The sequence below is a fragment of the Chryseobacterium sp. SIMBA_038 genome, assembly GCF_046535115.1.
GTDB lineage: Bacteria > Bacteroidota > Bacteroidia > Flavobacteriales > Weeksellaceae > Chryseobacterium.
The window spans coordinates 346,028-461,370 of sequence record NZ_JAWRXH010000002.1 but is presented as its reverse complement, the minus strand read 5'-3'; the positions used below and the strand labels follow the sequence as shown (position 1 = coordinate 461,370).

Genomic DNA, 115,343 nt, shown 5'->3' with positions numbered 1-115,343 from the left:
AGTCTCTTACAACTACTGTATATTTTCCGTTTTCAGAGTTTTCAGTCTGGATTGCTTTAGTTTCAGCATCAATCACAGCTTTTCTCTCTTCTCCGGTCATTTTATTGTTCAGTTTAGAATTGATTCTCTGCGTAGCATCATCCATTCTAACTAAAAATCTTACATAAAGATCTTTTGCATTAAACTCATCTTTCTGCTTCATTGCCCAGAAACCATTCTTCAAATAGTCTTTCTCCGGAGTAGAAGCTGCTGCAACAGCACCGTAACCACAGTGGTGGTTTGTGAAAATAAGTCCTTTGTCAGAAACAATTTCCCCAGTACAGAAACCACCGAAACTTACGATAGCATCCTTCATACTTGAGTTGTTTACTGAATAAATCTCTTCAGGGGTTAAATGCAAACCTTCTTTTTGCATGTCAACACCATTTAATCTTTTGATGAGCATTAACAGCCACATCCCCTCATCCGCCCTCATCTGAGCGAAGCCCAACAAGAAAGTGAATAGTAGAAATAGTCTTTTCATTTTATATAATAATTTTTGTGTCGCTAATTTACTAATTTTTATGGGATTCTGCTTCTGAATGGTATGAAAATGGGATTCTGGAATGTATGAAAAAAATATTGCTCTCAGTTTTCACTGTTTTGTTTTTAGGTTTACTCTTTAATTGCTCTACAGTACAGGTTAAAAATCCGCATATCCAAAGAGAATGGATGCTGATTTCTTTAGATAATTTCACTAAAAATGAATTAATTAAGAATAAAGCGGGCATTAATTTAACAGCTCCTAAGGAAAACGGTAAAATCCGTGGAAGTGCTTTTATGGGATGCAACAATATGTTCTTCTCTTCAGAGTTTAAGAACAATGGAAAAGTGAAGATTTCAGGAGTTGGAAGTACAATGAAAGCATGTCAAAATATGGACTTGGAAACCAAATTTTCAAAAAGTTTTCAAAACATGACGAAATATTTGGTTGAAGGGCATTTTCTTACGTTGTCGGATGATCATGGAAATACAATGAAATTTGTTGCTGCGGATTGGGATTAATTTTAATAGTCATATTTTAACGCAAAGTTTGTCATTCTGGAGGAATCTAAATAAAGTTTGTAGAGATGCTTCCAGCATGACAAAGTGTCTGTTTTAATTGTAAATATTTAAATAATTCAGTTTTAAAAATATAAAAAGTCCACCTTGTTAGATGGACTTTCTTTTTGTTGAAAAATCTAGTTTTGTTATTAGTTTTTAGGAATTGTTTTCTTGATCTCCTGCAAGGTTGCCGTGTTGGGTAATCCTTGTACATTTTGATTTGTGTTCCTAGAATTATTTGCCTTACGTGCCTGTCTGTTGGGAACTGTTGCTAAAATTTCTTCTAAACTTGCCGTGTTGGGCAGTAATTTCCCTGAATTATTACTTGATGGTTGTGTTTTTGCCTCTTTTTTAACTTCAAGACCTTGTTCAGAAGCTAAAGTTACAGTCTGAGTTTGTTTTTTCTGAGCGTTTTCCTGACTGCTTTTCAGCATCTGGGCATCATGCTCCTTAAGCTCTTTTACAACTTGTGCCTGATCCTGCAGTTCGGAAGTTTTTTTACTTTCCTGAGCATAAATGCTTACACTCAATGTTAATAATGCGATGATATATAATGATTTCATGATCGTTTATTTAATGTTTACAAGTACTTTTATTTTTCCGATTCCGTCTTGGTCATAATCTTGAAGTGCTTTTCCAATCACTTGTCCGATTTTCACTTTTTTGATGTTAGCTTTCATAGCAACCCCGGATTTTGATGAGGTTACCAAAAGATCACCTCTTTTTATAGCGCCGCCCTGAAGACAAACTTTTGTCGGAATAACTCCAATTACACCCATTGGAACTTTTCCGATTAATTCAGAATCTATATTTTCTTCAGTTAAAAGAACTCCAGGTTTTGTAGCGTAAACTCCGGCAACAAGATTAGAATATGGTTTTGAAGATTTTTCTACCGTTCTGTCGGTATCAGTTGAAATTACTAAAATATCACCTGGTTCGTATTCTGAAGTATTTCCTTCAACATCAAAGGCTTCAGCTAAATCGGCGCCACTGTTCTGGGTTCCACCGTTGAAGAATCCTTTTCCTGTTTTATCGATACGAGCCACATTTGTTGAGGTGCTTTGATAAGTAGCAATACTACCTGATGGCCCTTGATGATTAACAAGTAGAGTAGATCCTGTACCAGTGGTCGTTATATGTACTACTGGCTGACCGTTGGCGTTATTAAAGTTGGCAAATCTACCGGCTTTACCTGTACCAAAGTTGGGAACCCATCCATAAATGGCGTTACCGGTTCCGTCTACTGTGGATTCTACACCATCACCACTACCGCCGGCATTGGCAGTAATTCCATTTCCGTTTCCTTCTGATAACGCGATTAGAGCGGGGCCATTTCCTGCCGGATTTCTTTGATAGAATAAGCCTGCAAAACCTCCGGTACCAATAGATTCACCATAAACTCCCGCTGTTCCGAAATTGGCAAATATAGAATTCACTTTACCATGTACCGCTGCAGAAGTACCATTGGTGTTATCTACGAAGAAATCTCCGGCCATACCATTTCCGACTGTTTTTGCAGTAATTACAGAATTTGTATTTGATGTATTAAAGTTTTGAAATTCAGCTGGTTTCCCTAAACTGAATGTTGGAGTCCAGCCATAGATCGCACGCCCGGCTCCGTCAACATTAGCTTCTACTGCATCACCGTCTTTTCCGGCATTGGCAACAATAGCATCACCATTACCATCTGTTAAAGAAATTAATCCTGCTCCATTTCCACTTGGATTTGATGCATAAAATAATCCGGCACGACCTCCAGTTCCAGAAGAAACACCAAAAATACCTGCTGCACCAAAGTTTCCGAAGATGCTATTGACTTCACCTCTTACTGCTGCGCCAACACTATTCGTATTGTCAACTAAAAAGGATGCAGCATTACCTTGGGTATTGTCAGGAATATTTCCTGCACCGTTGGTTTCTACCTCGAAAGTATTATTTATATCATTGGAAGCATTGGTATTTTCAAAACGTCCTGCACGTCCTTTACTACTGTTTATTCCGACTTGACCAAAAACTCCGATACCTGTTCCTGTTGTATTGGTAGCAACAAAACCTCTTACACCGTAACCTCCGCCATCGTTTCTACCGACTACAGCTCCGGCAATATTGCTGGTTGTTCTACCAACAACAGCTTCACCTGCTCCATTATTATCTCCTATGATACCTGCAGAAGTTTGCTGAGAGGTAATTCCCTGTACAGCAAACCCACTTCCTGTAGAACTTAATACACCTGCTCCGGTTCCTGATGAGGAAACATTAATAACAGTTCCGTTTCCTAGCGTTGAAGCGTTGAGAACATTGCTGGAATTAGCATTATTTAATATTGAAATATTAGCGGCAATACCATTGGTACTTGTTGCATTAAGACCAGTTCCTGTGTTACTGTTGGCATATACTCCGTATCCAGCTGCTGATGAATTTCCGTAAACCCCAATACCGCCAGGTGTAACACCATAAACTCCCCATCCGCTTCCGTTTTGACTTCCCCAAACACCTACACCTAGACCTCCTGTACCATTATTAATACCTCGAACTCCTGAAGAGAATCCGCCGGCAGCTGTATTGTTAACAGTTCCACGAACGGCGGCAATACTGGAAGTTGTTGTATTATTTATACCTTCTACAGAAGTTCCGTCTCCGTCATTGATTAATGTGAAAAGTGTTCCGGCATTATTTACTGTATTAGTATAAGGTATTGCGAAACTTCCGCCACCTCCGCCTGCTGTTTTTGCATACATGGCGTAAGGAACACTTAATAATTGACTTGTTCCTGCGATCGTATAGTTAGTTCCGCCTGCTGGATCTGTTTCTGTTTTTAAATAATAATTTCCTGTAGACCAGTTGATGGTGTTGAAAGTTCCTGTAAGAACAGTTCCTGCACCAATTTCAAGGGTTACAAGACCGTTTACGTTGGTATTTCCTGTTAGTCTTTCAGAATATACGGCAGCTCCTGCCGGAGATCCCTGTAATACACTTACTCGAACGGCAATAGCCTGATTGGATAAAATTTGACCTGAGCCATTTCGCATAATGGCCTGATAACTCATTTTTTCGGGTACTTGTGCATAAGCTAAAAAGGAGCCCAGCATAATCCCGACCGTTAATAATATTTTTTTCATGGTAGTTATTTTTTAATGATTTTAAATGTTTTGATGTTTTCTCCGTTTTGGTTGATCCTGATGATATACATGGCGGATGGTAGTGAAGAAAAATTGAACTCAGATTTTGACTGAGTAATTTTATCCCTTTTAATTAATTTTCCCTGAGCGTCGAATAGTGAATACTCGGCTCCTTTGTAGCTGTTTGTGGTGAAATCTAAAAACAGAAAGTCTTTAAATGGGTTAGGATAAATTAAAATGTCTTTTTCAGCTGATGACGTTTCACTGGTAGCGAGGGTGGTAATTTCGTAGGCCTGTTGTACGCCTTCCAAAACCTGATTGGTACCTTTCACAAGGTAAGTAGTTTGCCCTACACTGTAAGAAACGGATCCTGCGCCTCCTGTAGCATTCGCTCCCGTTGCCAAGACTACTGATTGTGCTTTCAGCAGGCTGACGGATACGGTGAGCGGAATGAGAAAGAAACAGTAAATAGATGTTCTTTTCATGTAAAATAGTTTTGTGGTTATTAATTGGTTTTTTCCTAAAATTTGTGGAAATTTTGGAAGACTAAATTACCACATATCACGGCCGTATATTTGGAAAATAGACAAACGACCGAAATAATCGACGAACGACGATTAGTGAAATATTGTTAACAATTTATTTATAAACCAATAGGTTAGAGTGGCTTTCTTTTTAAGATTGAGAATCAAAAAAAGAAAGGTTGTCTTTGTAAGTTCTTCCGATTGGAAGTTTGATTTGATGAACCAGCTCAACTTCATGTGTGTTTTTACTTCTGATCAAGTGTCGCGGAACAGCGTAGCTTCTATGAATTCTCACAAAAGAATCGAAAGAGTTTTTATGAAGAAGATTCCCAATTGAGTCTAGAATACAGTGCTTTTTTTCGGAAGTGATGATTCTTGTATAGTCTTTTAATGCTTCAAGATAAAGAATGTCGGTTATTTTAACTTGGAAAATGTTGCCGTTTTCTTTTATTTTAATGCTGTTTTCGCCGAGTAAAGTATCAAAGCAGTCGCTTTTTTCTTTCATTTCAAAATAATTGAAAAGCTTTTGCATGGAGTGATGAAAACGTTCTGTTTTTAAAGGTTTTGAAATAAAATCTAATGTGTTGATTTCGAAAGTATCAATAGCAAATTCAGGGTGAGAACTTACAAAAATGCAAATTGGGATTTTATGAGCTAGTTTCCTGAATTCCAGTCCATTCATGCCGGGGAGTTTAGCTTCGATGAATAAAAGATCAATAGGAAGTCCGAGATAGGGAATCGCTTTTTCCGCTGAATCAAAAGAAGCAACAATTTCTATATTCTCATATTGTTTGATATGATGATGCAGAACCAGTCTGTCTAGCTCATCACCATCAATGATCATACATCTAATATTGGTAATCATGATTCTCGGAATGTTAGTTTTTATGTAATTGATTAAAATTTAATTATTAAACTCAAAAAATTACTTCATAAAGTTATTAAATTTCTATAAATCAATTGTATTGTAAACTTAAATTAACATTAAAATCTTTCAAGATTTAAAAAATGATTTTGTTTTTTCTTCTGAAAATGGTAACTTGTAAATCTCACAAACATAGACAGAATTTAATGCTAGACAAGAAAGAACATAATTACGAAAAAGCTATTTTGGTGGGTGTTATTACTCAGAACCAAGACGAAGATAAGCTTACGGAATATATGGATGAATTGGAGTTTTTGGCTTTCACAGCTGGAGCTACCATACAAAAAAGGTTTACTCAAAAATTAACTCAGCCTGATTCCAAGACCTTTATCGGGAGCGGAAAAGCTCAGGAAATAAAAGAATATGTAAAGGAAAACGGGATAGGAACCATCATTTTTGATGATGAATTATCTCCATCTCAGCTTAAAAATCTTGAAAAAGAAATAGAAGTAAAAATCCTGGACAGAACCAATCTTATCCTTGATATTTTTGCCCAAAGAGCGCAGACTTCTTATGCAAGAACTCAGGTTGAGTTGGCGCAATATCAATATCTTTTACCTCGACTGACAAGAATGTGGACTCACTTAGAGCGTCAGAAAGGGGGAATTGGGATGAGAGGACCCGGGGAAACTGAGATTGAAACCGACCGTCGTATCATCCGTGACCGAATTTCCTTATTGAAGGATAAACTGAAAACAATCGACAGGCAAATGGCTACCCAACGTAATAACCGTGGAAAGGTTGTTCGTGCTGCTTTGGTAGGATACACCAATGTTGGAAAATCTACATTGATGAATGCTTTGTCAAAATCTGATGTTTTCGCTGAAAATAAATTATTTGCAACGCTGGATACTACAGTAAGAAAAGTGGTGATTGGTAATTTACCGTTTCTATTGACAGATACAGTAGGATTTATCAGAAAATTACCAACACAGCTTGTTGAATCCTTCAAATCAACTCTTGATGAGGTTCGTGAAGCGGATTTGTTGATTCATGTTGTAGATATTTCTCATGAAAGTTTTGAAGATCATATAGAATCTGTAAACAATACGTTAATGGAAATCAATGCGCATCAAAAACCGATGATCATGGTTTTCAATAAAATTGATGATTTCAGCTATGATAAAAAAGATGATGACGATTTAACGCCATCTACAAAAAGAAATGTTTCTTTAGAAGAATGGCAAAAAACATGGATGGGGAAATCTAAGCATCCAACGGTTTTCATCTCGGCTTTAACGAAAGAAAACTTCCCGGAAATGAAAAAAATGATCTACGATGAGGTAATGAAAATTCATATAGCAAGATTTCCTTACAATGATTTCCTTTTCGAATATTTCGATAATGATGAGGAAGAAGAAACCAACGAGTAATGAAATATCACTTTTTCCTTTTACTTCTTTTTGTGTCGGTTTTTGGTTTTAGTCAAAAATCAAAAATCGATTTCAAAAGTATTGAAAAAAGCCTTACGAATGCTCAGTCTCCGTATAATTACGAAAAACTGATCTTTAAATATAAGGGATATCCCAAATCTTTAGACAGTATAGAAGCGCAATATCTTTATTATGGAAGAAATTTCAGGAAAGATAAAATTTCTACTTTAGATGATGATTTTAAGAAGCTTGCAGAAGCTTTCAAGGATAAAAATTTTGAAGAATGCGTAAAATTAGGCAAGGTTCTTTATGATAAAGATCCTACCAATCTGGATGTTCTTCTTATTTTGCTGCGTGCGTATGATTCTCTGAAGGATGGGAGTAATTTCACGCATCATTTAGGACAATTCCGTTTGCTTGCAGACGCTATGAAGGCTTCCGGAGACGGAAAATCTGAAAAAACGGCATATGCTGTAAACAGCGTGGGAGATGAGTATATTCTTCTGAATATGTTGAATATAGGACAGGATTACACAAGAGGTTCTAAAGCTTTAAAAGACGGAATGATGGATATTTGGGAAAAAGAAGACAGTAAAATTTATATCAAAGTACTTTATTTAGACTTTTAATTTAAAAACAACTTAGTGGAGTTATATTATTCATTTTCAGCTTTAATCGTTTTAGCATCAATATTCGCATATCTTAATTACAGGTTTTTGAAACTTCCGAGTACAATCGGAATTATGGTGATTGCCATAGTGGTTTCTATTATTTTGGTTTCTTTTGGAGAAACTTTTTTACCGAGAACGTTCTGGCACCTTCATGATTTGATGAGTGGAATCGACTTTACAGAAGTTCTGATGGGCGCAATGCTTAATTTTCTTCTCTTTGCGGGAGGAATCCATATTAATATAGATGATCTCAAGGAACAGTTCCGGCCTGTGGTGATCTTTTCAACGGTGGGAGTGGTTATTTCTACTTTTGTTGTCGGGTTTGGAATGTTTTATATTTTGCCTTTTCTAGGAATTAATTTACCATTTATATATTGTCTTCTTTTCGGAGCTTTAATTTCTCCAACTGATCCTGTTGCTGTTTTAAGTATTTTAAAGCAGGCTAAGGTCTCAAAATCATTGGAAACTAAAGTAGCCGGAGAATCTCTTTTTAACGACGGTATGGCGGTTGTGATATTCTCAGTAGTATTACAGTTGGCGATCGGAAAAGAAGTTGATTTGGGAATCGAAAGCATCGGTTTATTATTATTAAAAGAAGCTGGCGGAGGTTTATTCTTAGGAATCGTATTAGGTTGGGTAACTTCCAGATTAATGCGTGAAGTAGATGACTATATTATTTCCGTTTTGGTAACGCTTTCTGTCGTAATGGGCGGTTATCTTATTGCGAGACAAATGCATATTTCAGGACCTTTGACGATGGTTGCGGCGGGATTATTCATGGGTAATTTTAATGTTAGATTTAAAATGAAATCTATCACACAGGATTATCTGATCAAATTCTGGGAATTAATTGATGAGATTCTTAACGCTGTTTTATTCCTATTCATCGGTTTTGAATTGTTGATGATCAAGGATTTAAAACATTTTGTAGTTCCGGGACTAGTAGCAATTGTTATTGTTTTATTGGCAAGAGTAATTTCTATTTGGGGACCTACCAAATTGATGAAAACAACCTTTAGTCCACAAACGGTAAAAGTATTGGTTTGGGGAGGAATTCGAGGTGGTGTTTCCATTGCTTTGGCGATGTCTATCCCGAAAAGCGAATACAGTGAAATTATTTTAAGTATCACTTACTGTGTAGTTGTGTTTTCAATTATTGTTCAGGGACTTACCATTGCAAAAGTGGCCAATCCGAATAAAATTGCAAAAGAAGAAGAGGAGCTGGGAAATATTACTTCAAATGAAAATCATTAATTATTTAAATATCAGTGAGCAATATTGTTAAAGAAATACAAGAAGCATTAGCTGTTTTATCCATTCCAGAAAAGGCAGCATTTTTCCCTAAATTCTTCAAAACTGGAAAAGGAGAATATGGTGAAGGAGACTTATTTTTAGGCGTAAAAGTTCCTGATCAGAGAAGTGTTGCCAAAGAATATTATGCTAAAATTTCTTTAGAGGAACTCAGCGAATTGCTTTCTTCAAAATACCATGAACATCGATTAACTGCTTTATTCATGTTAATTTCTAAGTTTGAAAAAACAAAAGATCCAAAAGTAAAAGAAGAGGTCCTTGAATTTTATTTGAATCATCTACAATACGTCAATAATTGGGATCTGGTAGATTCAAGTTGTTATAAGATCTTAGGTCGGTATGCTTTTGAAAATCAGCGAGAAGACTTATTAAAAAAGCTTTCTGATTCCGATGAAATGTGGCACAAAAGAATCGCTGTTGTTGGGACAATGCATTACGTGAAAAAAGGGGAATTTCATTTAACTAAAGAATTTGTAACCAATAACTTAAAGCATCCTCACGATCTCATGCGCAAAGCAAACGGCTGGCTGTTAAGAGAAATGGGGCAGAAAAATGAAACAGAGCTCATCAATTATTTAAATAAATACTACAAAGAAATGCCGAGAACCTGTCTGCGATATTCAATCGAAAAATTGGATGAAGAAGTGAGACAGGATTATCTTAAAGGCAGAATATAAAAATTTAACTACTTAATACATTAGAATTAAGTAGTTTTGCTTTTTAAAAACTAAGTCATGAAAATTATTCTCAGGCGGTTGATGCTTTTTCTTCCATTATTATTGTTAACGAGTTGTTTTGATATCATTGATAAAGTCAATGTAAAAGCTGATGGGACAGGGGAGTACACTGTTATTCTCAATGCAAGTAAAAGCAAAACCAGACTCGCTTCCATCTCTAAAATGGAAACAATAAACGGCAAAAAAGTCCCAAAAAAGCCTGAAATTGAAAGTAAAATCAATGAAGCTTCAAGGATTTTTAAAGCTACTCCCGGAATCAGCAATGTAAAAACAAGTGTAGATTTTGATAATTATATCATTAAACTAAGCTGTAATTTCAAGAAAATTGAAAATATCAATGCCGGATTAGAACAATTAAAGTCTAAAAATATTCTTGGAAAAATGATTCCTACACAGATTTACAGTCAAAGTATTGGAAAATCATTTACGAGAAACAAAATCAATACATTCAAAACAGATTACGACAAGATGAGTACGGCGGATAAAGAGGTGTTTAATAATGCCAAATATACCTCTGTCTTGCAGTTCGAAAACACCATTAAATCTCAAACAAATTCTTCTTATTTACTTTCGCCCAATAAAAAAGCGTTGAAACTTGAGGCCAATGTTTTAGATTTTATTCTTCAAAAGAAACAAATACAGAATACAATCCTTTTCCAATAATTTCAAATTTAAACCATGAAATCTATCTTTAAAAAAACACAACAAATTACGCTCTTACTTTTCGGTTTCGTGCTGGTTTTTGCACAACAAAAGATGAAAATTCCCAATGATGTCGCCTTTTACATGGAAATCAACGGAAAACAGCTTAATAAAAAAATAAACTGGGACAAATTCAACCCTTTTTTAAAGGAAATAACTCAGAAAAACAATAAAAAAGACAAAGACACTAAAGACAAACCGTCTTGGAACGATTTTTCTAAAACAGGGATAAAATACGATGCAACGCAATATCATTACGGAACTTTCAATGATTCTGTACAATCGTATACCGCTCATTTTATTTTAGATAATAAAGAGAAGTTTCTGGAATTCATTAATTCAACCAAGAAAAAAGGATTAGAAATTTCCAAGAAAAACAAATATTCTTACGTAGATATCGATGATGATATTTTTGTTGCGTGGAATGGCGACCGTGCTGTTTTAAGCGTAATCAATTACAACAAGCCTCACAAAGATGATTGGACTGAAGAAGTTGTCGTAGACAGCGCAATGGCCGTGGTTGACAGTACCGCAGCCGTTGTAGACAGTGCCTATGCAGAAGAAGCCGAAAAACCTTTTGATTATAAGGAAGAAATTCAATATTTGAAGGAAGATATTCAATCTTTAAAACAAAATATAAAGGAAAATAACTCCGAAATTGCGAAAATTCAGAAAGATATCAAGTATCTTGAAAAGCACCATGAATATCCAAAAGAAAAGAAAGGTGCAACGGACACACAATATTCTGAAAATGAAGCAGAAGTAGCAGGCGCTCCTGAAAAGGAAGAGGATATGGAAAATGAAGAATATGCAGTAGATTCCGACTATCAAAAGGAAATGGATTCTATACGAATTGAGAAATTCAAAGTGGTGAGAAAGCTTGCGGAAGATTCATTTGATAAGTATTTTAATTCAAATTTAGACCTTGAAGTTCCGTCGCAGATGGTGGCTTTCCGTGATGCAAATTCTGATGTTTTTGTGTACACAGATTACGGAAAAATCGTTAATGAAGGAATTTACGGGAGAACGATGAAGCGTTTGGAATTTACGCAGTTTCTGCAGAAAGCTTACAATTCAAACTCTTCATACAATCTGTATTTTGACAAAGACAAGGTAAAATTAGTCAACAATTATCAGCATAAAGACGCGAACGTTCAAAAAAGCGTGGCTGATGTTTACAAAGGCAAAAAGAATAAGAAACTGACCGCGTTAATTAATGATAAAAGTATTGGTTATTACGCTGTTAACATCAATGGAGCTAAAAGTTTTGATATGATTTACAGCCTTTTCAAAGATCTTGGAGACGCAGAATATCAGAAAGAAGTTGAGCTGATGATGGAAACAATGAAAATTGTTCTGGACGAAGAAGCCATTGCCAAAATAGCACCTGGAAACGGAATTTTTGTTTTAAATGAATTGAAATCTAAAAAAGTAGACTACACGGATTACGACTACGATGAAGATTACAACGAAAAAGAAATAAAGAAAACAAAAGATATTATGGTTCCTAATTTCGTTTTTGCCTTTGCAACGGAAAATGAAGGCTACTGGAATCGTGTTTTTAATTTATTAATAACAAACAAAAATACAGCGAAAAACTTTACCAAAAACGGTGAGTTTTACAGTTTTAAAGATAAAAAAGACAGCGGATATCTTGATCAATTGTTCTTTACGGTAAAAGACGGAGTTGTGTATCTTACGACTTCAACGGAGAATATTATCCCGAAAGATCAGTCTGAAGTATCTAAGAAATGGGCAAAAGAATCGGCTAAATATCCATTGTCAGGAAGACTGAACATTCAGAAACTTTTAGTAGGAATGGAAAAAGAATTCAAAAGTACTTCCGAGAAAAAAACGTTGGATTTGCTAAGAAAAAACATTGGCGAAGTAAATTATAAAACCGAAGTGAAAGGCGAAAGCATAGAAACTGAAATGGATTATAATATTAAAGATTTATCTGAAAACAGCTTGATGTATTTCTTTGATTTGTTTGATGATATTTATAAAATCATGGAAGAGCCGGAAAAAACATTGAAAACATTATAATCAATGAATAAAAAGAAGTTTATTGTCCCGTTAGTTCTTTTGCTCGCCATTGCTGTTTATTTTGTGTTTTATCATAAAGACAAAACACTGAAATTTGTCCCAAAAAACGCAGATGCCATAATTTTAATTGATGTTAAAAAACTGACGAGACAGTATATTTCCAGCTTTATAACCCATCCTTCACAGTGGTTTGGGAACAAAAATAAAAGCGATAACAAAATTTCACTACAAGATTCGGGGATGAAAATTCCCGATTTTTTGCAGATTTTTCACATTAAAAATTCTAAATTCTCGGATTGGTATTCTGTGATTGAACTTAAAGATCAACAGAGATTCTTAGCATTTCTAAAACAGGAAAAATTTGTAAACAAAGGGAAAAATGTTTTTCAGAAAGATCAGATTTATATTAAAATTGAAGGGGATAAATGTATTTTAGGAACTTCTAATTTAGATTTTAAAAATATAAATCAGCAACTTTCTCAATCTTTAGAAAAAGATAATTTTAATTCGAATAGCTTTATTCATCATACTGTAGGAAGTATTTCTTTTATTTCTGGAGATAGAACCCGGAATTTTTCTATTGAATTAAATGAAGATGATATTGAAATTAAAAATGAATCAAACTCGGAAGAATTTACTTCAATTATTTCTAAGCTAGAGCAAAAAACTTCCTTTTTAGAAATGGAATTGGATGCTCAAAATATTAAAAAATACGTTCAGTTTTTCAATAAAAGTATCGCGGATTCTTCGCAAATTAATTACATAAAAGTAACTGCAGAACTCGAGCAAGTGAATGATACGATTATAAGTTATGGCTATGATGATGATTTTAATGAAGTTGAAAAAAAGAGTTTCCAAAAAATTATTCAGCCTAATTATGTGATTGATCTTCAAAGTTTAAATCCTGAAAAAACTTGGAAATATTTTCAAGATAAAAAATGGATTAATGCGCAAAGTCAATTTACGATTATTCCGTTTCAGCCTAATTCTATTGAGAAAAATAATGCTGCATTTACAATAAAATCAACCAGAAAACCTCTGCAATCATCTTCAAATTTAAAAGAAAACTATATTTTTGTCAAAAATAATCCTTTACTTTTATCATCTTTCAAGACTTTAAAATCAACTGAGAAAAAGATAATTTCTAATTTAGACTATATCTTTTATGGAAACAAAGGTCAGAATTATTACATAAAACTGAAAGCTAAAAAAGGAGATTTACCTTTGATTTTAAGATAGTAAACTTTGATTTTAACCACAAAAGAAACAAAAGATTTAGGCATAGCTAATTTAAGTTCATGATGAACTGCAAACAAGAAAACATAAGTTTAAAAAAATCTTTAATTTTTATCCTTTTGCAAGCTTTTGTTCTCAAAATAATTAAGTTTTAAATAGTTCAATAATAGCTTTTGTTCCTTTTTTGGTTAAAATAAAAGTATAAAAAGGCTTAATTTTTGACATAAAAAATAATTAATTATTAATGAGTTCTTCTGAAATTTTTTTATTAAAAACATGCACGCATTACTTTTTACATCTGGTTTTTCCGGTGTTCATTGCGTTGATATTTTTTCGTAAAAACTGGAAGACGGCTTATTTTATTCTATTAGCTACAATGCTTGTTGATCTCGATCATTTATTTGCCAATCCTATTTTCGATCCGAACAGGGGAAGTGTAGGGTTTCATTTTTTACATTCTTATTATGCTATTTCGGTGTATTTTTTGATGCTCTTTTTTAAAGGAAATATCAGGATTATTGGCATCGGACTTTTGCTTCATATGTTGACAGATCTTCAGGACTTTTACCTCTGGTCTCATTAAAATAAGATTAATATTTTCTTTTGATATTTGAATTTCAATAGATTTTTTGTATTTTGTAGACACTTATGAAATTAAAAGAACTTTTACATTATACGTATATTTTTCCTGTTCTGGCGGTCATTTATTACTTTTCCGGATTAATGGGCGGCGGAGTTATTTATGATGTAATTGCCGGCCTTTTGCTTACCGGAAGTGTTTTATCAGCAGTGCATCATGCAGAAGTAGTTGCTCACAAAGTAGGGGAGCCTTTCGGAACAATTATCTTGGCGCTTTGTATTACCATTATTGAGGTTGCGTTGATTATTTCGCTTATGGTTGCTGGTGGAGATGATGCAATGACACTGGCCAGAGATACTGTTTTTGCTGCAGTAATGATTATTCTGAACGGTATTTTAGGAATATGTATTTTAATTGGAGGGGTGAAGTATTACGAGCAGTTTTTTGCAAGAACTTCTGCAACAACCTATTTGGTGAGTATTGTTTCTATTTTGATATTAACCCTGGTGCTTCCAAATTTTACTTCAAGTGTTAACGGACCCTTCTATAATAAAGCCCAGTTGATCTTTGTTTCTATTGCCTGTTTGGTGATTTATGGAGTGTTTCTAATGGTACAGACCGTAAGACATAGAAACTATTTTATTATTACAGACGACGATCCTGATTCGCATTATATTCCTACAAAAATAGCAACGACTGTAAGTTTTATTTTCTTGGTTATCTGTCTTGTTATTGTCGTTTTAATGGCAAAAGGACTTTCCGGAACGATTGAAGATATGGTACGAAGTGTGGGAGCTCCAAAATCTTTGGTTGGAGTTATTATTGCTGCTGTGGTTTTACTTCCGGAAGGAGTTGCGGCAATTCGTGCGGCGAGAAGCAATCAGATACAATCGAGCTTAAATTTAGCATTAGGTTCTGCGTTGGCAAGTATCGGATTAACGATTCCCGCAGTATCTGTTGTTTGTATCATGTATGATATTCCTTTTGTATTGGGATTGGATAAAAAGGATATTATTCTGCTTTCTTTATCGGTGTTTATTGTAATGCTTTCTTTAAGCCGAGGGAAAACAAATGTTCTTTACGGAACAGTATTATTAGTGAATTTGGCAGCATATATTTTTACGGTAATTGTTCCTTAATCATTAAAGTTTTCTAGCCATTTCCATCTTGTAAGCCATTAATTTGGCGATGTTTTCAGATTTATAAATAGCCATATCAGCATTTTCACCAACGAAATTTTCTTCGATGGTCTGTTTCCATAATTCAAGCCATTGGTCGAAATGTTTCCTTTCCATGGCTTCCATTTCGTTGATAGGGAAGTGTACGGCCATTGGATTTCCTTTATAAGTCATTTGTCCGAAAAGAATGGTTTCCCAAAACGAATACATCTTTGGTAAATGTTTATCCCAGTCTACTTTAGCAACATCATTAAAGAAAAAGTTAATGGTTTCATCTTTAACCACTTTAGCATAAAATGAATTCACAAGATGCTCAATATCTTCTCTTGATTCCAGTTTTTTCATACTTCAAATTTAGTTTAAAATCAATTTAAAAATTCAATCATGGGATTGATAAATTTCATTGTCAAAAGTTTTTTTTAATTATGATTATAAGTCGCTGAAAACTAAGAGTTCTTTTGATAAATATCTGTTAGCTCTGCTTCGGTTAGTTTTATTATTTTAAATTTCATATTCAATTTAATAAAGCTGTTTAGTCAATAGTTACAAATTTCCTTAAAAAAACATATTGGAAGATTGCTTTGCTGATCACATTTTTGCTACATCAAAGAAGCTTTAGGAATAAGGCACTGTCAGCATAAAATAATTATTACTGTTTTAGTGCAAGCTTAAATTTTTAAGACTTTGCAAATTCGTATTTGAACTTTCTTTTAATATTAATTTAATACGACGAGTTCTGTCGCTTCCCTGATGGATATTTGCATTATAGAAAAACACTCATAATGAAAATCAAGATTAGATTCTAGGGTGGATATCTTTTGCCAGACACCACATAAAAAAATATGGCTAAAACCTGAAAGTACTCTCATAAAAAGAGCTTTTAAAGCTTAACCTAAAAAAACAAACAAAATTACACAAAAAAATGGAAACAATAAATCAAAATAATAGCTCGCAAACACTATTCAGATTCGCGACAATGCGTAATGCCGAATTATCAGATCCCAAAAACAAAGAAAGAAGATTTATCTTCAGAGATTATGATACCCAAAAAGGGATAATTGATAAAAGAGTCGAACTGGGAGAGTCATTACAGAAAGTTTGCGAAAATCCTACAGGATTAGTTATAGAGACGGAGCAAAGCCTAAAAGAGAAAGATCCTGCCTTTTACGAACTAGCTGTTTGGGTGGCAAGAAATAAAGCGTCAGCAACAAAAACTGAATTTGATAAAAAAATTATTGAATATAAAGCATTACAGCAAGACATTTCAATTGATTCTGAAATTTGGAGCAATTTAATTTATCAGGTAGTAACCCAGAAAGATTTTTATGCCAAGGAAACGTTAATGCAGTTTTTACACCTGAATCATATTTTATTAAATTATGATGGTGTTACACAGGAGCAATATGAGGATGTTGTAAAGGCAAAAGTCGTTCTTCCAAAAGAGCTTTTCAAAGCTGAAGCAGGTTCATCTTCCAGTGGAACTGTTTCAAAAGCAGAAACTAATACTCCAAGTATTCCGTTTAGTGAAGGAACATTGAAGTCTGCAGAAGCTACAATCAATCTTAAGGGAAATCAAGATTTGACTGTTGCATTAGAAAAATTGGAAAAAGCTTATCGTAAAGAGTATGGTGGTGCTTATGCTGCTGCCCATGAAAAATATCTGGAAGAGGTAAGACCAGCTCAGGCAGAGTATGACAACCTTGTAAAGGAACAGGAATACCAGAAAGAAATCTTCCTTGCGGCAGACAATAAGGAAGGACTATCTAACTTAAAGTATATTCCGGTTCCTGAAGTTGCTGAATTTAAGTTTGATTTCCGTCCGGAAATTCAAACTGAAGAATTACTAAGAAATTTAGGACAGGAAAATTTAGGCGCCTTAAGCAGGATATTTGGAACTTCTGATGCTTCTGCGGCATTAAGCGGGGTGTCTACTTTTACAGAACTCTTTCAGGCAATCGACCAAAACAGTCAATTATTACAAAATACCATTGTAAATAATACAGTTCTTAGCCCACAGGTTTCTACAACTGTAGGAGGTGTTGTAGTTCCTGTTACCAACACATTGACCAATAATAATTCGGTTATTCCTTTTACTGCCAAATCACTTTACATCTTTACGGCGTTACGTCACTCTATACTTCTTGCAACCGATATTAATGACCCAAAACATGTTGTAAGCGGAAATTATCAGCTTAAAGATTATAATCAACAGGTAATAGCCAGTGCTTCTTTGGCATATACTTTTGATGCTCCTAATGTGACTTCTTTATTTAATAATAGTGTGGATGGTATTCCAAAAGCTGTTTTGGAAAAATATGAAGTTGTACTGTTGGAAGGAGAAGTTACTCTTAATGACGGGCTTGTGTATATAATGCAGGCAACGTTAAATGTGACAGCCACAGTTAATAATGCTCCTCAATTTACGGGACCAGGGACATTTACTTTAAAAGATAAAAGACCAGATAATCCGACAGACCCGACAGATCCAACAGATCCGGAAATGCCTGCTAATCCAAACGATATCTTCATTCCTTCAGGATTTGGAATGAAAAACATTGGTGTTGCAGATTACCGAAAAGTAGAGCAAAGTACGTATTGTTATTTGGAAGGAGATGTTGCACACATCGAAAATATCATGGCAAGGGAGTATAAGGAAAGAGCCACCCGAAGATTAAAACGCAGTGAATCTCAGGTTACAAAATCTACTGAGTCTGAAAAGGAAAAACTGACAGATACTACTTCTACCGAAAGAAACGAAATGCAAAGTGAAGTTTCCAGAATTCTTCAGGAATCTAAAGACTTCGCAGCACAGGCAGGGTTTAGCGCATCGTGGGGATCGGGGAGTGGAGTTTCTCCAAAATTTATGCTAAATACAGCTGCCAACTATGCTACTCATAATTCTAGGGAGGAAAGCAACAGACAAGCAGTTACCGAAGCCAAAGATGTTACAGCAAGAGCTTTGGACAGAATCATTACCAAAGTAAAAGAAGAACGTATTGATAAAATTCTTGAAGAATATGAAGAAAACAACAAACATGGTTTTGACAATACAAAAGGAAGCAGTCATGTTGTAGGTGTTTACCGTTGGGTGGATAAGGTAGTAAAAAACCAGATCTTCAACTACGGGAAACGTATGATGTTTGAATTCATGGTTCCTGAACCTGCCAAATTACATTCATTGGGAATGAAAGTAAGCAATAATGCCGAAAACCAACTAATAAAACCGATCGACCCAAGAGAAGCTCCTGCAATGCAGATCAAAGACTGGAGTGCTCTTACAGATTCAACAAAGCTGAAATACTGGCTGGGATATTATAATGTTGAAGTAGATGAGAAATTGGAGTCTGTAGTCTATGTAGGAAAATCAATTGACTATTCTTCTACAGAATCAAAGCAGGCATCTTCAAAATCAGATTTAATTGCCATTCCTGAACATTATATTACAGAATCTTATGTGGTAAGAAGTAGTAATGCCTTCCCGGGTTATAACGGCTGGGGGAATGGAGCAAGTTTACTTGTAGGAGGAGATAGCTCAGCCAATGCATTCTTAAAATTCGTAAGAGAAGTTCCGATTACCATTGCTACGACCAATGCTCACTTTTTCCATGCCACTGTTAACATTAAATGTGTTTTGCAGGAAGAATATAAAAACGGATGGATGCAGAAAGCCTTTAATAAGATCATGGAAGCTTACAACATTGAATTGGCTAAATATGAAGCTGCTTTGGCAGATGCAAAAGCAGTAGGCGTTCAGATCAAAGGCTCAAATCCAGGCTTTTACAGAAAAATAGAAAATACAATTTTAAGAAGAAACTGTATTTCTTATATGCTGAATCAGAATCCAAATGCACTACTGACTTTCGGTAAAAAGAGATATTATACCAATGACAATGCTGCGAGCGAAACATTTACGAATGCAGATATTTTAGTCAACCACGAACTGGATCAGTATTCAGCTTTCATTAAATTTATGGAACAGGCATTTGAGTGGGAGATCATGAGCTATAATTTCTATCCATATTATTGGGGAGAGAGAAAATCATGGGCAGATATGTATCAGTTTGATGATAATGATCCGATCTTCAGAGCATTTATGCAGTCTGGGATGGCAAGAGTTATTGTTACGGTAAGACCTGGATTTGAAGAAGCGGTAAGACATTTCATGGCAACCGGACAAATCTGGAACGGAGGTGAAGTTCCGGTGATTGATGATGCATTATTCTTATCTCTTGTGGATGAAATGCGTTCTCCAAAAGCCACAAAAGAAGGCGAACCTTGGAGAGAAAAAATTCCTACTTCCCTTACCATTCTTCAGGCTGATTCTATCGGCTTGAAAGTGGAAAAAGCATTGCCTTGTAACTGTGAGTCGGGAGTGAAGTTTGATGATAATCTTGGTGAAATGTGTGGAAGTAATTTCGAACTGAATAACAATCAGATTGGGCAGCTGTCAGGTAAATGGATTGAGATAAGCTTTGATAAAATGGATACCGGTATTCCAACTATTGGAGAAGCTGATGCTGTAAATTTTTTCTCAAGAAAATATTTGTGTTTGGGAAATGAAATTGTTATCGACAGAGATGCTAATTGGCAGGCAACAGATTCATTAGGAAAAGTATATAAGGCTTTATCAGACGAGCTTTGCCAGATCGAAGGATTAGAAGCCTATCCTTTAGGAGAAAAAGGAGTCACTTTTAAGATCGATGTAAGTAAAATTAAAACCTTCATGTTTACAAAACCGGGCGGTGATGATGACCATGATATGCTGAAGTTCTCTGTTGATTTGGATAATTCAACACTAAAACTCCATTCACCTGCATTTGACAGATATGGAAGTGAAAGAATTTTAGACAAAAATGGAAATACTATTTCTCAGGCGGAGTATTATGACAAAGTAACCTTGAATAAATTCCTCGTTTAATTTTAATTATTCATTTTTAAAATAATTAAAATGAGTCAGGTAAAACCTGAGGCTATTTGGCAGCATGATAAAGTGCTGCCTTATATCCTAACGAGTCTTAAAGACAAGATTAGTGAGATTACTGCTGTAGAAAAGATAATGGTTTTCGGAAGCAGGGGCAGAGTTCCTTTGGAAAAATGGAGCGAGCTGGAAGGAAAAGATTGGGATGTTTTAGTACAGGCTAAATGTAAGCTAAAGAATGCTGGAGTTTTGGTAGATAAAAATTATCATTTGGATCTTTTGGTATTGGACAAAGAAAGATCTGATGATTTTTGCTTAAACCATACTGTTATTGAAATTTTTCCGGATAACAAATTGGAAGCTTTAACAAAAAAACAAAAACATGATGGATACACTGGAGATTAGAGAAATAATAAGTCAGGATTGGCGTACTGATGATTATATAAGAAAACAATTGCTGTGTAATAAACTGAGATACGGTAACGATTTCGGAAGACGTTTCATTTTGGATTATAATATTGCCGATTACAATGGAGTTGCTGAAGAGAATTATATAAAAGATGAAAAAGAAAACATAATCAAGCTCAAAACCTATCTTAATAAAAATATAGAACTGGTAGATCTGTCACAAAAACAATGTGAAATAGATTTTGATATCGACCTTTCTAAACAAAAAATATCCTGCAAACTAAAGTATTTTTATTATAGAAATGCCAACAAAGAAGAACTGAGAAGACAAAAAGCCATTATTCTTGAGACTTTTTCTTACGAAGAATTTAGAAACCTTGTCATTTATGTTGGTTATGATGATTTTGAAAATTATCAGGAATACAGAGACTACTTCACTAAAATATTTAAATTCTATTTTTTAAAAGCAAAAGGACAGGAAGAAATTAAATTTCTTTACAGCCAAACTCCCGAATATATCCTCAAAGCTATGAATTTGGATAATGAAATGGTATTCAGGCACTTGATAGAGCTCACAGAGCTTGATGACACAGGACTTTTCAGTGGATGGCGAGACGGAAGTTCGGCTTTAATTAATGTGCTAAAAACTTTTTCAGATGCAAAATTTTTAGTAGATAAATTCATTGAACAACCTGAACTTTGCAACAGAATCTATACAAATCTGGATGAGGCAAGTGAATTAGATGGTAAAATAACACTCAACAGAATAGTTTTTGCGACCATTCTTATGGAGTATTGCTTATTTTCAGGGAATTCTTTAGGTAAAAATCCACATACTTTTAGAATAGGAAATGACTATAAGGTAAATACAAATGTAACTGAACTTTCAGGTCCATTCTTAGGCTTTGGGCAATCCAATGAAAAAACTTTTTTTCTTCAACAGCAGAAAGAAGTAATGCAAAAACCAAAAATTGTTGCCAAAGAAGCAGATCCCAATAAATTAGAGCAAGGAGTTGAAGATTTGGAAGAAGGAAAGCAGTATTACCCTCTCGAAATGGTATATTTCATTGATGAAACCCAACCCAGAATAAAGAACGAAGCTAAAGGAAAGGAAGAAGATCCCATCCCGATGATTGTTCCGGCAATTTATGTAAAAGCTTTTGCTGATTTAGAAAATTGGGAAGATATTAATAACACTATTCGAATTGTTGCCGATATGGTAGGCGTTGTTTTAGGTATCGGAACATTAGCTCTTTCAGGAAATCCTTATGTGTTACTTGCAGCGGCAGCAGACCTCAGTTTAGCCTTACCCGATTTGACGATACAGGCATTTCGGGGAGAAATTGCCAAGCTGGATGGCGGTGAAGAATTTCTGAGACAATGGGATCTCATCTACAATACCGGAGGAGCTATTGTTGCTGCCCCACAATTGATCGTTGGATTTTATCGCGCCTGTCTGAGTCTAATGAAATTACCTCAAACAGCAGAAAAAGTAAGACAAGGTTTGCGGGCAATGGCAATTTCCGTATTTTTGGATTTGAACAGCGGGGGTTTTCAAAGAAAAGATCTTCGTTTGTTTCAGCCAACAGAGTGGGTAATTCCAAGCGCAGGGTTCTTTTCAAAAACTTCGGAGTGTGATGCTTTGGTGCAGAATGGTGCTTTTTTTATGGAGTTGGATGCTGCTGCTATCATGGAAAGCATTAATAAAGGTAATGGTATTAATCCTGATGTAATTGGGACTATAAATTCAAATCGGAGGTTTGCATTAATTTATAAAGGAGAAATTGTTGCACAAGGTAGTCGTTATGATAAAGATTATCAAAAAGTTTTACAGGATTTGAAAAAGGCTAGTTATAGTTCGGAAAAAGTAGGAGAAATTTTGGACGAATTAGTAGTTTTAGAGAATCGAACAAAACCAAGTAAACCTAAAAATTCTCTTGCCAGGCCTAATGGAATTGTCACTAAAATGCCAAAAATTACAGATGATGCGACTAAAATTTCTTTAGAATTAGAAAATGAAGCAGCAGAAATTTTAGCAAAAAATGGTTTTGATATAGAGCAAAACCCTAATATTATAGGGACTTTGAAAAATCCCGATTATAAAATTGAAGGGGAGATTTTTGATTGCTATGCTCCTAGTAAAGATAAGGCTGTTCGAGGAATCTGGTCAGAAATCAGAGGAAAAATACTCAAAGAACAAACCAATCGAGTGATTTTAAATCTTAAAATTTGGGAAGGAGATATGATGAGGCTTCAACAACAATTTTCTGATTGGGAAATAGAAGGATTGGAAGAAGTTATGTATATAACAAAAGATGGTAAAGTTAATCATTTAACAATAAAAAAATAAAAATTATGTCACTTACTTATAATTTAAAGTTTAAAAGAAAACTTGAAAAAAAACAAGAACTTAAGAAATTAATCGAAAATAATGACAATAAGTTTTTTTTAATCTCTGGTTTGCTTTCATATAATAATGGGTATATTAATGGTTCTTTTGAAAATCAAATGATAGAATTAGAATTTGACGAGATTTCAGAAGTTTCATTTGATATTTTGAAAAAGGATGCAGATTCAGTATTACTTAGGAAATCAGTTTTAAATATGGCTCATAAGATAATCAATGAAATTTACCCTGATGAAGATTATTATTTTGATCTCAACGGAGATTTTATTTTTGAAAAAAGAGAAAACGGTATTACAAAAAGAAATAGCAAAAGCGATTTTTATCAAGGATTAGATTAATTTTAAAATTTATTATAAACCGCTCAATTTTGAGCGGTTTTGCTTTTTACTAATAAAAGATTACGATTTCTTTTTTTTGGATTTGAACAGCGGGGTTTTTCAAAGAAATGTCTTCGTTTGTTTCAGCCAACAGAATGGGTGATCCCAAGCGCAGGGTTCTTTTCAAAAACTTCGGAGTGTGATGCTTTGGTGCAGAATGGAGCTTTTTTTATGGAGTTGGATGCTGCTGCTATCATGGAAAGCATCAACAAAGGAAATGGTATAAATCCTGATGTAATAGGCGCCATAAGTTCAAATCGAAGATTTGCTTTAATTTATAAAGGGGAAATTGTAACCGAAGGAAGCCGTTATGATAAAGCTTACCAAAAGCCTTTAATTGATTTAAAAAAAGCAAGTACTAATGCAAATAAGGTTGAGGAAATATTAAATGATTTACTGTATGAGAGAATTTATCTTAAATATGAAGGTCAATTTAAGATTAAGTTTCATCATCATTTTGATGGAGAAATTTTAATTAAACAAAAAAGTGGAGAAGATATTTTAGAACTTTTCGGAGCACGCAACCACGATGTAATAGGAACTAAAATTCAATTAGGTCCTATAAGAAAACCTCCGGGAATAAACAGTTTTCATGATTTGCCAGATGATATTCCCTTCAAAGCTAATGTAGAAATGAAATATGGAAATGGTATTGTGAAAAAGAAAAATACATCTTCATTCTTTCCTAGAAATTGGGATATTAAAAGGGTTAAGAAGGAAATTGCATTAGTATATGATAAAATGTTGAAAAGCGGAGGAACTTTTCGATACGAAAACAATAAATTTTTCTTTTTAGATAGTACTAAGAGCTTTGAAATACAAATAGAATTTGATCAATTTGGAAATTTAACAAGTGCTTATCCAAAGATTAATTAATAATTAAATATTTAGAATATGAAATATAAATTTTCAACAAAAGTTTTTGGTCAAGAAGGTATTTATGGTATTGAGTATGATTCATTACCAAATAATGAAAAAGCCTTATTCGAAATTAATTCCCATATTTGGACATCCGAAGAAGTTCAAAGTATGCTTGATGAAATCAATTCAATAACAACAGGAAATGATTTTGAGTACTCAGTTGAGGGAGGTCACTTATTAATAGTTTCAGATAAAGAAGAAACACATTTGTTTAATCTTCTTAATAGATCTCAAAAAAAAGCAGACATTATTTGGTCAACCGAAAAATTTATTCAATTTTTAAAAGAGTTCAAAGAGTTTTTAATAAGAGAAGGAAAATAACTTTAATTGACGGCAACTTATGGTTGCCGTATTTTATTTTAACATCTTTTTATTTCAACGGACAGAGTGGGTAATTCCAAGCGCAGGGTTCTTTTCAAAAACTTCGGAGTGTGATGCTTTGGTGCAGAATGGTGCTTTTTTTATGGAATTGGATGCAGCTGCTATTATGGAAAGCATTAATAAAGGAAGCGGTATAAATCCTGATGTAATTGGAGCTATTAGTTCGAATCGAAAATTTGCTTTGGTTTACAAAGGAGAAATTGTTGCGCAGGGAAGTAGGTATGATAAGGCTTATCAAAAAATCTTAACGGATTTAAAGCGGGAGAGCTCTGATGTGAAAAAGATTGGAGAGACATTGGAAGAACTTATAAAACAAGTACGTATAAATAGAATTATCGAAGAAGATGGGTGGGCTGTTATTCGAGGGTTAGAAAATGAAAATGTTGCTAAAGCTTGGTTAGATAGTGATGGAGAGTTTAATATTTCGATTGTTACAAAAGACACTTCTTTAGAAAAAAATGGGAGGAAGATTTTTAAAAATTTATTTAGCTTTATTAATAATGAATATGATGAAATTTTCAAAATTAGGGGAACTTGGAGAGCAAGTAAAAAAATTGGAGATAATTTATTTTCTTTTAATGAATTTATTAAAAAAGGAATGACACCAGAAGAAGCTGCAAAAAACACTTTTACCGGAAAGATGGCAAGTGAATTAGGATTTAATATTGTTAAATTAGAATCTTCTACTATTAAAAACTCTGATGGAGTTTATATTTCGGTAGATGTTGTATTCTTAAAAAAATAAATAATTATGACTATAGAAGAAAAATTGAACCTTATTGGTTTTAAAGGGTTTGTACATTTAAAAAAAGAACATCGAGATAATAAAAATAGAAAGTTTTTTAGTTCAGTTTATAATAATAAAGAGTTTGATATTGTTATATTGGAAAAAAACAATGAATGGGTCATAGAAAAATTAAATGACAATGAATTGATTTTTAATTTGTTAATGCTAGAAAAAAAGGAATTGAAGATAAATGATTTGATATTCTTTTTTAAAAAATTTTATTATAAAAATGAAGAATTATCAAACTATTTATAAAGAAGATTAAAATTTAGAAGCTGTCTCATTTTTGAGACAGCTTTTTGTGTTTGAACGGGGGAGTTTTTCAAAGAAAAGATCTTCGTTTGTTTCAGCCAACAGAGTGGGTAATTCCAAGCGCAGGGTTCTTTTCAAAAACTTCGGAGTGTGATGCTTTGGTGCAGAATGGTGCTTTTTTTATGGAATTGGATGCAGCTGCTATCATGGAAAGCATCAACAAAGGAAATGGTATAAATCCTGATGTCATTGGGACTATCAATTCAAATAGAAGATTTGCTTTGATTTATAAAGGAGAAATTGTTACACAAGGAAATCGTTATGATAAAGCATATCAAAAAGTTTTACAGGATATAAGAAAAGTAAGCTACAGTTCAGAGGAAGTTAGTAAAACCTTAGAGTCACTATTTAATCGAAGAAGAATTGTTTCCGTTGAAGATGGTGTACAACTTGGCATAACTCCTGAAAAAGGTATAAAAACGAGTTTTAGGTTAATTGATGAATTTGGAAATTATGCGGGTGAATTCATTAGAGCTCAAGAAAAGGCAGATAAATTAACGTATAGTATTAGTATAAGAGGAAAAACTGAAAAACTAAATTGTTTTACCCGTTTGTTGGATGAGAAAAGCGCCATTTCAAACGAATTACCTGTTTATGGTAATGAAAGAATGCTAATGGGGGATTTCAATATTCCTAAAGTCATTACCGATAAATACTCTGGCTTGGGAGATTTAGTACTTTCAGATGCAATGGCTTTTTATCAAACGAATAAAAAGTTTGGACAACTAGATGGAGTTATTGGATGGTGGAAAAAAGCTACGATGTATGACGATTATGGAGGGCAATCAATTAATTTAACTAAATTCTGGGAAGCTATTGATAAAGGTGAAACTGTAGAGTCTGCTGCGTTATCAACTTTTACAGGTTCAAAAATGAAAGCAAAAGGATTCGGAAAAGTAAGATATGATACACCTAAAAATATAATCAATACAAATGAAGTAATTGTTAATTTTTTAAAGAAATAATTTATGGAAATGATTTTAATATCTAATATCAAAAGATTCATTCAGTCATTTGATGAATTTATAAGAATTAAAGGATATCAGTATTCAACATTTGGAATGGAGGATGTTTTTATGATTCCTAAAAGTGTACTTTCAAGAATAGGAAAAGAAAAATTCAAAGATGAACCCTTATCAAAGAATGAATCTGAAGAGATGAAATCTATTTTGGAAAACAAAATAAGAGACCTTTTAAAACAAAGAAAGCCTTATAAGAAGGGAGAAGGTGTTTATGTTATTAATTTTTCTGGAGAAGAAATCGAAATAGACCCTCGTCCTACTGGTCATAATGATAATGATCATTTGATTTGGAAACTCTACAAATTGATTGGGATTATAGATTCTTGTTTACAAGAAAATAGGTCTGTGCATTTAAGTATTACAGATGACAATAATTAATATTTCGGCTCCTAGAGCCATTGTATAAACACATTAACTACAGGGATATATCGAATATAAATATTGATGGTGTTCTAAAAAAGAAAGAAATTTTTGAATGGATAATACAGCATCCTGAATATGATTACAAAATATTACTAGAATCTCCGAATACGAACGAGGATCTTTTTAGATTTTTTAAAATTTATTATGAAGATATTTTGTACATATTACAAAGGTATTTTAAAGAGGATTATATAATAAAATATTCTGATTTTGACTAACATGAATAAAAAGCTATCTATTTAGATGGCTTTTTATTGTTTTAATTAAAATTGTGGTAATTTTTAGATCTGAACGGTAGAGTTTTTCAAAGGAAAGATCTTCGGTTGTTTCAGCCATCAGAATGGGTTATCCCAAGCGCAGGGTTCTTTTCAAAAACTTCGGAGTGTGATGCTTTGGTGCAGAATGGTGCTTTTTTTATGGAGTTGGATGCTGCTGCTATTATGGAAAGCATTAATAAAGGAAATGGTATAAATCCTGATGTAATAGGCGCCATAAGTTCAAATCGAAGATTTGCTTTAATTTATAAAGGGGAAATTGTAACCGAAGGAAGCCGTTATGATAAAGCTTATCAAAAGGCTCTACAAGACCTTAAAAAAGTAAGTTATAATTCGAAAAGAATAGAAGAAATCTTAGAAGAGCTTAGATTAGGAGCTTTTTGTAAAAGAACTCCAAAAATTACGAATAAGTATCCTAAAGAAAAGTTTCCTGATGATGGATTTATTATTAATTATAAAATGGATTCTCAAGGAGTTTTTAGACAATTAAATGATAATATTTTTCCTTCAAATGACTTTGATTTTGTAATAACAAAGTCTGGTCAATTGAAAATTGGGAATAAGCATCATTTATTAGGTAACCGTGAAGAAGTTTTAGCAGCTGGACGTGTAAGATTTAAAAATGGAAGAATAGTAGAATTTGATAATATGTCTGGTCATTATACGCTAATAGCAGAAGAAGCAGAGAGGTTAGGGAATATATTGAATGGTATAGGAATATCTGTAAAAAGAGCACGTAATGAAATTACATCATTAGGAGTAAATGTCTAAAAGGAAGCTTACACTATCTAATAAAAGAGAATTTGCACTTCAGCACTTTAGTTACAGTCATTAGAACTTTTAAAAGTTTTTAAGCAAGCGGAAAATCTGATTCATTTTATAGACAATTATGTATAAATAATCTTTAATAGCCTATTTTATGGGATTAATTAATGTTTTTCTTAAAACTTCTTGATAAAGGTATTTCTATTTTTCCATCTAGAAAAACAGATGTTCCATTATGAGATGTAATCAGGTTTTTATTGACAATATAAGAACGGTGAACCTGAATAAAGTTTGGGGGCAATTCGTTAATAATTTCAGATATCTTTCCACGTACAAATTCCTTCTTTTTAGAAGTGATTAACTGTAGATAATGATCCTCGGCTTTTATATAAAGAAGTTCATTAAGATAGACCTTTGCTTTATTTTTTAACACAATATGGTCTTCAATAATAAGCTGTTTTACTTTTTCCAATTCACGAATTGTCTGAGTGTGTTCTATCTGCAAAGACTCTTTTTCTTTTGCCAATTTCCGTTTTTTTATGTCCAGTTTTTTCCAGCGGATAAATGAGTACAACGCCAATAAAAGTGCTGTAATAGCAAGGATAAAATATAGAACTCTGTATTTTTTATTTGTTTTTAGCGTTTCCTTTTGATAAGAAATCGTTTGATCTTTTTCATGGATCTGATATTTAGTATCTATTTCGTGAATGGCAAGTGCATTTTCTTCTCTCTTTAAAGTGTCTTCAAATGCTGTTTTCCTATTAAAATAGTAAAGCGCACTATCGTTATTTTTAATTTTAGAGTATGATTTATACAATGCATCTGCAATAAGGATGTTACTTTTTACATCTTTCTTAAAATATCTGGATTGCTCCGATTTCCTAAAAACCGATATTGCTTTTTGAGAATTGTTGATGTCTAGATAATGATAACCTTCGTTAAATTCAATTCTCTTTAAAGCGAGCTGAGAGTAAAACTGATTTGATTTATTATACTCAGATTTTGCTTTTTCCATACAATCCGTTGCTTTGGAATAATCTTTAAAAACGTCATAATAAATACCCATCAATTGATATACCCTTCCTTTCAAAATAGGCTTTTGCTTACCGTATACTAATAATGAATCGTAGCTTTTTGGCGTAAAGGCATTTTTCTTATGATATTCTGTTTTCTCATAATACTGTTTGAAAGCAGAGTAATATCTTGCCCAAAATGTATTTATAAAATCATTTTTCAATTTTAAATATTTGTCGGAATACCTTGAAAATTGAATAAAATTCATTTCATTCATTTGGAATTGATGTAATATTCTTCTCAAACTCTCCTGTTGGAGGCTAATGTTTTGATTATTAATACCTAATTGGTATGTTTTTAAATATAACTCATATGATTTTTCATTAAATTTATTTGATACTCTTGAGTAATAATCACCCAAATAAGCATAATATATTCCTTTTAGATAATAATCATATTGTGAATTATTTAAAGACAGGATTTGATTTGAAATTAAACCTGTCTCTAAATAATTAACTTCATTCTGGAATAATAGTTTAACATCTTCATCTGTTAATTTTCTTATTTTGATTGATGCATTTTCCAGCTCATAATTATTGATATCAGTTATTATGAGCGAATAATATTTACTGTCTATATTTTGACAGTAAATATTAATCGACAGCAAAAGCAAAAAAGAGACTATATATTTCATTTTGATTATCCTCCTGTTATTTTTAGATATTCTTCATAAGTAACCAGTCTTTTTCCTACAGGTGAATCTACTAAACACATCCGGCCTTGTGAAGCGCCCATATCAAACTCTTCTCCTAAACCTTCCATCACAAAATGTAATTTTTCTCCTGTGCGTATTTTTACAGGACGGGAATAGTAATAAAAAGGAATAGGATCTGTTAATGGTATTGGAGCTGTTAATTTTATTCTTACTTTAAAATTGACTAAAGATATCTTATGATGTTTTTCATCATCATCTGAATGAAATACTTTTACCGGAGGATTATTTATAATATCATCAGTATCCAGTACAATCCATTGGTCTGCTTCTTCTCTAAAAAAGCTATGGATCACCATAAGGTCAAAGCCATTCAAAGTAATAGTTCCATCAGTATCAATCTTTGAGTCTAAGATTCTGATAAGAACTACAAAATTCATATCATCTCCTAATCTCACATGACATATCTGAAATCTGTCGTATTCATCATAAATAAGCGTAAAAGGAGCTTTGTTGTCAACCTCATCAATGCTGTGGGGATAATCTAAATTTGACATAATTAATAGTTTTTAAGGTTAAATCTTTTAAATAAGTAAACATCTTTTCATTTTCTTTGGTAAGTCCTGTCTGTCCTTTGAATGGATCTTTTTGTATCGTTTGATATTCAAAAGATGTAAGGGTAAGACTGGACTTATTTATAGGAGCTGTGAAAAAAATGCTGTTTAATATGCTATAGTTTGTAAATGCCAACTGTGGATTTTGCCGATATTTATTTTCCTTTAATTTATCTCTGGTTAAATCAAAAACGGTATTGTAATTTTTGGTCATGTTTTCTCTTAGCACCTTCAATAAAAAAGTAGAATATACTGCTTGCTTCGTATGGCTGTAATCTTCCATATATGCAGTTCCCAGTTGAGTGGCAGAGGAAATGGCAATTTCATTGTTTTCTGAAAAGTCAGTTAACACGGGAGTACTCTTTTCGATCACACCATTATAACAGGCATCTATCAAAATAAAGACCGGAGCTTTATTTTTGTTTAAATTAAGGAGTGTACGTATCTCATCATCGGTAATAGGTGTGCCGTCACATATTAATACTTCATCGTATCCATCTGTCTCCTCTCTACTGAACTGGTAATTCTTACCCTTAATTTTTGTTTGATTTCCATGCCCTACGTATATAAATACGGCAAAATCATCTTTTTCTAAATTGGCGAATAAATTTGTTAATGCTGGAAGTATATTTTCTCTGGTCGCATTTTCACCAGTTATGATTTCTTTGGACTGGAAACCATTTTCATCTAAAAATGATTTCCAGTCCAAACCACTTTTTTGCGCTCCGGGAATGGCTTTATAATTGCCGAATCTATTGTAATTAGCGCCAACAATTACATATTTTTTTTTCATTTTATTGAGTTTTTTGGTTAGTTTTTCTTACGGATATTTCATAGTTTTTGTTTTTAGTCATTGCCTATACTATCCAATATAAAAGAATAGTTGAGATTAATATTTTTAAGTAAGGACAAATACTAAATTAAATATTTTTACCTATGAATACACTTTCTGCCTATCAGTTTAAAAAAGTTATTTTTTTAATATCTCTGAATTAAGGCTTGTTGTTTATTTTAAATCCTGTTATATTATAAGTGAACCCGAAGAAATAGCCAAATCGAAATTTATTTTCCATAGGAACTACAGGATTATCGCCCAAATTATACATTTCTGTACCATCATCTTTGAATCTACCCAACGCACCCTGTACTTGTCCCATAGAGATACCGCCGTGTAAAATAAGTCGTTCTTTTCTACCCATTACCAATCCTAATCCGGAAATAATCTGAAATTTCTGTTGAGCCGTGAAAATAGCACCTACACCAAAGGTAGGATTTGCCCAGCTTCCACTTCTATAAGTAAGATTAATCATCGAGCCAAAACCGAAATCAAAATTTCCTTTGTCTTTCTTGTTTATACTGTAGAGATTTGGAGTATCATTGTCTTTTTCGGTATAATACTCATTATCCACAAGAGAGGTTATAAATATACCGGCACTAATATCCAGCTTTAATCCACCCTGTATCCAGATCGTATATTTATTGCTGTCAATATGCTTAGGGTTCTGTTCATTGGTATACCGATCAAGGACTACTTCTACAGCATCTATATTTTCACCATTAATATCTACGGGAAGAAGGAAGTTTTCAAAACTAAAATCACATAATTTATCCAATTGATCACCTATATAAGTATTAGAATCATTTATGGAATTTATCGTTTTTTTATGCTCATCATTATGAAAAGGCTCGGCTTCATTTTCAAAATTGGCGAGATATCGTAGCCCTTTTTCATATTCATATTGTATGGTGTCAATTTTCTTAGTGTATTCTTTTGTATTAAAAGTTTCCTTGGTTGAGATTTCTCTGATATAATTTTTAAGCTCCCGTTCTATTGTTGATGTTTTCAATTTTAATTTATAAAGTGCTTTTTGTACGATCTCTACAGCCTGAACAGAGTCATTAACATCATGATCCGTGTAAGTATATTTTTTAGAATTAGAAATCGAGAGATTCAGCCTTATTTCGTTTAATTGTTTTTGTATTTTCTTCTTTTCGCCTTCTGAAAAAGTTTTAGAAGGTATTAAATCTATTCGTTTATTGACACTTGTTTGGCTTGTATCTCTTTCCAATTGAGAATTAAGACTATTGATTGCATTGTTCATCTTATCTATCTCTTCTTGTTTATACTTTACATTAGGGGTTTTGTCTATTGCAAATTCCAATAGATCAATAGACTTTATAGCTTTTTTTTCTTCAGTTGGCTTATTTGGTGCAGAAGTATTTGCTGTAGAATTTGTTCCCTCATCTTTTTTTACAGCAGGACGATCTGGTGCAAAGAAATTAATGAAATTTTTTTGCAGTTTATACTTGTATTTAAAAGGATTTGGATTCATCAATCGGAAAGATATAATTTCTCTGTTTTTCGCAACTAAACGGTTTCGATTTTGCGTGTTTTCTATTAGATCTTTGGAAGTTGAAGGGTCAGAAAGATCTATACTGAATATGACTGAATTATTTTGACATTTGTAATCAACAATGCAAAAAAGTACTATTAATAAGACAATTATTTTTTTCATCGTAGTAAATTTTAATTATTAATGAAATCTTTTTCGGAAGCATCGTATTTAAAACCGAATTTTCCCTGTGTTGTAAGTTTGTTTATGGTATTTCTTACGGTTGTTATTCTACTCTGATAATTGGCAGAACCTATACTGCAAAGATTTTGATATGCTTTTTCAAAATTTCCATTAGTATTTAAGGCATTAGCAATTCTGTCATTGGTTCCTCTGCCTTGATGTCTTATATCGCATATCAACTGACAAACTTTAGCTGGAGCTTGATCCAGTCCAAAACGTTTATGATAAGCTTTCATATTTTCTTTATAAAGATCGATGGCAGTTTTTACCTGTATTTGTCTGTGTTGCAAATCGTTTACCGACCAATGGACAAAACGTGCTGCGCAGATAAGCTCCTGATTCTCTACTTCACTTAATGACGGATTCAGATAATCCATTAAGGTCTGAGTGGAAGTGTCGTTTTCCAATTGAGACAACGTTCCATTGTTATTTTTGTAAAATATTCTATCGTTTTGCAAAACAATTTTTGGAAAATAATCTTTTGCATTGGGGAGTGCTAAAAGTTTTTTGAAGAAATGTACAAAATCACCATTAGGAACATGGGCTGCATATTGCATAAAGCTAAAGGTAAATTTAGCCCTGTCATAAGTGTTCATACATTTAAAAGAACCTCCGCTTTCAGCCATTGCAGTTGGATATATGAAATTTGCCCAGAATCCATATTCCCCCTCATAGTCTACAGGTAAATAAACCTGATTTGCTGTAACCGAAGTGTTAAACAATCCAAAATTATCTTCATACTTGGTTCTAAATCCGATAGTGAATTTAGGTTCTTGTGAATTGTTTTTTTGAGCGCTGTAAGTTGTTCTGCCTGAGGAAAGAACATTACTTGTAATTGTGAAATCAATTGCCATGATAATTTGTTTTTATAGTTAAATGGTTAAGTTTTTTATATTCAAATTTTTCTTAGTATGCAGGGAATTTTTTTCGTTGTATTGTCTTTATTTCGATAAAGTCACCAGATTTGTTCAAGACTGATCAAAATAATTATGATGGATCTTAATAGTTGGATGATGCAATGTGGAGTGTTGTGTTCGCTTTTCCATGTTTTTGTGTTTTTTAATTCTTGAACAAAGTTTACTATTAATCAGCTCTTTAGCAAAAAAATGTCGTGAATGACATGAAAAATAACGTGAATGATAAAGGATGAGTATTAAAAAGATGAATTTATCTATTACTTAATTATTTAAATAGCATAAAACAGTCTGTAAATTATTCATCTTAGACTTTCTCAAAAGCTTTTGATGCATTTCATGGAAACAATATTTTATCTTTGCCTGTTGATTTGATTTTTTAATTGAAATTAAAAATGCTTCATAAAGTTCTGTAAGACATCGCTAATATGATCTGCTTTGACGCTCGCTTCGCTCGCGCTCTTATCTTCACAGAACGGAGCTGTAGAAAATCAAGCCAACGAAAAAACAAAAATGATTAAAAAAAATGGCAAGAGGGTTTAGACAAAAAATTCGACAGAAAAACACTGAAAATAGTGGTTTTGGAAGTAACGCTTCCGGAAGATTCATTAATAAAGACGGACTTCCGAATGTTCAGAAAAAAGGAGTAAATGTTTTCAATAAATTAAGCTGGTATCATACAATGCTGAATTTATCGACATTTCGGTTTCTGACGTATCTTGTTGTTGCCTATATTTTGATCAATATCGTTTTTGCGATGATCTATTATTTAATTGGAGTAGAACATCTTACGGGAATTGATAAAAGTGATCCGTTAAATGAATTTATTGATGTATTTTTCTTCAGTTCACAGACTTTTACTACGGTTGGATACGGAAGAATTGCTCCGGTTGGCTTTATGGCGAGTTTGGTGGCGACTTTTGAAGCTTTTTTAGGATTACTTACCTTTGCAATCGCAACGGGTTTATTTTATGGGAGATTTTCGAGGCCGAGAGCTTACTTAAGATTTTCTGACATTACAGTGATTGCCCCTTTTCAGGATACGACCGCTTTGATGTTCAGACTAGCACCGTATAAAAATAATGCATTAACGGATGCTGAAGTTATTTTGTCAACGGCGATTGAAGTGATTGAAGATGGTGTGGCGAAGAATAATTTTTATCGATTAGATACTCAATTAGGTAAGATCAATACCTTGGCGCTCAATTGGACGGTGGTGCATAAAATAGACGAAAATTCACCATTTTATGGCTTCTCTGAGGATGATTTTAAAAATATTAATATTGAAATTATTGTTCATGTGCGTGCATTTGATGAAGTGTTTTCAAATACGGTGGTTCAGCGGTCTTCATATGTGTCGAGAGAAATTATTTATGGGGCAAAATTTACCACGATGTACTATCCAAGCAAGGAAAATCTGACGACCGTTTTAGATTTGGATAAAATTAATGAATATGAAAAAGTAGATCTTCCCATTTTGGCGGAAGAACAATTATAAATGAATTTAGAATTTTACAAGAAACAGGCTTTACTGAAACAGAAAGAGCATAAAAAATTTCTGGACGGATTAAAGAAAAAACCGCCCAAGAATCTTGATTATGTTGTTCAGGAAACCCATGAAGAGGTTTTTGAGAAGATAGACTGCCTGCAATGTGCCAATTGCTGCAAAACTACAGGCCCTTTATATACAGAAAAAGATATCGAGAGAATTTCAAAACATCTGCGTATGAAACCGGCTGATTTCGAAGCTAAATTCCTGCGTGTAGATGAAGATGACGATAAAGTTTTACAAAATCTGCCATGTTTTTTTCTGAATGGTGATAATACGTGTTCAATTTATGATGTTCGACCAAAAGCCTGCAGAGAATATCCGCATACAGATCGTAAAAAGATTTACCAGATTAATGATTTAATGATGAAAAATACCGTAATCTGTCCCGCAGCCTTTGAATTTGTTGAACGAATTATGAAAAATTTGGAAAAATAATTTATAATCCCAATTCGTCTTAAAGAGTTATAAAGTACGTTAAATAAGGGTTTTAGATATAATATTAATTGAAAGTGGGTCGTTTTAAAAGTATTAAACAACCATTTAAAATTTTTTATTATGAAAAAGTTAATCTTAACAGCAGCGTTTACATTAGTCGGAGTCGTAGCGGTATCAGCTCAAACGGAAACTCAAAAACCTGCGGAAACGAATAACCAAACATCAACTCAAGCTCAGACTCAAGGATCTTGGAATACAGCTACGGCTACACAGGGAGCAACAGCAACTACACCAAGCACAACCACTGCAACGACAACAATTGATGGTGCAGCAACAACGGCAACTACTGCAGATGCAACAGCAACGGTAACTGCAGATACAAGCATGGAAGCAACGAAGCCGGCAGACGCAACGAAAGAAGAGAAAAAGTCTAAAAGAAAAAAAGCAAAGTAGAAAATAGTCTTTTATAATCAATGAAAATCCTGGAATGTAATATTTCAGGATTTTTTTTGTAATTATGTGTAATAATTAATCACTATACCATAGTCATTTTCTTATTACATGAAAAAACTAAACCCATCGATTAAGCACCATTTATTATTAGGAATCTTCCTAAGTATATGGCTTTTTATCTTTGCTTTTTTTATAAGACCGTTTGATGACGGAACAATAAGTTTTAAAGTATGGATTCTTATCAGTATTGGATTTAGCTTTATCGCATTTCTATGTTACGGTGTGTTGGCCTTACTTCAAAAAAAGATTTATCATAAGTTTTCAAAATGGAATATTGGATTGGAAATAGCCAGTCTTGTTTTTTTTCAATTTCTTTATTTGATATGTACTTTTTGTTTTTACAAAAGCCCTATCTTACATGGAGGATATGATTTTTTTACATTTTTAAGGATGATCATTCTTAAATCAGCTTTAATTTCAACACCTATAATCGTTTTGGCAAGAATATATGGTGTTACACTAATTCCTGCAGAAGATGAAAATATCATTATGAGAGGAGAGAATAAATTGGATATTTTAAAAATAAGGAAAGATGATTTGATCTGTGTTTCAAATTCACAAAATTATGTCGAGATTTTCTTTATTGATGGAGGAGAGTTAAAAACAAAACTCCTCCGAAGTACACTTAAAAAAATTCAGAATGATTTTGATTTTTTGGTTCAGGTTCATCGTTCACATTTAATAAATCCATCCCATTTTAAGGCTTGGAAAAATCAAGACACCATTTCTCTTACCCAAATTGAACTTCCGGTTTCTAAAAATTATAGAGAGCATTTATTGGCTCTGTAATTTCCGTACCTAAAAGGCTATATTTCGTACCTAATCCCCATTTTCACATCATTTTAGGAAGTATTTGTATTTATTTTGTTTTTCAAATTAAACAAGATAATTTATGAAAAAACGTTGGGTTAGGGGAATTTTGTATTCAGTTATGGCATTATTAGGTATTCTTATCTGTGCTTTTATTTGGGCTGATAATGAATTAAATAAAGTCATGGGAAAGTCTACTAAAGCTATTGATATTTCTTCAATTATTAAGCCTTCAAAAATACTCCTGATAAGAAATGTGAACGTTCTGTCGGAAGATTGCAGTCATTTTATTAAAAATCAAGATGTACTCATTAAAGATGGTATGATTCTTCAATTGGGCGAACACCAAGCTATAAATAAAGATGCTGTTATTATTGATGGAACAAATCAATATCTGATTCCGGGTCTTGTAGACAGCCATGTTCATTTAAAAGAAAGTAAGAATGACTTATTTTTATATTTAGCGAATGGAGTTACTTATATTAGAGAAATGGCTGGACAGTCTGTTGCGTTAGAATGGAGAAAATCAATACAAAAAAGTGGACTTGGCCCACGAATGTTTATTGCATCTCCGCCAATATTTAGTGAAAGTGGATTAACAGGATATTATTATAGCTGGACAAGAAAATCTATCAATTATTCAAATAAAAAAGATGCTCAAAGTGCAATTAAAAAAATACGTGAACAAGGGTATGATGCCATTAAAATGTACGGTTTTGTGAATCCGGAAATGGTTAAGACAACCAATGAGATTGCTAAAGAAAATAATATTCCGGTGATTGGGCATATACCTTTAATTAATTTAGAAACCTTTTATCAATCAGGTCAAAAAGAAGTGGCTCATATTGAAGAGCTTACTGTTAAAACTATTGATGAGTTTGGAAAGCCAATTTCTAAAAATCCCGAAGAATATCTTACATTTTTAAAAGTACGTTCTAATCAAATTGCGAAAAAGTTAAAAGAAAATAATATCAGTGTTACTTCAACGGTTGCGTTATGCGAAAGTTTTGTAGTGCAAAGATTTAATTTAAAATCTAAACTTAAAGAAGTAGAATTAAAATATGTCAATCCCAAAATTATTGAAGGAACTCCGCTTTATAAAATGGGTTGGCTACCTGGCAAAAACGGATATGAATATGATGGAAAAGATGAGCCAAGTGCAAGAAAATCATCATTAATTTTTTGGAAAACCTATGTAGAAGCAATACATATTATGACAAAGGCATTGGTAGACCACCAAGTTCCCATTATGGCTGGAACAGATGCTAATGTACCGGCTTCTGTCCCTGGATTTTCTCTTCATAATGAGTTAGAATCTTTATCTAAATCCGGAATGACCAACTCGCAAGCTATTTATTCTGCAACGGTTGCGCCGGGCGATTGGATGAAAAGTAAGACGGGAAAAATAAAATAGGATATCATTCAGATTTGGTATTGCTTAGAAAAAATCCGTTAGAAAATATTAAAAATACAAAGACTATTGAATATGTATTTTTTAATAAATATGTCATTAATAAAAGCCAAATTAAGACTATTTTGAAAGCCATAGAAGATGTTAATAACGAAAATAGGAGTATTAAAATTGATGAATATTTACATTAAAAATATTTAGAGATAAAAAAAGCGTTGAAATAAATCAACGCTTTCTCCTTTCACTTTTTACTTTTTTCCCATTTATAATCCCGGGAACAGGCTGTATCAAAAAAGGTCGGGAAAATTTCCCAACCTTTATATTTTATACTACTCCTTGAGCTAACATTGCTTCTGCAACTTTCACGAAGCCGGCGATATTTGCGCCTTTTACGTAGTTTACATAGCCATCTTCCTCTTTTCCGTAGTCTCTACAAGCTTTATGAATTCCGATCATAATTTCTTTCAGTCTAGCATCAACTTCCTCAGAAGTCCAGTTTAGACGGATAGAGTTTTGAGTCATTTCTAATCCTGAAGTAGCTACACCACCAGCGTTAGACGCTTTACCAGGAGAGAATAATACTTTGTTGTCTAAGAAATAGTTGATCGCATCTAGTGTAGAAGGCATGTTTGCAGCTTCAGTTACACAAAGACATCCGTTTTCAACCAATAACTTAGCATCTTCTAGGTCTAGTTCGTTTTGAGTTGCAGAAGGGATGGCAACATCACACTTCACTTCCCAAGGACGTTTTCCGGCGAAGAACTGTGCAGAAGGATATTTTTTAGCATAATCCTCAGCTCTGTTGTTCCCTGAATTTCTAAGCTCTAATAGATAATCGATTTTATCTCCATCGATTCCGTCTTTATCATAAATATATCCGTCTGGTCCGGAAATAGTTACTACTTTTCCTCCTAGTTCAGATATTTTTTTGATAACTCCCCAAGCTACGTTTCCGAAACCTGAAACACTTACCGTTTTATCTTTGAAAGTTTGACCGATCGTTTTAAGCATCTGCTCAGCGAAGTAAACAACACCGTAACCTGTAGCTTCAGGACGGATCAATGAACCTCCGTAAGCAAGACCTTTACCAGTCAATACTCCTGTAAATTCGTTTTTGATTTTCTTATACTGTCCGAATAAATATCCGATCTCTCTTGCTCCAACTCCGATATCTCCTGCAGGAACGTCTGTTTCTGGACCGATATGCTTACATAATTCTGTCATGAAAGCCTGGCAGAAACGCATTACTTCCATATCAGATTTTCCTTGTGGATCGAAGTCTGAACCTCCTTTACCACCTCCCATCGGAAGAGTAGTTAATGAGTTTTTGAATACTTGTTCGAAAGCTAAGAATTTAAGAACTGACAAGTTTACTGTAGGATGGAAACGGATTCCTCCTTTGTATGGCCCGATCGCAGAGTTCATCTGAATTCTGAAACCTCTGTTTACCTGGATTTCTCCTTTATCGTCAACCCATGGAACTCTGAAAATAATGATTCTTTCAGCTTCCGCCATTCTTTCTAGAAGTTTCATTCCCGTATATTCCTTTTTGGTCATAATAAACGGAATTACAGTCACAGCAACTTCTTTTACAGCTTGTAAAAATTCTGGCTCGTTAGGGTTTTTTGCCTCTATTTTTGCAATAAACTCCTGAATTTTCTGGTCAATATTATATTGTTCCATATAGTAAGGTTGAATATTATTGTCAACAAATTTAATTTTTTTTTCGAAATTCACAATACCTTATTTAATAATTGCTGAAAATTTAATAATAACGGGGCGAAATATTATTAAATCCACAATTTGGGTTTAAATCTTGTTGAAAATTAAATGTTATGTGTGAAATAATGCAATATTAAGAAATAGTTAAATCTCAAATTGCTGCAAATTGCCTCCCGGAATACGATTTCACTTTCCCCAAAAGCTCTAATTCTAAAATTATGGGTAAAATTTTGTGTGAAGGCAACGATATTTTCTGGGCAAGATCATCCAAAGTTATTTGTGGATTTTCAATAATGGAATTATAGATTATTTTTTGATTTTCAGTTAATTGAATGGTTTCTTCACTGCGCGGAAATAATTCCTCAGTTTTATGATACGACTTATTAAAATCCAATGAATTAATAAGATCTTTAATCGTTGAAATTGCACTCGCTTTGTGCTGAAAAATCAGTTGATTACATCCCTGACTGTATTTATCTGTGATTTTTCCGGGAAGGGCAAAAACTTCTCGGTTATAATTGTTTGCAAACGTTGCGGTGCTTATTGAACCTCCTCCAAAAGCTGTTTCTACAACAATTGTTGCGGGAGAAATTCCGGCAACGACTCTGTTTCTTTGGATGAAATTTTCTCTGTCTGGTTTTCTTGAAGAATTGAATTCCGTAAATAAAGCGCCATTATTTTCAATGATTTTTTCAGACAGTTTTCTATTTTTTGCCGGATACAAAGTATGAAATCCATGCGCCAAAACCGCCACTGTAGCTATTTGATTTTGAATAGATTGCTCATGAACTTCTTTATCAACACCCAACGCCAAACCACTCACCGAGATATAATTACCCGATTTTGTTTCTTCAAAAAAATCCTGTATAAATTGTTTGCCATAAAGTGACATATTTCTTGTCCCAACAATGCTCACCATTTCTAAGGAATCGTCAAAATTTCCTTTTTGATAAAGAATGGCAGGAGCATCATCACATTCATTCAGTAATCTTGGAAGTTGATTAAGATGTCTTAATCTTATTTGAATTTTATTGTTTTCGCAAAATTTCAGTTCATTTTCTGCAAATTCCAAATAAGTGGGATTTCCAATTTCTGAAACTGTTTTTCTGCCAATACCGTCTACTTTATTATATTCTTTTTTTGCATTTTCCCAAGCATTTTTCGCTGTTCCAAATGTTCGGACGAGCTTGAGAAAATTAATGTCACCAATAAGATTACACTCGCGTAAAGCGATGGAGTAAAGTTGTTCTTCAGAATACATTTGTGTTGTTTTATGTCACAAATGTAGAAAAATTAGTTTTATTTTTTTCGTAATTCATCCAAATGATCCCAAATATCGTCTCTTTTTTTATAGGGTAATTCTAAGAAATCGTCAGGATGGTTTTCTTTGTATTCCTGCCAAAGCTTATCATCTTTTTCACTATAATAATTAGGGAATTCCCAAATATATTTTTTCTTTTTCTCGCCCACTTTTTTAAAAGCAAAAGCAATTATGCTTCCTACAACCGCTCCGGAAAGATGTGCCTGCCAAGAGATTTTGCTGGGTTCTTGCAGATTATAGAACATTTCTTCAGGAAACATTCCCCAGATTAAACTTCCATAATATAAAACGACTAATAAGGAGATTGTCAAGAGTTTCATTTCCCATTTAAAAACACCGCTGAAAAAAAGGAAAAAAGCCAGAACATACACTACACCGCTTGCTCCGATGGTACATGTATAAATATATTCGCCGGTAGTAATATCAACCGGAGGTAATAGCCAAACTAAAAGACCTGTCGCCAGCCAGCCTAAAATAAAGACTTTATTAGCGACTAAAGGATAAAATTGATATAAAAGAAACATCAGCACCGCCATAGGAATTGAGTTTCCTATGATATGATCCAGATTTCCATGTAAAAGGGGAGAAGTGACGATTCCCAATAAGCCTTCCGGTAATAAAGGAATAATCGCTCCAAAGCAACTTTCAAAAAAGCCCTGCATTTGTAAAAAGTAGCCGAACCACATTGCAGCAAGCATTAGCAGTGGATATAGAATCGCTCTTTTGGAAATTACATTTTTAAACATGAATATCTTACGTCAAATGAAACGCCAAGGATAAATTTCGGAAAATTTGGCGATGATTTCATTGATCCTCAATTATTTTAAGACAAAACGCTATGATTTTAATCAGTTTTAAATAGTAAACAAAATTTTTTGTCATTGAAATTTACAAACTGGCTTAGTTTTAGTATGTTAATGCTGAAAAAATACGGTGTTGAGAAGATTCATGTTGGGACAGGTTTGTTTCAACCAAAATTATATTGATATTTTTGTAAATGAAAATCTTAAAGAATGAAGAAGTTTTTATTGGTTCTTTCCGGTTTTGTTGGATTATATGCAAAAGCTCAGGAAGAATTAAAGAAAGATACGATTGTAGTAGATACGGTAAAACACTGGTCTGTTTTAGGTAAAAATTCATTGATGTTTAATCAGGCTGCCTTTTCAAACTGGGTCGGCGGTGGAGCCAACAATGTTGGCTGGCTTGCAGGAACTGATTACAATATTACCTATGAGAAAGGCAAGGATCTTTGGGAAAATATTATCGTCTTAAATTACGGACAAAATAATACCCAAGGTATAGGAACCAGAAAGACTCAGGATGTTATTAATGTTTCTACCAATTATGGAAGGCAGTTTTCAAAAAGTTGGTATTTATCCGGTGGTGCGAGTTTACTAACCCAGTTTGCAGCAGGATATGAGGACGGAAATAATCCTGAAGCTAAAAAAATATCCAATTTTATGGCGCCGGGATACCTGAACTTTGGTTTGGGTATTACCTACAGACCAAATGATAATCTTACCGTTACAATGCGTCCTGCCAATGCGAGATGGACTTTGGTTCTTGATAAAGAGCTTCAACTTGCAGGAAGCTACGGTTTGAAACAGGATGGTGATTCTTCATTATTACAGTTCGGTTTCCTGGGAACAGCTTTGTATAAAGTGAAATTGATGGAGAATGTAAGCCTTACAAACACCGCTTCCGTGTTCTCAAATTATCTGGATCATCCGGATAGATTGGTTCTTGCTTATGGAGCCGTTTTGAATTTAAAAGTGAACAAATTTTTATCTTCAAATATAACTGTAGATGTTTTGTATGATCATAATCAGATTCAAAAAACACAATTGAAGCAGACATTAGGAGTTGGCCTTGCTTACACTCTTAATAATGGGGTAAAAAGGTCTGACAGAAAGGACAGTCAATGGTGGCTTAAAAAATAAAATGCTGGAAATAGCATGTTGAAAAGCAATTCAGAAATGGGTTGCTTTTTTTGATTTTAAATAAAGTTGCTTTTAAGTAGATTTAAGTTCAAGCTTTAAAATTTAAGTTAAATCTGGTTTAACGTTCAGATAAATAAAGTATTATGTAATAAATATTTATGTCAAAAATGAGTGATTTGTTTTTTAACAAAAATTATATTTATATTTTTGTGTTAATAAAATCCTTCAAACTATGAAAAAAAGTTTATTACTAATTTCCATTTCTCTCGGAATAAGTGCGGCTGCACAGGAAACAAAAGCTGATGCACCAGTGGTAGATACTACAAAAGCTTGGTCTATTCAGGGGCAAAATACTTTAATGTTGAATCAGGCTGCCTTTTCAAATTGGGTCGGTGGTGGAGCCAATAACGTTGGTTGGCTTGCCGGAGTTAATTATAACATGACCTACGAAAAAGGCAAAGATCTTTGGGAAAACATCGTAATTCTTGGCTACGGACAGAATAATACAAAGGGTGTCGGAACCAGAAAAACACAGGACGTTATTAACCTTTCTACCAACTACGGAAGAGAATTTAGAAAGAACTGGTATCTTTCCGGAGGTGCAAGTTTGCAAACCCAGTTTGCGGGAGGTCATGAGGACGGAAACAATCCAGATGCAAAGAAAATCTCCAATTTTATGGCTCCGGGATATGTAAATGTTGGTGTTGGTGTGACTTACCGTCCTAATGATAATTTTACGATGACGCTTCGTCCGGCAAATGCCAGAATAACTTTTGTTTTGGATGAAGATTTACAGTACGCAGGAAGTTATGGTTTAAAAAATGATGGAGATTCTTCGCTTTTCCAGTTCGGTTTCTTGGGAACGGCGATTTATAAAGTGAAATTGATGGAAAATATTAACCTAACCAATACAGCTTCTGTATTTTCAAATTATCTTGATCATCCGGACAGATTAGTTCTTGCTTATGGAGCTGTTTTAAATATGAAGATCAATAAATTTATCTCTTCAAATATTACATTGGATCTAATGTATGATCATAATCAAATTAAAAAAACGCAGTTGAAACAGACTTTAGGTGTTGGTTTTGCGTATAATATTGATAATGGGAGAAAGCGTTCTGACAAAAAAGATAATCAGTCTTGGATGAAGAAATAAGTTGGTGAATGGTGAATTTTGCTGCGCAAGTGAATTGTTAATTAAACACCATCTTCAATAAAAAAAGCACTTCAAATTTGAAGTGCTTTTTTATGTATCAATTTATTTTTAGAACTCTATGTCTACGTTTAGTTTCTCTGCCAAAAGCTTTGAAACTTTTTCTTTAAGAGGTTCAATATCGATATTCTGCATCGCATCATTTGCAAACGCATATAACAATAAAGCCTGCGCTTCTTTTTTAGAAATACCTCTTGCTCTTAGATAAAATAATGCATCTTCATTCAATTGTCCAACCGTACAGCCGTGAGAACACTTCACATCGTCTGCGAAAATCTCTAACTGAGGTTTTGTATCAATTGTAGCGCCTTCATTTAGTAAAACGTTGTTATTTTGCTGGTAAGCATTCGTTTTCTGAGCGATTTTATCAACGAAAACTTTTCCGTTAAATACACCGTGAGCATTATCTTTGAAGATACCTTTATAATTCTGGTAACTTTCACAGTTGGGCGTCTTATGATGAACCGCCGTGTGGTGATCTACCAATTGGTCTTTCCCAATGATTGTGATTCCGTTCATGAATGAATTAATGTTTGATCCATTATGAATAAAATCCAGGTTATTTCTAACCAATTTACCTCCAAAAGTAAATGTGTTTACTGTTGTTAAACTATCTTTTTCCTGTTTTGCGAAAGTGCTGTCAACAAGATAAGAAGTATGATTATCGTTTTGAAGTTTATGCCAATCTGCTTTTGCATTTGGATACGTGAAAATCTCCGTTACAGAATTTGTCAATACAAATGTATCATCAAAATTGTGGTGACTTTCAATAATTTCTACTTTTGCTCCATCTTCTACGATCAACAGGTTTCTTGTGTTGTAGAATGTATTTTCCTCTTGATTTTGAGAAATATAGAAAACATGGATTGGTTTTTCAATCACTACATTTTTCGGAACTTTCAGAAAGAAACCGTATTTGCAATATGCAAGATTTAAATCTGTAAAAGCCGAATTTCCGTCAGCAATTGTATTAAAATATTTATCAAAAACTTCTTTGTGATTCTCGTCATTCAAAGCGTAATTGAATGATAAGAATTCTACATTTTCGATAGAAACTTTAGATAATTCTTTATGAAGTTTACCATTTACAAAAACGATCCAGTCAAAATTTTCTTCTCCTAAATGCAATTGGTCGAATTGCTCTTTGGTGATATTGTGACTTTCTTTCGGGAAAAAATTGTAACTTTTTTCCGTAATCTCCTTGATGTTGGTATATTTATATTCTTCGTCTTTTTTGGTCGGAAAACCAATGCTTTCAAACTTTTGAATAGCAGATTTTCTATCTTCATCCAGAAATCTGTGACGAAGACTTTCCAAAAATTCACCGTGGTTGTCAATAATTTGATCGTATAAAGCCATTACTGCGATTTCGGCCATCACACCTTTTTTATATATTTGAATATTGTAATAATACTGCGGTTTTTCCGCTTTGTTTTTTAGTTAAAATTGATAAAATCTTAGCTAAAAACTTTTTCTTCTTAGTTAAGAAGCCAATCGTAACCTTTCTCTTCAAGCTCTAAAGCAAGAGATTTGTCTCCTGTTTTGATGATCTTTCCGTCTGCTAAAACGTGTACAAAATCAGGTTGAATATAGTTAAGCAACCTTTGATAGTGAGTAATCAAAAGAACTGCATTTCCTTCGTTTTTGAATGTATTTACCCCGTCTGCAACGATTCTCAACGCATCAATATCTAATCCTGAATCAGTTTCATCAAGAATAGCCAATTTTGGGTTAAGCATCATCATCTGGAAAATCTCGTTTCTTTTCTTTTCACCTCCTGAAAAACCTTCATTTAATGATCTTGAAAGGAAATCTTTTTTAATTCCCAATTGCTCAGACTTTTCACGAATCATTGCTAACATCTCTTTTGCAGACATGTCTTCCAATCCGTTTGCTTTTCTGGTTTCGTTTAAAGCAGCTTTGATAAAGTTGGTTACAGAAACCCCGGGAATTTCCACAGGATATTGGAAAGAAAGGAAAATACCTTTGTGAGCTCTGTCTTCAGGGGCATCTTCAATAATATCTTCTCCTTGAAAAAGAATTTCTCCGTCTGTAACTTCATACTCTTCTTTTCCTGCAATTACAGAAGAAAGAGTAGATTTTCCGGCTCCGTTGGGTCCCATGATCGCATGAACTTCACCCGGTTTTATTTCGAGATTGATACCTTTTAAAATTTCTGCGCCATCTGCAATTTTGGCGTGCAAGTTTTTTATATTTAACATATGTTCAAGTTTATCGCAAGGTTAGACTAAGATTTTTTAATCTCCTTTGCTTTTTTAAGATAAACAAAGGCGCTAACGCTTATCAATGAAATACTATTTCTTTATTTTTTGTTTTAAACATTAAGAATTTATCAAATAAAAACTTAATACTTATATATCTATCCTACAGAACCTTCTAATGAAATTTCCAATAATTTTTGCGCTTCAATAGCGAATTCCATTGGTAATTTATTTAAAACTTCTTTACTGAAACCGTTGACGATCAAAGCAATTGCTCTTTCCGTATCAATACCTCTTTGGTTACAGTAGAAAATCTGGTCTTCACCAATTTTTGAAGTTGTAGCCTCGTGTTCTAACTGAGCCGTAGGATCTTTAATTTCAATATAAGGGAAAGTATGTGCACCACATTCGTTACCCATTAGCAAAGAGTCACACTGAGAGAAGTTTCTCGCTCCTTTTGCAGAAGGCATTACTTTTACCAACCCTCTGTATGAATTCTGAGATTTTCCTGCAGAGATTCCTTTAGAAATGATCGTTGATCTGGTATTTTTACCAATGTGGATCATCTTTGTTCCTGTATCTGCATATTGGTGATTGTTTGTCACGGCAATAGAGTAGAACTCACCGATTGAGTTATCACCTTTCAAGATACAAGAAGGATATTTCCAAGTAACAGCAGAACCTGTTTCAACCTGAGTCCAAGAGATTTTTGCATTTCTTTCACAAAGTCCTCTTTTCGTTACAAAATTGAAAACACCTCCTTTTCCTTCTTCATTTCCTGGATACCAGTTTTGAACGGTTGAATATTTAATTTCAGCACCATCCATTGCAATAAGTTCTACAACAGCAGCGTGAAGTTGATTTTCGTCTCTTGATGGAGCTGTACAGCCTTCAAGATAAGATACGTAACTTCCTTCATCAGCAATAACGATCGTTCTTTCAAACTGACCTGTTCCTGCCTGATTGATACGGAAATACGTAGACAATTCCATTGGACATCTTACGCCTTTTGGAATATAGCAGAAACTTCCGTCAGAAAATACTGCGGAATTCAATGCTGCATAAAAGTTATCTCCTCTAGGAACTACTTTACCAAGATATTTCTTAACAAGATCCGGGTGATTTTTGATCGCCTCAGAAATTGAACAGAAAATAATTCCTTTTTCCATTAACGTGTCCTGAAAGGTCGTTTTAACAGAAACTGAATCTATTACAATATCTACAGCAACTCCTGAAAGTCTTTTTTGTTCCTCAATATTGATTCCTAATTTTGCAAAAGTTGCCAATAATTCCGGATCTACTTCATCTAAGCTTGCTAGTTCTGGCTTAGATTTAGGGGCTGCATAATATTTAATCGCCTGAAAATCTGGTTTTGTATATTTAATGTTTGCCCAATCAGGTTCTGTCATTTTCAGCCAGATTCTATAAGACTCCAAACGCCATTCAGTCATCCATTCCGGCTCTTCTTTTTTAGCAGAGATGGCACGAACGATATCTTCATTTAAACCAATCGGGAAATCTTCATAATCAATCTTTGTTTCCCAACCGAATTCGTATTTTTTATTTTCTAAATCGACTCTTAAGTCGTCTTCAGTATATTTACTCATTTTAATAGATTTTAGAGGTTAAATTTTCAGATGTTAAAAATTCGCAATGTGCTAATTTCTAACCTCTGGTTTCTAACTTCTAATTATAAAGAAAAACTCTCTCCACAACCACACGTTCTGGATGCATTAGGATTGTTGAAAACAAACCCCTTTCCGTTTAATCCTCCTGAATACTCAAGAATTGTTCCTGCCAGATAAAGGATAGCTTTTTTCTCAACAACAATTTTTACGTCATTGTCTTCGAAAATTTGATCTGTGTCTGCTTTTTGATTGTCGAATCCCAAAACATACTCTAAACCAGAACATCCTCCACTTTTTACCCCTACTCTTATATAATCTTCAGCAGGGTTGAAGCCATCTTCCGTCATAAGTTGGATAGCTTTTGCCTTTGCTTGGTCTGATACTTTTATCATTGTATTTATTTAGAATGATTTAATCTTGCAAAAATACGAACTAATTTCCGCAATCTCAAATTGAAGCTATCTATTTTAATGATTCTAATCTTATTAAGTTGATTATCGATATGATTGTTAATGTTAAAATTGTATAAATTTTCTATCCCCAATCAGGAAACTCTGTTTTTGATTTAACTTTGAATAGGATTTTTTATCTATAAAAGAAATAATAATGAAAAATAAAGTACTTGTTTTTTTAGCGCTGTTTTTGGTAACAATGTCTTACGGACAGACTACAAGATACATTTATGAAACTTCGGTGAATCCGGATTCAATTAATCTGGTGAGCTTAAAGAATGAAAAAACTTTTTTAGACATTAAAAACAATCGATCATTATTTATCAGTGAGAATAAATTAATTAAAGATTCTTTATTCTCGACATTTAAACTTGACGAGAAAAAAGATAATAAAAAAGAAGAAAAAGATTTTTCAAAACTTGGTATAAAAAAACATATTGAGCCTACTTTTTTTGAATATTACATTACTAAAGATATTCCTGGACAAAAGGTTTATTATTATGATAGAGTAGTCGGGAAGCAAATTTATTATCAGGAAGACAGACCTGTAAAATGGGAAATAACAGATGTTACAGAAAAACAGAATGGATATCCGTCCCAAAAAGCAGTTGCCAACTTTGGAGGTAGAGTCTGGACGGCATGGTTTACAAAAGAAATTGCTATTTCTGATGGTCCCTACAAACTTTCCGGATTGCCAGGCTTGATTGTGAAGTTAGAAGATGATAAAGGCGATTATAAATTTGATCTTATTAAGAAAATTATAGTTAAAAATGCTTTTGAAGAACCTGTTAGTTCTGATGCTAAGCTAAGCACAAGAGTAAACTTTAATGGAGATAAAGCGGCACTGGAGCTAGAATTCGTAAAAAACAAAAGGCTGGGTAGTAATGGAGATGGAATGCAAAGTTTTAACGGCGGTGGCGGAAAACATGGCGGCGGAATGGGCGGTATGAGAGGCGGCAATCACTCAGGTGGCGGTGAAGGAATGTCCCACAGAGGAGGAATGGACGGTAATAATCCATCAATGCCAAGCGCTAACACAGAAAATACATCTTTTAAAAACAATATTAACCAAAACCCAATTGAATTAAAATAAATTTAAAATGAAAAAAATAGGAATCATTGCTTTAGCGTTGTTCATGCAGAACATTTATGCACAAGCCAACAGATTTGTGTATCAGGTGACCATGAAACCGGATGTAGCAAACAAAACTGATATAAAAACCGAAAACGCATACTTAGACATTTCAGCAGAAAAATCGATGTTCTATTCTGAAAACAGATTGAAAAGAGATTCTATCATGCAGAAAAACTTCCAAAGCGGTGGTGCAAGAGGTTTTAACAGAGACCAGATGGAAGGTTTGCGTTCAAATATTAATTATTCAATAGAAAAAGATAAAACCAACCAAAAGACTTTTTTTAAAGACAGAATAGGCCGAGATATTTATTCTTACGAAGAAGATCGCCCGTTAAGCTGGAAAATTCTTCCTGAAACCACAAAAATTGGAGAATATAAAGTTCAGAAAGCTGAAACTGATTTTGCTGGAAGAAAATGGACGGCTTGGTTTACAACAGACCTACCTTATCAGGATGGACCGTACAAATTTACAGGACTTCCCGGTTTGATCGTAAAAGTAGAGGATGCTCAAGGAGAATATTCTTTTGATTTAATGAAAAACTATAAAATTGCCGATTTCCCGACAATGAATCAGTTTGGAAATACCATTAAAGTAAAAAGAGCAGATTATTTAAAACAACAGGAAAAATATAGAACAGATCCTATGTCATTCATGAGCCAACAAGGTGGCGGTGGCGGATTTAGCCAGACCAGAATAGTTGGAGGTAATCGTGGCGGCGGCGGAGGTGGCCGTGGCGGAAATCAAAATCCTGCCGAAATGAGAAAAAGAATGGAAGACAGAATAAAAGAGGAAGCTAAAAACAATAGCAACCCGATAGAATTAAAATAAAACAAAACCCTGAAGAGCTTCTTCAGGGTTTTTAATTTTTATAAGGATTAATTTATTTTAAAAGTTGGTTGAAAGTATCACCTTGTCTGATGTCTCCGGTAGTATAACCTTTCATAAACCATTCTTTACGCTGTGCAGATGAGCCGTGCGTAAAGCTTTCCTGATTTACATATCCCTGAGATCTTTTCTGAATATTATCGTCTCCAACGGCCTGTGCGGCTTCAATCGCAGATTCAATATCACCAGGCTCTAAAATATGTTCTCTAGAATCTGTTTTCTTAGCCCAAACTCCAGCATAGAAATCAGCCTGTAATTCGGTTGCAACAGAAACTCTGTTCATTTCGGTTTCAGAATATCTTCCGCTTCTTCTCAAGGCATCAACTTTTTGGGTTGTTCCTAAAAGCGTCTGTACGTGGTGACCAACTTCGTGAGCCAAAACGTAAGCAATAGTAAATTCGGTAACTTTTGCGCCAAATCGTTGCTGTAACTCATTAAAGAAACTCATATCCATGTAAACAGACTGATCTGCAGGACAATAAAAAGGCCCCATCGCAGATTGTGCAGTTCCACAACCGGATTGAGTAGTTTCTGTAAAAAGAATGATTTTTGGAGGAGTATAAGTCATGCCGTTTTCCTTGAAAACCTGATCCCATGTCAGGATATTCCATTTTCCCATCATGTCGACCATTTCTCCAATTTTCTTGTCGTTGGCACTTAATTCTCGTTGTTCGGTCTGAGTTTGTGGTGAAGACATGCTGCCAGAGCTTAATATGCTTGAAGGATCTCCTCCCAGAAAGAAGATGATAGCGGCAATAATTAAAGTTCCAAGTCCGCCACCTACAATTGCACCGCCGCTTCCACCGCCTCCGCGACGGTCTTCAACGTTGCCACCTCTATCGTCTGTCCATTTCATAATGTGTTTAATTTTGTTAGTAAAGTTAAAAATATAAAATTAATATTAACATTAAATATTTACATGAAAAATTATCAATAAAAATATTTTCTGTAACCAAAATTAGCGATTCAACTGATTGTTTTTTAACCAATAAGAAGTAGACTGATATGCGGAAATTGTTTCATCAACAAGCTTTTGATTATGATCTTTTAAAATATTCTCGTCATAATAAATATTGAACTGAGGAGATAATTTACCCGGTTTTTGTTTCAGAGAATATTGTCTGATAATTCTTACAGGCGAAATAATCGTTAAATGATCATCTTTCACAAATCCCAAATCCTGATACGTTGCAATATAAGCTTTAGGCTGAAATTCACTTTTTAAGACATCCTGACCCAAGAATTTAGATTGATAATTAAAATTCAATAAACCAAAAACAGTTGGCATTACATCGATCTGAGACATCAGTTTATCAAATTTTTGAGGCTGAATAAATCCTTCAGAATAAACCATTGCAGGAATTTTATATTTATCCATCGGTAATTCTGTATCTCCTGCGCTGGAAGCACAATGATCGGCGATAATAACGAAGACTGTATTTTTGTACCAATCTTGTTTTTTAGCCATTTCAAAGAACTTTCTAAGCGAATAGTCGGTATATTTTACGCCGCCTTCACGGGATTTTGCATTTCCTGGAATATCAATTCTTCCGTCAGGATAAGTAAACGGTCTGTGATTGGAAACGGTCATCCAATGATTAAAAAACGGCTTTCCTGATTTTGATTCAGCATTCATCACCTGAATTGCTTTTTTAGCCATATCTTCATCGGCAACGCCCCAAACATTGGCAAAAGAAATTTCTTCTGGTTTAAAATTATCTCTGTCTACAATTCCATAACCGTTTCCGGCAAAGAAATCCTGCATATTGTCGAAATAACTGTATCCGCCGTATAAAAATTTCACATCATACCCTTTAGATTTGAAAACACTTCCGGTCGTGAATTTATTCTTATTATTTTCTCTTTTAATGATACTTTCTCCAGCCGTTGGGGGAATACAAAGCGTCAATGCTTCCAAACCACGAACAGTTCTGTTTCCCGTAGCATAAAGATTGGTAAACATCATCGATTTATCTGCCAGGCTATCCAAAAATGGAGTCAGTTTTTCTGTGTTTCCATAATGTTCCATAAAATCTGCGGATAGACTTTCAATGGAAATTAAAACTACATTTTTCTTTAGTTCAGGCTGTTCTGAGGTGATATTTCTTGTTAAAGCTGGAGTAGAAAATTCACTTAAGAAATTCTTTTCAGCTAATTTTTGATCTATTTTAGGATAAAACTGGAAATAATCAAGTTCGTTATGCGTAAATGCCCAGTAAAATTTAGGCAATCCGTTAGCTTCAATTTCTTCTGCGAAGACATTTGGAGAGGTTATTTTCGTTGTAAAACTTAATCCAAATAAACTTACTGCAACCAATACGATGAAAGAACCCAATAAGATGAATTTTTGTTTCAGGTTCGGAAGATCTAAAAGCTCTTTTCTTGTTTTTCTATAAATGAAGAAAGTAATTGCTAGTCCAATCGCAAATATGGAAAGGAATAAAGGAACAACAGGATAACTTTCCATGATATTTCCGATAACTTCGTTGGTGTAAATTAGGTAATCTACAGCGATGAAATTGTACCTCAAACCAAATTCATTATAAAAGAAATACTCACTTACCGCATTGAAAATGATAATTACCGAATACAAAAACAGGATGATGAAATAAAGAACATTTCTGATCTGAATTCTTTTGCTCGGTAAGAAAAGCATTAAGCCAAAGAAAAGTATTTTTAAACCAATAAAAGCAAGGGCAATCTCTGCAATTGAGCCTCCGTATTGTTTGAAAATGTTGTTTGGAATAACGAGGATATAAAGGAAAATAAGTACAAGTATTCCCAATATGATATGTCCGTAAGGTTTATCGTACTTCGAATTTGATAGAAATAAAAAGTACAGTGCTAAGAACACACTCGCAATGGTGAACACAAAAATGTCATTAATAATTCCGATCGATAGTACTTTAATTATCTCAAAAAATCCAAAACTTGCGGTAGTTATGGGGTGAAATAAGAAAACGAGTCTTATAACTAATGAAACTATAAGGTAAAAAATACCTAAATATAAAAAAGGTTTAATTTTTTGAGTAATCATCTGGTTGAATTATAAGTTGATTTTTCGCAAAGATACTTTTTGTTCACAATCATTTAATAAAAAATACATAAACATCTTAATTATTAGGAGTTTTATAAATGGTTAATTTACCATTAAAAAATAAATATCCGAAGACAAAACCTGTTTTAATGCGGGAAACAAGAGAGTTATCAATAAAAAAAGGACTATAAATAATAGTCCTTTTTGTTTTATGAATTTATAACGAATGTTAAAATTATGAGTGTCCGAAACCTATATTTCCGGTTTTTTCAGATAAATTCTTTTTAAAATCTACCATTCTTAGTGCTGTAACAGCCGCTTCAACACCTTTGTTACCAAGATCGCCACCGCTTCTTGCGATAGACTGCTCTTTTGTATCGTCTGTTAATACACAGAAAATAGTCGGCGTATCTGTTAAGATATTACAGTCTTTGATCCCCTGAGCTACTGCCGAGCAAACGAAATCGAAGTGAGGAGTTTCTCCACGGATCACGCAACCAATTGCAATTACCGCGTCGTATTTTCTTTCTTTGCAAAGCTGCATGCTTGCGTAGTTAAGCTCAAATGCTCCCGGAACTGGGAAAAGTTTAATGTTTTCAGCTTTTACGCCTTCTTTTTCAAGGATTTCCAAAGCTGCATCACGAAGATTGTATGTTACAAAATCATTCCACTCAGAAAAAACAATGCCGATAGAAAAATCTTCGGCATTAGTTATATGAAGTGGCTTGTAATCGGATAGATTAACTGTTGCCATTTTTTAGTAATATTTAGTCATTTCAATATAAGAATCAGACATTCCGTTGTCGTAGTCCTGATATTTTTCGTCAATTGCAGAAAAATATTTTTTAGCATCTGCGTTTTTCTTTAATCCTAAAGCTAAAATACCTGCTTTTCTTGTGAAATAGTAAGTAGTGTAAGGATCAGAAGATGCAGAAGATGCTTTGTCTAATAATGATAAAGCTTCATCATTCTTGTTAAGACCTGATTTTGCATCTGCCATTGCGCCAAATTTCATTGCCATCAATGTTTTATTATCAGATGAAAATTGATCTAAAAGATCATAAGCTTCCTGAAATTTTCCTTCTTTGAATTTCAATAGACCTGCGTTATATCCGGCAAGTTTACCAACATTTGTAGAAGAATAATCGTTATAAGTACCAACAAAACCTGGGTTTGCAGCAGATTTTCCTCCTAAAGCTTCTTTATCTTTACCTTCCATAAGATTTTTCTGAGCAGAAAGGAAAGTTTTCATAGCTTCAACATTTTTAGGAGCTACAATAAATTGCTGATAAGCGAAAAACCCTAGAACACCTAAAACAAGTGCGCCAAAAACAATACCTAGAGGCTTTGAATATTTCTCAAGAAACCTTTCTGTGTTTAAAGCCTCTCTGTCAAGGTCTTTAAAAAACTCTACTGTTTCTTTACCTTCTTGCTCGTGCTGAGCATTCTTTGTAAGTTTTGCCATAAATTCTTAAAAATTGAACTGCAAATTTAATTGTTTCTGAATGATTTACAAAATACTTTATGAGTATTATTAATAAAACTGTATCAAAGCTTTAGATAAATCATTTAAACTCTTGAAAAATTGCTTGTTTTTAGATTAAAAAAGATGCTCAACATTGTTCAGCATCTTTATATTTTACATTTTAATATTCTAAAATATGATAGATCTCAGAGTTGAATTTTTTTAATTTTTCATCACCATTTAAGCCTGTAAGACCAATCAGGAAACTGAATTGAGTTACGGTTGCGCCTTGTTTTTCAACTAATTTAGCCGCTGCTTCTGTAGTTCCGCCCGTTGCCAACAGATCATCGTGAATTAAAATTCTTTGTCCTTTTTTGATCTGTCCTTCGCGGGTTTCGATTACTGCACTTCCATATTCCAGATCATATTTTTCTGAAATGATGGGTGGAGGAAGTTTTCCTGCTTTTCTGATCAGGATAAACGGAACTTCTAATGCAACCGCAATTGCAATTCCGAATAAATAGCCTCGGCTTTCAATTCCGCAGACTGCATCTACTTTTCCTTTACTGAATGCTACCAGATCTTTAATAACATCTTCGTAAAGTTTTGGGTCTAAGAAAATTGGAGAGATATCTTTAAACTGAATCCCCGGAATCGGAAAATCAGGAATATTTTCAATCGTATCTTCTAATTTTTTGATGAGTTCTTTTGAAGCCATTTATGGGTTTATTTTATAGCTGGAAATTTTCCAGTCTCCGTTTACACTCTTAAGCCCGAAAGTTACCTTTAATGAAGTTGTTTTTCCATTTTTATCGGTAACATCGTAGGTTGCATTTACACTTGCATTGTTAGGATTGGTAGCGTTTGAACTGATGTTTTTAACGCTAACATTTTTCACAGATCCAAAACCTGAAGTTGGGTTCGAGAAAGACTCATAACTTCCCCAATTTGGGTTGTTTGATGCGTCAAAAGCCGCTTTTAGGTTTTGTGAACTTACGTTATTTAAAAACTTAGTTACTGTATTTTTAGGATCTGCAGTCGGCTGTTTTGGTGTAGCAGGCGTTGTAGTTGCTGCAGGATCTGTTGTTCCAGTTGGAGGAACTGTTGTCGTTGGATTGTTCGGATCAATAGCTGCCGGATCTTGGTTTACCGCTGTAGAATCTACTTTTGGTGGTGCAGGAACTTTCAATGCAGATGCATTAACATCCAATCCGATTTTAGACATTTGGAAAGTTTTTGCAGTTGTTTTTACAGAAACCGTGATGTCGATTTTATTGTCAACCACTTTTGAAGCAAGAAGTGATGAGAATTTCAAGTTAAATCCTTTGAAATTATTATCCTGCATCAGGTTTTTAGAGGTAGAAAGTCTTACTCCATTACTGAAAACTTCCAAAGTTGCTTCTAGACCGGCTCCGGTAAATGCAACAGGATTTCCTGCATTATCTACCAATCTTGGAATGATCTGGATCGCAGTTGCCCCATTTCCATCATCCGCAGAAGGTCTTGTGATGATGCTTAAAGAGCTTGCTTTAACGTCGTTTGGATCGCTTTCTTTTGCTTTCTCGTCACCGAAGATATTCATTTCACCTAGTGAAGGTGGAGCAGTACTTGCCCATTCGATACCGTTTTTTTGAGCAACCTGATCGGCCATCGTCAAAATTTCGGGAACTTTTTTTCCGTTAATAAGCTTTCCAAGAGCTTTCAATTCGTTTACATCGCCATCAGCTTCTACTCCAAATGTTTTAAGAATATAAAGAGCTTCATTAAATTTTATCTGTTTAATGGTTGGAAGGCTAGAAGTCATATCATTGATACTAGACTGCAAAGTTTGTGTACTTGTAGCATCTACATGATCCTTCTTACATGCCGTGAAAAGCAATAAGCTGAAAATTAGTAGAAAAGAAAACTTTTTCATGTTTTTTTGGTTTGCTACAAATTTAATAAAACCTTTACGAAAAGACATTTTTTATTTTTTATTTTGTTGCTCTTTTAAATCATCTTTAAAAAATGAGCTAAAAACACTCTGCATATTCGGAAAAGATGGCGATTCCCAGAATTTTGACTGATAATTGCTGTTATCTGTTTTGAATTTCACTTTTTCGATATCATTCTCGTTGCTGAAGTTTAATTCTGTAGGATAGAAGTTGGTGTAAAGAATTAATTGATTGTAATCTGGTTCACTTTTATGCTTTAGCTTTAAAAAATTAATTTCATTAAATTCTAATAAATCGCGCAATGTTTTTTTGCTTCCTTTTTCATAGGATAAATTTAAGATACTTTTAATATCAAAAAATCTGTATCCGAACAATGCAAATTCTTTTTTCTGTAAGGCTTCACCCGTGATTTCAATTTGATCTTTCTGGCCGCCTTTTAATTCTTTGATGGTTGATCTTTTACTTTTATAATCTAAAATATTTCCGACTTCTTTCAAATCCGGAACCTCCAATGTTGCATCATAATCCCACATTGCAGTCTGCTTTTTTTCAAACTTTACATCTTCGAGTCTGTAAACTCTGTATTGTTCAACATTTGTACTTTTCAGTTTCTTCGTTTTATTATCGAAAATGTAGGTGACAATTCCGTCTGTATAGCAATTTAATTTGTTGTTAACGGTTACATAAGAATTGAAATTTCCTTTCACGAAAATATATTTTGCAGGTTTATTATTTTTAATAACTACTGTTTCGATATCTTTTACTCTGTCATTAATTTTTATAATCTCTTTATCAAAATCTGAATAGGAGAGTGTGGCAACCGAAAAGTTATCATATATAATTTGAAATTTTTCCTGAGCCGGATCAATTGACTTTTTATCTATTTTTCCATCAATATCAGAAAAGGCAAGAATACTTCCGTCCTTTCCAAAAACTGAAACTTTGGGAAGTGGCTTATTTGTTTTTTCCGAAACAAAAGTAACAGACTGTGCATTTATAAATTGAAATGCCAAAACAAATAGAATGTAAAACAGATAACTTTTTTTCATAATAATTTTTTAATAGTTATATAACCAATCTAATGACAAGACGAAACAATTTTAAAAAAGTTGCCTGAAATGGTGAATTCATTCCATAAAAAAAGACTGATTAATTAATAATCAGTCTTTTAAAGTTTTATTTTGTTACAAGTCCTTAGAAAGGATACTCATAAATTTCAGATTCATGTAAGAATGGGTTACCTGTAGGAATCAATTTAAGTTTAGCTAATGCAGAAAGCACTGTAAACATAAACAATCCAACTACAAATAATACAGCTCCTAATATTAGTAACAATACTTCCGGAGTGTTCCAGAAAGGTCCTACCGTTCCCGGCATAACCATATTGAAGTAATCTAATAAGTGACCTAAAATAACCACGATCGCCATTACTGTAACTACTCTGTAGTTTCTCTTGATGCTGCTACTTACTAATACCAATAATGGTAATAAGAAGTTGATGATCAACATTGGTAAGAAAGTAACTCCGTAGTGTTGGAATCTTCCGAAGAAGTAGTTTACCTCTTCCGGTACGTTTGCATACCAATAAAGCATAAACTGTGCGAACCATGTGTACGTCCAAAGCATACTTGTAGCGAAAAGGAATACCCCTAAATCATGCAAGTGATTGTCATTGAACTGTGGTAAGAAACCATTTTTCTTAAGATAAACACTTAATAAAATGATAACAGCAATACCACTTGATAGGCAGCTAACCATTGAATACCAGATATACATTGTAGAATACCAGTGAGGGTCAATAGACATCAACCAGTCCCATGCCCAAGCTGCAGAAGCAAACCCGAAGAATGCGATATATCCAACAGCCCATCTGTAAAGGAACTGATACTCAACTAAAGATTTTGTATCATCTACTTTTTTAGACTGTGCTTTCAATTTCCATGCGAAGAATGATGCTCCGATAACGTAGATCAATGTTCTGATTGCATAGAAAGGAATATTTAAGAATCTTTTCTTTTCAAATAAGATCACATCAAAATGTGCAGAGTTTGGATCTGTTAAATCCGGATCCATCCAATGGAATAAGTGACCTTGGTGGAAGATATTCAATAGCATTAAGATTACCAAGATTGCACCACCGTAAGGGATGTAAGAAGCAATAGCTTCCATTACTCTTGTAATAATAATTGGCCATCCTGCGTGAGCAGCGTGCTGAATACAATAGAAAAATAATACCGCGCAGCTTACTCCAAAGAAAAATACAGCCACAAAGTGTATAGCCGCTAAAGGCTGATTGTGAATCTGTAGTTCTGCATGTTCCAAGTGAGCAGCGTGATCCTGAGGACCAATCATTTCACTTGAATGTGTAGGAGCAGTATGACCGGAAGCATGAACAGCTTCCATCATTTGTTCTATTCTTTCTGTGCTAATTCCTTTATTCAAGAAAAAACCAATACCAAACAGAACTAAACCTACAACAAGAAGTATTAGAGAAGTTGATTTTAATTTTGGTGAAAAACTATACATTTCTTTTCTTATTTTTTAGTTTCGGTAGTAGTCTCTGTTGCAGCTGCAGCTGGTGTAGCTGTAGCCGTTGTAGCTGCTGCAGGTGCTGGTGCTCCTTTTTTGAAGGCGCTCATCACATACATTGCCACTCTCCATCTGTCTCCAGCGTTAAGCTGTCCAGCATAAGAACCCATTGCATTTCTACCGTTTGTTAATACATAATGAACAGATCCTACAGTAATTTCTCTATCAGCATAGTTTGGTACACCAGAGAAAGCACCGCTTTGTACAATTGGTCCTTGTCCATCACCTCCTGTTCCGTGACATGCAGCACAAGTATGGTCGAATAACATTTTTCCTCTTTCAATATCCTTAGCAGCGTTTGCCGGATTTAAAGGAGAAGCATTTAGTTTTTTAGATGCATCATAACCTGCGTTATATTCGTCTACATTTTTTGGAAGTAAACCTTCTTCAAAAACGCCATCTTTATTTTGAGCAACCGATCCTTCTACTGGAGCAAGACCTGTTGCAAAACTATTTTTAACAAATGCCGGAATTTCATTTTCATGATCTGAATACGCATCCTGAGCTTTCATCAATGGATCATAAGCTACAGGAAAGTACATATCCGGGAAATATACCAACGGAGTGTTTTCTTTCGGTCCGCAAGAATTAAGTAAAACTGTAGTTAAACCTAAAATTGCTGTAATTTTTAATACATTCTTTTTCATTTTAAGCGTCTTTAACAGTTATTTCTTCAACTCCGGTTTCAATAAGCAACTGCTTTACAGATTCTACATCTTCAGTTACAAACTCCATAAGGAATTTATCATCTGTAGTTCTAGGATCCGGGTTTTGTGCAGGAGCTCCAGGATACATTTTGTTTCTTACCAAGAAAGTTAATGACATCATGTGAGCAGCACAGAAAACCATCAATTCAAACATTGGAACTACAAATGCAGGCATGTTATGTGCCCAGTCAAAAGCAGGTTTACCACCAATATTTTGAGGCCAGTCATGATTCATCACATACCAAGTTACAGTGGCACCAATGGTAAGACCGTAAAGAGCATAGAAGAAAGCAGCATCAGAGATTCTAGTTTTCTTTAAACCTAAAGCTTTATCTAGTCCGTGAACCGGGAATGGAGTATAAACTTCGTTTATCGCAATCCCTTTATCGTTGAATGCCTTAACGCCGTTCATTAGATCGTCGTCATCAGCATAAAGTCCGTATACAATTTTAGTGGTGCTCATCTCCTTCTTTTGCTTTATAAGTTTCACCTGAGATTTTCAGAATCGATTTCAATTCGGCCTGTGCAATTACAGGGAATGTTCTTGCGTATAGTAAGAATAATACAGAGAAGAATCCGATTGTTCCTAAGTATACACCTACATCAATGATCGTTGGCTTAAACATTGTCCAAGATCCAGGTAAGTAGTCTCTAGAAAGGTTGATAACGATAATATCAAAACGCTCGAACCACATACCGATGTTGATGATTAATGCAATAATAAATGTTGCAATGATATTTGTTCTAACTCTCTTAAACCAGAATAATGCAGGAATAATTAAGTTACAGCTAATCAATGCCCAGAACGCCCACCAGTAAGGACCGGTTGCTGCACCTGGAGAAAGATAAGTAAAGTCTTCAAATCTTGATCCTGAGTACCATCCGATGAAATATTCAGTTGCATAAGCTACAGTTACCATACCACCTGTTAAGATAATTACGATGTTCATAATTTCGATATGATACATTGTAATATAGTCTTCTAAGTGACAAACTTTTCTAGCGATCAACAATAGTGTTTGTACCATTGCAAATCCTGAGAAGATTGCTCCAGCAACGAAGTAAGGAGGATAGATCGTAGAGTGCCATCCTTTAATAACCGAAGTTGCGAAGTCAAAAGATACGGTAGTGTGTACTGAGAATACAAGTGGAGTTGCTAAACCTGCAAGAACCAAAGATAGTTCTTCGAATCTCTGCCAGTGTTTTGCTTTACCACCCCAACCGAATGCTAGGAATGTATAAATTTTCTTTGTCCAAGGAGTTTTTGCTCTATCTCTGATCATCGCAAAGTCAGGGATTAATCCCATGAACCAGAATACGGTTGATACTGAGAAATACGTAGAGATCGCAAATACGTCCCAAAGTAGAGGAGAGTTGAAGTTCCCCCAAAGAGAACCAAACTGGTTAGGTAAAGGGAAAACCCAATATCCTACCCAAACTCTACCCATGTGGATAACAGGGAAGATTGCCGCCTGAACAACCGCGAAGATAGTCATCGCCTCAGCTGAACGGTTTACAGACATTCTCCAACGCTGTCTAAATAATAATAATACTGCGGAGATAAGTGTTCCGGCGTGACCGATACCTACCCACCATACGAAGTTGGTAATATCCCAACCCCAGTTAATAGTTCTGTTAAGCCCCCATGCTCCAATACCTGTTCCGATAGTATAAGCGATACAGCCGAATCCGTAGATGAATAGAACTAAGGCTGCATATAGTGATACCCACCATAATTTTCCTGCTCTTTCTTCGATAGGTCGTGCGATATCTTCTGTAATATCGTGATAAGTTTTGTGACCAATAATTAGAGGTTCCCTTATCGGAGCTTCGTAATGTCCTGACATTTTTTACCTATTTATTATTTAAACTTTATTTTTCTACTCTGTTTCTTACTTTAGTGTGATAGAACACGTTTGGCTTGGTTCCGATCTCTTCTAGTAAATAATATCTTCTGTTGCTAGAATATAATTTTCTAACTTCAGATTCCTTGTCATTCATATCTCCAAACGTCATTGCTCCGGTAGAACAAGCAGCAGCACAAGCACAAGAATTTTTAAATTCAGTGTCAGATACTTTTCTGTTTTCTCTCTTAGCAGCTAAGATTGTAGCCTGAGTCTCTTGGATACACATTGAACATTTCTCCATAACCCCTCTTGTTCTTACAACAACATCCGGGTTAAGAACCATTCTTCCTAAATCGTTATTTTGATTGAAGTCGAATTTATCATTCAAGTTATAAGTAAACCAGTTGAAACGTCTTACTTTGTACGGACAGTTGTTTGCACAATATCTTGTACCAATACATCTGTTGTAAGCCATGTGGTTTTGACCTTGCTTACTGTGAGAAGTAGCCGCTACCGGACATACAGTTTCACATGGAGCGTGGTTACAGTGCTGACACATTACCGGTTGGAAAATTACATCAGGACTTTCGTTTGGCTCGATTAAGATGTCGTATAAGTTAGGAACGTTAAGTCCTCTGTCAATACCTTCTTTAGTTTCGATCTTTTCTTTAGCAGAGTAGTAACGGTCAATTCTTAACCAATACATGTCTCTAGACATTCTGATCTCTTCTTTACCTACAACAGGAACGTTGTTTTCTGCCTGACAAGCAATAATACATGCCCCACAACCAGTACAAGAGTTCAAGTCAACAGATAAGTTGAAGTGAGGACCATCTGTATCATCGAATGCATCCCAAAGGTCAATTTTACCTGCTGGAAGCGCTCCGCTAATGGTGTGGTACTCCAAAGGCTTGTTCCATCCTTTGTGTTCGTCATCGAATGCTACGTTAATATATTCAGCTAAAGGAACTTCTTTAGCGATTTCATAACGTCCCATTAGAGTATTCTGAAGCTGAATACCAGCAAACTCATGATCTTCACCTGTTTTTTCGATCTTAGCATTTGAAATAGCTAAGTTAGAACCATCAAATAAAGGATAAGCGTTTACGCCTGTATCAGCAGTAGCTCCTGAGTTTTTCTTACCATATCCAAGCGCAAGACCTACTGATCCGTCTGCTTGTCCTGGCTGAATGAATACAGGAACATCTTTTATTGTTACTCCGTTTACAGTAAGGTTTACGATTGAACCGTCTAACTGCATTCTAGCATTAAGATCGTTTTCAATACCTAATCTTTCTGCATCTTTAGGAGAAATTGTCAAGTAGTTATCCCAAGACATTCTAGTGATTGGATCTGGTAATTCCTGCAACCAAGGGTTGTTTGCCTGAGTACCGTCTCCCATTGAAGTCTTAGTATATAATACCAATTCCAGATCAGAAGCTTTGAAGTTTCCTAATTCAGCAATAGCTTGAGAAGCGTTTCCACCTGCATAAGACAACGTAGTTGCATTATTAGAAGGAACGATACCATTATATAAAGCTTTGTTGAAAGAAGTTGCTCCTAAGATTGAAGCAGAACTAGCTTTTAAATAATCGTAGTAATTATTAGCAGCGTTGTTTTTTCCATTTTTCCAAACCAATAGAGATTCTTCAATCTGTCTTGATTTGTAGATTTTTTGGATTGTAGGCTGCATTAATGTATAAACTCCAGTCTGAGGTTCCATATCACCCCAAGATTCTAGCCAGTTAGCTACAGGAATTACAGCTTTCGCTGCTTTGTACATTTCATTTTTCTTATCTGCAACAGCAACTACATAAGGAACCTTAGTTAAAGATTTTTTGAAATCTTCTCCTTTTGGATGAGAGTAGATAGGATCTACGTTGTTCGTAATTAATACTCCAACTTGTCCTGCATTTACCCATGCTAAGAATTCGTTATATCTCGCTTGGTCAAATTCTCTTAAGAAGTTCGCTTTACCAGTGAAAGCTACTGAACCTAATTTTTGGTTGATCAAGTGTGCCAGAACCTGAGCTCCTTTAGAACCGTCCGCCAATACAACAGCTTTGCTGCCTTTAGCTTGTAATTCTTTTACGATCTCAGAAGCAATCTTGTCAGAAGCAGCGCCTCCTCCTACGATTGCATTGTAAACTTCAACTAAAGTTTTGTTTACAGCACTTGGCTTTAATCTATATCTTGAGTCAGCATTAGCACCAGTTAAAGACATGTTTGATTCCACTTGGATGTGTCTCAACATGCTTGCTCCCGGTTTTCTTGCTTCAGCAAAAGAAGTTTCTAAGCTTCCAGCGTTGTAATCTCCTAAGAAATCTGCCTGGAAAGAAACTACTAATTCAGAACCTTTAAGATCGTAAACTGGTAATGCTCTTTGTCCGAATACTTCCTGAGCAGCATCTAATCCTGCAGAGTAAGGGAAAGCATCAAAAGTTACAAGTTCAGCTGTAGGATATTTTGCTTTAAAATCAGCGAATAACTTTTTGAAAGTTGGTGAAGCAAAAGATTGAGATAAAAGAACGATCTTCTTACCAACTGCTTTAGCTTCTTCTAATCCTTTAAGAACGAAATCATCTACTTTATCGAAAGTTTCGTCTTTGCCGTCTAGCTTAGGTTGCTTTACTTTATCATTATCATAAAGAGAAAGTACAGCCGCCTGAGCTCTAGCGTTAGTTTTACCTAAATCACCAGCTGCCGGGTTTGGATCAATTTTGATTGGTCTACCTTCACGAGTCTTTACTAAAACACTAGCGAAATCGAACCCATCAAAATATGTTGAAGCGTAGTAATTTGGAACCCCCGGAATAATATCGTGAGGTTTTACTACGTAAGGAATCGTTTTAATTACCGGAGCTTCACAAGCAGCAAGCGTTACCGCTGCTGTAGAGAATCCTAGTAACTTTAAGAAATCTCTTCTTGAAGTACTTGATCCGTTTTGTTCAGCATCTCCAAGGAAATCTTCTACCGGAATTTCTTCCTGAAACTCTTTCTGAGCCAGCTTATTATTTAAAGCCGGGTCTTTAAGTTCATGAATACTTCTAAATTGTATTTTGTTTGAAGCCATTTATACTTCTAATTTTTAGTTATTAATAATGACATTTACCACACTCAAGACCTCCAATTGCGTCTACAGTAATTTTACCTCCGTCTTTAGGGTATTGCTTTTTCAGCTTTTCGTGTAGATTTTTGAAGTATTCTTTATTATAACCGTTGTTCATGTCCACTTCAGTAGTTCTGTGACATTCAATACACCATCCCATTGTGAAGTCATTAGCCATTTGAACAACATTCATTGTATCAATTTTTCCGTGACAAGCTTTACAAACAACATCAATTTTGTTTGTTGGATTCTTTTTGTTGAAAGAATTAATGATCGCTTGTTCACCTGCAACTACGTGCTGAGAGTGATTAAAGTACACGAAATCCGGCATGTTGTGAATTCTCGTCCATTCTACTGGCTGAGTTTTACCTGTATACTGTTGTTTAGCAGGATCCCAACCTGTCGCAGCATAAATCTTCTGGATTTCTCCGTCATAGAATGCTTTGTCTTTTCCTGGCTCCATGTAATCATTAGCTCCGTATTCAGAAATTGTTCTGTGACAGTTCATACAAACGTTCATAGAAGGAATCTCAGATACTTTACCGTATTTAGCACTAGAGTGACATAACTGACAGTCAATTTTCTGTTCCCCAGCGTGGATTTTGTGAGAGAAATAGATAGGTTGTTCTGGCTTGTATCCTTTGTAAACCCCGATCCACATGATCCAGTTCCAAATTCCATAAGTTGCCAAAATAGCTAGGATCGTTAATAATCCTTTACCTACATAATGGTATTTTTCATAGATTTCGCTGAAAGATTTAACTCTAGTTTCGTTAAGTCCAGCTAAGTCTTCAGATTGCCCTAATTTTACTAATTGTCTTAGTTTAATTAAGATCCAAACTAATAGAGCAGCAATCGCTAAAAGTGAAATAATAACTACACTTGTCGTAGTATTGCTTGCCGGAGCGGCTTGTGCACCATCTGCTGCAGTCGCTGTTCCTGTGTCCTTTTTAGGCTCTTCTACAGCCGGAGGATTAGTTGTAAAAGCTAAGATGTCATCAATATCCTTATCTGTAAGATTCGGAAACTGTAACATTTCAGTTTTATTAAATTTTTCGAAAATCTCATTCGCGTATTTATCCCCAGAAGCTCTAAGAGCTTTGTTGTCTTTGATCCACTTGTGAAGCCAATCTTTGTCTACACCGCCTTCTGTCTTCACTCGTTCTACAACCCCTTTCAAAGGAGGTCCTATTACTTGTTTGTCCAGCGCGTGACATGCAGTACAATTCGCTTTGAAAAGTTTCTCTCCGTTTTTAGGATCGCCGTCTTGCCCGTAAATTGAAGCACTGGTTGATAGCAATAAGCCTATTGCGATCAACGTTTGTTTATAATGCTTTCTCCAACTAATCATTTAAATTATCTTATGTTAGTAAAATATTGAACCAATCAATCCCGCAAAAATAATATTTTTAACAGGAATTTAACGCCATAACGAGAGGGGAAAATATCATTTGTGGTTAATTTGTATTAATTCTAAATAACTTCGTTTGGCATAATTTTTTAATTTGTATAAATTTGCCGAAACAAGTTTAAATGAAAAATTTAATCAAAATATTTTCAGTATTATCATTATTAGGGTTTTATAATATTGGAGCACAGCAGGTTGTGAAGAAAGATACTTTGTCTGGAACAGAGTTAATCATGTCTATGGACCCGAAAGTGAGCGATGCTTTGGGGAATTTAGAGGATAAATGTTCCCGAGTAGCAACTAATAATTCATCAAGAGATAATGATGATGACACTCCTTATACGAAGCCAACAAAGATTTATGTTCCGAACAGAGAGCTTACAAATGCAGAAATTTGCAGAAAAAACCCTCGAATTTTAGGATATAAACTTCAAATCACGACTGTGAAGAGTAATGAAGAGGCAAATGAAGTGAAGTCTTATTTCAGAAGAAGATTCCCTAATTTGAAAGTTGAGACGGATGCTTCACTAAGACCAAATTATAAAATTTTGGCTGGAAGTTATTTTACAAAACAGAGTGCTGCTTCGGATTTGTCTAAGGTTAGAGAGTATTTTAAATCAGCAATTCCTGTGCAATACAGAATTTTCTGTGCAGAAGCGAAATAATTTTTTTTAAATATAAAATATCAAAGCTGAGAATTTTCTCAGCTTTTTTTATTGGTAATATTGATTTAAAAACCAAAAAAATTCTGTCATTCTTAAATAATTATTGAAGGCTAAATAAGTAAATAAAAGTCCTAGAATAACAGTTAAAAAAGAGAGAATTTTAGGCGATGATTTGTATGAATAAAACAGCCATCCTAAAAGTAAAGGATAGACAAAAACAAAGTGTCCACCATAGATATAAGAGGTGTGAAGTCCAAATCTCATAATGCAATGGATGATGATATCAATGAAAAAAGAGATCATTAATATCTGAACAAATTTGCTTTTGAAATTCTTAAAATAACTCCACAAAATCAATATCAAAAGTATAGAAATGAATACATAAGGAATCCAAGAAGTGTAAACAGCCATAAATAAGCCTTTGAAATCGAAGCCTTTCATGTTGTGTTTATTACGAATGATAAAACTTGGAAATAAAATGTTCCCTCCAAAAAAATAAGATGAAATCATGTCCCAGGTCGGAGTTGATTTTACATTGGAGAATTTTTCATATTGACTGTTTGTTTTTGAGAAGATTGTTTTATACTTAAAATCAATTCTATTTAAGTATAATAATATGAAGCAAATACAAGTTAGTGCTATTCTTAGAATGGCATTTCCAAATTTCTTCCAATTTTTGAAAAGTCCTTTTTCAAATGCTACTGGGATAAAAACTTTTATAATGTTTGTTACGGTAAGTCCACCGATTGAAATTCCAGCTAAAATTAAGGGTATCGCCGGGATTTTTTCTTCTTTTTTAATTTTTCTAGCTGCGTAATAATTAAATAAAGTCAGTAAAAATAAGGTGTATGTAAAGTTTTCGGGAGTAAAAGAAAGGATAATATTTGTCGAAAATAATCCAAAGAAGAGAGTTATTAATAGGCTAAAGAATAATGGAAGGCTAATAATATTTTTGATATACTTAAAAATCTGGACCAGACCTAAGCTAATGACTAGATTGCTAAACCAAGCTAGAGTAAGCCTAAATGTATCGTTTGTTTTTCCATCTGAAATCAATAAAGCTAATTCTCTTATCCAATTAAAAAAATAGTAGGCTAGAGGGTGTCTTTCAAAGCTTCCTCCGGTCATTATAATTGAGCGGTTGTCAAAGCTAAAATAAGCATCCCACGGGATTCTGTCGTCAAAAATTATTCTGTAATTAATTGCAATATAAGAGCCTAAAATTCCATAACAAATAATGAAAAATGCAAAAACGCCTAATTCAATAAAGCTTGATGGAAATATTAATTTTAAAATATTAATTAATTTGGATTTGAAAGCCACTTGTTATCAATTTTTTGCAAATGTAAAAATAAAAAGCTCACCAAATTGGTGAGCTTTAAAAAGATTATATAATGAATAATTATTCTTTAATTACTTTTTCTGTAGTTGTTGTTGCATCTGTGAATTCAACCTGTAATAGGTATCCTCCTTTTGGAAGTGAAGAAATATCAACTCTATCAGATGTAGATTTCAATACTGATTTTCCTGAAAAATCTAATACTGTAGAAGATTTGATCTTTTTATCAGTTTTGATGTTGATTTCTCCTTTTGTTGGGTTAGGATAGATGTTTGTTGCTTTAGCTTTTGTTGCTTCACTTGTTCCAAGAGATCCTGTAGTGATTCTTACATCATCGACCATGAACATATATTTATCCGCAGATATACATTGAATACCAATTCTTACAGTTTGCCCAGCGTATGCATCAAGTGCATAGCTTATGCGTTGCCAAGTTAGGGGTGTTGCAGTTAATGGACTTGCTCCCGAGATAATTGTGAAATTTGCGGCGGCAGTTGGTGTTCCACTACCTACATAAACTCCTATTCTATATCTTTCTGGAGTATATGTTGAAGACATTGCTTTCGTCCATAGAGATAATAAATTATTGCTTGCGCCTAATGTGACTGCTGGAGATATAAGCCAATCATTGTTTGCAGTGACAGTGCCAACTGGAACCGCAGCCCAAGAAGCAGCATATTTTAACCCACTGTGAGGATCAAAATTTCTAGTTTCAGGATCAGCAGTAGTTGGAGTTGCTTGATTTGTTACACCAGCCACTGAAGGATTGAAAATTTGATAAGCCATTGCTTCACCAGCATTATCCCAAGTTGGGTCACCGCCTCCGGTATAAGTAGTTAGGCCGTCTAAATCTAGAGTAAGCCAGCTTCCAAAGCCTGTAATTGCAAAATTTGTATAAGATTCAAAGTCTTCATTTAGTAATACTGTTTGAGCTTGTGTAGCTGCTCCAGTAAGAAGTAAGCTTAGAGATAGTAGAAGTTTTTTCATGATATTTTTTATTTTATGTAAATATAACAAAAAAAGCTTAATGATAAAAAAAACTCAACCTAAATACTATATTAATGGATTATTAACAAATTTAAGAACTGCACGAAAGCGTCGAACATCCCGATATATCATCATATTCTGAAGGTCTTTTTATTGAAAATTCAGAATAAATTTCTTCATAAGGATTTTCTAATGCTGCTGTTAATTTGTTAAGCATTTCAGTTTTTCCTAAATTAATTTCTTCAATACATTGGTATAAAATAAAATTTCTTAAAATGAATTTTGGATTTGTTTTTCTCATTAAGCTAATGGATGCTTCTTTTGAGATTAAATTCCTACTAATTCTGGCTTTGTAAGTAATTATGAAATCCTCAATTTTTAAAAGTTTTGCAGTATCTAAAAGAGTGTAAGAAACGCTTTCAAACATAGCTTTCAAATCATTTTTATCATCAAATTTTTCTAATTGATTGAAAAATAGAGTGTAGTCTAATTGTAATTCCTGCATAAGTCCTTGCCAGTTTGTGAAAAACTCTTCATCACCATCAAGTAATTGATTAAATCCAAATTTCTTACAAAGCATATTGTCATGAGATTTCCAGAAATAGTCTCCAAACTCGTTTAATGTTTTTTCTAAAAACTGTTCATCTTTTATGATTGGATGTAGTGAATTTGCCAATTGCCAAAGATTCCATTGCGAAATTTGGCCTTGTTTTCCGAAGGCATATCTTCTTCCAGGTAGATCTGTGGTGTTGGGAGTGAAATTCAAATCATATTCATCCATCATAGAATAAGGACCGTAATCTATAGCTAATCCTAAAATTGACATATTATCCGTGTTCATTACCCCATGAACGAAACCTACTCTGAACCATTCGACCATAAGATCGGCTGTTTTTTTACAAACGCTTTCAAAAAAGTCTTTATATTTTTGAATTCCTTCGGAAGTTATTTCGGGATAGTAATTATCAATAGTGAAATTAATTAGTTTTTCTAAAGTGCCATATTCTTGTTGAGCAGACATCAGTTCAAAATGTCCAAAACGAAGGAAACTTTCTGCTGTTCTTACAACTACTGCTCCTTTTTCTTTTTGAGGATTTCCACTGTACATCATATCTCTTACGACATCTTCTCCGGTGAAGGATAAACTTAACGCTCTTGTTGTAGGAACTCCCAAATGAAACATAGCTTCACTCATCAAATATTCTCGAACAGAAGATCTCAACACAGCTCTTCCGTCTGCATGTCTGGAGTAAGGCGTTGCACCAGCTCCTTTCCACTGGATTTCTGTTTTTTTGCCTGAATCGTTTGTAATTTCACCAGCTAAAATTGCTCTTCCATCACCTAATTGCCCTGCCCAATTTCCAAACTGATGTCCTGCGTAGGCTGTTGCGTAAGTTTGAATATTTTCAGGAAGATTATTTCCAACAAGAAAATCCAGATCTTTTTCTTCAAATTTTCCTAATCCTATTTCTTCCGAAAGTTTATCATTAAAAACAATTAATTCAGATTTTTCAAAACCCACAGGATTTATAGTTGAAAATAAAACTTTAGGTGTATTTCTCTGAATAGTATTTCCAGAAAAATCTCCAGGAAAAATTTTTATAAAAGGTTGTTTGATGTTTTCGATATTCATGAATCAAAGTTATTAATAATAAAAGAAAAGACCTTCCAAATAATTGAAAGGTCTTGTGTATTTCTAAAAGAGAATTTATTTATTGAAATCTACCTCATCTGCTGAATGTAGGTTTTCATTAACATTTTCATCTTTCTTTTGTGAATTGTTTTTAGGGGTATTATCCACCGGTTTCGGATTTTTGATCTCGTCAATCGTTTGAAGACCTCCGTCATCACCATAACCTCCGCCAATACCTTTTAATCCGGAACATCCGTCTTTCCAATCGGAAGGTTTTGTGAATTTGTCATCAGGGGAAATTCCTAATGTTTTATCAGCCCAGACTTTCTTCATAAAGATTGCCCAGATTGGTAAAGCCATTTTTGCTCCCTGACCTTCTCCTGTTCCTAAGAAGTGGGTTGCTCTGTCTTCCCATCCAACCCAAGCTCCTGTTGCTAGTTTTGGTGTAATTCCCATAAACCAACCATCCGAGTTGTTCTGCGTTGTACCTGTTTTAGCAGCAATTTCCACAGCTTTTGAAATTCCTCTTCTTCCTAGTTCACCTGAAGCGGTTCCGTATTGTGCAACACCTTTCATTAATTCAATCATGGTGTAAGCATAAAGCGGGTTCATTACTTCTTTTGGTTCTACATTTACTTCTTTAATTACCCTACCGTTGGCATCTTCAATTCTCCAGATCATTTCCGGTTTGTTGTGATTTCCGTAGTTGGCGAAAGTACTGTAGGCTCCAAGCATTTCATAGATTGTAATATCTGATGAACCTAAAGCAATTGTATTGTTTCTTGGAATTTCTTCCGTTACACCCAAATCTCTTGCCGTTTGAATTACAGCATCAACACCTGTCATTTCAATAAGTCTAGCAGCTACAGGGTTTTGAGAGTGTGCCAATGCGTCTTTAAGTGTTAGCATTCCTCCTCTTCCCGGAACATGCCATCCTTTATGATCGTAAGTCCCGTTAGATACTGTTGAGCAAGGTGTCATTCCTAATTTCATAATAGCAGTTGCATATACGAAAGGTTTGAATGTTGAACCAACCTGTCTTTTTCCTTGTTTGATGTGATCATATTGGAAATGTTGCCAATCGATACCTCCAACCCAAGCTTTAATCTCACCAGTTCCGGGAACCATTGACATCAAACCTGCCTGAGCAATTTGTTTGTGATATCTGATAGAATCCCAAGGAGACATTTCAACTTCTTCTTCTCCGGCCCAAGTGAAACGTGAAGTTTTGATTGGTTTGTGGAATTCCATCATGATTGAATCTTCAGAAACTCCGGCAGCCTTCAATTGCTTGTAACGTCCGGTTCTTTTCATCGCCTGAAGCATTACGCTGTTGACCTGAGTATTTGTTAAGTAATAGAAAGGTCTGTTTTTTCTACCTCTTTGCTCAGCATCAAATCTTTTTTGAAGATCTGTTAAGTGTTCTCTGATCGCGTCTTCAGCATACTTTTGCATTTTAGAATCAAGAGTAACATATATTTTTAAACCATCTTTATAAAGGTTTAATTTCTTACCTGTCTGCTTTTCGTAGTCTTTAAGATAATTATCAATTTCCTTTTTCAAATAAAACTTATAGTAAGCAGAATAATCGTCACTAATGTTTTTAATTGGATGATAATCTAAAGTAATTGGCGTACTAACGGCTTTATCGTAAGTTGCCTGATCGATATAACCCGTTTTCTGCATTTGCTCCAACACAACATCTCTTCTCGTTTTAGCCCTGTCGATATTTCTCATAGGGTTATTTTTTACCGGGTTTTCCAGCATCGCTACGAACATTGCAGCTTCCGGAAGGGTAAGTTGAGAAGTTTTTTTATTGAAATAGATTCTTGAAGCCATTTCAACACCGTTTGCATTGTATAAAAAGTCGAATTTGTTGAAATATAAAGTAACAATTTCTTCTTTGGTATATCTTTTTTCAAGACTTACAGCAACAACCCATTCTTTTAATTTCTGGAATGCTCTTGCAACTTTATTTTGAGAAGCTCCATTAGTGAAAAGTAATTTTGCAAGCTGTTGAGTAATGGTAGAACCTCCACCTCGTCCACCTCCGTAAACAACGGCTCTGGCAACTGACTGTAAATCAATTCCTGAGTGTTCTTTGAAACGCTCATCTTCTTTAGCCTGTAAAGCATAAACAAGATAAGGAGGAAGATCTTTATAGGTAATAGGCTGAGTTTTTTCTTTTTCAAACTTGCCTAATAATAAACCATCAGATGAATAAATTTCAGATGCAACGTAAATATCTGGGTTTTCAAGCTCTTTTACATCGGGCATTTCTCCAAGAAAACCTTGAGAAACGGCAAAGAAAAGTCCTGAAATTCCTAAAACGACTGCAATGAGTCCAATCCAAATAAAGCTAACCCATTTTTTCCAACCGGTTTTTTTGCCATTTTTTTTGGGAGGAAGGGGGAATGTTTTTCCTTTACTTCCTGCGTTTTGTTTGTTTACTTCCATTTATGATTACGGTTTAGCCGTTTCTATTTTTACTCCAATATCTTCAATTCCGTGAAGGGCATCGTTTCTCATGGCTTGCACCACGCCGATTTCATACTTGCCTTTCGCAGGAAATTTGTAATTCAATTTATATTGAAAAAGCGTCTCCTTCGTCTCACCAAAACCTGTACCAAGCCATTCTCCGTTTGGTTTTGCCAATACATAATTCAAGGTATCGGTTTCCTTTTTCTTGTTTTGAAGATTGGTGAAATTTACGATAAATCTTATATTGCTGTAAGGATAATCATTGTTATTTCTTACAACAAATATAATATTTTTAGGATTTTGCGGATCTGAAATTTCTAGATTAAATTTTTGTTCACTTTTCTTATTCCATTTATTATCAACAGAATTCATAGTAACGTCCCCTTCCGAAGAAGAGTTACAGCTAAAGAAAAGGATAAGAGTTAATAACCCTAAAATTTTACGCATTGTTATCTTTTTTTGGAGGAAATTTCTTCTTGAATTTTTTCTTATTTGGGTTTGGTTGAGCACTTTTTTCAGGATCAGCTGCCGTTGCATCTGCTTTTTCTAACTGAGCTTTTGGCTGTTGTTGCTGAGGCTTTTGAGGTCTCGGTTTGTTAGAATTAGCGTTGGCGTTCGGGTTCGGGTTTTCTGACCTTGCTGGTCTTTCAGTTCTTTCCGGACGATCAGATTTTTCAGCATTTTGAGGTCTGTCTGATGATCTTTCTGGTCTTGGTTTTCTAGGACCTTGATTTGGACCGTTTTGATTGTTATTCGGTCTGTTTTGATTCTGATTTTGAGGTCTGTTTTTGTTAAAACTCTTATTTTTCTTCTCAAATCTATCAACACTGTTCTCCTGAATAAGGTCAATCGTATGCAAAGGCACATCAGGTTGTTTAAGATCTTCAAGAGGTGGAGTTCTTTCGCCTTTTTTATTTTGTGCGATTAATTTTTTAACCAAATCAATATCAAAATCATACCAAGCCATTGAACTGTCTACATACGCAAACCACATTTTCTTTTTGAAAACGTCAATTTTAATACAAAAAGCCCTTCCTTTTTCTGTATCTAATACTGTTGACGAAGAAGGGAAGTTGCTTAAAGCATCAAGGTAGCTGTCTAATTCATAATTAAGACAACATTTAAGTTTACCGCACTGTCCAGCCAGTTTTTGAGGGTTGATACTCAATTGCTGATATCTTGCAACGTTGGTGTTTACCGATCTGAAATCCGTTAACCAAGTTGAACAACATAATTCTCTTCCACACGATCCGATTCCTCCAACTTTTGCAGCTTCCTGTCTGAAACCGATCTGTTTCATATCGATTTTAGTTCTGAAAGTTGAGGCGTACTCTTTAATTAACTGTCTGAAATCTATTCGATTATCAGCAGTGTAATAAAATGTAACTTTAGAAGCATCTCCTTGATACTCAACATCTGTAACCTTCATTTCAAGGCCAATTTTGTGAGCAATTTTTCGGGCTTCTATTTTTACGCTGTCTTCTTTTTTTCTAACTTCCTGCCAGACTTCAATGTCTTTTTGGTTCGCTAATCTATATATTTTAAGTGCTGATTCTTCAGAAGCTCTTTTCTTCTTCATCTGAATTTTCACTAATTCTCCGGTGAGACTTACCACACCTACATCATGTCCGGGACTTGATTCTACTGTTACTACGCTACCTATATGTAAAGGAACATTATTTACATTTTTATAAAATAATTTTCTGTCATTTTTAAATCTAACTTCAACATAATCACACCTGTTAGATGCAGGATTATTGATGTTAGACAGCCAGTCGAAAACACTTAATTTATAACTATTACCACAGGTATTTACACTTTCACAGCCATTCGCGGTTTTCTTGGGTCCGCAAGAATGTGCAGAATCGCCGGATGTTTTACATCCACAACTCATATAACTTTTATTTGTTCTTGCAAATTTATATATTTTTATCTTTATGTAATTCTAAAAAATTCAAATATTCGTCAACATCATTGTTTAATATTAAACGAAAAACTTGATTAGTCAGTAAAACATTATTAAATGCTTAATAGTTATGTGTTTAAGGCTTGTTTTTGGCAAAGTGTTATTTTAAACATAATTTTCTTTTAGCATAATGTTTAAAATTTTAAGATTTATTAACAGTTGTAGCCAAAATAATTTTATATTTGGGTTATATAATAATAGTCTATGAAAAAAATATTAGTATCAACTGCTTTATTGGCGGGTGTTCTATCTTACGCAGGAGGCTTCAGAGTGTCTCTGCAAGGGGTAAAGCAATTGGCAATGGCACATACTAGTGCGCATGCTGAGGATGCAAGTGTGGCATTCTTTAACCCGGCGGGTATGTCGTTCATTCCTTCAAGACTGAGTATCTCAGTGGGAGCTTTTGCTGCAGGTAATAAAGTTACCTTCCAGAATACGAATACTCTGCAAAGTACAGAAACAGATAATCCTATCGGAACTCCTCTTTATGCAGCAATTGCTTATAGACCGATTGAGAAATTATCAGTTGGTTTCAGTTTTTCTACTCCTTTCGGGAGTACAATTGAGTACCCAAGTGATTGGGAAGGAAAAGAAATGGTTCAGAGACTTGAGCTGAAGGCATTCTATTTTCAGCCAATGATTTCATATAAATTTAATGATTGGTTTGCATTTGGTGCAAGTTATATCTATGCAAAAGGAGATGTGAAATGGGATAAGGCTATTACACAATTTGGAGGTGAGCTTAATCTTGACAGTAAAGCAAGCGGACATGGATATGGTTTTGGTTTCTATTTCAGACCAGATCCAAAGCTTGATGTAAGTATCGCTTACCGTTCTCCAGTTGATATGAAAGCTAAGGAAGGAAAGGCTACTTTCAAATTTCCGACAGCTTCTATCTATCCGTTATTAGGTCTTGATGCATCAGGGAAAGATAGCTTCACTGCAACTTTACCTTTGGTGGAAGAGTACACTATTGGTTTAACGTATAAAATTACTCCAAAATGGTTGATTTCAGCAGATTTCAACTACCATGGATGGGAAAGATACAGTAAATTGACGTTGGATTTTGGCAGTGCTCCGGTTGGAAATCAGCCATCAGATCCTACAGTTTCTGTTTCTCCTAAAAACTTCCACAATACTAAAACATTTAGATTAGGAACTCAATATGCATTTACAGATAAGATCTTTGGTCGTCTTGGTGCTTATTATGATGAATCTCCTTATGGAGACGAAAACTTTATCCCTGAAACACCTTCATACAATACATATGTTGTAACGGGTGGGGTTGGATTTAAACTAAAACAATTCGGAGTTGATGTTTCTGGAGGATACGCAATGCCTCAGGCAAGAGACGTGAAAAATGCTAATCTTGGTTTCTACGGACAATCCACAGCTACGGCATTTTATGTAGGTCTAGGTTTATCTTATAATCCTTTTTAATTAGAAAGACTATGAAAAAAATTATAATTTCTACAATCGCTATTTCCGCGTTACTTTTTACAACGAGTTGCGAAAATGAATTTGATACAGACGTAAAGGATGTTCAGGTTTCTAAAGGTGAAGCCGATTTTACTAAGTATGTTTCTTTAGGAAACTCATTAACCTCTGGTTACAGAGACGGTGCTCTTTATATTGATGGCCAAAATGAATCTTACCCTTCAATGATTGCTCAGCAAATGAAGCTTGTTGGTGGTGGAGATTTCAAACAGCCTTTAATGGCTGATAATAATGGAGGTCTTCTTCTGAATGTTGGTGCAAATGTACAGATTGCCAGTACAAAACTTTATATTGATAGCTTTATTGCAGGTGCTCCGGACATTAAAAATGCTAATAATAACGTTGCAACAACTGTAACAAATACTGTTTTAGCTGGTCCTTTCAATAATATGGGAGTTCCGGGAGCAAAAGTGGCTCATTTATTAGCTCCGGGTTACGGAAACGTTTCGGGAGTTTTACTAAAAACGGCTAATCCTTATTTCGTAAGATTTGCTTCAAGTCCAACAACTTCGGTTATTGCAGACTTTAAAGCTCAAAATCCTACATTCTTTTCTTTATGGATTGGTAATAATGATGCTTTACTTTATGCTTTAGCTGGTGCAGATAGTTCTGTAGAAACTTTAACGCCTCCAGCTCAGTTTGCTACATATTATAATGCATTGATCGCTGAGATTGCTACAACTAATGCTAAAGGGGTTGTTGCAAATATTCCTAGTGTAACATCTATTCCTTCATTAACAACGATTCCTACAAATCCTCTTACATCTGCTGTTCTAGGAAATGGAAATGTTGCTGCAGGTGAAGCGAATATTGATAATTTAAATACAAACCTTTACGGACCATTAAATCAGATCTTAACTGCATTTGGAGCTGGGGACAGAATTAAACCTCTTTCTAAAACTGCTGCAAATCCTTTACTTATTAAGGATGAAAGTTTAACAGATCTAAAGGTTCAAATTACAGCGGCTGCGGCGGCTTCAGGAAATGCTCAGTTAGTTGCTTTGGCTACTTATCTTGGGAATACTTATGGTCAGGCAAGACAGGCAAAAGCTGGAGATTTAGTGCCTTTAACTACAAAAGCTGAAATTGGTAAACCGGAACCAAGTGTTCCTGCTTCTTTATCGGCTAGAGGTATTGCTTTCCCTTTTGCAGATAAATATATTTTGATTCCATCTGAAATTACAGAAATCAACACGGCTATTGATGCTTACAACGTAACAATTAAAGCTGCAGCTGCTTCAAAAGGCTATGCTTTTGTTGATGCTAATAAGAAAATGAATGAGCTTGGATCTCAGTCAGGAGTTTCTTGGGATGGTGTGAAGTATACTGCTAAATTCGTTACAGGAGGAGCTTTCTCTTTAGACGGAGTGCATCTTACGGGTAGAGGGTATGCAATTATTGCTAATGAATTCATTAAGTCAATCAATGCTACTTATAAATCTACACTACCATGGGTAGATCCGAATAAATATTCGGGAGTGAAATTCCCTTAATAAAAGGAAAATAAAAACATATGAACCACAAGGAGTAATTCTTGTGGTTTTTTTATAAATTTGCAAAATCTTTTAAAAAGTAAAAATGGCCGATCAGTTAAGTTATCTGTTTTCTACAAGAACGAGTAAGGTCTTGGCAGAAAAAATTGCCCAACATTATGGGAAAGAATTAGGGAAAATCATCATTCAGGAGTTCAGCGATGGTGAATTTGAACCTGTTTTAGACGAATCTGTAAGAGGTGGAAGAGTTTTCCTAATCGGATCTACGTTCCCTCCAGCAGACAATCTTTTAGAACTTCTTCTAATGATTGATGCTGCAAAAAGAGCTTCTGCGAAAAGCATTACGGTTGTACTTCCGTATTTCGGACTTGCAAGACAAGACAGAAAAGACAAGCCAAGAGCGCCGATAGGTGCGAAATTGGTTGCAAATCTTTTAACGGCTGCGGGAGCAACAAGAATTATGACTATGGATCTGCATGCAGACCAAATTCAAGGGTTCTTTGAAATTCCTGTGGATCATTTGTATGCTTCAAGCATTTTCGTGGATTATATTAGAGATCTAAACTTAGATAATCTTACGATTGCTTCTCCGGATATGGGAGGTGCTAAAAGAGCGAAAAACTACGCAGGTCACCTAGGTGCTGATGTAGTAATTGCTTATAAGGAAAGAAAAAAAGCGAATGTTGTAGAAGAAATGTTCCTTATCGGAGATGTTGTAGGAAAGAATGTTATCCTTATTGATGACATGATCGATACTGCCGGAACACTTTGTAAAGCTGCAGATATCTTAATGGAAAAAGGAGCAAAATCTGTAAGAGCAATGGCAACTCACGGAGTACTTTCAGGCAAGGCTTATGATAATATTGAGAACTCAAAATTATTGGAAGTTATTGTAACTGACTCAATTCCTGTGAAAAATAATTTGACAACTAAAATAAAAGTGCTATCTTGCGCCCCTCTATTTGCGGACGTTATGAAGATGGTTCACGAGCATCAATCAATTAGCAGTAAGTTTGTTATTTAATTGATAGTTAGTTGTTTGCAAATTAAATTTTAAACAAATTTTTAAATTTTTATAAATGAAATCAATTACAATTCAAGGTACAAAAAGAGAAAGCGTGGGCAAAAAGTCGACAAAAGCTTTACGTGATGCTGAATTAGTTCCTTGTGTTGTTTACGGAGGTGGCGAGCCATTGAACTTCTCTGCAACAGAGAAATCATTCAAAGGTTTGGTATATACTCCTGAAGCACACACGGTATCTATTGAAGTTGACGGACAGGTAATTCCTGCTGTTCTTCAAGATATTCAGTTCCACCCAATTACGGACAGAATTATTCACGCAGACTTCTACAGATTATCTGACGATAAGCCAGTTGTTATGGAAGTTCCTGTAAGAATCACTGGTCGTTCTAAAGGTGTTGTAGCTGGTGGTGTTTTACGTCAGTCTTTCAGAAAATTGAAAGTAAAAGCTATTCCTGCAAACTTGCCAGACGAGATCGTAGTAGATATTACTTCTCTTAAAATTGGTAACAAACTTTATGTTGGATCTATCAAAGCTGAAGGTTATTCTTTCGTACACCCAGACAATGCAGTTGTAGTAGCTGTTAAGATGTCTAGAAATGCAGCGAAAGGTGGTGCAGTAGCTGATGATGACGATGAAGAAGAAGTTGTAGCTGAAGGAGATGCTCCTGTAACTGAAGAAGCAGCAGCTGAATAAGAAATTTCTTAATCACAATATAAGACCTGTCAATGTATTTTGGCAGGTTTTTTTTATGTGAAAAATCAAAATTTATGATTGATGATCTAATTTTCGAGTAAGCTATTAACAAAATATAATTTATTTATCGAATCTTTCTATCAACCAACAACAATCAACCCTCTCCTAAAAACTTTCTTTCGAAAAAAAAGCCGTAAATTTGAAGTGTTCTAAATAAGAGCATTTTAATTTAAAATTTTAATAAATGTTTGACATTCAAGAAATAAGAAGTCAGTTTACTATATTAAACCAGCAGGTGAACGGTAAGCCATTAGTTTACTTAGATAATGCGGCAACATCTCAAAAACCAAATTCAGTTTTAGAAGTTTGGAATAAATATTACACCGAGCTTAATGCCAATGTACATAGAGGAATTCATACATTAAGTCAGTTAGCAACCGAAGAAATGGAGCTTTCAAGAAGAAAAATTCAGAAATTTATCAATGCTAAACATGATTTTGAAGTAATTTTTACAAAAGGAACAACGGAAGGGTTAAACCTCATCGCTTATATTTTAACTCAGAAGCTTAAAAAGGATGATGAAATTATCATTTCTTACCTTGAGCATCACTCAAATATAGTTCCTTGGCAATTGCTTTGTGAAAGAACAGGTGCGAAACTTCGTGTTATCCCAATTGATGAAAATGGTATTCTTCAACTTGATTATTTGGATGAATATTTAAGCGAAAAAACAAAAGTTGTTTCTGTAAATCAGGTTTCGAATGCATTAGGAATTGTAAATCCGATTGAAGAAATTATTGCTAAAACAAGAAAAAATTCTGATGCTTATATTGTAATTGATGGCGCTCAGTCGGCTCCGCATTTCACTATTGATGTTCAGAAAATGGATTGTGATTTCTTCGTATTTTCAGGTCATAAAATGTATGCTCCGATGGGAACAGGTATTTTATACGGAAAACAGGAGATTTTAGAAGATTTACCGCCGTTTCATGGAGGAGGAGAGATGATCGCAACATGTTCTTTTGATGGAACGACTTACGCAGGTCTACCTTTTAAATATGAAGCCGGAACACCCAATGTTGGGGGAAATATTGCTCTTGGTGCTGCGATAGATTTTATTGAAAAAGTAGGACAATCGAACATTCAAAATCATGAAAATGCTTTGTTGGAATATGCTCAAAGACAATTATTGGAGATAGAAAACCTAAAAGTTTATGGTGAAAAAGCCAACAGAACGGGGGTTGTTTCCTTTAATCTGGAAGGAACAGGGATTTCTTCCGATGTTGGGATGATTCTTGATAAAATGGGCATTGCTGTGAGAACAGGACATCATTGTACGCAGCCTATCATGGATTTCTTCAATATTGCAGGAACTGTGAGAGCGAGTTTTGCGATTTACAATACTTTCCAAGAGATTGATTCTCTGGTGGAAGGGGTAAAAAAAGCACAAAGAATGCTTTCTTAAAAGACTTTACATTATTTTAATTAAAATACAATCACCCTTCATTTTTGAGGGGTGATTTTTTTGTTTTGTAAAGGTGAATTATTTTGTTTGTAATTAATTATTATTGATTATCTGGTTGTTATAATTAATTTTAAATAATTATTTTATAAATTTGATGCTATATTAAAACGATTACCATGAAAAAAATATTACTTCCTTTAGTCTTGGCTTGCGGGATGGCCAATGCTCAATTGTTTTCTGAGAACTTTAATACGGCAGCTTTACCTACAGGGTGGACAGTGAATAACCCTGATACTACCTATAATTGGGGTGTAGGAACTCAAGCTGGGTTTGCTTCATTTCCAACAGGAGCGGCGTTTTTTGATGATGACGATGCCGGGCCATCGGGTGTAAATACCAATGCCAGATTGGTTTCGCCTATTATTAATCTTACAGCAGCCTCCAGCCCTAAATTATCCTTTAAATATGCCAATATGGTTTACCAGGACGATACAACTCTGAAAGTTGAGGCTTTTAACGGAACTTCTTGGGTTCAGATATTTACTTTTTCAGGTGATGCGGGAGTTTGGAGTATAGATTTTAGTACACTTACCTATGTTCTTACTACTTATGCGGATGCTACAAATATTGATCTAACACCTTACGTTAATCCCAATTTCCGCCTTAGATTTGTATATGATGATGTAGGAGATTATTCGTATGGAATAGCGGTGGATGATATTGTTATTTCAGCAACGACTACATTGGGAACTTCGGAGGTTTCTGCTTCTGACAAGGTTAAAGTATATCCGAATCCTGTAAAAGATGATCTTTTCATTAAGTCTGATGATTTAAAAAATGCTAAAGTAAGCGTAATGGATATGTCTGGAAAAAAAGTGAAAACTTTCGAGGGAAAATCTGAAAAATATAATCTTTCTGATCTGCCAAACGGAACTTACATGATCTTAATTGATAATGGAAAAGAAGTCATCACAAAGAAAATTCTTAAAAAATAAAAAATAAAGCCTTCAATTTGGAGGCTTTTTTTTAACTACAAAAGATATACAGGATTAGCACGTTAGTATTTTAAGTTAACCAATAGACAGCAATTAAGACCATATTAGCTTTAAAAATCTTGATTTTTATTTTTTTTAAACTTTTGTTTTCAAAATATTTAAGTTTTACATTATTTAACAATGGCTTTTGTATCTTTTGTGGTTTAAATAAAAAGTGTAAGCAGGTTTATAATTAAAACTCATTCTAAATAATAGATTTTAACAATACATCAAATTTGATTTTTCGACTCTGAGCTTATACTAATTCCTATTAATTTTGTTGCGTAAAATTTATTTAATGGAATTAATAGAAAAATTAAACTGGAGATTTGCAACCAAAGCAATGAACGGTGAAAAAGTACCTCAGGAAAAGGTAGATAAAATATTGGAAGCGACAAGATTAGCACCAACTTCCAGCGGATTACAGCCTTTCGAGATCATTGTGATCACGAATCAGGAAGTGAAAGAACAAATCAAACCACATGCGTGGAATCAGCCACAAATTACGGACTGTTCGCACCTTCTAGTTTTCGCAGCTTGGGATAACTATACGGAAGAAAGAATCAATAATATGTTCGATCTTACGAATGAAATCAGAGGTTTCAAGAATGAAGGTTGGGAAAATTACAGACAAATGCTGTTGGGAACATATCCTCAAAGATCTGCTGAAGAAAACTTCACTCATGCGGCAAAACAAGCTTATATTTCTTTCGGAGCAGCAATTATTGCAGCAGCTTTTGAAGAAGTAGATTCAACGCCAATGGAAGGTTTTTCTCCGGAAGCTGTTGATGAGGTTTTAAACTTAAAAGAAAAAGGACTAAAAAGTGTTTTATTGTTGCCAATCGGTTACAGAGAAGCATCCAACGACTGGTTGGTGAATCTTGCGAAAGTAAGAAAGTCTAAAGAAGATTTCATTACAGAGATTAACTAATTATTATATATTTTATTCATAGAAAAATCCCTTTCAGAAAACTGAAAGGGATTTTGTTTTATGAGAATTAAACCTTGAAGGTTTCAATAATGTAAAGTTTAATTATTCGGTTTCCAATCCACAACAGCTCTAATAAAAGCTTCTGCATTTTCCACCGGAATATTAGGTAAAATTCCGTGACCAAGATTAGCAATATATCTGTCTTTTCCGAAACGGTTGATCATTTCAGTCACCATTTTCTTGATGGTTTCAGGTGTAGAATGTAATCTTGCCGGATCAAAGTTTCCTTGAAGCGTCATTGTATGATTCGTCAATGTTCTTGCAAGTTCAGGCTTGATCGTCCAATCAACACCTAAAGCTGAAACTTTAGACATGGTCATATCTTCCAAAGCGAACCAACATCCTTTTCCAAATACCACAACATGAGAAAGCGGACTTAAAGCCTCAACAATCTGATTAATATATTGCCAAGAGAATTCCTGATAATCTGCTGGAGAAAGCATTCCTCCCCAAGAATCAAAAATTTGTACAGCAGAAACTCCTTTTTCTACTTTTCTTTTAAGATAAGCAATCGTAGTATCTGTGATCTTTTGAAGCAATAAATGAGCAGCTTCCGGTTGTTGGAAACAGAAAGATTTCGCAATATCAAAAGCTTTACTTCCTTTTCCTTCCACACAATAGCAAAGAATCGTCCACGGAGAACCTGCAAAACCGATCAATGGAATTTCATTGTCTAGTTTTATCAAGGTTAATTCAATAGCATCAAAAACGTATCCTAAAGTATCATTCACATCCGGAACGACAACATTTTGAACATCTTCCATTGTCCTGATCGGGTTGTCTAACCACGGACCAACATTTTCCTTCATTTTAAAATCAATTCCCATCGCTTGAGGAACTACCAAAATATCAGAAAACAAAATAGCAGCATCCAAAGGAAATCTGCGGATTGGCTGTACTGTGATTTCAGAAGCTAATTCGGGAGTCTGACATCTCGTGAAGAAGTCATATTTGTCACGAAGAGCAATGAATTCCGGCAAATATCTTCCGGCTTGTCTCATCATCCAAACTGGCGGTCTTTCTACGGTTTCTCCGCGAAGTGCTTTTAAATATAGGTCGTTTTTAATCATAATTTATTAGACTATTACTGCCGTTCGTTACCTTCGGGCAATCACATTTTAAAGATTGTTTTTAACGGTCTTTCGTATTAATTCAAAGATAGATACGAGACTGTTTCCCGCGGAAGTATAAATCTTCTCTTGGGTGTATTTTCTTAGTTCGTTGGAAGTAGTTTCACCGATTGAAAAAAGCGTCATTCCTTCCAAAGAGTTCTGATTTGCAAAACTACGAACTCCACTTGGACTAAAAAAAACTATAGCATGATATTTTTCAGGTACCAAAGGATTGATTTCTTCGGTATTATAAACTGTAACTTTATTGTATTTGATATTTTGCAGGGGAAGTTCTTTGTCGAGAACATCAATAGCTAAGTTTCCACAGAAATGAAGAAACTTTTCATGCTGGCAATGGGTGATGATGAATTTTGAAAGCGTTTCAGCATTTTTCAACACCTTAAAAGTTCCAAAACCGTTTTTTCTTAATTCTCTTTTTGTTTTTTCGCCAACACAATATATTTTATTGTAGTTTTTGGCTGTAAAATCTTCGTTGGGCTTAAATTGATTTTTAAAAAAGGAAATTACGCCGTTCACACTTGTGAAAATAAGAGAAGAATTTTTTAAATCAAAAGAATTCATCTGAATAGGGTTGGTCTTAATAACCTCAACACAATCCGCCAAAATATCCTCTCCTAATTGCTGGGATAAAATGGATTGGTCTATGTTTTTGGTGAATAAAATTTTCATTAAGGTCTGTCTTTTAAATGTAAATCAGTAACTAACAGTCTTACTTTTTTCATAAAATCTTTCCCCGGATCGTCTTTTATTGTAAAATAATTCGGGTCAGTTTCTTTCCAAAGTTTAGAATTTCTAAAGATACCATATTCTGAATGCCCTATTAAATATTCTATATCGTATTTTTTGGTTAAAAATCTAATTAACTGAGCATTCGATGCAATTTGCTTCTCGGTAAGCGGTTGCTGTTTACTTCCGATATTTTCGATGCCTATTGCGCAATAATTAAGACCAATCGTGTGTCTTGCAAACGTATTGGGCTCCATGAGTTGATAGATGGTGCCGTCTCTGTCTACAATAAACTGGGACGAAACATTTAATGTACTTTGTTTTTTTAAAACATTTCGGGCAGATTCCAGATGTGTTTTATTGAAATACTTATAATTGGTTTCAACGGTTCCACCTGCGGTATAATGCAATACAATTATTTTAGGTGAAATAGTTGGAGACTTTTGAACAATCTGATAATGATCCTTAAGATACTCCAAGCTTAGGCGTATTCTTTCAGTAGAATAATCAATAGGTTTATTAATTATTTTAAATTCATTGGTTTGAGCCTTCGTAGAGCAAATTATCAATACGAATAAAGCATAAAAAAGATTTTTCATAAAAATGGCTTATTTAGAGTATTGATAATGTCCTGTAATGGTATATTTAAATAGTACGTCTTCCATAACCTGTCCGCTTCCTATATTATGTACGATTAAAAATCTTTTCCCGTCTGCAGATTTTTTATTCACAACAATTCCAATATGGGTTAGGTTGCCGGGTAGGATCCAAGTAACAATGTCACCCGGAATATAAAGGGTAGGATTGGTTTCGATTGATTTTACTTTTCCAAATTTAGAAAAGAAGACCATCAAATTAGGAACCCTTCTGTGATCAATATTAGTGTCAGGCTTTTTCAACTTCCAGGTCTTTGGGTATTTTGAAAAGTTTTTCGCCATATCCTCATGAACTTCTTTTTGGAGATCAATACCAACTTTTCTGTAGGCTCTGATAATAACATCCGTGCATACGCCTTTATCCGAAGGAACATCTCCATTGGGATAGGTAAGGATAAAATAAGTAGGGTCGTAGGTGATCGTCTTGTCTATAATCCCCAAAGCGGCGTTAGATAATTGAAGCGCAAATTTATTCTGTGCATTTGCAGTAAACACACAGAATGCGAGGAGCAATAAAAACAGAGCCTTTTTCATTATTTTGTACGTTAAAATATAAAGGTACAAATATGCTTAAAAGTTCTTAATAAGAAGATTTAATTTCGGCCATCAATTCTTTTCCTCCGTTTTCGAGAACGATTTTTGCAAATTTTTCTCCAAAATTTTCAGATTCATTGTATTCGAAATTTTCGTCTGTAGCAATGCAGTTTTTTCCGTCTAATGAACAAAGTGCAGCTTTGAAACGAATCTGATCTCCGAAAAATTCAGCAAACGCCCCGATTGGTGCAGTACAGCCTCCTTCCAGAGTGCTTAGGAAATTTCTTTCGATCTCAACACAAATTTGTGTTGGCTTATGATTGGCTACTTTGCTTAAAATTTCGTTGATCTCTTTCTTGTCAGAATGTCCTGCAACGGCAATTACACCTTGCGACGCAGCGGGGATCATTAATGGAAGCATTTCATAATCAATGTCCATTTTCATTCTTTTGATTCCTGCTAAAGATAAAATAGTAGCGTCAAAATCCTGATCTTCTAATTTTTGTAGACGAGTCTGGATATTTCCGCGAATATCTGAAAACTCAGCGTGAGGATAATTTCTTAACCAAAAAGCTCTTCTTCTCAAGCTGCTTGTTGCCAATTTCAACTCGTGAAACTCTTTCGTTCTGGATGCTTCCTTTCTTATTAATACATCTTGAGGAAAATCTCTTTCCAAGTAAGCAATAAGCTCAACATTTTCTGGAAGAAGTGTCGGTACATCTTTTAAAGAGTGAACGGCGATGTCGATCTCATCATTTAATAATGCAATGTCAAGGTCTCTCGTGAAAACGCCAGTAATTCCTAAAGAATAAAGCGGTTGATTAAGATTTTTATCGCCAGAAGAAACGATAGGTACAATCTCGGTTAAATAATTATTGTTTTGTAGGTGCCTGGCAACCTCTCTTGCCTGCCAAAGTGCAAGGGCGGAATTTCTCGTTCCGATTCTAATGCTTTTCATTGAATTCGTTGTTTGGTTGTTCAACTAATATTTCGTGCATTAATTTACTAATTTCTTCGGCTTTCCAAGGATTATCGATGATATATTTTGCAAAACGATTGGTGATTTTCTGGATCATTTTCTCAGAAAGCTCCATATCTGTGATGTTTATATATTTATTTTTTCTGTAAAAATTATGCATCTCGTTGCGTTCCATATTCTTAAGAACGGCTTTGAAATGGTGAATATTTGGTGCTAGTTTTCTCTTTTTTTCCCACTCAAGAAACTCTTTTGCCATTTCTTTGATAATAGATTCGGCTTTTGGGATCTCTTTTTCTCTCTGCTGAATAGTTTCCTGAATCTGTTTTGAAAGCTCATCAACATCAACTAAGGTTACATTTTCGTTCGTCGTAACATCTTTATCTACGTTATGAGGAATGGAAAGGTCGATAATTAATGTTTCTTTTCCGTTCGGGAAGTGAGAAGCGTTGATGATAGGTTTTTTGGCTCCGGTAGCAACGATAAGTATATCTGTGTTTTTCAACTCGTTGTCAAAATCAGAATAGTCAACATGAGGAATGTTATATTTTTCAGATATCTTTTCAGCTTTCTCCTGAGTTCTGTTTGCTATTTTTATTTTGGGCTGATAAACATGTTTTACAAGATTTTCAACCGTGTTTTGTCCAATTTCTCCAACTCCAAGTAAAAGAATATTTTTCTCGGTAATTCTTTTTTGACTGTTTAAAATATAATGAACGGCAGCATAAGAAACGGAAGCAGCTCCGTTGGAGATTCCGGTTTCGTTTTTAATTCTTTTCGAGATCTGGATAGCCGAGTTAATCGCTCTTTCCAGATAAGGATTAGAATTCTGTCTTTCTTTTTTAAAACGGTTGTAGGCTTTTTTGATCTGTCCGATGATCTCAAAATCACCAATAATCTGGCTTTCCAAACCTGCAGCAACTCTGAACAGATGCGTCAGAGCTTCTTCTTTGGTTAAAATATTGGCAAACTGAAGAAAATCTGTGATATTTACCCCGATTGTTTTACAGTATTCTTCGGCTACCAAAAGGTAATTCGGAGAAGTAGTGTAAATTTCGGTTCTGTTACAAGTGGAAACCACAAAAGCATCGCCTAAATTTTCATCATGAATTCGGGAGACAAAATTTTTAATATTTTCATCAAAAAATGCAAATTTCCCGCGAGTTTCTCCATCAGCTTTTTCGTAGCTTATAGAAAGAACCGCAAAATTTGAAGTTTGATTTATATTGGAATATTGTAACATAAGCGTTGCAAATTTAACGCTTTTTTTGTTAACCCCTTTCTGATAATGTATATGATAATTATCGTAAAAAACTATTTTGGGATGCTTCTAAATAAGCTTTGAATTGGTATGAAAAATGAAAATTTCAGGTTTTGTGCTAAAATAATTTCAAAATTTAATTTGATGATTTTTTAATGAGCAAAATTGCCTTTTTGTTGTCAAAAAATCCCCAATTTCCGGGTTCTGACTTCTATCCAAAAGTATCTTAAACCTTAATTCACTTAAAGTCTGTAATTGATTAATGCAAAAGTTAATAGAATATTGAAAAATTTAATAAAATTTTAACCAAATTATATGCTTATGGAATTTCGTTAGTGACGTTAAATTTATATCTTTGTAATCTTAAAATCAGAAGAAAAATATGAGTTTATTCGATATGTTTACGCAAGAAATTGCGATAGACCTAGGAACTGCCAACACGCTTATCATCCATAATAATAAAATTGTTATAGATCAGCCTTCAATTGTTGCAATTGAGCGTTCTACCGGTAAACCGATCGCGGTAGGTGAACAGGCGAAGCATATGCAGGGGAAAACTCACGAAGATATTAAGACGATCCGTCCTTTGAAAGACGGTGTTATTGCAGATTTCCACGCTTCTGAACACATGATCAAGGAATTTATCAAAAAAATTCCCGGGATCAAAGGTAGATTCATTCAGCCTGCTTTAAGAATCGTTATCTGTATTCCTTCCGGAATTACGGAGGTTGAAAAAAGAGCGGTAAGAGATTCTGCTCAAAAAGTAAATGCAAAAGAAGTAAGGTTGATCTACGAACCAATGGCAGCTGCAATAGGAGTTGGGATTGATGTTCAGAAACCTGAAGGAAATATGATCATCGACATAGGTGGCGGTACTACAGAAATTGCTGTGGTAGCTTTAGGAGGTATTGTTTGTGACAAATCTGTGAAAATTGCAGGTGATGTATTTACAAATGATATTGCTTATTTCCTGAGAACACACCATAATCTTTACATCGGAGAAAGAACAGCTGAGAGAGTGAAAATTGAAGTTGGTTCTGCTGTTGAAGATCTTGATGTTGATATTGAAGATATCCCGGTACAAGGTAGAGACCTTATCACGGGTAAGCCAAAAGAAATTATGGTTGGCTATAAAGAAATTGCTCGTGCGCTGGACAAATCTATCATCAGAATTGAAGATTCTGTAATGGAAACTCTGTCTTTAACACCTCCGGAATTGGCAGCTGATATCTATAAAACAGGTATTTATCTTGCTGGTGGTGGTGCTTTATTGAGAGGTTTGGCAGACAGACTGCACAAAAAGACTGGTCTTCCTGTTTTTGTGGCAGAAGATCCGTTAAGAGCTGTAGTTCGCGGAACGGGTATTGCGCTTAAGAATATGGATAAATTCAATTTCTTAATTAAATAATTTTAACTTTTACGACACTTTATCTGAATGGGATTTTTGCTGAGATTATTTTCGAAGAACTCTCTTTTTGTCTTCTTTATTTTCTTGCAAATCATTGCTCTGGTTCTGATATTCTCTAAGAATGCCATGCAGAGATCTTGGGTTGCCGGCCAGTCGGCTGCGCTTAACTCTAGGGTTTCCGGATATATTGATGAAGGAGTTACTTATCTTAAGCTAAAACAGGTCAACGAAGATCTTGTAGCTCAAAATAAGGCTTTGATGGTGGAGCTCTACGGAAAAGAGGGCGCCAAGAATCCGGTATTCAGAAAAGTTCATGATACTTTAGGAGGAGGACAAATCTATACATTTGTAGACGGAGAAATAGTTTTCAACAGTATTAATAGAAGAAACAACTATTTTACCATTAACCGTGGTAGAAGAGACGGCGTTTATCCTCAAATGGGAGTTATGGCTCCGAGAGGTATTGCGGGAATCGTTATTAATTCTACAGATAGTTATGCGTTGGTTCAGTCTGTTTTAAGTGTAAACACAATCAGAATTAATGCTGCTCTTAAAAACTCAGGATATTTTGGAACATTAACTTGGAGTGGTGATAACTCCCGAGTAATGCACTTGGCAGACGTTCCTAAATATGTTGCTTTAAAAATTGGGGACAGCGTTGTAACAGACGGCAAATCAGCAATTTTCCCTAAAGGAGTGATGATTGGTACAATTGCGGGTTACTCCGTTGATAATAAAACAGGTTTTTGGGATATTTCGGTTGAGCTTAGTGAAAAAATGGGCGCTCTGAATAAGATTTTTGTTGTTAAAAACCTTAAGAAAGCTGAAGTTCAAAAGATTCAGGATACAATGCAAGCTGTAATAAAAAAGGAAAATGATTAGCAGGACTTTATTTACGGACATATTAATCATGATATTTCTTGTTGCATTACAGATCTTTGTATTGAACAGGATTGTTATTTTCGGAAAATATACTCCGGTATTATATCCTGTGTTCGTTATGTTTTATCCTTTTTTCAGAAATAAATATCAATTTTTAGCTTTAAGTTTCTTAATCGGGCTTTCTGTTGATGCATTCTTGTCCACATGGGGAATCAATGCATTTGCAACCACTTTGATCGCTTATTACAGAACCTTGATTTTCAGGACATCTACAGATACATCTACAGACTTTTTCTCTTTTCAGTCCCTTCAATGGGCGCAGTTTTTAGTGTTTCTGTTTTCAAGTATATTCTTGCACCAACTTTTTGTACAATATATTGAATTCTTTAAGTTTAGCAGAATTTTTGAAATATTACTTAATGTGTTGGTAACAAGCGTAATTTCATTTATATTTATCGTTATTTACGCATTAATATTTAAAATCAAACAAAAAGTTTGAACACACGTTATTTAAAAATTTTTTCCGCCCTTGCTGTTATTGCCCTTATTTTTGTGGCGAGACTTGCTTATTTGCAGTTGTTTACCGACCGTTATGCACTTAATGCGGCCAATACTTCCATTAAAACGGAGTACGTAATTCCCCAACGAGGAGTAATTTTCGACAGAAACGGTAAGATCATGGTGGGCAACCAGCCGGCTTATGAGATTTCATTTACTCAAGCCTTAATGAAACCTGATTTTGATACATTGGCTTTTTGCAGCTTAATGAAAATCGATAAGAATGATTTCATTAAAAGAATTAATATCATTAAAAAAGAGAAATATTATTCTAAGCTGACTCCGATGACTTTTTTGAAAGACCTCAGTAGAGAAGATATTGCCAGAGTACAGGAAATTATATTTAAATATCCTGCGTTCAGTATTGTTTCAAGACCTCAGCGTCAGTATGAAGTTTCTACTTCCGGAAACCTTTTGGGTTATACGAGTGAAGTGAATGAAAGAGATATTAAAAAAGATTCTACCTATTATTTACCGGGAGATTTTGCAGGAAAATCCGGAGTTGAAAAATCATACGAAAAAGAACTTCGTGGAATAAAGGGAATTAAATATATTCAAAAGGATATCAGACTTAGAAATATTGGTTCTTACAAAGATGGAACTTTAGATAAAGATGTAGTAACAGGTAAAGATATTACGCTTACCATTGATTACGACCTTCAAAGAATGGCCGAAGAAATGCTTGTGAATAAACACGGAGCCATCGTTGCCATCGATCCAAATAATGGTGAAATTTTAACCTTAGCAACGGGACCGGATATTGATCCCAATGTTTTCACAGGGCCTAATAAATCTAGGAATTTATACGCTTTATCAAAAGATACCCTTTACGAAAATAAACCAACTTTTGACAGATCGCTTCAGGCGGCTTATCCACCAGGTTCAACATTCAAATTATTGACTGCCCTTTCTGCAATGCAGATGGGAGTAATGGATGAAAATACTATTTTTCCGTGTGGAGGAGGATTTAATTATAGAGGATTAAGAATTAAAGGTCACGGGGGTGCAGATCCTTTGATACCGGCGATACAGATTTCAAGTAACTGTTATTTTTCATATGCTTATTTAGCTATTATGAATAAATATCCGGGAAATCCGTCAAAAGGAGTTGATGAATGGAAAAAAATCCTGAATAGCTTTGGAGTAGGAGAATTCCTAAACAATGACTTAGCTGTTGGAGCTAAAGGCAGAATTCCTTCCGGGGAATTTTATGAAAAAAGAATGCAGTCCATCTATAAAGCAAGTGGAGCCAAAAAAGATCCTAAAAACTGGGATGCTTTGGCTACCGGAGCTGTTTTCAACGGAATGGGGCAGGGAGATGTTTTGGTAACACCTTTACAATTGGCCAACTATGTTGGAGCTATTGCCAATAAAGGCTGGTATTACACACCTCATATCGTAAAAGCAATCGATGGAAAACCAAATCCGGATAAAAGATTTAAAACTAAACATAAAACACTTGTTGATCCAAAACACTTTGAGCCTGTTTTAAAAGGAATGGAAGCCGTAGTTTTAAGAGGAACAGCAAGAGGATTAAAATCAAACGACTTTACACAATTAGCAAAAACAGGTACTGCACAGGTTCCTCAGGGAAAAGATAACTCCATTTTCGTGTTGATCGCTCCGGCTGATAAACCTAAAATAGTAGTTGTTGCCGTAATGGAACATGCTGGTTTTGGAGCAACTTGGGCGGGTCCTGCTTGTACCGTAATTGCGGAAAAATATATTACAGGAGATCTGAAAAGAGAAAATCTTTATAAAAAGATGATCACTTCAAGCTTTATGCCTGAATATAAAAGACAATGGATCGCAGATTTAAAACGTAAAGGATTATATGTAGATCCGAAACCGGATTCTGTAAAATTGAAAAAAATTCAGGACAGTCTTAATTTTATTAAAGAACAGAAAGCGAAACTGCAGAAAAAGATAGACGAAGAAACCAAAAACATCAAAACCACGAAGCAATGAAATGGACAGAGGGAATAGATAAGTTGGGTCTTGGTTTATACTTCATGCTTTGCATTTTTGCCATCGCGAATATTTACAGTGTTGACCAGAAATTAGGAGAAAAACAATTGATTTTTTTCGGTATTTCGGTATTTGTGGGACTTATCATCTTTTTTGGAAGAAGTAAGTTTTTCGAAAATATGGCGGGTATTTTTTATATCGGCGGAGTCTTATTACTTATTGGTCTTTTTCCTTTTGGTAAAGAGATTTTAGGGCAAAAAAACTGGTATAAATTCGGGAGCTTTACCATGCAGCCTGTAGAGTTTGCAAAAATAGGAACCACGCTTATGGTGGCCAATTATGTTTCCGGACCGGATTTTAATTTAAGTAACAGAAGATCTCTTTTAACAATATTGGCGATTATTGCTATTCCTGCGGTTGTTGTTTTGGCAATTCCTGATGTAGGTTCCTTATTGGTTTTTACGGCATTTTTTATTGCTTTATACAGAGAAGGATTAAGTGGTTTGCTTTTCGGTATCGGATTTCTTTTTGCGGGAGTTTTCTTAGTATCCTTGGCTATAAATCCTATTTATGTTGTTGTTGCTATTTTGGTGATTGCAGCAGGATGGATTGCCATGAATTACTATAAAATGTCTTGGGATGTAATTTCCATCGCGAGTATTATCGGGTCTATTGTTTTATTATGCGGATTGGCTTTTGGTTCACCATATATTTTAGAAAAACTTCCAAAACACCAACGAGAAAGGATTGAAGTTCTTTTTAAAGGTGAAAAAGCATTTAGAGATACTTCCGGTTACAATTTATTATATTCCAAAACAGCGATCGGTTCCGGAGGAATTTTAGGGAAAGGATATCGTGAAGGTTCTGTTACACAAGGAAAATTCGTTCCCGAGCAGGAAACCGATTATATTTTCTGTACGGTTGGTGAAGAATGGGGCTTTGTAGGCAGTGCGGTTCTTGTACTTTGCTACATGGTTTATATCGGAAGAATCTATTATCTCGCAGAACAACAGAAATCTATATTTAATCGAGTTTTCGGGTATTGTTTTGCCTCGATTCTTTTGATGCACTTTACAATCAATTTAGGCATGGTTATGGGGCTTTTCCCGACCGTTGGGATTCCGTTGCCGTACTTTAGTTATGGTGGAAGTTCTCTTTTAGCCTTTTCGATCATGACTTTTATTTTCTTTAAATTAAATTATGCTGATAAGAACAGCTTGGTTTAAGAGGGAAGTTTGAAGTTGGGTGATGGAAGTTTAAAAATATTCAGTCAGTTTTTAAATTTAAAAACTACGATATCTGCAGAATCTGCGGAGAATAAATCATTAATTAAATCAATAAGCTTTATGAAAGAAGCATACGTTCTTGACCAAAATTTCGAAAATACCGATTTTGGAAAATCTCCATTGGAAAAAGGCGAATATGAAAACTGCACTTTTCTCAATTGTAATTTTGAATACGCAAATCTCTCCGAATTTAAATTTACCGACTGTGAATTCATCGGATGCAATTTAAGTATGGCAAAGCTTTCAAACACAGCTTTTCGTGATGTAATTTTTAAAGGATGTAAAATGTTTGGGCTTCAGTTTAGTGATTGTAATGAATTTGGATTATCATTTAAGTTTGATGAATGCTCTCTTAATAATTCCACTTTCTATAAAACAACAATTAAAAAGACTTCTTTCAAAAATTCGAAATTAATTGAGGTTGATTTTGAAGAATGCGATCTTTCAAATTCAGTATTTACCAACTGTGATCTTGCTGGCGCTGTATTTGTGAATGCAAACCTTGAAAAAACAGATTTCAGGACTTCCATCAATTATTCCATAGATCCGAATATTAACAAGCTTAAAAAGGCTAAATTCTCCCTTTCTGAGGTGCATGGTCTATTATATAAGCTCGATATACAAATAGAAAGAAATAGCTAGTTTTAGAAGCTAGATACTAGAAATTAGAAGTTAGTATTAGGGATATTAAAATTTCCCTTCTCTGAAAGGATGGATTTCAAATCAACGAAAACCTCATCAACAATAAAAAAGCCATCAAAATTTTTGATGGCTTCATTATTTAAATCAATTATTTAAAATTAAAAACTTGTTGCGGCTGTTGCTGTTGTTGCAGCTAGGTTGTTGTAAGCTTCTCCGTTTTCGTTGATCACTCTTTTTGCGAATCTAAATTTAGGTCCCCAATAAGAATCATTAAGAGAAGAAATCATAACACCTTTTGAAGTGGCTGCATGGATGAATTTGATTTCACCTTCTTCAGAAACACTTTCTACAATACCTACGTGAGAAATTCTTCTACCGTGAGAAAAGAAAATCAAATCTCCTTTCTGTAGATTCTCTTTCTCAATTTTTTCTCCTTCCTGAGCCTGAGAAGCTGCTACTCTTGGTAAGCTAAGCCCTGCTGCTGCTCCGAATACAGAAAGCACAAAAGCTGAACAATCTATACCGTTTCTCGTCATTCCTCCGTATCTGTAAGGAGTTCCTAGGTATGTTTCAGCTTCCGTTAGGATATTGTCTATTGTTTTGTTGTATTTTACTACTTTAGCAATGCCTGCATTTTTAATAGAATTTTTTGCATTTGCTATAGATGCCGCTTTTTCTGCTAGAAAAGAGTTAATAAGTCTTTGCTTATCCTGCTCCATTTTGTTTGTATCTAGTGAAGCTAGTTTGGCATCTGTTTTGTATTCTTTAGAGTAAGTTGCTGGTTTTGAAACTACATAATTTGTAACGCAAGATTGTAGTGAGACTGTAGAAACTAAAGCTACTAAATAAGACAAAACTCTTTTCTTCATATACATATTTATTACCGTGTTAAAGGGATATTTATTTCAAAAGCCTTACAAAAGTAGAGATTCCGAGTAAAACGAGCCCGATATGATTATTATCAGGTTCTGTATTTAACATATTTTAACATATACTTTAAGTATGTTAAAGAAAAACAAACCGCTACGTCCCATTTTTGGTGAATGAGCGGTTTTTTTTATTATGATTCTTTAACATAATAATTGATATTTCCTCTATTAATCATAGTTGAGTTTTTAAAGCGCCAATTTTCAGACTGTTAATAAATCAAAAAAACTCCCCGGAAAAAACCGAGGAGTTTAACTAATATGGAACTTTACAGATGTTATCTTGTAAATAACATTTCTCTATATTTCGTCATTGGCCAAAGCTCATCATCAACCATCATTTCAAGATCATCAGAAGCTTCTCTGATCGGATCAAATAACGGAATTACATTCGTGCAGTATACTTCTGCTTGCTTTTGGCTGTCAGACGTTGCTTTTGCAGCTTCTCTCGCTTTCATAAGATCCTCAACACCTAATTTGATTTTAGAAATGTTTTCAGAAATCTGAGTAATTAAACTCATTTGTTCTTTTGCTAATTTTTTGAACTCTTTGTCTTCAAAAATTTCTTTAAGACCTTTTACATTCTCAATTAATCTGTTTTGATAATTTAAAGCGGAAGGAATGATGTGGTTTCTTGCGATATCGCTTAAAACTCTTGCTTCAATATCAATAACTGTAGAATATTTTTCTAATTTGATCTCGTTTCTTGCTTCAACTTCTCTGTGAGTGAAAATTCCCATTTCCTCATAAAGATCTACAAACTTCTGATCCATTTCTTGCTTTAAAGCTTCAGGAGTAGTTTTTAAGTTGTTAAGACCTCTTTTCTCAGCTTCTTTTGCCCAGTCGTCAGAGTATCCGTCACCTTCAAACATAATGTTTTTAGATTGCTTGATGTATTCTCTTAGTACGTTGAAAATAGCTTCGTCTTTCTTCAATCCTGTTTCAATTAGAGCATCAACTTCTTTTTTGAAGTCGTTTAATTGTTTTGCAGCAATTGTGTTCATTACCGTCATAGATTCTGCGCAGTTTGCAGAAGAACCTACCGCTCTGATCTCAAATTTATTTCCTGTAAATGCAAATGGAGACGTTCTGTTTCTGTCAGTGTTATCTAATAGAATTTCAGGAATTTTTCCAACTACATTTAGCTTTAGATCTGTTTTTTCGTCCGGAGAAAGTTTTCCTTCAGTTACTTTTTCCAATTCTTCTAACACTCTGAACAACTGACTTCCGATAAATACAGAAATAATTGCCGGTGGAGCTTCGTTTGCACCTAATCTGTGGTCATTGCTTGCAGAAGCGATACTTGCTCTTAAAAGATCAGCATATTCGTGAACAGCTTTAATAGCATTAACGAAGAATGTTAAGAACTGTAAGTTTTTCTTAGGGTTTTTTCCTGGGCTTAATAGGTTTTCACCTGTATCAGTAGCTAAAGACCAGTTGTTGTGCTTTCCACTTCCGTTTACTCCTGCGAATGGCTTTTCGTGGAATAAAATATGGAAATGGTGTCTGTGAGCAATTCTTGCCATAACATCCATCAACAAAGAGTTGTGGTCTACTGCAACGTTTACTTCCTCAAACATCGGAGCCAGTTCAAATTGGTTTGGAGCCACCTCATTGTGTCTTGTTGTTACAGGAATACCCAATTTCATACATTCGATCTCCAATTCTTTCATGAAGTTCATTACTCTTGTAGGAATTGAACCGAAATAATGGTCATCTAACTGCTGTCCTTTTGCAGGAGAGTGTCCTAATAAAGTTTTCCCAGTTAATACCAAGTCAGGACGAGATTGGTATAATGCAGAGTCAACCAAGAAATATTCTTGCTCCCAACCTAAAGTAGGAGTTACTTTTGTTACATTTTTGTCGAAATACTGCATTACGTTTGTTGCAGCTTCATCCACAGCATTCAAAGCTCTTAAAAGAGGTGCTTTATAATCTAAAGTTTCTCCTGTGTAAGAGATGAAGATTGAAGGAATGCAAAGTGTAGTTCCCATAATAAAAGCAGGAGATGTAGGATCCCAAGCAGTATATCCTCTAGCTTCGAAAGTGTTTCTGATTCCTCCGTTCGGGAAAGAAGATGCATCAGGCTCTTGCTGGATCAACATTCCGCCGCTGAATCTTTCGATCGCTCTACCACCTTCAATTGGTGTGAAGAATGAATCGTGCTTTTCTGCAGTACTTCCTGTTAAAGGCTGAAACCAGTGCGTGTAATGTGTTACTCCTTTGCTCATTGCCCAATCTTTCATAGCTACTGCTACCTGATCTGCAATTAATCTCTGGATTTTACTTCCTTTTTTAATAGCATCCATAATAGATTGGAATGCTTCTTTTGTTAAATATTCTCTCATTGTGTTTTCAGAGAATACATTTTCACAAAATAATTCTGACAATTTCGCAGGAATTTCTACTGAATTATCTTTTCTAAAGTCCTTGAATGGTAATGTTTCTAATGCTTTAAATCTTAAAGTTGACATATTAAGGTTGTATTTTGTGGGGCAAATTTACAAAAAAAATAGATTGAAAATATTTTTACCCTTATTTTTTTAGGGGTGTCTGTGAAATTTATAAAAATTTAAACAATAATTTAATTTTTAAACCTCATCAAATCCTTATTATGTTAAGTCGTTTGTTAAAAGATACTTAAAATAAGTTGAGGGGAGATTTCGTATATTTGTGTGAAATTTATTTTATGACAAATTCTAGAGCAAGAGAAACAACAGAGGCAATTGAAAGACTATACATCTCTATGAGACATTTATTTTATAGAGGATTTTTCAAGCCGGCAGGTGTTTCTGGAGAAAGTATTAGAAGTTTGTTGAAAACAATCAATCCTGAAATTTATGGTACCATGAATGTTCCAAACAAATTGGAGCTAGATGGTTTGATGTATGTTTTAGACAGACTTCCGGAGGGAATTGAGGAATGTGCTTTTATTCATCTTACATCAGATGAGGGTTTTGATAAAGGAAGTTTCGAACCAATTGTACCTAAAAAGAGAAGAAGAAACTGTTACAGAATAGACGAACACCAGATGAATATCGAAGTTCTTTTGGGACGTTCTGAAATCTATGACATTCTTACTCACTTAACCTTCTTATTTATAGAAGCGGACAAGATCCGTAATCTGGCGTTCATTCAGGACGAAAACTGGAAGCCGACACGTGCTTTCAAAATTATCGAAGAAGTAGTAAAAGGCGAAAAACAATTCAGCAGAAGAGAAAAAGAGGTTGCTCTTATTCACTTATCTTCTTTAATAGGAAGAACTTTTGATGAAACGTTGAGAGCTTACAATACTTTCGGAGACGATAGTAATCCAGATCGTTTGTTTAAGATCATTTACAACTTAGGAAAAGTAAGTTTGGAAGATGCTAAACAAAGCAGAGAAAGAGAAATTCATTTCAGTGCTATATTAAAGGAAAGAGTAGGTCACCATTATTTTGGAGAAAAATGGGCCAACAAAGTGAAAGAAGTTTTATTTGAAAATGATCTTCACATGCGTCCGTTACATATTATTTCTGCGAACATGCACTCAGTTAAAAACATGCTGTATGGAAATGATGCTCTGAAGAAAAAAGATCACAAAGAAGTAGACTATAAAATGTACGGAGATATTTCCGACAAGAAAGATCTTCGTGATAAAGTTTCAAAATATGCATTAGACCAAGGTTTAATTTATATTGATGATAAAAGTGGAAGTAATATTGATGTTCAGATCATTGATTTAAGCAAAACAGAACTTAAAAACACACCGTTCGGTCATATTAAATATGGAGGAGACGATGTAATTATGGTTTTTGATTATGCTTTCGGAGAACAGGCTTTTGAGGTGATGGATGAGTTATTAAGACCTTTTGAACAAAAAGGAGAGGTTTATATGATGAAAGTTAAATCTGTTTCCATCATGGGTAAAGCTGGAATTTTAGAAGGTGCAAAAGGAGACATCATGATTCCAACTTCTCATATTTTTGAAGGTACAGCAGATAACTATCCTTTTGAAAATGCTTTAAAACTGGATGATTTTAAAGATGATGAATTAAAAGCTTTTGAAGGAACGATGATCACTGTTTTAGGAACATCACTTCAAAACAGAGATATCTTGTCATATTTCATGCATACTTCTTGGAAAGCAATCGGGCTGGAAATGGAAGGAGCACATTATCAAAAAGCAATTCAGGTGGCGTCAAAAATCAGACATCACATTGCACCAGATCTTTTTGTTTGCTATGCTTACTATGCTTCGGATAATCCTTTGGAAACGGGAAGTACATTATCTTCAGGAGGTTTAGGACTTACAGGGGTAAAACCAACGTATCTGATTACATTGAAAATTTTAGAAAAGATTTTAGAAAGCGGAAAGAAATTACCTGCTAAAAAATAATTTTGATTTCTAAATTATATATAAACCTCGAGTGTTCTGCATTTGAGGTTTTTTGTTTCTTTTACTAACCACAGATTTGCACAAATTTTCACAGATGATTGCGCATAAGATCTGTGTAAATCCGTGAAAATCTGTGGTCAAAATAATATCAAATAACATAATTTAGAAAGATCAGCGAGACATAAAAAAGTTTAAATTAATTATCTTTAAAAAAATTAAAAATAATGAGCTCAGTTTCACAATTATCAAAAAGATTCAGAGAAGTTTTGCTTGATGGTTTCTGGATTGCAAATACCAATTTTAAAGATCAGCTTAAAAATGTAACCTGGGAACAGGCCATAACAAAAGTGAGTTCTTTGAATACTATTGCAATGCTTACTTTTCATATTCATTATTATATTGCAGGACTTATTAATGTGTTTGAAGGTGGTGATCTCGAAATTAAAGATAAATACAGTTTCGATTTCCCTCCAATTGAATCTCAGGAGGAGTGGGAAGAATTATTAAATCAATTATGGATCGATTCTGAAAAGTTTGCAATATTATTAGAACAAATGCTTGATTCTAAAATGGATGAAGTTTTTGTTGATGAGAAATATGGAACTTATCTTCGAAATATTGATGGAATGATTGAACATTCTTATTATCATTTGGGGCAGATTACTTTGATTAAAAAGCTTTTGAAAGATATATAAGCTTTATTTTTAAACACAAGTAACACTAATTTTCTCCCGAATAACACGAATATTATTTGTGTTTAAAATTGTGAATTCATTTGTGATATTCGTGTTTAAGTATTTAACAAATCCAATTAAAATTCATCTAAAACTAGATCAAACAGAATAAAACCTCAGCATAACTCCATTTTTTAGGTCTTATTTTAATTACTTATCTTTAAAAAAAATAAAATTTTAAATGAAAAAATCGGTTGCAATCCTATTTGCATTTATCATTTCTCAATTTCAGGCGCAGCAGACGCCTTACTATCAGCAGGCTGCGAAGTACAAGATGGATATTGATGTTAATGCGGAAAAATTTACTTATCAGGGAAATCAAAATTTAGAATATACCAACAACTCTCCGGACGAATTGAACGTGGTGTATTTCCATTTATACTGGAATGCCTTTAAACCTAATTCAATGATGGATCAAAGAGTGGCAAGCCAGGGTAAAAATGGGGATTCAAGATTGCAAAAAGATGGTATTTCAAGATTGGCTTCTATTCCAAAAAATGAAGAAGGAGCTCAAAATATTCACTGGATCAAACAAAACGGACAAAACCTGAAGTTTGAAATTCAGGAAACGATCATGAAGGTATATTTGGAAGAACCTATCAAGCCAAATTCTACAACCAATTTCACAATGGAATGGGATGCTGTTATACCTCAGCAAATCAGAAGAAGCGGAAGAAATAACAAAGAAGGCGTTGATATGACCATGACGCAATGGTATCCTAAAATTTCAGAGTACGATTATGATGGATGGGCTACTTTCGATTATTTGGGAAGAGAATTTCATGCACCGTTCTCGGACTTTGATGTTACGATTAAAATCAATAAAGATTATGTAGTTGGAGCAGGGGGAATCCTTGAAAATCCGACAGAAGTTAAAGGTTACGATGCCAATGCAAAAATCAAAACCGAAAAAGATAAAAAAGCAACTTGGAGATGGACAGCCAAAAATATGCTGGATTTCGCTTGGAGTGCAGACAGAGATTATGTTGTAAAGAGTTTTGATGTTCCGGAAGGTCCAAAAGTTTTCTTGGTTTATCAAAACAATGACAAAACAAAAGCTTGGGAAGAAGCTCCGGCTTATCTTACAAAATATTTCCAGATCATGAATGCTCATTTCGGGAAGTATGTTTATCCGACTTACGCCTTTATTCAAGGTGGAGATGGCGGAATGGAGTACGGAATGTGTACAATGATCTTAGGTGAAGCTAAAAATATTAAAGATTTAATGGGATTAATGGCTCATGAAGGATCTCATTCTTGGTATCAGCAGATGTTGGCGACCAACGAGTCTATGCGACCATGGATGGATGAAGGATTTACAAGCTATGCAGAAGGGTACACGATGTATCAGTTATTTCCAGAAGAATTGCCAAATCCTTTTGCTAAAACATTGGATGCTTACAGAAAATTCCTTCAAAAGAAGATTGAAGAACCTGCAGTTTGGCTAGGAGATCACCATGATAATGGAACTTCTTATACCTATTCTACCTACGTGAAAGGAGAATTATATTTGGTCGAACTAGGCTATATCATCGGTGAGCAAAATTTAGCCGAAACCTTGAAACAATACTACGATCAGTGGAGCATGAAACATCCTACGGACAGAGATTTTCTTCATATTGCTCAGAAAGTTTCAGGGATGGATTTGAAATGGTTCCATCATTACTGGATTAACACCATAAAAACGATCGATTACGGAATTAAGGATGTAAAATACGATGCAAAATCTACAACGATCACTTTGGTTAATAACGGACAGGTTCCCATGCCGATTGATTTCAGTGTAATGACTACGGATAAAAAGATTGTTACTTACCAGATTCCAACAAATCTTACCCACACTTGGAAGTCAAAAGATGCTTATGGGGATTTTAAAACGGTAGCGTATTGGCCTTTTACACAGAAAGAATATACGTTAACGGTTCCGTACACAAAGTCTCAATTATCTGTTCTGGGAATAGATTTCAGTCAGAGAATTGCAGATGTGAATATGGAGGATAACTTTTTAGAAGTGAAACAGTAGAAAATAAAATATATAAAGGAGTGTTGGAAAATACTCCTTTTATTTTTTATAAATTTGAAATTATTTTTAAATAAATGAATTCAATCGTAATCAACGTAGGAAACAGCAATATCAGATTTGGTCTTTTTGATGATGACAATTGTGATATTTCGTGGGTGATCAATACAAAACCTTACAGAACGGCAGACGAACTTTACGTTCAGATGTTGATGTTGTATCAGACCTATAAAGTAGAGCCAAAAGACATCACTAAAGTTATTATAGGATCTGTGGTTCCTCAGCTTACTAAAGTGGTGAGTTCGGCGATAAAAAAAATCCACGGAATTCTTCCCGTGATTGTTGACAGAAGTACGCCTTCAGGAGTTGTGGCAAAATCTAAGCAGATGGGAACTGATATTTATGCCAATCTTGTCGCTGCGCATAATTTGTATCCGGACAGAAAGAAAATCATTATAGATTTTGGAACGGCTCTTACTGCAAGTTGCGTTACGGAGACAGGCGAAACTTTGGGCGTAATTATCGCTCCGGGAATTATTACAGCATTGAATTCTTTAATCAGTCAAACTGCCCAGCTTCCTGAAATTGAATTAAAAAAGCCAAAAACCGTTTTAGGATTGGATACTGTGACCTGCATGCAAAGCGGAATGGTTTACGGATTTTTAGGAATGGTAGAAGGTTTTATCGACCGAATTAATGATGAGGTGAATGACGATTGTTTTGTGATCGCAACGGGTGGTGTTTCGCACGTCTATAAGCCTTTAACGAACAAAATACACATTACAGACAGGCTTCATACCTTGAAAGGATTATACTTTTTAGGAAAAGATTTATAAATGAAAGAATTTCCAAGAATAGAAACAGAACGACTGATTCTCTCTCAATTGAAAGAGGAAGATCTTCCTTTGGTGGTTGAATATCTCCAATCGAAAATTTTTTCTGATCTTACCTCAAATATTCCTTCTCCATATACTGTAGATGATGCTAAATTTTGGTTGAATAATTCTCAACAGGCTTTCGAAAGCGGATCAGGATTTACTTTCGCGATTCGAAATCAAAACGATCAAATTATTGGAGCAATTGGACTTCATGATAGGGGAGACGACAAGGCAGAACTCGGATATTGGCTGGGCGCTTCGTTTTGGAATAAAGGCTACATCACAGAAGCTGCAAAAGCGATTATCGATTTTGGATTTAATGAATTGAATTTAAACAAGATCTACGCTACCCATTTACTACACAATCCAGCATCAGGAAAGGTCTTGGAAAAAATAGGAATGGAAAAAGAAGCCTTATTGAAACAACATTTAAAGAAAAACGGAGAATATTTTGATATTCCGATGTATTCTGTTTTTAAAAATAAAGATTAACGCTTAGATTTAAAAAATTCCTTAACGATTGAAGAGCACTCGTTTTCCATAACGCCAACAACCATTTCTGTTTTTGGATGAAGCGAAAGATGTTTGTTGATAAATCCTCTCTGCTCATCTCTGGCACCAATCACAACTTTTGAAATCTGCGACCAGGAAAGGGCTCCCGAACACATCACGCAAGGTTCCAGCGTCACATAAAGGGTACAGTTTTTTAAATATTTTCCACCAAGAAAGTTCGCTGCTGAGGTTATTGCCTGCATCTCGGCATGAGCTGTAACGTCATTTAAAGTTTCTGTAAGATTATGCGCTCTCGCAATCACTCGATTATTAGAAACTATAACACATCCGATAGGAACCTCATCTTTTTCCAATGCAATTTCAGCTTCCTGAAAAGCTATTTTCATGTAATATTCGTCGGTAAACATTTACTCGAAATTTAAAGTTAGGGGAAGAGAGAACCTATATCTTACAGGATATCCGTTTAATCTTGCTGGTATCCATTTTTCTTGTGTAAGGTATATAGCAAGAATAGCATATTTACTAAAATCTTCATTATCACTAATGGCTTTCACATCTTGAATACTTCCATCAGTTTCAATAATAAATGAAATTTTACAAGCTATAATTCCTTTAGCATTAATTTCATCACCTAAAAAATTAGCCATAAATTCTTTTTTGAAAAATTCAGAGCCTTTTGGATGTACTGCTATAATTTCGCCAATTTCATTTTTAATAATTTTACTAGAATCTAAAGGGATAATACTGGGTTTTATCTTGGATATTTCGTTTAAGTAATCTCTATTTCTATTAAAATCTAAATCTCGTAATTCCTTAGTCTTTTTACTGAAAAGTATTGATTTTTCTTGTCTAGAAATATTGTGAGATATATTTTTATTGTATTCTTCTTCAGTATTTTTAATTGCATTTTCATACTTTTCTTTAATAGCTTTAAGACTTTCTGTTTGTTGTGAAAAGTAAAAATTTAAAATAAAAAGGGAAATAATCGTACAATAGTTCTTCATATTATTCGATATTTAAAGTTAGAGGAAGTTTAAAACGAAATCTTACGGCATCCCCATTAATTGTTGCAGGCGAAAACTTCGACGAAATAGAATATAAAGCGATCTCGGCCTGTCTGTTGAAGGTGAAATTATCACCCTGAGCCTGAACATTGCTAATACTTCCATCTTTTTCAACAATAAAAGCAACATTGGTTTTAATTATTTTTAAATCTGAATGAACGCCTTCTGAATAAAAAAGATCAACCACTTCCTTTCTTAAAGCATCAACTCCGCCCGGATAAGCTGCTGTTTTATCTGTCGTTGCTTTGAGTTCGGAAGGATCTTGAGGATTGGTATTTTTCTTTTGAATTCTGGCAAGATCTTCAATGTTTTTCACTTTTAATAAAGCTCCGATTAAGGCTACATTTTCAATACTGTCCATTTTCTTCATGAAAAAACGGAAGTCATTTTTTATGGCAGATTTGTTAAATACATTGGTTTCTGCATCGAATTTTTTCTTAAACTCGGTTCCCAACATGCTTCGGTGATTGTTGTAATAGCTCTTCACTTGTTTAAAATCCTCCGTCTGTTGCGAAAAACAAAAGGAAGAAATGAGGCAAAACAGGTAAAGAAATAATGCTTTCAAATTGATATATTTATGTAAAAATAATCAAAAAAAGATTAAAAATAATAAATATTTTTAGAGCTCTGAGTATCTGTTTAAAGACTCCTGCAAATGATTGCGTATGTCATCAACTAAGGTTTTAGGTTCCAAAACAGTAACTTCTTTTCCGTAAGACAGAATTTCCTGCATAAAGTCGTAAGTTGGGTGTAAGAAAAACTCAAAAAAAGTTTCTTCAAGGGTTGCTTTTGTCTCTTGCTGTGACTGGTGAAGCGGAAAACTTTTAATATATTCTCCCTGATGTTTAGTACATTTAAGAACAATTTTCTGAGGATTTTGCTCCGTTAAATTCATCACTCCGAAAGCATTTTTAAAATGTTCTCTGAAATTATAACTATACTTTTCACGGAATTTATTTTTATCAACATCGAGATAATTAATTCTGTCTAAACCGAAAGATTTCAACGCCTTATCCTTGGTGTCGATCGCGATGAGATACCATCTGTCTTTGGATTCTTTCAAGGCCAAAGGATGAACTTTTCGGGAAGTCATCAGTTTATTTTTGTAATTGTAATGCTCAAAAGTCACGACTCTTTTATTACGAATGGCAAAGAAAAGATCATAAAAATGTTCTACTCCGGTCGGCTTTCGAGATTCAAAAAAGATGAAATTGGAAAAATCCGGATGAAGATTCAGCGCGTTACTTACCTGAAAAGATTCTAATAATTTTTGGTTGTATTCATCCACTTCCATGATCGGTCGGCTCTCAATATAATATCGATTGTCACCTTTCTTTTTGTTATGAATAGAAAGGTTGAAAAGACCTAAAATCTCACGAATATCCCTCTGCAAGGTACGGATAGAGTAGCTCTTAATATCCGCATCCTGAAATTCAAAAGAGTTTAAAAGATAGTCCTCCAGCTGCGAATACGTCGCCGGAGAACTCTCTAATCTTTTTATAATTAAGGCATATCTTGTCAGGTAAAAGTCTTTTTTCATGGATGAATTTTATAAGACAAATATATGGGGTTAATGCGACAAAAGGTGTCGTGTTTTATTTTTTTGTGGGAAGTTTTGAAGATTTATTTGATTAATAAATTCAATTATTCTTTAACATTATTTGGGTCTTCTCCTGTAATTATACAAACTTTTTCTAAAAGTTCAGGTGCGAAAAAATGACTTGATATCTTACTGCCTTCTTTGTCATATTCTGCAAAATATACGTTAGTTGCACCATACTGTAAACTTTCATTTTCTACCCTTCCGTTATCGTAATATTCTATTACCCAACCCATATCTTCTCCTTCTACATATTCAGTTTCTCCAGACAATTGACCATTTTCAAAATATCCATGAATCATAAAGCCTGTAAATGGTTTACCCAAATAATTATAATATACACCTCCAGTATAAATATTCATATCTTTTTCTTCCAAATCTTCAACATCTATTCTTTCCTTTTCTGGTCTTCTATTACTTAAAGTCATCTTTTTATTTGAATTTTGTTACAAATAAGAGAGTTGTAAAATTGGTTATCAATTGATGAAATTGTCTTCCTCAATAGATCTATCAACACAGATGTTAATGAAGTTGGAGAGTTTACCAGTAGGGCTTTCTTCTATGAAATTAGTATCATTATCCCAGTAAGATTCATGCGCAAAACAATTATATTTAATTGGATCTTCAGAAAGTTCATCTAGATATATAAAACTAAATTGTGTGCATGCATCTAATTGCGATATTACAAAAAAGGGTCTTTCAATACTTTTCCCACATTCATTTAATTCCTTTTTTGCAGTTTCTTGCATCCAATCATATCCGAGTCCTGTATCAATATCGCTTAAATTAGATTGGCGACCAGCTATATAAAGATATTCTCTAAGTGACTTAGGAAATTCTTTATTAGTATTATATTTCTGTTCTAAAATTTTTATTTCATCTATAGCTAATCCTTCATTAGACCAATTTCGTAGGGTAGGATTTTTCAACATTTTTTGTAAGAATATTATTTCCATAGTTTATTTATTTAAAAAGTTTTCTAAGTCACTTGTACCGGCTAAATGATCGACTGATTTTATTCTGATTTTAATTTTATCATCCCGCTCCGCAAAGTCTCCCGACTTTGAGGCTTTTGGTTTTGTTACGGATTTTCTTTACAATAGTAGTACAAGTTATAAGATTTGTTTCTCCTGACCTCTGATAATATAGTGTTATTTCGTTTCTTTCAAATATAAAGAAATTGTTTTTCTTGCTTAAAGTCAAAAGACTATGTAAAATGATGATCTATTTTTCTTTCATTAAAGTAACAAAATTAAAAACCGCAAAGTCAGGAGACTTTGCGGAGCGGAGAAACAATATTAATTATGACTAATATAATTAAAAATCAATTTAAAGTAGTTCAAGTTACTTAAGATGAATAGGTTAGATTTAAGATTCTGGTTTTATTTCTAATGTTACATCTACTATTTTTATATAATAATCAGGTAAGTTTTCTTTTCCAAGTACTAAAACTCTGTAATAAGATTCTGAAGAAATTTTTCCCTCATGATTTACTCTTCTTGCGATAGCCTGCCTTGTGTCATAAATATCTATCCCTTTTTCTTTTAATAAAAATTCACGAATATCGGCAAAAGTATGTTTGAATAATTTCTCATGATCAGTTGTGACAATTGCTTTTCCATTTTCATCATATTCATAACTTTTTTCTACCCCATCAATTTTAATTGACTTCCCCCAATATATTAATCTACCTTTATAATCATACCTTTTCTGAATGGTAAAAGGGCTCCATTTTTTTGTGATATCCTCTACATAATATTGAGAGTTTAGTTTGTCTTTGTCAGGATAAGTTGTTACCTGACGAATAATTACTCCATTGTCTGATTCTTGTGTATATTCATATGAAAATCCAGATTTTTTGAAATTTTCTTTATTTCTTTCCTGTTTATATGAATTTTCTTCGAACATTTTAATGCTAAAGCAACATGTACTGTCGTTTTGATTTATGGTTTCTGTAGTTGTTGCGTTAAGTGATCTTTTGTCTGGGCTTTTCGTCTGTATATGACATGAACTCATCAAAAGGCAGAAAATAGCTAATAAAATGGAATGGAATGTTCTCATATTATAGATTTTTTAAAATATTTTTTTTTAACTAATGAAATTAACTTTTCTTTCTTTGAATACAATTTTTCATTTCATAATTCGAAATATCAAGTGTATCAGCCTTTTCGATAATGGTTAAAGGACAAACTTCATCAGTACCATTATGCTGATGACCTATTCTAAATGCATTATTGATTTTAAGACTTTCATTGCTGCCTTTAAAAATGATAGAATCAGTATATACTGTATTAAATTGTTGAATAATTTCTAGAGAAATAACGTTGTTTTTATTTTTTGTATAATTAATTAATAGAGGAATTTTGTTTGCTACTTTTTTTGTCTTTATGATAACTTTCTTTTTATTTGCATTTTTTAATAAAATATCAAAATATAAAAAGTCGTTCGCTTTGTGCTTATCCCAATTATCTTTTGTAATATTTATTTGACCGCTTTCCAAAATCATTAAACTCAATCTTGAAATTAGGATAGTCTTTATGATGATCGATTTTATGATTTTCTTTACATGAAAAAATGGAAAACATAATTAATAAAATTAAACTTATTTTTTTCATTGCTTTCTTTGGAATTTTAGTAAAGATTCATCGTGTTGATAAATCTATTATAAGTTAAATTAAAGTGTCAGAAAAACTGTATTTTATTTTATGGGATAAGAATTGCGAATTAGAACTCCTTTATAGAAGGTTCCATAAGCACTGAATATAGTATCTTTATTTTTACTAAACTTTACATTTTCTTTTTTATCTAAAATATTAAGATAATTATTAGTTAAATTTTGAGGAACAAAATAAATAAATTCTTTATCTTCAAAATAATTATTATTTATTTTTCTAAAAGACTGTGTATCAACGATTTCTTTTAAATCAACCTCTTTGCTCAAAGAATAAATATTAACTGTACTATAAAATTCAAAATAATTATTATCATGCAATCTTTTTTGCAATTTAGGATGTCTATCAATAGATTTTGCCCTGAAATAGATTTCATTTTTATCTTTATTAATAAAGATTAAGCTATCTTTATTTGTTTCACAAGTTTGACATTCTTTTAAATTTTTTTCACAGGAAATAATTGAAAATAGAATCATTAATAAAATTAATTTCTTTGAATTTTCCATATTGATGATGTTGTTTTAGTTAATGTTTGGTTATTACTATTTATGTAAAAATTTAGATATGTCCAGCTGGATCGATTTTTAAATCCACTCCGCAGAGTCTATTGACTTTGAAGCTTTTATGCCTTAATCTTAGTTGTTGTCAAGGATTTTATTTATAATAGAAGTAAAGTGATAATATTTGTTTCTGCTGACCTTTGATAGTATAGTCTTATTTCGTTTTTTTCAAATATAAAGAAATTGTTTTCCTTGATTAAAATAAGAAGACTGTGTAAAGTGATTATCTATTTTTTTTATTAAAGTAACAGAATTAAAAACCGCAAAGTCAGAAGACTTTGCGGAGCGGTAGAAGTAAGAGAATCTGCCTTTATTTGTAGAAATTTCTGTTGTCTCCATATTGTATTGTAGATAAAGTATCATTTATATTGTAATATATATTTGATACACTTTCTCTTTTTGTTGCAAAAATCTTACAAAAAAGCGAATTTTTAGTTAACAAGATATCAGCATATGGGATTCCGTTTATATCTTTTTTTTCTTTAATTAGTTTATATGGTATCTTTTTTTTCTTTAAATAATTATAAACATCGTTTAAAGTCTCAAACTTTTCTTTATAATTATTACCAAAATAAGCAATCCTCATCTTTATTTTTTTACCATCTGCATAATATATAATATATTTATTATTTAATTTTTTATTAAAATATTCATTATCTTTTGTAAAAATATTTGTAGGAATGTTATTATTAGAAATTGAAGGTTTTACATTGGTGTAATATCCATTAATATGAAAAGATTTATTTTTATGAGATATTGAATCATTTGATAAATAGATATTTTTATTAATAGTATAAAAATATAAATCCATATTCTGAGGATTTATATTATCATCTACAAAATCTAAATCTTTTGAGGTTTTGCAAGACATTATAAAAAATAAGATGCCAAAAATTAAAACTTTTCTCATAGGGAATAAATATAAAACTAACTAATTTTTATTACAATATCGTCATATGATTCCCATAAATTATAAGAATCATAAGTTTCAAAACCAGTTTGCACTTGTTTTTTATATCCATTTCCGAAATCTTTTATTTCATAATCATAAAAAAAAGCAGAGAAACTATCAAGTAATCCATTTCTTCTTGTACCATATTTTTTAACTAATGATATCAACTTTTCTTTCTTTGAATACAATTTTTCATTTCATAATTCGAAATATCAAGTGTATCAGCCTTTTCGATAATGGTTAAAGGACAAACTTCATCAGTACCATTATGCTGATGACCTATTCTAAATGCATTATTGATTTTAAGACTTTCATTGCTGCCTTTAAAAACGATAGAATCAGAATATACCGTATTAAATTGTTGGATAATTTCTAGAGAAATAACGTTGTTTTTATTTTTTGTATAATTAATTAATAGAGGAATGTTGTTTGCTACTTTTTTTGTCTTTATGATAACTTTCTTTTTATTTGCATTTTTTAATAAAATATCAAAATATAAAAAGTCGTTCGCTTTGTGCTTATCCCAGTTATCTTTTGTAATATTTATTTGACGCTTTCCAAAATCGTTAAATTCAATCTTGAAATTAAGATTGTCTCTATGATGATCGATTTTATGATTTTCTTTACATGAAAAAATGGAAAACATAATTAATAAAATTAAACTATTTTTTGTTTTTACATTGGTCATAATTCATTACCTTTTTTAAAATATTTGTAAATAATTTTCTGTCATTAAATCCGTTAGGAACTTCCACATAACCATTAATTTCCCTAGAAACAGTTAAAACATCATCTTTATCAGCATATTGATTTATATTTCCCGTTTTAGCTCCAATATTTTTCCAAAAATAGCCCGATGCTTGACATGCAAAATTAATTTCTTTTGCTACCTTTGGAACAAACTCATCTAAAGAAGATTCTATTTTTAACGCTTTTTTAAATTTTTCATAATTATAATCGTGGGTTAACTGTATAAGTCCCCTTCCCCTATAAAAAGCACCACCATGAACATTTGAGTTGGGATTTTTTTCATAAGTTATTGTAAATCTTTGAGTTTCATGATAGCATTGAGCTAAAAAATGTATTTTTCTAATACAAGTACTTATATCATAATCCTTAAAGTTAAAGGTTTTATTAAGAGCATTAGAAAAACTATCAAAGCTAGCATCTTTAGGATTTATTTTCTCTGGATAATCTAAATTAAATAGGTTTTCATGTAATTGGTCATACATAGTGATATCTACATATTGTTTTTTCCCATTTTTTAATATTGCATTACCTTTTGTATCTCTAATTAATTTACCGCTTTTCATAAAAATTTCTTCTTTTCTTAATCCAATTACAATATTTTTTAATTCATCAGGGGTCATATTTCTATTACAAAAACAAGCTTTTTTATTTGAAACAACTTGCGGAAAATTTAAGTTAAATTTTTGACTTTTTGCTGAAATATTATTACAAGTTATTGTGGCTTGAAATATATTGCCGTCATCATAAAATTCTTCAGTAAAGTTTTTATTTTTATCAAATTTTAATGTTATACCAACATCTGTATTTTTTGCAATTTTAATATTTGTTTTTGGGATAGCATTGTCATTTACATAATCATCCAGTTCATCAACATAAACTACTGCTAAGTCATCATTTAAGTTTCTAGCAAAAACCTCTAAACGTAAATATATAAATTTATCATCTTTTGAACAAGATGTATATTTAATGCTTAAAGATTTTTGCTGAGAATTATCAAAACCTTCAGTATTGTGTAATCCTAATGCTCCAATTTTATCTCTTATTAATGGTTTAATTATACTCATTTTTTTAATTTTTAAAGTTAAAAGATTGAAATAGCGGCTTTTAAACCGCTATTCTTTTATTGAGCTTTTGCAAGTGTACTGTCACCTTCTCCGGCTTCCATTCTCAAATCTTCTTTAAAGAATGAGCTTTCAAATTCCAAATCCTTAGGATTTTCACAGTTCTCAGGATGATCTTCTGGGAAGATTGGTAAAGGTTGGTTTACTTTTAATCCTACAGATTCTGCTTGTAAAATTGTTAAAGTAGTTGGGATTCTGGTGATCCAGTATTTCCCTTGAGCTTCGCCTG

At 34.0% G+C, this 115,343-nt stretch carries 107 protein-coding genes (2 of these 107 running past the window's edge); 49 read left to right on the top strand and 58 right to left on the bottom strand.

Going from position 1 to position 115,343, the window contains the following annotated elements; translation table 11 throughout:
• On the bottom strand, positions 1–523 hold the 5' portion of the coding sequence (locus SB689_RS08255; protein ID WP_410691643.1) for a S46 family peptidase. It extends 1,688 nt beyond the left edge of the window; only the first 523 of its 2,211 coding nucleotides appear in the window; the start codon lies at positions 521–523; the stop codon falls past the left edge of the window.
• An 86-nt stretch (positions 524–609) separates the two neighbouring features.
• Between SB689_RS08255 and SB689_RS08250 the strand changes: the two genes are divergently transcribed.
• Complete coding sequence (locus SB689_RS08250; protein WP_410691642.1) at positions 610–1,044, top strand: META domain-containing protein; 435 nt, start codon at positions 610–612, stop codon at positions 1,042–1,044.
• 188 nt (positions 1,045–1,232) lie between these two features.
• On the opposite strand, the gene SB689_RS08245 is transcribed toward SB689_RS08250, so the two are convergent.
• The 4 genes from SB689_RS08245 to SB689_RS08230 all read right to left on the bottom strand — a co-directional run bounded on the left by SB689_RS08245 (position 1,233) and on the right by SB689_RS08230 (position 5,591).
• A complete protein-coding gene (locus tag SB689_RS08245) occupies positions 1,233–1,646 on the bottom strand; it encodes a hypothetical protein (RefSeq protein WP_410691641.1) in 414 nt (137 codons plus the stop codon).
• Positions 1,647–1,652: 6 nt separating this feature from the next.
• Complete coding sequence (locus SB689_RS08240) at positions 1,653–4,202, bottom strand: beta strand repeat-containing protein (RefSeq protein WP_410691640.1); 2,550 nt, start codon at positions 4,200–4,202, stop codon at positions 1,653–1,655.
• 5 nt (positions 4,203–4,207) lie between these two features.
• The gene (locus SB689_RS08235; protein ID WP_410691639.1) at positions 4,208–4,687 is read right to left on the bottom strand and encodes a T9SS type A sorting domain-containing protein; all 480 of its coding nucleotides are present in this window, start codon (positions 4,685–4,687) and stop codon (positions 4,208–4,210) included.
• A 190-nt stretch (positions 4,688–4,877) separates the two neighbouring features.
• Positions 4,878–5,591: a LytR/AlgR family response regulator transcription factor gene (locus tag SB689_RS08230; RefSeq protein ID WP_410691638.1), complete on the bottom strand. Its 714-nt coding sequence runs from the start codon at positions 5,589–5,591 to the stop codon at positions 4,878–4,880.
• Between the two features lie 206 nt (positions 5,592–5,797).
• On the opposite strand from SB689_RS08230, the gene hflX reads away from it, so the two are divergent.
• The 9 genes from hflX to SB689_RS08185 all read left to right on the top strand — a co-directional run bounded on the left by hflX (position 5,798) and on the right by SB689_RS08185 (position 15,446).
• A complete protein-coding gene (hflX, locus tag SB689_RS08225; protein WP_410692136.1) occupies positions 5,798–7,024 on the top strand; it encodes a GTPase HflX in 1,227 nt (408 codons plus the stop codon).
• Positions 7,024–7,653 (top strand): DUF4919 domain-containing protein, encoded by a 630-nt coding sequence (locus SB689_RS08220; RefSeq protein WP_410691637.1) that lies wholly within the window; start codon positions 7,024–7,026, stop codon positions 7,651–7,653. The genes hflX and SB689_RS08220 overlap by 1 nt, the downstream gene beginning before the upstream one ends.
• A gap of 15 nt (positions 7,654–7,668) precedes the next feature.
• Positions 7,669–8,949 carry a cation:proton antiporter gene (locus SB689_RS08215; protein WP_410691636.1) on the top strand — a complete coding sequence of 427 codons (1,281 nt, stop codon included), beginning with the start codon at positions 7,669–7,671 and terminating at the stop codon, positions 8,947–8,949.
• 14 nt (positions 8,950–8,963) lie between these two features.
• Positions 8,964–9,683 carry a DNA alkylation repair protein gene (locus tag SB689_RS08210; RefSeq protein WP_410691635.1) on the top strand — a complete coding sequence of 240 codons (720 nt, stop codon included), beginning with the start codon at positions 8,964–8,966 and terminating at the stop codon, positions 9,681–9,683.
• 57 nt (positions 9,684–9,740) lie between these two features.
• Positions 9,741–10,406 (top strand): hypothetical protein, encoded by a 666-nt coding sequence (locus tag SB689_RS08205; protein ID WP_410691634.1) that lies wholly within the window; start codon positions 9,741–9,743, stop codon positions 10,404–10,406.
• A 15-nt stretch (positions 10,407–10,421) separates the two neighbouring features.
• Positions 10,422–12,491: a hypothetical protein gene (locus tag SB689_RS08200; RefSeq protein ID WP_410691633.1), complete on the top strand. Its 2,070-nt coding sequence runs from the start codon at positions 10,422–10,424 to the stop codon at positions 12,489–12,491.
• 3 nt (positions 12,492–12,494) lie between these two features.
• The gene (locus tag SB689_RS08195) at positions 12,495–13,730 is read left to right on the top strand and encodes a hypothetical protein (protein WP_410691632.1); all 1,236 of its coding nucleotides are present in this window, start codon (positions 12,495–12,497) and stop codon (positions 13,728–13,730) included.
• 241 nt (positions 13,731–13,971) lie between these two features.
• Positions 13,972–14,310 carry a DUF6122 family protein gene (locus tag SB689_RS08190; protein ID WP_410691631.1) on the top strand — a complete coding sequence of 113 codons (339 nt, stop codon included), beginning with the start codon at positions 13,972–13,974 and terminating at the stop codon, positions 14,308–14,310.
• 65 nt (positions 14,311–14,375) lie between these two features.
• Positions 14,376–15,446: a calcium:proton antiporter gene (locus SB689_RS08185; RefSeq protein ID WP_410691630.1), complete on the top strand. Its 1,071-nt coding sequence runs from the start codon at positions 14,376–14,378 to the stop codon at positions 15,444–15,446.
• Between the two features lie 3 nt (positions 15,447–15,449).
• Here the strand turns inward: SB689_RS08185 and SB689_RS08180 are convergent, their stop codons facing one another.
• On the bottom strand, positions 15,450–15,830 hold the full coding sequence (locus SB689_RS08180) for a group III truncated hemoglobin (protein WP_410691629.1): 381 nt from the start codon (positions 15,828–15,830) through the stop codon (positions 15,450–15,452).
• Positions 15,831–16,407: 577 nt separating this feature from the next.
• Here SB689_RS08180 and SB689_RS08175 point away from each other — a divergent pair.
• The 11 genes from SB689_RS08175 to SB689_RS08125 all read left to right on the top strand — a co-directional run bounded on the left by SB689_RS08175 (position 16,408) and on the right by SB689_RS08125 (position 28,487).
• Positions 16,408–20,403, top strand: coding sequence for a hypothetical protein (locus tag SB689_RS08175; protein ID WP_410691628.1), 3,996 nt, complete (start codon positions 16,408–16,410; stop codon positions 20,401–20,403).
• Positions 20,404–20,433: 30 nt separating this feature from the next.
• The gene (locus tag SB689_RS08170) at positions 20,434–20,808 is read left to right on the top strand and encodes a hypothetical protein (RefSeq protein ID WP_410691627.1); all 375 of its coding nucleotides are present in this window, start codon (positions 20,434–20,436) and stop codon (positions 20,806–20,808) included.
• A complete protein-coding gene (locus SB689_RS08165; protein ID WP_410691626.1) occupies positions 20,786–23,161 on the top strand; it encodes a hypothetical protein in 2,376 nt (791 codons plus the stop codon). Before SB689_RS08170 ends, SB689_RS08165 begins: the two co-directional genes overlap by 23 nt.
• 5 nt (positions 23,162–23,166) lie before the next feature.
• The gene (locus SB689_RS08160) at positions 23,167–23,556 is read left to right on the top strand and encodes a hypothetical protein (RefSeq protein ID WP_410691625.1); all 390 of its coding nucleotides are present in this window, start codon (positions 23,167–23,169) and stop codon (positions 23,554–23,556) included.
• Positions 23,557–23,673: 117 nt separating this feature from the next.
• Positions 23,674–24,471: a hypothetical protein gene (locus tag SB689_RS08155; protein WP_410691624.1), complete on the top strand. Its 798-nt coding sequence runs from the start codon at positions 23,674–23,676 to the stop codon at positions 24,469–24,471.
• A gap of 18 nt (positions 24,472–24,489) precedes the next feature.
• Positions 24,490–24,837 (top strand): hypothetical protein, encoded by a 348-nt coding sequence (locus SB689_RS08150; protein ID WP_410691623.1) that lies wholly within the window; start codon positions 24,490–24,492, stop codon positions 24,835–24,837.
• 19 nt (positions 24,838–24,856) lie between these two features.
• Entirely contained in the window at positions 24,857–25,642 is a 786-nt protein-coding gene (locus tag SB689_RS08145) for a hypothetical protein (protein ID WP_410691622.1), read from the top strand.
• 6 nt (positions 25,643–25,648) lie between these two features.
• Complete coding sequence (locus tag SB689_RS08140) at positions 25,649–25,939, top strand: hypothetical protein (protein ID WP_410691621.1); 291 nt, start codon at positions 25,649–25,651, stop codon at positions 25,937–25,939.
• An 86-nt stretch (positions 25,940–26,025) separates the two neighbouring features.
• Positions 26,026–26,961: a hypothetical protein gene (locus SB689_RS08135; RefSeq protein WP_410691620.1), complete on the top strand. Its 936-nt coding sequence runs from the start codon at positions 26,026–26,028 to the stop codon at positions 26,959–26,961.
• Positions 26,962–26,964: 3 nt separating this feature from the next.
• Entirely contained in the window at positions 26,965–27,396 is a 432-nt protein-coding gene (locus SB689_RS08130) for a hypothetical protein (RefSeq protein ID WP_410691619.1), read from the top strand.
• Between the two features lie 368 nt (positions 27,397–27,764).
• The gene (locus SB689_RS08125; protein ID WP_410691618.1) at positions 27,765–28,487 is read left to right on the top strand and encodes a hypothetical protein; all 723 of its coding nucleotides are present in this window, start codon (positions 27,765–27,767) and stop codon (positions 28,485–28,487) included.
• A 154-nt stretch (positions 28,488–28,641) separates the two neighbouring features.
• Here SB689_RS08125 and SB689_RS08120 read toward each other — a convergent pair whose 3' ends face one another.
• From SB689_RS08120 to SB689_RS08100, 5 genes are all read right to left on the bottom strand, one after another.
• Positions 28,642–30,189 carry a LytR/AlgR family response regulator transcription factor gene (locus SB689_RS08120; protein ID WP_410691617.1) on the bottom strand — a complete coding sequence of 516 codons (1,548 nt, stop codon included), beginning with the start codon at positions 30,187–30,189 and terminating at the stop codon, positions 28,642–28,644.
• Positions 30,190–30,194: 5 nt separating this feature from the next.
• Positions 30,195–30,764 (bottom strand): hypothetical protein, encoded by a 570-nt coding sequence (locus SB689_RS08115; RefSeq protein ID WP_410691616.1) that lies wholly within the window; start codon positions 30,762–30,764, stop codon positions 30,195–30,197.
• On the bottom strand, positions 30,733–31,614 hold the full coding sequence (locus tag SB689_RS08110; RefSeq protein WP_410691615.1) for a caspase family protein: 882 nt from the start codon (positions 31,612–31,614) through the stop codon (positions 30,733–30,735). Before SB689_RS08110 ends, SB689_RS08115 begins: the two co-directional genes overlap by 32 nt.
• Positions 31,615–31,813: 199 nt before the next feature.
• A complete protein-coding gene (locus tag SB689_RS08105) occupies positions 31,814–33,337 on the bottom strand; it encodes a hypothetical protein (protein ID WP_410691614.1) in 1,524 nt (507 codons plus the stop codon).
• A gap of 11 nt (positions 33,338–33,348) precedes the next feature.
• A complete protein-coding gene (locus SB689_RS08100; protein ID WP_410691613.1) occupies positions 33,349–34,251 on the bottom strand; it encodes a hypothetical protein in 903 nt (300 codons plus the stop codon).
• A 586-nt stretch (positions 34,252–34,837) separates the two neighbouring features.
• Between SB689_RS08100 and SB689_RS08095 the strand changes: the two genes are divergently transcribed.
• The 5 genes from SB689_RS08095 to SB689_RS08075 all read left to right on the top strand — a co-directional run bounded on the left by SB689_RS08095 (position 34,838) and on the right by SB689_RS08075 (position 39,035).
• A complete protein-coding gene (locus tag SB689_RS08095) occupies positions 34,838–35,809 on the top strand; it encodes an ion channel (RefSeq protein ID WP_410691612.1) in 972 nt (323 codons plus the stop codon).
• Entirely contained in the window at positions 35,810–36,298 is a 489-nt protein-coding gene (locus SB689_RS08090) for a YkgJ family cysteine cluster protein (RefSeq protein ID WP_410691611.1), read from the top strand. It abuts the gene before it with no gap.
• 120 nt (positions 36,299–36,418) lie between these two features.
• The gene (locus SB689_RS08085; protein WP_410691610.1) at positions 36,419–36,751 is read left to right on the top strand and encodes a hypothetical protein; all 333 of its coding nucleotides are present in this window, start codon (positions 36,419–36,421) and stop codon (positions 36,749–36,751) included.
• A gap of 450 nt (positions 36,752–37,201) precedes the next feature.
• Entirely contained in the window at positions 37,202–37,600 is a 399-nt protein-coding gene (locus SB689_RS08080; protein ID WP_410691609.1) for a LytTR family DNA-binding domain-containing protein, read from the top strand.
• Positions 37,601–37,703: 103 nt separating this feature from the next.
• Positions 37,704–39,035, top strand: coding sequence for an amidohydrolase family protein (locus tag SB689_RS08075; RefSeq protein ID WP_410691608.1), 1,332 nt, complete (start codon positions 37,704–37,706; stop codon positions 39,033–39,035).
• A gap of 321 nt (positions 39,036–39,356) precedes the next feature.
• Here SB689_RS08075 and gdhA read toward each other — a convergent pair whose 3' ends face one another.
• The 3 genes from gdhA to SB689_RS08060 form a co-directional block, all read right to left on the bottom strand.
• Complete coding sequence (gene gdhA / locus SB689_RS08070) at positions 39,357–40,715, bottom strand: NADP-specific glutamate dehydrogenase (RefSeq protein ID WP_066759590.1); 1,359 nt, start codon at positions 40,713–40,715, stop codon at positions 39,357–39,359.
• A gap of 190 nt (positions 40,716–40,905) precedes the next feature.
• Positions 40,906–42,015: a DNA-processing protein DprA gene (gene dprA / locus SB689_RS08065; protein ID WP_410691607.1), complete on the bottom strand. Its 1,110-nt coding sequence runs from the start codon at positions 42,013–42,015 to the stop codon at positions 40,906–40,908.
• 38 nt (positions 42,016–42,053) lie between these two features.
• Positions 42,054–42,821, bottom strand: coding sequence for a rhomboid family intramembrane serine protease (locus SB689_RS08060; RefSeq protein WP_410691606.1), 768 nt, complete (start codon positions 42,819–42,821; stop codon positions 42,054–42,056).
• A gap of 267 nt (positions 42,822–43,088) precedes the next feature.
• Between SB689_RS08060 and SB689_RS08055 the strand changes: the two genes are divergently transcribed.
• Together SB689_RS08055 and SB689_RS08050 are read left to right on the top strand one after the other, a co-directional pair.
• Complete coding sequence (locus tag SB689_RS08055) at positions 43,089–44,015, top strand: DUF3078 domain-containing protein (RefSeq protein ID WP_410691605.1); 927 nt, start codon at positions 43,089–43,091, stop codon at positions 44,013–44,015.
• Positions 44,016–44,247: 232 nt separating this feature from the next.
• The gene (locus tag SB689_RS08050) at positions 44,248–45,171 is read left to right on the top strand and encodes a DUF3078 domain-containing protein (RefSeq protein WP_410691604.1); all 924 of its coding nucleotides are present in this window, start codon (positions 44,248–44,250) and stop codon (positions 45,169–45,171) included.
• Positions 45,172–45,279: 108 nt separating this feature from the next.
• On the opposite strand, the gene sufD is transcribed toward SB689_RS08050, so the two are convergent.
• The 4 genes from sufD to SB689_RS08030 form a co-directional block, all read right to left on the bottom strand.
• Positions 45,280–46,587: a Fe-S cluster assembly protein SufD gene (sufD, locus tag SB689_RS08045; RefSeq protein WP_410692135.1), complete on the bottom strand. Its 1,308-nt coding sequence runs from the start codon at positions 46,585–46,587 to the stop codon at positions 45,280–45,282.
• A gap of 119 nt (positions 46,588–46,706) precedes the next feature.
• Positions 46,707–47,450, bottom strand: coding sequence for a Fe-S cluster assembly ATPase SufC (sufC, locus tag SB689_RS08040; protein WP_072410231.1), 744 nt, complete (start codon positions 47,448–47,450; stop codon positions 46,707–46,709).
• Between the two features lie 158 nt (positions 47,451–47,608).
• Positions 47,609–49,057, bottom strand: coding sequence for a Fe-S cluster assembly protein SufB (gene sufB, locus SB689_RS08035; protein ID WP_073293101.1), 1,449 nt, complete (start codon positions 49,055–49,057; stop codon positions 47,609–47,611).
• A gap of 83 nt (positions 49,058–49,140) precedes the next feature.
• Positions 49,141–49,470 carry a HesB/IscA family protein gene (locus SB689_RS08030; protein ID WP_072410235.1) on the bottom strand — a complete coding sequence of 110 codons (330 nt, stop codon included), beginning with the start codon at positions 49,468–49,470 and terminating at the stop codon, positions 49,141–49,143.
• A 214-nt stretch (positions 49,471–49,684) separates the two neighbouring features.
• Here SB689_RS08030 and SB689_RS08025 point away from each other — a divergent pair, with 214 nt between their 5' ends.
• Both SB689_RS08025 and SB689_RS08020 read left to right on the top strand, forming a co-directional pair.
• Positions 49,685–50,623: a GLPGLI family protein gene (locus SB689_RS08025; protein WP_410691603.1), complete on the top strand. Its 939-nt coding sequence runs from the start codon at positions 49,685–49,687 to the stop codon at positions 50,621–50,623.
• Between the two features lie 7 nt (positions 50,624–50,630).
• The gene (locus SB689_RS08020; RefSeq protein WP_410691602.1) at positions 50,631–51,494 is read left to right on the top strand and encodes a GLPGLI family protein; all 864 of its coding nucleotides are present in this window, start codon (positions 50,631–50,633) and stop codon (positions 51,492–51,494) included.
• A gap of 52 nt (positions 51,495–51,546) precedes the next feature.
• Here SB689_RS08020 and SB689_RS08015 read toward each other — a convergent pair whose 3' ends face one another.
• From SB689_RS08015 to SB689_RS07955, 13 genes are all read right to left on the bottom strand, one after another.
• Positions 51,547–52,407 carry a neutral zinc metallopeptidase gene (locus SB689_RS08015; protein ID WP_410691601.1) on the bottom strand — a complete coding sequence of 287 codons (861 nt, stop codon included), beginning with the start codon at positions 52,405–52,407 and terminating at the stop codon, positions 51,547–51,549.
• Between the two features lie 102 nt (positions 52,408–52,509).
• Positions 52,510–54,588 carry an LTA synthase family protein gene (locus SB689_RS08010; protein WP_410691600.1) on the bottom strand — a complete coding sequence of 693 codons (2,079 nt, stop codon included), beginning with the start codon at positions 54,586–54,588 and terminating at the stop codon, positions 52,510–52,512.
• A 235-nt stretch (positions 54,589–54,823) separates the two neighbouring features.
• Positions 54,824–55,342: a 6,7-dimethyl-8-ribityllumazine synthase gene (gene ribH / locus SB689_RS08005; protein WP_066753753.1), complete on the bottom strand. Its 519-nt coding sequence runs from the start codon at positions 55,340–55,342 to the stop codon at positions 54,824–54,826.
• A gap of 3 nt (positions 55,343–55,345) precedes the next feature.
• Positions 55,346–56,053, bottom strand: a complete 708-nt coding sequence (locus tag SB689_RS08000; protein ID WP_066753752.1) for a hypothetical protein — start codon at positions 56,051–56,053, stop codon at positions 55,346–55,348.
• 181 nt (positions 56,054–56,234) lie between these two features.
• Positions 56,235–56,771: an adenine phosphoribosyltransferase gene (locus SB689_RS07995; RefSeq protein WP_066753751.1), complete on the bottom strand. Its 537-nt coding sequence runs from the start codon at positions 56,769–56,771 to the stop codon at positions 56,235–56,237.
• The gene (locus SB689_RS07990) at positions 56,772–57,968 is read right to left on the bottom strand and encodes a hypothetical protein (protein WP_410691599.1); all 1,197 of its coding nucleotides are present in this window, start codon (positions 57,966–57,968) and stop codon (positions 56,772–56,774) included.
• 51 nt (positions 57,969–58,019) lie between these two features.
• Entirely contained in the window at positions 58,020–59,036 is a 1,017-nt protein-coding gene (locus SB689_RS07985; protein WP_410691598.1) for a hypothetical protein, read from the bottom strand.
• Between the two features lie 145 nt (positions 59,037–59,181).
• The gene (locus SB689_RS07980; protein ID WP_410691597.1) at positions 59,182–60,513 is read right to left on the bottom strand and encodes a quinol:cytochrome C oxidoreductase; all 1,332 of its coding nucleotides are present in this window, start codon (positions 60,511–60,513) and stop codon (positions 59,182–59,184) included.
• Positions 60,514–60,521: 8 nt separating this feature from the next.
• Positions 60,522–61,223, bottom strand: coding sequence for a c-type cytochrome (locus SB689_RS07975; RefSeq protein ID WP_410691596.1), 702 nt, complete (start codon positions 61,221–61,223; stop codon positions 60,522–60,524).
• Between the two features lies 1 nt (position 61,224).
• The gene (locus tag SB689_RS07970) at positions 61,225–61,746 is read right to left on the bottom strand and encodes a DUF3341 domain-containing protein (protein WP_066753743.1); all 522 of its coding nucleotides are present in this window, start codon (positions 61,744–61,746) and stop codon (positions 61,225–61,227) included.
• Positions 61,733–63,130, bottom strand: coding sequence for an NrfD/PsrC family molybdoenzyme membrane anchor subunit (gene nrfD / locus SB689_RS07965; protein ID WP_410691595.1), 1,398 nt, complete (start codon positions 63,128–63,130; stop codon positions 61,733–61,735). The genes SB689_RS07970 and nrfD overlap by 14 nt, the downstream gene beginning before the upstream one ends.
• 25 nt (positions 63,131–63,155) lie before the next feature.
• Positions 63,156–66,203, bottom strand: coding sequence for a TAT-variant-translocated molybdopterin oxidoreductase (locus SB689_RS07960; protein ID WP_410691594.1), 3,048 nt, complete (start codon positions 66,201–66,203; stop codon positions 63,156–63,158).
• A 22-nt stretch (positions 66,204–66,225) separates the two neighbouring features.
• A complete protein-coding gene (locus tag SB689_RS07955; RefSeq protein WP_410691593.1) occupies positions 66,226–67,590 on the bottom strand; it encodes a c-type cytochrome in 1,365 nt (454 codons plus the stop codon).
• A 182-nt stretch (positions 67,591–67,772) separates the two neighbouring features.
• On the opposite strand from SB689_RS07955, the gene SB689_RS07950 reads away from it, so the two are divergent.
• Positions 67,773–68,312 (top strand): SPOR domain-containing protein, encoded by a 540-nt coding sequence (locus SB689_RS07950; RefSeq protein ID WP_410691592.1) that lies wholly within the window; start codon positions 67,773–67,775, stop codon positions 68,310–68,312.
• A 48-nt stretch (positions 68,313–68,360) separates the two neighbouring features.
• On the opposite strand, the gene SB689_RS07945 is transcribed toward SB689_RS07950, so the two are convergent.
• The 6 genes from SB689_RS07945 to SB689_RS07920 form a co-directional block, all read right to left on the bottom strand.
• Complete coding sequence (locus SB689_RS07945) at positions 68,361–69,635, bottom strand: DUF6080 domain-containing protein (protein WP_410691591.1); 1,275 nt, start codon at positions 69,633–69,635, stop codon at positions 68,361–68,363.
• Between the two features lie 79 nt (positions 69,636–69,714).
• Entirely contained in the window at positions 69,715–70,638 is a 924-nt protein-coding gene (locus SB689_RS07940) for a choice-of-anchor J domain-containing protein (RefSeq protein WP_410691590.1), read from the bottom strand.
• Positions 70,639–70,729: 91 nt separating this feature from the next.
• Complete coding sequence (locus SB689_RS07935) at positions 70,730–72,271, bottom strand: protein adenylyltransferase SelO (RefSeq protein WP_410691589.1); 1,542 nt, start codon at positions 72,269–72,271, stop codon at positions 70,730–70,732.
• Positions 72,272–72,346: 75 nt separating this feature from the next.
• Complete coding sequence (locus SB689_RS07930; protein ID WP_410691588.1) at positions 72,347–74,728, bottom strand: penicillin-binding protein 1A; 2,382 nt, start codon at positions 74,726–74,728, stop codon at positions 72,347–72,349.
• 6 nt (positions 74,729–74,734) lie between these two features.
• Positions 74,735–75,199, bottom strand: coding sequence for a gliding motility lipoprotein GldH (locus tag SB689_RS07925; protein ID WP_410691587.1), 465 nt, complete (start codon positions 75,197–75,199; stop codon positions 74,735–74,737).
• A complete protein-coding gene (locus SB689_RS07920) occupies positions 75,192–76,646 on the bottom strand; it encodes a stage 0 sporulation family protein (RefSeq protein WP_410691586.1) in 1,455 nt (484 codons plus the stop codon). Before SB689_RS07920 ends, SB689_RS07925 begins: the two co-directional genes overlap by 8 nt.
• A 276-nt stretch (positions 76,647–76,922) precedes the next feature.
• Here SB689_RS07920 and SB689_RS07915 point away from each other — a divergent pair, with 276 nt between their 5' ends.
• The 7 genes from SB689_RS07915 to SB689_RS07885 all read left to right on the top strand — a co-directional run bounded on the left by SB689_RS07915 (position 76,923) and on the right by SB689_RS07885 (position 84,856).
• Positions 76,923–78,158, top strand: coding sequence for an OmpP1/FadL family transporter (locus tag SB689_RS07915; protein WP_410691585.1), 1,236 nt, complete (start codon positions 76,923–76,925; stop codon positions 78,156–78,158).
• A gap of 11 nt (positions 78,159–78,169) precedes the next feature.
• Positions 78,170–79,708, top strand: coding sequence for a G-D-S-L family lipolytic protein (locus SB689_RS07910; RefSeq protein WP_410691584.1), 1,539 nt, complete (start codon positions 78,170–78,172; stop codon positions 79,706–79,708).
• A gap of 85 nt (positions 79,709–79,793) precedes the next feature.
• Positions 79,794–80,732: a ribose-phosphate pyrophosphokinase gene (locus SB689_RS07905; protein WP_410691583.1), complete on the top strand. Its 939-nt coding sequence runs from the start codon at positions 79,794–79,796 to the stop codon at positions 80,730–80,732.
• A 55-nt stretch (positions 80,733–80,787) separates the two neighbouring features.
• Positions 80,788–81,426 carry a 50S ribosomal protein L25/general stress protein Ctc gene (locus tag SB689_RS07900; RefSeq protein WP_410691582.1) on the top strand — a complete coding sequence of 213 codons (639 nt, stop codon included), beginning with the start codon at positions 80,788–80,790 and terminating at the stop codon, positions 81,424–81,426.
• Positions 81,427–81,670: 244 nt separating this feature from the next.
• Entirely contained in the window at positions 81,671–82,891 is a 1,221-nt protein-coding gene (locus tag SB689_RS07895) for a cysteine desulfurase (protein WP_410691581.1), read from the top strand.
• Between the two features lie 176 nt (positions 82,892–83,067).
• Positions 83,068–83,886, top strand: a complete 819-nt coding sequence (locus tag SB689_RS07890) for a T9SS type A sorting domain-containing protein (RefSeq protein WP_410691580.1) — start codon at positions 83,068–83,070, stop codon at positions 83,884–83,886.
• 337 nt (positions 83,887–84,223) lie between these two features.
• A complete protein-coding gene (locus tag SB689_RS07885; protein WP_410691579.1) occupies positions 84,224–84,856 on the top strand; it encodes an NAD(P)H-dependent oxidoreductase in 633 nt (210 codons plus the stop codon).
• A 98-nt stretch (positions 84,857–84,954) separates the two neighbouring features.
• Here the strand turns inward: SB689_RS07885 and hemE are convergent, their stop codons facing one another.
• Genes hemE through hemA form a run of 6 tightly spaced genes read right to left on the bottom strand, consistent with a single transcriptional unit; the run spans position 84,955 to position 90,184 of the window.
• Complete coding sequence (hemE, locus tag SB689_RS07880; RefSeq protein ID WP_410691578.1) at positions 84,955–85,986, bottom strand: uroporphyrinogen decarboxylase; 1,032 nt, start codon at positions 85,984–85,986, stop codon at positions 84,955–84,957.
• A gap of 48 nt (positions 85,987–86,034) precedes the next feature.
• Positions 86,035–86,718 (bottom strand): uroporphyrinogen-III synthase, encoded by a 684-nt coding sequence (locus tag SB689_RS07875; RefSeq protein WP_410691577.1) that lies wholly within the window; start codon positions 86,716–86,718, stop codon positions 86,035–86,037.
• On the bottom strand, positions 86,718–87,374 hold the full coding sequence (locus SB689_RS07870) for a peptidoglycan recognition family protein (RefSeq protein WP_410691576.1): 657 nt from the start codon (positions 87,372–87,374) through the stop codon (positions 86,718–86,720). Before SB689_RS07870 ends, SB689_RS07875 begins: the two co-directional genes overlap by 1 nt.
• Positions 87,375–87,383: 9 nt before the next feature.
• Positions 87,384–87,965, bottom strand: a complete 582-nt coding sequence (locus SB689_RS07865; RefSeq protein WP_410691575.1) for a DUF1287 domain-containing protein — start codon at positions 87,963–87,965, stop codon at positions 87,384–87,386.
• Positions 87,966–88,011: 46 nt separating this feature from the next.
• The gene (gene hemC / locus SB689_RS07860) at positions 88,012–88,923 is read right to left on the bottom strand and encodes a hydroxymethylbilane synthase (RefSeq protein ID WP_410691574.1); all 912 of its coding nucleotides are present in this window, start codon (positions 88,921–88,923) and stop codon (positions 88,012–88,014) included.
• Positions 88,910–90,184 (bottom strand): glutamyl-tRNA reductase, encoded by a 1,275-nt coding sequence (gene hemA, locus SB689_RS07855; protein ID WP_410691573.1) that lies wholly within the window; start codon positions 90,182–90,184, stop codon positions 88,910–88,912. Before hemA ends, hemC begins: the two co-directional genes overlap by 14 nt.
• A 400-nt stretch (positions 90,185–90,584) precedes the next feature.
• Between hemA and SB689_RS07850 the strand changes: the two genes are divergently transcribed.
• The 6 genes from SB689_RS07850 to SB689_RS07825 all read left to right on the top strand — a co-directional run bounded on the left by SB689_RS07850 (position 90,585) and on the right by SB689_RS07825 (position 96,946).
• Entirely contained in the window at positions 90,585–91,610 is a 1,026-nt protein-coding gene (locus SB689_RS07850; protein ID WP_054512301.1) for a rod shape-determining protein, read from the top strand.
• 27 nt (positions 91,611–91,637) lie between these two features.
• The gene (mreC, locus tag SB689_RS07845; protein WP_066753700.1) at positions 91,638–92,492 is read left to right on the top strand and encodes a rod shape-determining protein MreC; all 855 of its coding nucleotides are present in this window, start codon (positions 91,638–91,640) and stop codon (positions 92,490–92,492) included.
• Complete coding sequence (locus tag SB689_RS07840; protein WP_066753698.1) at positions 92,485–92,991, top strand: rod shape-determining protein MreD; 507 nt, start codon at positions 92,485–92,487, stop codon at positions 92,989–92,991. Before mreC ends, SB689_RS07840 begins: the two co-directional genes overlap by 8 nt.
• A complete protein-coding gene (locus tag SB689_RS07835) occupies positions 92,988–95,018 on the top strand; it encodes a peptidoglycan D,D-transpeptidase FtsI family protein (protein WP_410691572.1) in 2,031 nt (676 codons plus the stop codon). The genes SB689_RS07840 and SB689_RS07835 overlap by 4 nt, the downstream gene beginning before the upstream one ends.
• Positions 95,015–96,244: a rod shape-determining protein RodA gene (rodA, locus tag SB689_RS07830; RefSeq protein ID WP_410691571.1), complete on the top strand. Its 1,230-nt coding sequence runs from the start codon at positions 95,015–95,017 to the stop codon at positions 96,242–96,244. Before SB689_RS07835 ends, rodA begins: the two co-directional genes overlap by 4 nt.
• 120 nt (positions 96,245–96,364) lie before the next feature.
• Complete coding sequence (locus SB689_RS07825) at positions 96,365–96,946, top strand: pentapeptide repeat-containing protein (RefSeq protein WP_410691570.1); 582 nt, start codon at positions 96,365–96,367, stop codon at positions 96,944–96,946.
• A 158-nt stretch (positions 96,947–97,104) separates the two neighbouring features.
• Here the strand turns inward: SB689_RS07825 and SB689_RS07820 are convergent, their stop codons facing one another.
• Both SB689_RS07820 and SB689_RS07815 read right to left on the bottom strand, forming a co-directional pair.
• Entirely contained in the window at positions 97,105–97,815 is a 711-nt protein-coding gene (locus tag SB689_RS07820) for a C40 family peptidase (RefSeq protein WP_410691569.1), read from the bottom strand.
• Positions 97,816–98,150: 335 nt separating this feature from the next.
• Positions 98,151–100,346 carry a glutamine synthetase III gene (locus tag SB689_RS07815; protein ID WP_410691568.1) on the bottom strand — a complete coding sequence of 732 codons (2,196 nt, stop codon included), beginning with the start codon at positions 100,344–100,346 and terminating at the stop codon, positions 98,151–98,153.
• A 215-nt stretch (positions 100,347–100,561) separates the two neighbouring features.
• Here SB689_RS07815 and SB689_RS07810 point away from each other — a divergent pair, with 215 nt between their 5' ends.
• The 5 genes from SB689_RS07810 (at position 100,562) to SB689_RS07790 (ending at position 106,374) form a co-directional block, all read left to right on the top strand.
• The gene (locus SB689_RS07810) at positions 100,562–102,250 is read left to right on the top strand and encodes a DUF6909 family protein (RefSeq protein ID WP_410691567.1); all 1,689 of its coding nucleotides are present in this window, start codon (positions 100,562–100,564) and stop codon (positions 102,248–102,250) included.
• Between the two features lie 224 nt (positions 102,251–102,474).
• Positions 102,475–102,945: a DUF1572 domain-containing protein gene (locus SB689_RS07805; RefSeq protein ID WP_410691566.1), complete on the top strand. Its 471-nt coding sequence runs from the start codon at positions 102,475–102,477 to the stop codon at positions 102,943–102,945.
• Between the two features lie 220 nt (positions 102,946–103,165).
• Positions 103,166–105,007, top strand: coding sequence for a M1 family metallopeptidase (locus tag SB689_RS07800; protein WP_410691565.1), 1,842 nt, complete (start codon positions 103,166–103,168; stop codon positions 105,005–105,007).
• Between the two features lie 74 nt (positions 105,008–105,081).
• A complete protein-coding gene (locus tag SB689_RS07795) occupies positions 105,082–105,840 on the top strand; it encodes a type III pantothenate kinase (protein ID WP_410691564.1) in 759 nt (252 codons plus the stop codon).
• Complete coding sequence (locus tag SB689_RS07790) at positions 105,841–106,374, top strand: GNAT family N-acetyltransferase (protein WP_410691563.1); 534 nt, start codon at positions 105,841–105,843, stop codon at positions 106,372–106,374. It begins immediately after the preceding gene.
• On the opposite strand, the gene SB689_RS07785 is transcribed toward SB689_RS07790, so the two are convergent.
• The 13 genes from SB689_RS07785 to SB689_RS07725 all read right to left on the bottom strand — a co-directional run.
• Entirely contained in the window at positions 106,371–106,802 is a 432-nt protein-coding gene (locus SB689_RS07785) for a nucleoside deaminase (RefSeq protein WP_410691562.1), read from the bottom strand. The genes SB689_RS07790 and SB689_RS07785 overlap by 4 nt on opposite strands.
• On the bottom strand, positions 106,803–107,399 hold the full coding sequence (locus SB689_RS07780; RefSeq protein WP_410691561.1) for an energy transducer TonB: 597 nt from the start codon (positions 107,397–107,399) through the stop codon (positions 106,803–106,805). It lies immediately after the preceding gene.
• Between the two features lies 1 nt (position 107,400).
• Positions 107,401–107,946: an energy transducer TonB gene (locus SB689_RS07775; protein WP_410691560.1), complete on the bottom strand. Its 546-nt coding sequence runs from the start codon at positions 107,944–107,946 to the stop codon at positions 107,401–107,403.
• A 132-nt stretch (positions 107,947–108,078) separates the two neighbouring features.
• Complete coding sequence (locus SB689_RS07770; protein WP_410691559.1) at positions 108,079–108,999, bottom strand: helix-turn-helix transcriptional regulator; 921 nt, start codon at positions 108,997–108,999, stop codon at positions 108,079–108,081.
• 104 nt (positions 109,000–109,103) lie between these two features.
• Complete coding sequence (locus tag SB689_RS07765; RefSeq protein WP_410691558.1) at positions 109,104–109,487, bottom strand: hypothetical protein; 384 nt, start codon at positions 109,485–109,487, stop codon at positions 109,104–109,106.
• Positions 109,488–109,535: 48 nt separating this feature from the next.
• Positions 109,536–110,015 carry a hypothetical protein gene (locus SB689_RS07760; RefSeq protein ID WP_410691557.1) on the bottom strand — a complete coding sequence of 160 codons (480 nt, stop codon included), beginning with the start codon at positions 110,013–110,015 and terminating at the stop codon, positions 109,536–109,538.
• A gap of 412 nt (positions 110,016–110,427) precedes the next feature.
• Positions 110,428–111,120, bottom strand: coding sequence for a hypothetical protein (locus SB689_RS07755; RefSeq protein WP_410691556.1), 693 nt, complete (start codon positions 111,118–111,120; stop codon positions 110,428–110,430).
• Positions 111,121–111,160: 40 nt separating this feature from the next.
• Entirely contained in the window at positions 111,161–111,565 is a 405-nt protein-coding gene (locus tag SB689_RS07750) for a hypothetical protein (protein WP_410691555.1), read from the bottom strand.
• Between the two features lie 192 nt (positions 111,566–111,757).
• Positions 111,758–112,237, bottom strand: a complete 480-nt coding sequence (locus SB689_RS07745; protein ID WP_410691554.1) for a hypothetical protein — start codon at positions 112,235–112,237, stop codon at positions 111,758–111,760.
• A gap of 364 nt (positions 112,238–112,601) precedes the next feature.
• Positions 112,602–113,201, bottom strand: coding sequence for a hypothetical protein (locus tag SB689_RS07740; protein WP_410691553.1), 600 nt, complete (start codon positions 113,199–113,201; stop codon positions 112,602–112,604).
• 205 nt (positions 113,202–113,406) lie between these two features.
• A complete protein-coding gene (locus SB689_RS07735) occupies positions 113,407–113,931 on the bottom strand; it encodes a hypothetical protein (RefSeq protein ID WP_410691552.1) in 525 nt (174 codons plus the stop codon).
• Positions 113,906–115,057, bottom strand: a complete 1,152-nt coding sequence (locus SB689_RS07730; RefSeq protein WP_410691551.1) for a hypothetical protein — start codon at positions 115,055–115,057, stop codon at positions 113,906–113,908. The genes SB689_RS07735 and SB689_RS07730 overlap by 26 nt, the downstream gene beginning before the upstream one ends.
• Positions 115,058–115,113: 56 nt before the next feature.
• Positions 115,114–115,343, bottom strand: partial view of a hypothetical protein gene (locus SB689_RS07725; protein WP_410691550.1) — the 3' end only. Its footprint extends 3,496 nt past the window's final position; only the last 230 of its 3,726 coding nucleotides appear in the window; its start codon lies beyond the right edge, outside the window — the gene reads right to left on this strand; the stop codon is at positions 115,114–115,116.

Coding starts and splice junctions, on each gene's coding strand:
- SB689_RS08250 (WP_410691642.1), top strand. CDS start 610: ATGAAAAAAATATTGCTCTCAGTTTTCACTGTTTTGTTTTTAGGTTTA.
- SB689_RS08245 (WP_410691641.1), bottom strand. CDS start 1,646: ATGAAATCATTATATATCATCGCATTATTAACATTGAGTGTAAGCATT.
- SB689_RS08240 (WP_410691640.1), bottom strand. CDS start 4,202: ATGAAAAAAATATTATTAACGGTCGGGATTATGCTGGGCTCCTTTTTA.
- SB689_RS08235 (WP_410691639.1), bottom strand. CDS start 4,687: ATGAAAAGAACATCTATTTACTGTTTCTTTCTCATTCCGCTCACCGTA.
- SB689_RS08230 (WP_410691638.1), bottom strand. CDS start 5,591: ATGATTACCAATATTAGATGTATGATCATTGATGGTGATGAGCTAGAC.
- hflX (WP_410692136.1), top strand. CDS start 5,798: ATGCTAGACAAGAAAGAACATAATTACGAAAAAGCTATTTTGGTGGGT.
- SB689_RS08220 (WP_410691637.1), top strand. CDS start 7,024: ATGAAATATCACTTTTTCCTTTTACTTCTTTTTGTGTCGGTTTTTGGT.
- SB689_RS08205 (WP_410691634.1), top strand. CDS start 9,741: ATGAAAATTATTCTCAGGCGGTTGATGCTTTTTCTTCCATTATTATTG.
- SB689_RS08200 (WP_410691633.1), top strand. CDS start 10,422: ATGAAATCTATCTTTAAAAAAACACAACAAATTACGCTCTTACTTTTC.
- SB689_RS08195 (WP_410691632.1), top strand. CDS start 12,495: ATGAATAAAAAGAAGTTTATTGTCCCGTTAGTTCTTTTGCTCGCCATT.
- SB689_RS08190 (WP_410691631.1), top strand. CDS start 13,972: ATGAGTTCTTCTGAAATTTTTTTATTAAAAACATGCACGCATTACTTT.
- SB689_RS08185 (WP_410691630.1), top strand. CDS start 14,376: ATGAAATTAAAAGAACTTTTACATTATACGTATATTTTTCCTGTTCTG.
- SB689_RS08180 (WP_410691629.1), bottom strand. CDS start 15,830: ATGAAAAAACTGGAATCAAGAGAAGATATTGAGCATCTTGTGAATTCA.
- SB689_RS08175 (WP_410691628.1), top strand. CDS start 16,408: ATGGAAACAATAAATCAAAATAATAGCTCGCAAACACTATTCAGATTC.
- SB689_RS08170 (WP_410691627.1), top strand. CDS start 20,434: ATGAGTCAGGTAAAACCTGAGGCTATTTGGCAGCATGATAAAGTGCTG.
- SB689_RS08165 (WP_410691626.1), top strand. CDS start 20,786: ATGATGGATACACTGGAGATTAGAGAAATAATAAGTCAGGATTGGCGT.
- SB689_RS08160 (WP_410691625.1), top strand. CDS start 23,167: ATGTCACTTACTTATAATTTAAAGTTTAAAAGAAAACTTGAAAAAAAA.
- SB689_RS08150 (WP_410691623.1), top strand. CDS start 24,490: ATGAAATATAAATTTTCAACAAAAGTTTTTGGTCAAGAAGGTATTTAT.
- SB689_RS08145 (WP_410691622.1), top strand. CDS start 24,857: ATGGTTGCCGTATTTTATTTTAACATCTTTTTATTTCAACGGACAGAG.
- SB689_RS08140 (WP_410691621.1), top strand. CDS start 25,649: ATGACTATAGAAGAAAAATTGAACCTTATTGGTTTTAAAGGGTTTGTA.
- SB689_RS08130 (WP_410691619.1), top strand. CDS start 26,965: ATGGAAATGATTTTAATATCTAATATCAAAAGATTCATTCAGTCATTT.
- SB689_RS08120 (WP_410691617.1), bottom strand. CDS start 30,189: ATGAAATATATAGTCTCTTTTTTGCTTTTGCTGTCGATTAATATTTAC.
- SB689_RS08115 (WP_410691616.1), bottom strand. CDS start 30,764: ATGTCAAATTTAGATTATCCCCACAGCATTGATGAGGTTGACAACAAA.
- SB689_RS08110 (WP_410691615.1), bottom strand. CDS start 31,614: ATGAAAAAAAAATATGTAATTGTTGGCGCTAATTACAATAGATTCGGC.
- SB689_RS08105 (WP_410691614.1), bottom strand. CDS start 33,337: ATGAAAAAAATAATTGTCTTATTAATAGTACTTTTTTGCATTGTTGAT.
- SB689_RS08100 (WP_410691613.1), bottom strand. CDS start 34,251: ATGGCAATTGATTTCACAATTACAAGTAATGTTCTTTCCTCAGGCAGA.
- SB689_RS08095 (WP_410691612.1), top strand. CDS start 34,838: ATGGCAAGAGGGTTTAGACAAAAAATTCGACAGAAAAACACTGAAAAT.
- SB689_RS08090 (WP_410691611.1), top strand. CDS start 35,810: ATGAATTTAGAATTTTACAAGAAACAGGCTTTACTGAAACAGAAAGAG.
- SB689_RS08085 (WP_410691610.1), top strand. CDS start 36,419: ATGAAAAAGTTAATCTTAACAGCAGCGTTTACATTAGTCGGAGTCGTA.
- SB689_RS08080 (WP_410691609.1), top strand. CDS start 37,202: ATGATCATTCTTAAATCAGCTTTAATTTCAACACCTATAATCGTTTTG.
- SB689_RS08075 (WP_410691608.1), top strand. CDS start 37,704: ATGAAAAAACGTTGGGTTAGGGGAATTTTGTATTCAGTTATGGCATTA.
- gdhA (WP_066759590.1), bottom strand. CDS start 40,715: ATGGAACAATATAATATTGACCAGAAAATTCAGGAGTTTATTGCAAAA.
- dprA (WP_410691607.1), bottom strand. CDS start 42,015: ATGTATTCTGAAGAACAACTTTACTCCATCGCTTTACGCGAGTGTAAT.
- SB689_RS08060 (WP_410691606.1), bottom strand. CDS start 42,821: ATGTTTAAAAATGTAATTTCCAAAAGAGCGATTCTATATCCACTGCTA.
- SB689_RS08055 (WP_410691605.1), top strand. CDS start 43,089: ATGAAGAAGTTTTTATTGGTTCTTTCCGGTTTTGTTGGATTATATGCA.
- SB689_RS08050 (WP_410691604.1), top strand. CDS start 44,248: ATGAAAAAAAGTTTATTACTAATTTCCATTTCTCTCGGAATAAGTGCG.
- sufD (WP_410692135.1), bottom strand. CDS start 46,587: ATGGCTTTATACGATCAAATTATTGACAACCACGGTGAATTTTTGGAA.
- sufC (WP_072410231.1), bottom strand. CDS start 47,450: ATGTTAAATATAAAAAACTTGCACGCCAAAATTGCAGATGGCGCAGAA.
- sufB (WP_073293101.1), bottom strand. CDS start 49,057: ATGAGTAAATATACTGAAGACGACTTAAGAGTCGATTTAGAAAATAAA.
- SB689_RS08030 (WP_072410235.1), bottom strand. CDS start 49,470: ATGATAAAAGTATCAGACCAAGCAAAGGCAAAAGCTATCCAACTTATG.
- SB689_RS08025 (WP_410691603.1), top strand. CDS start 49,685: ATGAAAAATAAAGTACTTGTTTTTTTAGCGCTGTTTTTGGTAACAATG.
- SB689_RS08020 (WP_410691602.1), top strand. CDS start 50,631: ATGAAAAAAATAGGAATCATTGCTTTAGCGTTGTTCATGCAGAACATT.
- SB689_RS08015 (WP_410691601.1), bottom strand. CDS start 52,407: ATGAAATGGACAGACGATAGAGGTGGCAACGTTGAAGACCGTCGCGGA.
- SB689_RS08010 (WP_410691600.1), bottom strand. CDS start 54,588: ATGATTACTCAAAAAATTAAACCTTTTTTATATTTAGGTATTTTTTAC.
- ribH (WP_066753753.1), bottom strand. CDS start 55,342: ATGGCAACAGTTAATCTATCCGATTACAAGCCACTTCATATAACTAAT.
- SB689_RS08000 (WP_066753752.1), bottom strand. CDS start 56,053: ATGGCAAAACTTACAAAGAATGCTCAGCACGAGCAAGAAGGTAAAGAA.
- SB689_RS07995 (WP_066753751.1), bottom strand. CDS start 56,771: ATGGCTTCAAAAGAACTCATCAAAAAATTAGAAGATACGATTGAAAAT.
- SB689_RS07990 (WP_410691599.1), bottom strand. CDS start 57,968: ATGAAAAAGTTTTCTTTTCTACTAATTTTCAGCTTATTGCTTTTCACG.
- SB689_RS07985 (WP_410691598.1), bottom strand. CDS start 59,036: ATGAAAAAAAGTTATCTGTTTTACATTCTATTTGTTTTGGCATTTCAA.
- SB689_RS07980 (WP_410691597.1), bottom strand. CDS start 60,513: ATGTATAGTTTTTCACCAAAATTAAAATCAACTTCTCTAATACTTCTT.
- SB689_RS07975 (WP_410691596.1), bottom strand. CDS start 61,223: ATGAAAAAGAATGTATTAAAAATTACAGCAATTTTAGGTTTAACTACA.
- SB689_RS07970 (WP_066753743.1), bottom strand. CDS start 61,746: ATGAGCACCACTAAAATTGTATACGGACTTTATGCTGATGACGACGAT.
- nrfD (WP_410691595.1), bottom strand. CDS start 63,130: ATGTCAGGACATTACGAAGCTCCGATAAGGGAACCTCTAATTATTGGT.
- SB689_RS07960 (WP_410691594.1), bottom strand. CDS start 66,203: ATGGCTTCAAACAAAATACAATTTAGAAGTATTCATGAACTTAAAGAC.
- SB689_RS07955 (WP_410691593.1), bottom strand. CDS start 67,590: ATGATTAGTTGGAGAAAGCATTATAAACAAACGTTGATCGCAATAGGC.
- SB689_RS07950 (WP_410691592.1), top strand. CDS start 67,773: ATGAAAAATTTAATCAAAATATTTTCAGTATTATCATTATTAGGGTTT.
- SB689_RS07940 (WP_410691590.1), bottom strand. CDS start 70,638: ATGAAAAAACTTCTACTATCTCTAAGCTTACTTCTTACTGGAGCAGCT.
- SB689_RS07935 (WP_410691589.1), bottom strand. CDS start 72,271: ATGAATATCGAAAACATCAAACAACCTTTTATAAAAATTTTTCCTGGA.
- SB689_RS07930 (WP_410691588.1), bottom strand. CDS start 74,728: ATGGAAGTAAACAAACAAAACGCAGGAAGTAAAGGAAAAACATTCCCC.
- SB689_RS07925 (WP_410691587.1), bottom strand. CDS start 75,199: ATGCGTAAAATTTTAGGGTTATTAACTCTTATCCTTTTCTTTAGCTGT.
- SB689_RS07920 (WP_410691586.1), bottom strand. CDS start 76,646: ATGAGTTGTGGATGTAAAACATCCGGCGATTCTGCACATTCTTGCGGA.
- SB689_RS07915 (WP_410691585.1), top strand. CDS start 76,923: ATGAAAAAAATATTAGTATCAACTGCTTTATTGGCGGGTGTTCTATCT.
- SB689_RS07910 (WP_410691584.1), top strand. CDS start 78,170: ATGAAAAAAATTATAATTTCTACAATCGCTATTTCCGCGTTACTTTTT.
- SB689_RS07905 (WP_410691583.1), top strand. CDS start 79,794: ATGGCCGATCAGTTAAGTTATCTGTTTTCTACAAGAACGAGTAAGGTC.
- SB689_RS07900 (WP_410691582.1), top strand. CDS start 80,788: ATGAAATCAATTACAATTCAAGGTACAAAAAGAGAAAGCGTGGGCAAA.
- SB689_RS07895 (WP_410691581.1), top strand. CDS start 81,671: ATGTTTGACATTCAAGAAATAAGAAGTCAGTTTACTATATTAAACCAG.
- SB689_RS07890 (WP_410691580.1), top strand. CDS start 83,068: ATGAAAAAAATATTACTTCCTTTAGTCTTGGCTTGCGGGATGGCCAAT.
- SB689_RS07885 (WP_410691579.1), top strand. CDS start 84,224: ATGGAATTAATAGAAAAATTAAACTGGAGATTTGCAACCAAAGCAATG.
- hemE (WP_410691578.1), bottom strand. CDS start 85,986: ATGATTAAAAACGACCTATATTTAAAAGCACTTCGCGGAGAAACCGTA.
- SB689_RS07875 (WP_410691577.1), bottom strand. CDS start 86,718: ATGAAAATTTTATTCACCAAAAACATAGACCAATCCATTTTATCCCAG.
- SB689_RS07870 (WP_410691576.1), bottom strand. CDS start 87,374: ATGAAAAATCTTTTTTATGCTTTATTCGTATTGATAATTTGCTCTACG.
- SB689_RS07865 (WP_410691575.1), bottom strand. CDS start 87,965: ATGAAAAAGGCTCTGTTTTTATTGCTCCTCGCATTCTGTGTGTTTACT.
- hemC (WP_410691574.1), bottom strand. CDS start 88,923: ATGAAAAGCATTAGAATCGGAACGAGAAATTCCGCCCTTGCACTTTGG.
- hemA (WP_410691573.1), bottom strand. CDS start 90,184: ATGTTACAATATTCCAATATAAATCAAACTTCAAATTTTGCGGTTCTT.
- SB689_RS07850 (WP_054512301.1), top strand. CDS start 90,585: ATGAGTTTATTCGATATGTTTACGCAAGAAATTGCGATAGACCTAGGA.
- mreC (WP_066753700.1), top strand. CDS start 91,638: ATGGGATTTTTGCTGAGATTATTTTCGAAGAACTCTCTTTTTGTCTTC.
- SB689_RS07840 (WP_066753698.1), top strand. CDS start 92,485: ATGATTAGCAGGACTTTATTTACGGACATATTAATCATGATATTTCTT.
- rodA (WP_410691571.1), top strand. CDS start 95,015: ATGAAATGGACAGAGGGAATAGATAAGTTGGGTCTTGGTTTATACTTC.
- SB689_RS07825 (WP_410691570.1), top strand. CDS start 96,365: ATGAAAGAAGCATACGTTCTTGACCAAAATTTCGAAAATACCGATTTT.
- SB689_RS07820 (WP_410691569.1), bottom strand. CDS start 97,815: ATGAAGAAAAGAGTTTTGTCTTATTTAGTAGCTTTAGTTTCTACAGTC.
- SB689_RS07815 (WP_410691568.1), bottom strand. CDS start 100,346: ATGTCAACTTTAAGATTTAAAGCATTAGAAACATTACCATTCAAGGAC.
- SB689_RS07810 (WP_410691567.1), top strand. CDS start 100,562: ATGACAAATTCTAGAGCAAGAGAAACAACAGAGGCAATTGAAAGACTA.
- SB689_RS07805 (WP_410691566.1), top strand. CDS start 102,475: ATGAGCTCAGTTTCACAATTATCAAAAAGATTCAGAGAAGTTTTGCTT.
- SB689_RS07800 (WP_410691565.1), top strand. CDS start 103,166: ATGAAAAAATCGGTTGCAATCCTATTTGCATTTATCATTTCTCAATTT.
- SB689_RS07795 (WP_410691564.1), top strand. CDS start 105,082: ATGAATTCAATCGTAATCAACGTAGGAAACAGCAATATCAGATTTGGT.
- SB689_RS07790 (WP_410691563.1), top strand. CDS start 105,841: ATGAAAGAATTTCCAAGAATAGAAACAGAACGACTGATTCTCTCTCAA.
- SB689_RS07785 (WP_410691562.1), bottom strand. CDS start 106,802: ATGTTTACCGACGAATATTACATGAAAATAGCTTTTCAGGAAGCTGAA.
- SB689_RS07780 (WP_410691561.1), bottom strand. CDS start 107,399: ATGAAGAACTATTGTACGATTATTTCCCTTTTTATTTTAAATTTTTAC.
- SB689_RS07770 (WP_410691559.1), bottom strand. CDS start 108,999: ATGAAAAAAGACTTTTACCTGACAAGATATGCCTTAATTATAAAAAGA.
- SB689_RS07765 (WP_410691558.1), bottom strand. CDS start 109,487: ATGACTTTAAGTAATAGAAGACCAGAAAAGGAAAGAATAGATGTTGAA.
- SB689_RS07760 (WP_410691557.1), bottom strand. CDS start 110,015: ATGGAAATAATATTCTTACAAAAAATGTTGAAAAATCCTACCCTACGA.
- SB689_RS07755 (WP_410691556.1), bottom strand. CDS start 111,120: ATGAGAACATTCCATTCCATTTTATTAGCTATTTTCTGCCTTTTGATG.
- SB689_RS07750 (WP_410691555.1), bottom strand. CDS start 111,565: ATGATTTTGGAAAGCGGTCAAATAAATATTACAAAAGATAATTGGGAT.
- SB689_RS07745 (WP_410691554.1), bottom strand. CDS start 112,237: ATGGAAAATTCAAAGAAATTAATTTTATTAATGATTCTATTTTCAATT.
- SB689_RS07740 (WP_410691553.1), bottom strand. CDS start 113,201: ATGAGAAAAGTTTTAATTTTTGGCATCTTATTTTTTATAATGTCTTGC.
- SB689_RS07735 (WP_410691552.1), bottom strand. CDS start 113,931: ATGACCAATGTAAAAACAAAAAATAGTTTAATTTTATTAATTATGTTT.
- SB689_RS07730 (WP_410691551.1), bottom strand. CDS start 115,057: ATGAGTATAATTAAACCATTAATAAGAGATAAAATTGGAGCATTAGGA.